The 114,542-nt window shown below is 71.1% G+C and carries 89 protein-coding genes and 16 pseudogenes (2 of these 105 running past the window's edge); 56 read left to right on the forward strand and 49 right to left on the reverse strand.

The window, feature by feature from the left end; all coding sequences use genetic code 11:
* Window positions 1-164 carry the final stretch of a bifunctional 3-(3-hydroxy-phenyl)propionate/3-hydroxycinnamic acid hydroxylase gene (locus ACIQVT_RS01205; protein WP_403745718.1) on the forward strand. 1,444 nt of this gene lie to the left of the window's left edge, so 164 of the gene's 1,608 nt are visible here — the last part of the coding sequence; the start codon falls outside the window, past its left edge; it ends in the stop codon at window positions 162-164.
* A 165-nt stretch (window positions 165-329) separates the two neighbouring features.
* Here the strand turns inward: ACIQVT_RS01205 and ACIQVT_RS01210 are convergent, their stop codons facing one another.
* Both ACIQVT_RS01210 and ACIQVT_RS01215 read right to left on the reverse strand, forming a co-directional pair.
* Window positions 330-1,526 (reverse strand): cytochrome P450, encoded by a 1,197-nt coding sequence (locus ACIQVT_RS01210; protein WP_403745721.1) that lies wholly within the window; start codon window positions 1,524-1,526, stop codon window positions 330-332.
* 288 nt (window positions 1,527-1,814) lie between these two features.
* On the reverse strand, window positions 1,815-2,780 hold the full coding sequence (locus tag ACIQVT_RS01215; RefSeq protein ID WP_403745723.1) for an acetamidase/formamidase family protein: 966 nt from the start codon (window positions 2,778-2,780) through the stop codon (window positions 1,815-1,817).
* 236 nt (window positions 2,781-3,016) lie between these two features.
* Between ACIQVT_RS01215 and ACIQVT_RS01220 the strand changes: the two genes are divergently transcribed.
* Window positions 3,017-3,637: an NADPH-dependent FMN reductase gene (locus ACIQVT_RS01220; protein ID WP_403745724.1), complete on the forward strand. Its 621-nt coding sequence runs from the start codon at window positions 3,017-3,019 to the stop codon at window positions 3,635-3,637.
* Between the two features lie 594 nt (window positions 3,638-4,231).
* Here ACIQVT_RS01220 and ACIQVT_RS01225 read toward each other — a convergent pair.
* Window positions 4,232-20,209 carry a type I polyketide synthase gene (locus ACIQVT_RS01225; protein ID WP_403745726.1) on the reverse strand — a complete coding sequence of 5,326 codons (15,978 nt, stop codon included), beginning with the start codon at window positions 20,207-20,209 and terminating at the stop codon, window positions 4,232-4,234.
* Window positions 20,210-21,024: 815 nt separating this feature from the next.
* Here ACIQVT_RS01225 and ACIQVT_RS01230 point away from each other — a divergent pair.
* Window positions 21,025-22,200, forward strand: a complete 1,176-nt coding sequence (locus ACIQVT_RS01230; RefSeq protein WP_403745728.1) for a hydroxymethylglutaryl-CoA synthase — start codon at window positions 21,025-21,027, stop codon at window positions 22,198-22,200.
* Window positions 22,201-22,441: 241 nt separating this feature from the next.
* On the forward strand, window positions 22,442-22,642 hold the full coding sequence (locus ACIQVT_RS01235) for a hypothetical protein (protein WP_403745730.1): 201 nt from the start codon (window positions 22,442-22,444) through the stop codon (window positions 22,640-22,642).
* Window positions 22,643-22,745: 103 nt separating this feature from the next.
* Here ACIQVT_RS01235 and ACIQVT_RS01240 read toward each other — a convergent pair whose 3' ends face one another.
* Complete coding sequence (locus tag ACIQVT_RS01240; RefSeq protein WP_403745732.1) at window positions 22,746-23,618, reverse strand: ankyrin repeat domain-containing protein; 873 nt, start codon at window positions 23,616-23,618, stop codon at window positions 22,746-22,748.
* 108 nt (window positions 23,619-23,726) lie between these two features.
* Here ACIQVT_RS01240 and ACIQVT_RS01245 point away from each other — a divergent pair, with 108 nt between their 5' ends.
* The 3 genes from ACIQVT_RS01245 to ACIQVT_RS01255 are packed head-to-tail and all read left to right on the forward strand — an operon-like array spanning window position 23,727 to window position 27,687.
* Window positions 23,727-24,443 (forward strand): FadR/GntR family transcriptional regulator, encoded by a 717-nt coding sequence (locus ACIQVT_RS01245; RefSeq protein WP_403745734.1) that lies wholly within the window; start codon window positions 23,727-23,729, stop codon window positions 24,441-24,443.
* A complete protein-coding gene (locus ACIQVT_RS01250; RefSeq protein ID WP_403745735.1) occupies window positions 24,440-25,834 on the forward strand; it encodes a hypothetical protein in 1,395 nt (464 codons plus the stop codon). The genes ACIQVT_RS01245 and ACIQVT_RS01250 overlap by 4 nt, the downstream gene beginning before the upstream one ends.
* The gene (locus ACIQVT_RS01255) at window positions 25,831-27,687 is read left to right on the forward strand and encodes a GMC family oxidoreductase N-terminal domain-containing protein (RefSeq protein ID WP_403745737.1); all 1,857 of its coding nucleotides are present in this window, start codon (window positions 25,831-25,833) and stop codon (window positions 27,685-27,687) included. The genes ACIQVT_RS01250 and ACIQVT_RS01255 overlap by 4 nt, the downstream gene beginning before the upstream one ends.
* A 1,680-nt stretch (window positions 27,688-29,367) precedes the next feature.
* Here the strand turns inward: ACIQVT_RS01255 and ACIQVT_RS01260 are convergent.
* Window positions 29,368-29,625, reverse strand: coding sequence for a hypothetical protein (locus ACIQVT_RS01260; protein WP_403745739.1), 258 nt, complete (start codon window positions 29,623-29,625; stop codon window positions 29,368-29,370).
* Between the two features lie 955 nt (window positions 29,626-30,580).
* On the opposite strand from ACIQVT_RS01260, the gene ACIQVT_RS01265 reads away from it, so the two are divergent.
* From ACIQVT_RS01265 to ACIQVT_RS01275, 3 genes are all read left to right on the forward strand, one after another.
* The gene (locus ACIQVT_RS01265; protein ID WP_403745741.1) at window positions 30,581-30,886 is read left to right on the forward strand and encodes a hypothetical protein; all 306 of its coding nucleotides are present in this window, start codon (window positions 30,581-30,583) and stop codon (window positions 30,884-30,886) included.
* Window positions 30,883-31,536: a hypothetical protein gene (locus ACIQVT_RS01270; RefSeq protein ID WP_403745743.1), complete on the forward strand. Its 654-nt coding sequence runs from the start codon at window positions 30,883-30,885 to the stop codon at window positions 31,534-31,536. The genes ACIQVT_RS01265 and ACIQVT_RS01270 overlap by 4 nt, the downstream gene beginning before the upstream one ends.
* Before the next feature lie 233 nt (window positions 31,537-31,769).
* Window positions 31,770-31,958, forward strand: a complete 189-nt coding sequence (locus ACIQVT_RS01275) for a hypothetical protein (RefSeq protein ID WP_403745745.1) — start codon at window positions 31,770-31,772, stop codon at window positions 31,956-31,958.
* On the opposite strand, the pseudogene ACIQVT_RS01280 reads toward ACIQVT_RS01275, so the two are convergent.
* Window positions 31,898-32,637: pseudogene (locus ACIQVT_RS01280) on the reverse strand (HAD family hydrolase). The gene ACIQVT_RS01275 and the pseudogene ACIQVT_RS01280 overlap by 61 nt on opposite strands.
* A 703-nt stretch (window positions 32,638-33,340) precedes the next feature.
* Entirely contained in the window at window positions 33,341-34,060 is a 720-nt protein-coding gene (locus ACIQVT_RS01285; RefSeq protein ID WP_403745747.1) for a hypothetical protein, read from the reverse strand.
* Between the two features lie 76 nt (window positions 34,061-34,136).
* Here ACIQVT_RS01285 and ACIQVT_RS01290 point away from each other — a divergent pair, with 76 nt between their 5' ends.
* Complete coding sequence (locus ACIQVT_RS01290) at window positions 34,137-34,532, forward strand: hypothetical protein (protein WP_403745749.1); 396 nt, start codon at window positions 34,137-34,139, stop codon at window positions 34,530-34,532.
* A gap of 334 nt (window positions 34,533-34,866) precedes the next feature.
* Here the strand turns inward: ACIQVT_RS01290 and ACIQVT_RS01295 are convergent.
* The 3 genes and pseudogenes from ACIQVT_RS01295 to ACIQVT_RS01305 form a co-directional block, all read right to left on the reverse strand.
* Window positions 34,867-35,646 (reverse strand): annotated as a pseudogene (locus tag ACIQVT_RS01295) (phosphotransferase).
* 55 nt (window positions 35,647-35,701) lie between these two features.
* Window positions 35,702-36,376, reverse strand: coding sequence for a formylglycine-generating enzyme family protein (locus tag ACIQVT_RS01300; RefSeq protein ID WP_403745750.1), 675 nt, complete (start codon window positions 36,374-36,376; stop codon window positions 35,702-35,704).
* Window positions 36,377-36,633: 257 nt separating this feature from the next.
* A complete protein-coding gene (locus ACIQVT_RS01305; RefSeq protein WP_403745751.1) occupies window positions 36,634-38,724 on the reverse strand; it encodes a hypothetical protein in 2,091 nt (696 codons plus the stop codon).
* Between the two features lie 995 nt (window positions 38,725-39,719).
* Here ACIQVT_RS01305 and ACIQVT_RS01310 point away from each other — a divergent pair.
* The 3 genes from ACIQVT_RS01310 to ACIQVT_RS01320 all read left to right on the forward strand — a co-directional run bounded on the left by ACIQVT_RS01310 (window position 39,720) and on the right by ACIQVT_RS01320 (window position 43,216).
* Window positions 39,720-40,559: a YhjD/YihY/BrkB family envelope integrity protein gene (locus ACIQVT_RS01310; protein WP_403745753.1), complete on the forward strand. Its 840-nt coding sequence runs from the start codon at window positions 39,720-39,722 to the stop codon at window positions 40,557-40,559.
* A gap of 295 nt (window positions 40,560-40,854) precedes the next feature.
* The gene (locus ACIQVT_RS01315) at window positions 40,855-42,246 is read left to right on the forward strand and encodes a diacylglycerol/lipid kinase family protein (protein ID WP_403745755.1); all 1,392 of its coding nucleotides are present in this window, start codon (window positions 40,855-40,857) and stop codon (window positions 42,244-42,246) included.
* A gap of 130 nt (window positions 42,247-42,376) precedes the next feature.
* Window positions 42,377-43,216 (forward strand): class II glutamine amidotransferase, encoded by an 840-nt coding sequence (locus tag ACIQVT_RS01320; protein ID WP_403745757.1) that lies wholly within the window; start codon window positions 42,377-42,379, stop codon window positions 43,214-43,216.
* 1,417 nt (window positions 43,217-44,633) lie between these two features.
* Here the strand turns inward: ACIQVT_RS01320 and ACIQVT_RS01325 are convergent.
* The 3 genes and pseudogenes from ACIQVT_RS01325 to ACIQVT_RS01335 form a co-directional block, all read right to left on the reverse strand.
* Entirely contained in the window at window positions 44,634-45,038 is a 405-nt protein-coding gene (locus ACIQVT_RS01325; protein WP_403745759.1) for a hypothetical protein, read from the reverse strand.
* A gap of 6 nt (window positions 45,039-45,044) precedes the next feature.
* Window positions 45,045-45,479 carry a hypothetical protein gene (locus ACIQVT_RS01330; RefSeq protein ID WP_403745761.1) on the reverse strand — a complete coding sequence of 145 codons (435 nt, stop codon included), beginning with the start codon at window positions 45,477-45,479 and terminating at the stop codon, window positions 45,045-45,047.
* Between the two features lie 419 nt (window positions 45,480-45,898).
* Window positions 45,899-46,194: pseudogene (locus tag ACIQVT_RS01335) on the reverse strand (transposase); the annotation flags it as partial.
* Window positions 46,195-46,401: 207 nt separating this feature from the next.
* On the opposite strand from ACIQVT_RS01335, the gene ACIQVT_RS01340 reads away from it, so the two are divergent.
* The 4 genes from ACIQVT_RS01340 to ACIQVT_RS01355 all read left to right on the forward strand — a co-directional run bounded on the left by ACIQVT_RS01340 (window position 46,402) and on the right by ACIQVT_RS01355 (window position 48,200).
* Entirely contained in the window at window positions 46,402-46,746 is a 345-nt protein-coding gene (locus ACIQVT_RS01340; RefSeq protein ID WP_403745763.1) for a helix-turn-helix transcriptional regulator, read from the forward strand.
* Window positions 46,747-46,880: 134 nt separating this feature from the next.
* Window positions 46,881-47,018: an ATP-dependent DNA ligase gene (locus tag ACIQVT_RS01345; protein ID WP_403745765.1), complete on the forward strand. Its 138-nt coding sequence runs from the start codon at window positions 46,881-46,883 to the stop codon at window positions 47,016-47,018.
* A gap of 752 nt (window positions 47,019-47,770) precedes the next feature.
* On the forward strand, window positions 47,771-47,923 hold the full coding sequence (locus tag ACIQVT_RS01350) for a hypothetical protein (RefSeq protein WP_403745767.1): 153 nt from the start codon (window positions 47,771-47,773) through the stop codon (window positions 47,921-47,923).
* A complete protein-coding gene (locus tag ACIQVT_RS01355) occupies window positions 47,886-48,200 on the forward strand; it encodes a hypothetical protein (RefSeq protein ID WP_403745769.1) in 315 nt (104 codons plus the stop codon). Before ACIQVT_RS01350 ends, ACIQVT_RS01355 begins: the two co-directional genes overlap by 38 nt.
* A 306-nt stretch (window positions 48,201-48,506) precedes the next feature.
* Here ACIQVT_RS01355 and ACIQVT_RS01360 read toward each other — a convergent pair whose 3' ends face one another.
* Entirely contained in the window at window positions 48,507-49,556 is a 1,050-nt protein-coding gene (locus tag ACIQVT_RS01360; RefSeq protein WP_403745771.1) for a replication-relaxation family protein, read from the reverse strand.
* Between ACIQVT_RS01360 and ACIQVT_RS01365 the strand changes: the two are divergent.
* Window positions 49,473-49,766: pseudogene (locus tag ACIQVT_RS01365) on the forward strand (transposase); the annotation flags it as partial. The gene ACIQVT_RS01360 and the pseudogene ACIQVT_RS01365 overlap by 84 nt on opposite strands.
* Window positions 49,767-50,301: 535 nt before the next feature.
* Here ACIQVT_RS01365 and ACIQVT_RS01370 read toward each other — a convergent pair.
* Complete coding sequence (locus tag ACIQVT_RS01370) at window positions 50,302-50,910, reverse strand: ABATE domain-containing protein (RefSeq protein WP_403745773.1); 609 nt, start codon at window positions 50,908-50,910, stop codon at window positions 50,302-50,304.
* A gap of 93 nt (window positions 50,911-51,003) precedes the next feature.
* On the opposite strand from ACIQVT_RS01370, the gene ACIQVT_RS01375 reads away from it, so the two are divergent.
* The gene (locus ACIQVT_RS01375) at window positions 51,004-51,795 is read left to right on the forward strand and encodes an MBL fold metallo-hydrolase (RefSeq protein ID WP_403747830.1); all 792 of its coding nucleotides are present in this window, start codon (window positions 51,004-51,006) and stop codon (window positions 51,793-51,795) included.
* 82 nt (window positions 51,796-51,877) lie between these two features.
* On the opposite strand, the gene ACIQVT_RS01380 is transcribed toward ACIQVT_RS01375, so the two are convergent.
* The 4 genes and pseudogenes from ACIQVT_RS01380 to ACIQVT_RS01395 form a co-directional block, all read right to left on the reverse strand.
* Window positions 51,878-52,180, reverse strand: coding sequence for a hypothetical protein (locus ACIQVT_RS01380; protein WP_403745775.1), 303 nt, complete (start codon window positions 52,178-52,180; stop codon window positions 51,878-51,880).
* 111 nt (window positions 52,181-52,291) lie between these two features.
* Window positions 52,292-52,922, reverse strand: a pseudogene (locus ACIQVT_RS01385) (methyltransferase); the annotation flags it as partial.
* A 63-nt stretch (window positions 52,923-52,985) separates the two neighbouring features.
* Window positions 52,986-53,318, reverse strand: coding sequence for a hypothetical protein (locus ACIQVT_RS01390; protein WP_403745777.1), 333 nt, complete (start codon window positions 53,316-53,318; stop codon window positions 52,986-52,988).
* Window positions 53,319-53,822: 504 nt separating this feature from the next.
* Window positions 53,823-54,209, reverse strand: a complete 387-nt coding sequence (locus tag ACIQVT_RS01395) for a winged helix-turn-helix transcriptional regulator (protein WP_403745779.1) — start codon at window positions 54,207-54,209, stop codon at window positions 53,823-53,825.
* 113 nt (window positions 54,210-54,322) lie between these two features.
* Here ACIQVT_RS01395 and ACIQVT_RS01400 point away from each other — a divergent pair, with 113 nt between their 5' ends.
* On the forward strand, window positions 54,323-55,258 hold the full coding sequence (locus ACIQVT_RS01400; protein ID WP_403745781.1) for an NADP-dependent oxidoreductase: 936 nt from the start codon (window positions 54,323-54,325) through the stop codon (window positions 55,256-55,258).
* Window positions 55,259-55,516: 258 nt separating this feature from the next.
* On the opposite strand, the pseudogene ACIQVT_RS01405 reads toward ACIQVT_RS01400, so the two are convergent.
* Window positions 55,517-55,789 (reverse strand): annotated as a pseudogene (locus tag ACIQVT_RS01405) (hypothetical protein); the annotation flags it as partial.
* Between the two features lie 680 nt (window positions 55,790-56,469).
* Here ACIQVT_RS01405 and ACIQVT_RS01410 point away from each other — a divergent pair.
* The 4 genes and pseudogenes from ACIQVT_RS01410 (at window position 56,470) to ACIQVT_RS01425 (ending at window position 60,920) form a co-directional block, all read left to right on the forward strand.
* Window positions 56,470-56,697 (forward strand): hypothetical protein, encoded by a 228-nt coding sequence (locus ACIQVT_RS01410; protein ID WP_403745782.1) that lies wholly within the window; start codon window positions 56,470-56,472, stop codon window positions 56,695-56,697.
* Window positions 56,698-57,405: 708 nt separating this feature from the next.
* Entirely contained in the window at window positions 57,406-58,638 is a 1,233-nt protein-coding gene (locus ACIQVT_RS01415; protein WP_403745784.1) for a serine hydrolase domain-containing protein, read from the forward strand.
* 163 nt (window positions 58,639-58,801) lie between these two features.
* Window positions 58,802-59,506, forward strand: coding sequence for an SMI1/KNR4 family protein (locus ACIQVT_RS01420; protein WP_403745786.1), 705 nt, complete (start codon window positions 58,802-58,804; stop codon window positions 59,504-59,506).
* 159 nt (window positions 59,507-59,665) lie between these two features.
* Window positions 59,666-60,920, forward strand: a pseudogene (locus tag ACIQVT_RS01425) (IS701 family transposase).
* A 39-nt stretch (window positions 60,921-60,959) separates the two neighbouring features.
* Here the strand turns inward: ACIQVT_RS01425 and ACIQVT_RS01430 are convergent.
* Window positions 60,960-61,565, reverse strand: a complete 606-nt coding sequence (locus tag ACIQVT_RS01430; RefSeq protein WP_403745788.1) for a TetR/AcrR family transcriptional regulator — start codon at window positions 61,563-61,565, stop codon at window positions 60,960-60,962.
* A gap of 69 nt (window positions 61,566-61,634) precedes the next feature.
* On the opposite strand from ACIQVT_RS01430, the gene ACIQVT_RS01435 reads away from it, so the two are divergent.
* Entirely contained in the window at window positions 61,635-62,528 is an 894-nt protein-coding gene (locus ACIQVT_RS01435; RefSeq protein WP_403745789.1) for an NADP-dependent oxidoreductase, read from the forward strand.
* A gap of 643 nt (window positions 62,529-63,171) precedes the next feature.
* On the opposite strand, the gene ACIQVT_RS01440 is transcribed toward ACIQVT_RS01435, so the two are convergent.
* Window positions 63,172-63,759, reverse strand: a complete 588-nt coding sequence (locus ACIQVT_RS01440; protein ID WP_403745791.1) for a TetR/AcrR family transcriptional regulator — start codon at window positions 63,757-63,759, stop codon at window positions 63,172-63,174.
* Window positions 63,760-63,854: 95 nt separating this feature from the next.
* On the opposite strand from ACIQVT_RS01440, the gene ACIQVT_RS01445 reads away from it, so the two are divergent.
* Entirely contained in the window at window positions 63,855-64,598 is a 744-nt protein-coding gene (locus ACIQVT_RS01445) for an SDR family oxidoreductase (RefSeq protein ID WP_403745793.1), read from the forward strand.
* 152 nt (window positions 64,599-64,750) lie between these two features.
* On the opposite strand, the gene ACIQVT_RS01450 is transcribed toward ACIQVT_RS01445, so the two are convergent.
* Window positions 64,751-64,903, reverse strand: coding sequence for a hypothetical protein (locus tag ACIQVT_RS01450; RefSeq protein ID WP_403745794.1), 153 nt, complete (start codon window positions 64,901-64,903; stop codon window positions 64,751-64,753).
* Between the two features lie 1,084 nt (window positions 64,904-65,987).
* Here ACIQVT_RS01450 and ACIQVT_RS01455 point away from each other — a divergent pair.
* Genes ACIQVT_RS01455 through ACIQVT_RS01475 form a run of 5 tightly spaced genes read left to right on the forward strand, consistent with a single transcriptional unit; the run spans window position 65,988 to window position 69,990 of the window.
* On the forward strand, window positions 65,988-66,656 hold the full coding sequence (locus tag ACIQVT_RS01455; protein ID WP_403745797.1) for a DedA family protein: 669 nt from the start codon (window positions 65,988-65,990) through the stop codon (window positions 66,654-66,656).
* Window positions 66,653-67,261 carry a phosphatase PAP2 family protein gene (locus ACIQVT_RS01460; protein ID WP_403745798.1) on the forward strand — a complete coding sequence of 203 codons (609 nt, stop codon included), beginning with the start codon at window positions 66,653-66,655 and terminating at the stop codon, window positions 67,259-67,261. The genes ACIQVT_RS01455 and ACIQVT_RS01460 overlap by 4 nt, the downstream gene beginning before the upstream one ends.
* Entirely contained in the window at window positions 67,258-67,989 is a 732-nt protein-coding gene (locus ACIQVT_RS01465) for a phosphatase PAP2 family protein (protein WP_403745799.1), read from the forward strand. The genes ACIQVT_RS01460 and ACIQVT_RS01465 overlap by 4 nt, the downstream gene beginning before the upstream one ends.
* Window positions 67,943-68,608: a response regulator transcription factor gene (locus ACIQVT_RS01470; RefSeq protein ID WP_403745800.1), complete on the forward strand. Its 666-nt coding sequence runs from the start codon at window positions 67,943-67,945 to the stop codon at window positions 68,606-68,608. The genes ACIQVT_RS01465 and ACIQVT_RS01470 overlap by 47 nt, the downstream gene beginning before the upstream one ends.
* Window positions 68,605-69,990 (forward strand): sensor histidine kinase, encoded by a 1,386-nt coding sequence (locus tag ACIQVT_RS01475; protein WP_403745802.1) that lies wholly within the window; start codon window positions 68,605-68,607, stop codon window positions 69,988-69,990. Before ACIQVT_RS01470 ends, ACIQVT_RS01475 begins: the two co-directional genes overlap by 4 nt.
* Here ACIQVT_RS01475 and ACIQVT_RS01480 read toward each other — a convergent pair.
* The 4 genes from ACIQVT_RS01480 to ACIQVT_RS01495 form a co-directional block, all read right to left on the reverse strand.
* Entirely contained in the window at window positions 69,971-70,324 is a 354-nt protein-coding gene (locus ACIQVT_RS01480; RefSeq protein WP_403745805.1) for a hypothetical protein, read from the reverse strand. The genes ACIQVT_RS01475 and ACIQVT_RS01480 overlap by 20 nt on opposite strands.
* A gap of 5 nt (window positions 70,325-70,329) precedes the next feature.
* The gene (locus ACIQVT_RS01485) at window positions 70,330-70,494 is read right to left on the reverse strand and encodes a hypothetical protein (RefSeq protein WP_403745807.1); all 165 of its coding nucleotides are present in this window, start codon (window positions 70,492-70,494) and stop codon (window positions 70,330-70,332) included.
* Between the two features lie 151 nt (window positions 70,495-70,645).
* Window positions 70,646-71,485, reverse strand: coding sequence for a hypothetical protein (locus ACIQVT_RS01490; protein ID WP_403745809.1), 840 nt, complete (start codon window positions 71,483-71,485; stop codon window positions 70,646-70,648).
* A 330-nt stretch (window positions 71,486-71,815) separates the two neighbouring features.
* Window positions 71,816-72,229, reverse strand: coding sequence for an arsenate reductase ArsC (locus ACIQVT_RS01495; RefSeq protein ID WP_403747834.1), 414 nt, complete (start codon window positions 72,227-72,229; stop codon window positions 71,816-71,818).
* A 95-nt stretch (window positions 72,230-72,324) separates the two neighbouring features.
* On the opposite strand from ACIQVT_RS01495, the gene ACIQVT_RS01500 reads away from it, so the two are divergent.
* The 5 genes and pseudogenes from ACIQVT_RS01500 to ACIQVT_RS01520 all read left to right on the forward strand — a co-directional run bounded on the left by ACIQVT_RS01500 (window position 72,325) and on the right by ACIQVT_RS01520 (window position 76,943).
* Window positions 72,325-72,633 carry an ArsR/SmtB family transcription factor gene (locus ACIQVT_RS01500; protein ID WP_403745811.1) on the forward strand — a complete coding sequence of 103 codons (309 nt, stop codon included), beginning with the start codon at window positions 72,325-72,327 and terminating at the stop codon, window positions 72,631-72,633.
* Window positions 72,630-73,742, forward strand: a complete 1,113-nt coding sequence (arsB, locus tag ACIQVT_RS01505; protein WP_403745812.1) for an ACR3 family arsenite efflux transporter — start codon at window positions 72,630-72,632, stop codon at window positions 73,740-73,742. Before ACIQVT_RS01500 ends, arsB begins: the two co-directional genes overlap by 4 nt.
* Window positions 73,739-74,808: pseudogene (locus ACIQVT_RS01510) on the forward strand (ArsO family NAD(P)H-dependent flavin-containing monooxygenase). The gene arsB and the pseudogene ACIQVT_RS01510 overlap by 4 nt, the downstream one beginning before the upstream one ends.
* A 126-nt stretch (window positions 74,809-74,934) precedes the next feature.
* A complete protein-coding gene (locus ACIQVT_RS01515) occupies window positions 74,935-75,612 on the forward strand; it encodes a TSUP family transporter (protein ID WP_403745813.1) in 678 nt (225 codons plus the stop codon).
* Between the two features lie 38 nt (window positions 75,613-75,650).
* On the forward strand, window positions 75,651-76,943 hold the full coding sequence (locus ACIQVT_RS01520) for an IS256 family transposase (protein WP_403745814.1): 1,293 nt from the start codon (window positions 75,651-75,653) through the stop codon (window positions 76,941-76,943).
* A gap of 77 nt (window positions 76,944-77,020) precedes the next feature.
* Here ACIQVT_RS01520 and ACIQVT_RS01525 read toward each other — a convergent pair whose 3' ends face one another.
* Window positions 77,021-77,530: a transglycosylase SLT domain-containing protein gene (locus tag ACIQVT_RS01525; protein WP_403745815.1), complete on the reverse strand. Its 510-nt coding sequence runs from the start codon at window positions 77,528-77,530 to the stop codon at window positions 77,021-77,023.
* Between the two features lie 1,024 nt (window positions 77,531-78,554).
* Here ACIQVT_RS01525 and ACIQVT_RS01530 point away from each other — a divergent pair.
* Both ACIQVT_RS01530 and ACIQVT_RS01535 read left to right on the forward strand, forming a co-directional pair.
* Window positions 78,555-78,770: pseudogene (locus ACIQVT_RS01530) on the forward strand (transposase); the annotation flags it as partial.
* Window positions 78,771-78,927: 157 nt separating this feature from the next.
* On the forward strand, window positions 78,928-79,476 hold the full coding sequence (locus ACIQVT_RS01535; RefSeq protein WP_403745817.1) for an SDR family oxidoreductase: 549 nt from the start codon (window positions 78,928-78,930) through the stop codon (window positions 79,474-79,476).
* 656 nt (window positions 79,477-80,132) lie between these two features.
* Here ACIQVT_RS01535 and ACIQVT_RS01540 read toward each other — a convergent pair.
* From ACIQVT_RS01540 to ACIQVT_RS01550, 3 genes are read right to left on the reverse strand one after another with little or no spacing between them, the layout of a single operon-like run.
* The gene (locus tag ACIQVT_RS01540) at window positions 80,133-82,883 is read right to left on the reverse strand and encodes an alkaline phosphatase family protein (protein WP_403745818.1); all 2,751 of its coding nucleotides are present in this window, start codon (window positions 82,881-82,883) and stop codon (window positions 80,133-80,135) included.
* 55 nt (window positions 82,884-82,938) lie between these two features.
* Window positions 82,939-84,345: an ABC transporter permease gene (locus tag ACIQVT_RS01545; RefSeq protein ID WP_403745819.1), complete on the reverse strand. Its 1,407-nt coding sequence runs from the start codon at window positions 84,343-84,345 to the stop codon at window positions 82,939-82,941.
* Entirely contained in the window at window positions 84,342-85,325 is a 984-nt protein-coding gene (locus tag ACIQVT_RS01550; protein WP_403745821.1) for an ABC transporter ATP-binding protein, read from the reverse strand. The genes ACIQVT_RS01545 and ACIQVT_RS01550 overlap by 4 nt, the downstream gene beginning before the upstream one ends.
* A gap of 127 nt (window positions 85,326-85,452) precedes the next feature.
* Here ACIQVT_RS01550 and ACIQVT_RS01555 point away from each other — a divergent pair.
* Together ACIQVT_RS01555 and ACIQVT_RS01560 are read left to right on the forward strand one after the other, a co-directional pair.
* Window positions 85,453-85,590 (forward strand): annotated as a pseudogene (locus tag ACIQVT_RS01555) (IS481 family transposase); the annotation flags it as partial.
* Between the two features lie 16 nt (window positions 85,591-85,606).
* Window positions 85,607-86,132: pseudogene (locus ACIQVT_RS01560) on the forward strand (hypothetical protein); the annotation flags it as partial.
* Between the two features lie 288 nt (window positions 86,133-86,420).
* Here the strand turns inward: ACIQVT_RS01560 and ACIQVT_RS01565 are convergent.
* On the reverse strand, window positions 86,421-86,591 hold the full coding sequence (locus tag ACIQVT_RS01565) for a hypothetical protein (protein WP_403745823.1): 171 nt from the start codon (window positions 86,589-86,591) through the stop codon (window positions 86,421-86,423).
* A 129-nt stretch (window positions 86,592-86,720) separates the two neighbouring features.
* On the opposite strand from ACIQVT_RS01565, the gene ACIQVT_RS01570 reads away from it, so the two are divergent.
* Window positions 86,721-87,272, forward strand: a complete 552-nt coding sequence (locus tag ACIQVT_RS01570) for a DUF4232 domain-containing protein (protein ID WP_403745824.1) — start codon at window positions 86,721-86,723, stop codon at window positions 87,270-87,272.
* Here the strand turns inward: ACIQVT_RS01570 and ACIQVT_RS01575 are convergent.
* Together ACIQVT_RS01575 and ACIQVT_RS01580 are read right to left on the reverse strand one after the other, a co-directional pair.
* A pseudogene (locus ACIQVT_RS01575) lies at window positions 87,248-87,844 on the reverse strand (zinc-binding dehydrogenase); the annotation flags it as partial. The gene ACIQVT_RS01570 and the pseudogene ACIQVT_RS01575 sit on opposite strands and share 25 nt — an antisense overlap.
* 575 nt (window positions 87,845-88,419) lie before the next feature.
* Window positions 88,420-88,953 (reverse strand): relaxase domain-containing protein, encoded by a 534-nt coding sequence (locus ACIQVT_RS01580; RefSeq protein ID WP_403745825.1) that lies wholly within the window; start codon window positions 88,951-88,953, stop codon window positions 88,420-88,422.
* A gap of 120 nt (window positions 88,954-89,073) precedes the next feature.
* On the opposite strand from ACIQVT_RS01580, the gene ACIQVT_RS01585 reads away from it, so the two are divergent.
* Window positions 89,074-89,448 (forward strand): hypothetical protein, encoded by a 375-nt coding sequence (locus tag ACIQVT_RS01585; protein ID WP_403745827.1) that lies wholly within the window; start codon window positions 89,074-89,076, stop codon window positions 89,446-89,448.
* A gap of 364 nt (window positions 89,449-89,812) precedes the next feature.
* Here ACIQVT_RS01585 and ACIQVT_RS01590 read toward each other — a convergent pair.
* From ACIQVT_RS01590 to ACIQVT_RS01600, 3 genes and pseudogenes are all read right to left on the reverse strand, one after another.
* Window positions 89,813-90,350: pseudogene (locus tag ACIQVT_RS01590) on the reverse strand (IS5 family transposase); the annotation flags it as partial.
* 67 nt (window positions 90,351-90,417) lie between these two features.
* On the reverse strand, window positions 90,418-91,095 hold the full coding sequence (locus ACIQVT_RS01595; protein ID WP_403745828.1) for a TetR/AcrR family transcriptional regulator: 678 nt from the start codon (window positions 91,093-91,095) through the stop codon (window positions 90,418-90,420).
* A 235-nt stretch (window positions 91,096-91,330) separates the two neighbouring features.
* Entirely contained in the window at window positions 91,331-91,666 is a 336-nt protein-coding gene (locus ACIQVT_RS01600) for a hypothetical protein (protein WP_403745829.1), read from the reverse strand.
* A gap of 312 nt (window positions 91,667-91,978) precedes the next feature.
* On the opposite strand from ACIQVT_RS01600, the gene ACIQVT_RS01605 reads away from it, so the two are divergent.
* A complete protein-coding gene (locus ACIQVT_RS01605; RefSeq protein ID WP_403745830.1) occupies window positions 91,979-93,121 on the forward strand; it encodes an FAD-dependent oxidoreductase in 1,143 nt (380 codons plus the stop codon).
* Window positions 93,122-93,350: 229 nt separating this feature from the next.
* Here ACIQVT_RS01605 and ACIQVT_RS01610 read toward each other — a convergent pair whose 3' ends face one another.
* Window positions 93,351-93,530, reverse strand: a complete 180-nt coding sequence (locus ACIQVT_RS01610) for a hypothetical protein (RefSeq protein ID WP_403745831.1) — start codon at window positions 93,528-93,530, stop codon at window positions 93,351-93,353.
* 220 nt (window positions 93,531-93,750) lie between these two features.
* Between ACIQVT_RS01610 and ACIQVT_RS01615 the strand changes: the two genes are divergently transcribed.
* Window positions 93,751-94,631 (forward strand): IS5 family transposase gene (locus tag ACIQVT_RS01615; RefSeq protein ID WP_403745833.1). Its coding sequence is split into 2 segments (ribosomal slippage): window positions 93,751-94,111 and window positions 94,111-94,631, totalling 882 coding nucleotides; the frame shifts between segments, so codons are not numbered across the junction.
* Window positions 94,632-94,716: 85 nt separating this feature from the next.
* Here ACIQVT_RS01615 and ACIQVT_RS01620 read toward each other — a convergent pair.
* Both ACIQVT_RS01620 and ACIQVT_RS01625 read right to left on the reverse strand, forming a co-directional pair.
* Window positions 94,717-95,598, reverse strand: coding sequence for an alpha/beta fold hydrolase (locus ACIQVT_RS01620; RefSeq protein WP_403745835.1), 882 nt, complete (start codon window positions 95,596-95,598; stop codon window positions 94,717-94,719).
* 102 nt (window positions 95,599-95,700) lie between these two features.
* Complete coding sequence (locus ACIQVT_RS01625) at window positions 95,701-96,135, reverse strand: Rrf2 family transcriptional regulator (RefSeq protein WP_310874837.1); 435 nt, start codon at window positions 96,133-96,135, stop codon at window positions 95,701-95,703.
* Between the two features lie 128 nt (window positions 96,136-96,263).
* Here ACIQVT_RS01625 and ACIQVT_RS01630 point away from each other — a divergent pair, with 128 nt between their 5' ends.
* Complete coding sequence (locus ACIQVT_RS01630) at window positions 96,264-97,013, forward strand: SDR family NAD(P)-dependent oxidoreductase (RefSeq protein WP_403745837.1); 750 nt, start codon at window positions 96,264-96,266, stop codon at window positions 97,011-97,013.
* A gap of 499 nt (window positions 97,014-97,512) precedes the next feature.
* Here ACIQVT_RS01630 and ACIQVT_RS01635 read toward each other — a convergent pair whose 3' ends face one another.
* Window positions 97,513-97,734 (reverse strand): winged helix-turn-helix transcriptional regulator, encoded by a 222-nt coding sequence (locus tag ACIQVT_RS01635; protein WP_403745839.1) that lies wholly within the window; start codon window positions 97,732-97,734, stop codon window positions 97,513-97,515.
* On the opposite strand from ACIQVT_RS01635, the gene ACIQVT_RS01640 reads away from it, so the two are divergent.
* From ACIQVT_RS01640 to ACIQVT_RS01655, 4 genes and pseudogenes are all read left to right on the forward strand, one after another.
* Complete coding sequence (locus ACIQVT_RS01640) at window positions 97,715-97,954, forward strand: hypothetical protein (protein ID WP_403745841.1); 240 nt, start codon at window positions 97,715-97,717, stop codon at window positions 97,952-97,954. The genes ACIQVT_RS01635 and ACIQVT_RS01640 overlap by 20 nt on opposite strands.
* Window positions 97,955-98,439: 485 nt before the next feature.
* Window positions 98,440-98,574 (forward strand): annotated as a pseudogene (locus tag ACIQVT_RS01645) (ABC transporter substrate-binding protein); the annotation flags it as partial.
* A 232-nt stretch (window positions 98,575-98,806) separates the two neighbouring features.
* Entirely contained in the window at window positions 98,807-99,394 is a 588-nt protein-coding gene (locus tag ACIQVT_RS01650) for an RNA polymerase sigma factor (RefSeq protein ID WP_403745842.1), read from the forward strand.
* Window positions 99,384-100,157: a hypothetical protein gene (locus ACIQVT_RS01655; protein WP_403745844.1), complete on the forward strand. Its 774-nt coding sequence runs from the start codon at window positions 99,384-99,386 to the stop codon at window positions 100,155-100,157. Before ACIQVT_RS01650 ends, ACIQVT_RS01655 begins: the two co-directional genes overlap by 11 nt.
* Window positions 100,158-100,201: 44 nt before the next feature.
* Here ACIQVT_RS01655 and ACIQVT_RS01660 read toward each other — a convergent pair whose 3' ends face one another.
* From ACIQVT_RS01660 to ACIQVT_RS01675, 4 genes and pseudogenes are all read right to left on the reverse strand, one after another.
* A complete protein-coding gene (locus ACIQVT_RS01660) occupies window positions 100,202-101,209 on the reverse strand; it encodes a serine/threonine-protein kinase (protein ID WP_403745846.1) in 1,008 nt (335 codons plus the stop codon).
* Complete coding sequence (locus tag ACIQVT_RS01665; RefSeq protein ID WP_403745848.1) at window positions 101,206-103,041, reverse strand: ABC transporter ATP-binding protein; 1,836 nt, start codon at window positions 103,039-103,041, stop codon at window positions 101,206-101,208. The genes ACIQVT_RS01660 and ACIQVT_RS01665 overlap by 4 nt, the downstream gene beginning before the upstream one ends.
* 87 nt (window positions 103,042-103,128) lie before the next feature.
* Entirely contained in the window at window positions 103,129-103,305 is a 177-nt protein-coding gene (locus tag ACIQVT_RS01670; RefSeq protein WP_403747960.1) for a hypothetical protein, read from the reverse strand.
* Window positions 103,306-103,414: 109 nt separating this feature from the next.
* Window positions 103,415-103,838 (reverse strand): annotated as a pseudogene (locus tag ACIQVT_RS01675) (FAD:protein FMN transferase); the annotation flags it as partial.
* A gap of 1,198 nt (window positions 103,839-105,036) precedes the next feature.
* Between ACIQVT_RS01675 and ACIQVT_RS01680 the strand changes: the two are divergent.
* Window positions 105,037-106,113 (forward strand): hypothetical protein, encoded by a 1,077-nt coding sequence (locus ACIQVT_RS01680; protein WP_403745850.1) that lies wholly within the window; start codon window positions 105,037-105,039, stop codon window positions 106,111-106,113.
* 1,219 nt (window positions 106,114-107,332) lie between these two features.
* On the opposite strand, the gene ACIQVT_RS01685 is transcribed toward ACIQVT_RS01680, so the two are convergent.
* Both ACIQVT_RS01685 and ACIQVT_RS01690 read right to left on the reverse strand, forming a co-directional pair.
* Complete coding sequence (locus ACIQVT_RS01685; protein WP_403747837.1) at window positions 107,333-107,929, reverse strand: isochorismatase family protein; 597 nt, start codon at window positions 107,927-107,929, stop codon at window positions 107,333-107,335.
* A 168-nt stretch (window positions 107,930-108,097) separates the two neighbouring features.
* Entirely contained in the window at window positions 108,098-108,496 is a 399-nt protein-coding gene (locus ACIQVT_RS01690) for a hypothetical protein (RefSeq protein WP_403745852.1), read from the reverse strand.
* Between the two features lie 814 nt (window positions 108,497-109,310).
* Here ACIQVT_RS01690 and ACIQVT_RS01695 point away from each other — a divergent pair.
* Window positions 109,311-109,517 (forward strand): hypothetical protein, encoded by a 207-nt coding sequence (locus ACIQVT_RS01695; protein WP_403745853.1) that lies wholly within the window; start codon window positions 109,311-109,313, stop codon window positions 109,515-109,517.
* A gap of 200 nt (window positions 109,518-109,717) precedes the next feature.
* Here the strand turns inward: ACIQVT_RS01695 and ACIQVT_RS01700 are convergent, their stop codons facing one another.
* A complete protein-coding gene (locus ACIQVT_RS01700) occupies window positions 109,718-110,857 on the reverse strand; it encodes a methyltransferase domain-containing protein (protein ID WP_403745854.1) in 1,140 nt (379 codons plus the stop codon).
* A gap of 1,043 nt (window positions 110,858-111,900) precedes the next feature.
* On the opposite strand from ACIQVT_RS01700, the gene ACIQVT_RS01705 reads away from it, so the two are divergent.
* Both ACIQVT_RS01705 and ACIQVT_RS01710 read left to right on the forward strand, forming a co-directional pair.
* Window positions 111,901-112,044 carry a hypothetical protein gene (locus tag ACIQVT_RS01705; protein WP_403745856.1) on the forward strand — a complete coding sequence of 48 codons (144 nt, stop codon included), beginning with the start codon at window positions 111,901-111,903 and terminating at the stop codon, window positions 112,042-112,044.
* Window positions 112,045-112,183: 139 nt separating this feature from the next.
* Window positions 112,184-112,520 (forward strand): annotated as a pseudogene (locus ACIQVT_RS01710) (ATP-binding protein); the annotation flags it as partial.
* A gap of 294 nt (window positions 112,521-112,814) precedes the next feature.
* Here ACIQVT_RS01710 and ACIQVT_RS01715 read toward each other — a convergent pair.
* Window positions 112,815-113,285, reverse strand: a complete 471-nt coding sequence (locus tag ACIQVT_RS01715; RefSeq protein ID WP_403747841.1) for a DIP1984 family protein — start codon at window positions 113,283-113,285, stop codon at window positions 112,815-112,817.
* A 486-nt stretch (window positions 113,286-113,771) separates the two neighbouring features.
* Between ACIQVT_RS01715 and ACIQVT_RS01720 the strand changes: the two genes are divergently transcribed.
* Window positions 113,772-114,290 carry a DUF2231 domain-containing protein gene (locus tag ACIQVT_RS01720; RefSeq protein WP_403745857.1) on the forward strand — a complete coding sequence of 173 codons (519 nt, stop codon included), beginning with the start codon at window positions 113,772-113,774 and terminating at the stop codon, window positions 114,288-114,290.
* 228 nt (window positions 114,291-114,518) lie between these two features.
* Window positions 114,519-114,542, forward strand: the 5' portion of a protein-coding gene (locus ACIQVT_RS01725; protein WP_403745858.1) for a hypothetical protein. It continues 375 nt past the right edge of the window; 24 of the gene's 399 nt are visible here — the first part of the coding sequence; its start codon is at window positions 114,519-114,521; its stop codon lies beyond the right edge, outside the window.

The following is a 114,542-nucleotide window of genomic DNA, read 5'->3' on the forward strand; positions in this document are numbered from 1 at the left end:
TCGACGGCGTCTACCACGCCTATCTCGCCCGGCTCGGCGCGTCGAGCGTCCTGGTCCGCCCCGACCACCACGTGTTCGGCACCGCCGAACCGGGCGGTACCGCGCATCTCGTGGACGAGCTGCGCGCTCAGCTCCAGGGCGCACCGCTGGCGGGGGCGCGCTGACCGGGGGGGGCCGTCGCCGGAGGAGGGACAAGGGCTCTCCCCCAGGACCGGGACAGCGCGGTCCGCGACCGGCCGGCCGCACGTACGCGTGCCGCGCGCACACCGAACGCCCGGCTCGGGTCACCGGCCGGGCGTGGTGCGGGCGTCGGACAGGTCGTGCGCCGGCTACCAGCGGACGGGCAGCCGCTGCACGCTCAGCACGGGCGTACGGGCCCGCAGCGGGATGTCCTCCAGCGGCTCGTCCAGCGCCGGCTCCGGCAGTCCCAGGACGAGCGTCTCCAGTGCGGTGCCCACCACGGCACGCCCGAGGCGCTGACCGACGCACGCGTGGGGGCCGTAGCCGAAGGCGATGTGGCCGGCGGCGTCCTCCCGGTCGAGGTCCAGGTGCGCGGGGCAGCCGAAGCGGGCCGGATCACGGTTCGCCGCCGGCAGTGAGACGGTCACCGTGTCGCCCTTGCGGACCAGTTCACCGTGCAGACGCACGTCTTCCAGCGCCGTGCGGAAGATCTGGTACTGGTTCACGGTGGTGTGGCGCAGCAGCTCCTCGACCGCGGACTCGGTGCCCCGGCCCGACGCGGCCGCGGCGCGGAAGGCCACGAGCTGGTCGCCGTGGTGCAGGAGGGCGAGCGCCGCGGCCGCCACGGCTCCCTCACAGGTGGCGAAACCGGCGACGAACACCACCAGCAGCATGTTGGTGATCTCTCGGTCGGAGAGGCCCCCGATCGCCGTCAGCCGTCCCAGAATGTCGTCCCCCGGCGAGACCCGGGCCCGTTCGACCAGGTCACGGGTGAGGAAGAACGCCTTCTTCTCGGCGGCGAACTCGTCCTCCAGCGGCACCTCGTCGTCATTGGCGGTGTCCGCCAGCGCCGCGAGGACGGGGCTGTCCTCGTAGGGGACGCCGACGACCTCGGACAGCACCCGCAGCACCAGCGGCCGGATGTAGGCGGACAGCAGGTCGGCGGGTGAGCCCTGGGTGCGCAGGACGTCCAGTTGCCCGGCCGCGATCTCCTGGACGCGCGGGGTGATTTCGGCCATGCGGCCGGCGCCGAACTCGGCGGTGAGCATGCCGCGGTACCGCGTGTGCTCGGGCGGGTCCATGTGGATGAACATGCCGGGGATGATCGGCATGGAGGGGAACGGCTGCCCCTTCTTCAGCAGGGGGAAGTGCGCCGAGTGGAAGTTGTGGCTGAACGCGGGGCTGCTCAGCACCTCCTTGGCCACCTCCAGCCCGGTGGCCAGCCACCCGACGTGCCCGTCCGGGTAGCGCATGCGGGACAGCGGCGCCGCCGCGGTCAGCACCGCTGGCGGGGCGAAGTGGTCGGTCCGGTCCACGAGTTGTTGATAGGTGATGGGCACTGCCATACGACATCCTCCTCAGGCCGGCGGAACCGGCAGGCTGGAGCGACGTTAGTGATCCCCCGGCGTCCCGCCATCCCTCACCTTGACAGGCAACGCGGGAAGCGCTGTGCCGCCGGGTCCGGTGGCGACCCGTGCCACCGGTTCGTGCGGGGCCGACCACGCCGCCCGAGGCGATGGATGCCACGGTGGCGGACGGGGTGACCGGCAGGGCCCCGGTCGACTCCGGCTGAGCGGTACCCTCCGCGCGGCCGGCTGCCGGTCGGCCGCTCCGCCGGACGGCAGCCCTCGGCCTCAGTGGCCCGGACGCAGCCACCGGTCGACGCGCGCCCGCAGCTCCGCCGGGAAGATGTCCTTCGGCAGCAGGCCGTGCACGCCCTTCGGCGGTCCTTCGAGGCCGACGTGCGGGGCGTCGCGCTGGTCGGCGTACTGGGTGACGCGGAAGCTCGCCGAGATGCTGCACAGCGCATACACCTCGGCCGCGCCGACGCCGGCCGCGACGCTGAACCAGCCGATCATGCCGCGGACGCAGTCGATCAGGGCGTCGTCGAGGTTGTCGGCGAAGCCGAAGCCGATCCAGTGGGTGTCGGTCTCGGCCAGCGGCCGGGTGAGCCCGACGTCCCGGTGCAGGTCGTAGCGCATCCGCAACTCCTCCGCGGTGGACTTGATCGCCGTCTGGTCGACGAGGCCGTCGCCCTGGAGGGCGTGCACGTCGCCCACCCAGATACGGCCGCCCGGCTTGGCCACCGGCAGGAACAGCGACGAGCCCACGGTGAGTTCGCGCAGCGACAGGTTGCCGCCGTAGGCGCCGGCCGGAAGTGCGCCGACCGGGTCATCACCGGCCGGCTCGACCGCGACGATGCCGAGGAACGGTTTCAGGGCGAACGAGATCCCGTGCACGTAGTCGGCGCGGGTCCGGGTCTCGTCGAAGCGGAAGTAGTGCGTGTACGGCTCGTCGAAATCGTGCGGGAGCGCCCCCGCACCGGTCGGGAAGACGTTGCACCCCCAGTCCGCGAGCCGCAGCCGCTCGAGCCGGCATTCGATGACGTCCCCGGGCCGGGAACCGGTCATTTCCACCGGCCCGATCAACTGCAAGGGGCAGCCCGGATACTGCTGACGCAGGCGTGTGCGCTCGGCGAACGACATGCCGAATTTCATCTCGTTCTGCCAATTCGTCCAAGTACTCGGGTACTCGACCTGGTCGCCGGATTCGATCGTGGCGGCGGGCGGCGCCTTCGGGTCAAGAATTCCAGAACGCACCGTTTCGTGTGTGGAATTCACCGTATACGTCGTCATGCCGACTGAAGGTAGGCGGCCGACACCCGCTGCGGCAAGGCCTTGTGGGCCGTGGCGCGGAGAACTACCAACCTGACGGATGGTACCGACGGGGGCACCGGACCGAAGCTGTGAACAGCTCACAGACCGAAAAGGAACCGCGACCGGGCAAGCGGACTGTACAGTGAGCCGATTCCACAAAACCTGAGGGAGCTCGTTCGTTGCGCATTCTCGCCATTTCCGGGTCACTGCGTCAGGACTCGTTCAATACACGCCTCCTGCGCGCACTGCCCCCGCTGGCGCCCGAGGGAATGGAAATCGAGCTCTTCGACGGCCTGGGTGAAGTGCCGCTCTACAACCAGGACCTCGACGTGGAGGAACCCCCGGAGCCGGTACGCCGGCTCCGCACGGCGATCTCCGAGGCGGACGGCCTGGTCATCGCGAGCCCGGAGTACAACGGCTCCATCCCGGGAGTGCTCAAGAACGCCATCGACTGGGCCTCCCGTCCGGTGGCCAGGTCCGCGCTGTTGGCCAAATGCGTCGTCACCATGGTGGCCACGCCCGGCCGCGCCCTCGGCCGTAACGCCCTGAGCGATCTGGGCCGTGTGCTGCACGACTGCCACGCGTTCGTGATCAGCGGCCCGTGGGTGCACGTCAGCGAGGCCCCGGCGAAGATGGAGGACACCGTGGCCGAGGAAGGCGGGAGCACGACCGTCCTCACGGATCCGATGACCCGCCGCCTGGTGGACATCCAACTCACCTCCCTCCAGCAGGCCGTCAAGGACGACGCCGGACGGCACGCGGTCGTGCCGCTGCTGCCGTTCATCCAGCCGCGGAAGTGAGCGGGCCGTACGGCTGACCGGCGTATCCGCCGGGAAGGGGGCTCTCGGTGCGCCGGGGCCCCCTTCGGCGTGTCAGGCCCGGGAGGTCTCGCGCGGCGGCTCCGCGGGCGGCCGGCGCGGCACCCGCTCCGGAACCCGCGCCAGGAGGACCCCGGCGACATCGGCGACGCGCTCCGCCACCTCCGGGCCGCCGAGGACGAGGGCCGGCCCGTGCCTCGCCTTCCTGTGCCGACGCGTCCCCCGGATCCGTCCTCGTGGCCGGTGCCGCACGACACGGCGCCGGACAGCCGGCGGGCGCCCGCGAGGCCCTCAACCCCGGGCTGGTCCACCGCCGGCTTCCGGTCGATCGGGGATGCCGGCAGGCGCACCACCGGTACACCCCGGTGGTGCGCCCTGGCGAGCCCCTTCACGCCCTTGGTGGGGCCCTGCCCTGGGTGATGACAGCGTCGTGCCGGTCGGTTCGTACGCGGTGAACGCCCGGAGGGGCATCGCCACGGTGGCCACGTCCTCGTTCGGCTCCCCGTCCCGGCCGATGAGCACGTCGTACGACCGGGCGCCGAAGCGCACGACAGTTCGCCGGACACCGGCGCCGTCTCAGCCCGAGGTGCCCAGGACCCGATGCACCAGCTTGCTGATGTCCATGGCGTCGATGCTGTCTTCCTCGTCCTCGGCGTCCTCGGCGTCCACGGCCCGCGCTACCCCTCCGGCCTCCTCACCGGCCGCCCCGCCCTCGTCGGCGAGGGCGAGCAGCGTCTCCAGCACCCCGGCCTCCTGGAACCGCCCCAGCGGAACGGTGGCCAGCACCCGCCTCAGGTCCTCGTCCCGGACGCCGAGGTCGTCCCCGGGGTCTCGCAGCAGTTCCGCGCGCAGGTAGCCGACGAGCGCATCGGGGGTCGGATAGTCGAAGACCAGCGTGGACGGCAGTTTGAGCCCGGTCGCGGTGTGCAGGCCGTTGCGGAAGTTGACCGCGGCCAGCGAGTCGAAACCGACCTCCTGGAAGGCCTGGGAGGGGCCGATGGCATCGGCACCGCTGTGCCCGAGGACCGCCGCCGCCTGGCCGCGTACGAGCCGCAGCAGGATGCGGTCCTGTTCGGCCTCGGCGACCGCGCGCAAGGAGTCCACCAGGGAGGCGGTGGTCTCCCCGCCGCCGTCGCCCGCCGCCGCCCGCAGCACGTCCGCCGCTTCCGGCAGATCCGCGAAGAGCGGGCTGGGCCGTACCGAGGTGAACGCCGGGAGGAAGGCGGCCCAGTCCATGTCGGCGACGGTGACGGCCTTCTCGCCCGCCTCCACCGCCTGCGCCAGCGCGGTGACGGCCAGCGCCGGGGCGATCGGCAGGACGCCGCGGCGCCGCAGCTGCGCCAGGGCCGCCTCGTCCATGCCCACCCCGGTCTCGTCCAGCGCACCCCAGGCGATGGAGGTCGCGGCGAGACCCTGTCCCCGGCGCCACTCGACGAGGGCGTCGAGAACGGCGTTGGCCGCGCCGGAGGGACCCTGGCCCCCGCCGCCCCAGACACCGGCGATCGAGGAGAACACCACGAACGCGTCGAGGGGTGTGCCGGCGAACCGCTCGGCCAGCCACAGCGCCGGTTCCACCTTGGTCCCGAAGACCTCCGCGAGGTCGTCCGGGCCGGTGTCGTCGAGGAGAGCGGTCCGGGTGACGTCGGCGGCGTGCACCACAGCGGTGAGCGGCTGCTGCGGTTCGGCCGACAGCAGTTCGGCGAGCCTCTCGGTGTCCCGCTGGGCGCAGCACTCCAGCCGGGTGCCCAGCCTCTCCAGGTCGGCGCGCAGACGGTCCGCGCAGTCCTCGGGGGCGCCGGCGGTCGTGGTGACGACCAGCCGGGCGGCCCCGGCCCGGGCCAGCCACAGCGAGGCGTGCCGGCCGAGCCCTTCGGCGCCGCCGGTGACCAGGACCGTGCCGCGCGGCCGCCAGTCGGTGCCGACGGACCTGGGCACGGGCTTGGGGACGAACCGGCGGACGTAGACGCCGGACCGCCGGATCGCCAGCTGGTCCTCCCCCGAGGCTCCGCCGAGCACGCCCAGCAGGTGCTGCGCCGTCCGCGGCCCCGTGCCGGCCGGCAGGTCGATCAGACCGCCCCACCGGTCGGGGCGTTCCAGCGCGACCACCCGGCCGAGTCCCCACAACGCCGCTTGGGCGGGGGCGTCGAGGGTGTCGCGGATACCGATGTCCACCGCGCCCCGGGTCGCACACCACAGCGGCGCGGTGACGCCCGCGTCGCCGAGGGCCTGGACGAGCGCGAGGGTCGAGGCCGTGAGCGGGGTCGGGTCCTGCGGGCCGGTGCCCGCACGCCGGCCGAGGGCGAGCAGGGACAGCACGCCCGACACCTCGCGCTCGGCGACGACGCCGGTGAGCCGCTCGGCGAGCGCCGACCGGTCCGTCTCCCGGGCCACCAGCACGAGGTGATCGAACCCGGCGCCGGTCAGCGCCGTCAGCAGCTCGTCCGGCCGCGCGTCGTCCGGTACGACGACGAGCCACCGGCCGTCGGGCACGCCCACGGACTGGCGCTCCAGCGGCTTCCAGGTGACGGTGTGGCGCAGCTTCTCCGCGGTCGAACGCTCACGCCTGCCCCTGCGCCAGTCGGCGAGGACGGGCACGAACGCGCCCAGCGCCTCGCGCTGGTCGGTGGTGAGGGCCAGCAGCTCACCGAGCGAGCCGAGGTCCGTGTCCTCGACCGCCGTCCAGAAGTCGCCGTCCTCGGCCCCGGCCGCCTCGGCGTCGCGGCCGGATGCCGTGGTGCCCTCGCCCAGCCAGTAGTGCCGGCGCTCGAAGGCGTAGGTCGGCAGGTCGGGGGCGGAGGTGACTCCGGCGGGCAGGACCGCGGTCCAGTCGACGGCCACACCGCCGGTGAAGAGCTGGGCGGCCGAGGCGAGCAGGCGGTCGAGGCCGCCGTCGTCGCGCCTGAGAGTGCCGGAGACGACCGGACGGGAGGTCGCGGTCGTGCTGTCGTCCGCCAGGTCGGTGATCGGCTGCACCAGCACCGGGTGGGCGCTGACCTCGACGAAGACACCGTGCCGCAGTCGCAGCAGCTCCTCGACCGCCGGCCCGAACCCGACCGGCCGGCGCAGGTTGCGGTACCAGTAGGCGCCGTCCAGGAGCAGGTCGTCGGTGACCCAGCCGCCGGTCACCGTGGAATAGAAGGGAACCCGTGGTACGTGTGCCTCGATGCCCGCGAGTGCCTGCGCCAGCACCTCCTCCAGGGCTTCGACGTGCCGGGTGTGCGAGGCGTAGTCCACCGGCACCCGCCGGACCCGGACGCCCTGTGCGGTCAGCACGTCGAGGGCCTCGCCGAGCGCTTCGGTGTCCCCCGCGATCACCGTCGAGGCGGGTCCGTTCACCGCGGCGACCTCGACGCGGCCGTCCCAGGGCAGAAGTCGGCGGCGCGCCTCGTCCGCGTCCAGGGCCAACGAGGCCATCCCGCCGCGTCCGGCCAGGGTGGTCGCGATGGCCCGGCTGCGGACCGCGACGATCCGGGCGGCGGTCTCCAGCGACAGCGCCCCGGCCACACAGGCCGCGGCGATCTCACCCTGCGAGTGCCCGAGGACGGCGTCGGGCAGCACGCCGGCCGCGGCCCACACCGCCGCCAGGCCGACCATCATCGCGAAGCTCGCCGGCTGGACGACGTCGACGCGCTCCAGTGTCCCGGCGTCGGCGTCACCGCGCAGGACATCGACCAGGGACCAGTCGATCCAGGGGTCGAGGGCGCGGGCGCACTCGGCGATCCGCTGCGCGAACACCGGCGAAGCGTCCAGCAGGGCCCGGCCCATACCGGCCCATTGGGTCCCCTGGCCCGGGAAGATCAGGACGACCTTTCCCGGTGCGGCCGAGGGACTGCCGGTGACCACGTGCGACGCGCTCTCCCGCCGGGCCAGGGCGCCCAGACCGGCCAGGGCCTGCGTGCGCGTGGCGGCGACGACGACGGCCCGCTCGGTCAGCGTCGCCCGCGCGGACACCAGCGTCGAGGCGACCGCGGGGAGCGACGGACCGGCCGGGTCCTCCAGGAACGCGGCCAGTCGGCCGGCCTGCGCGGCCAGCGAGCCGGTCGTCCTGGCCGACAGCACCAGCGGCAGCACGGGGGGCGGGGTGTCCGCGTCGGCCGGGGGCACGGGTGCGGCGGGCCGGGCCTCCTCGGGGACCGGGTCGGCCTCCTCCAGGATCATGTGCGCGTTCGTACCGCTCGCTCCGAAGGCGGAGACCGCGGCGCGGCGCGGCCGGTCGCCGCGCGGCCACTCCTGCGCCTCGGTGAGGAGCCGCACCGCACCGGACGACCAGTCCACCTGCCGGGTGGGCTCTTCGACGTGCAGCGTGGGCGGGAGTACACCGTGGCGCAGGGCCATCACCATCTTGATCACACCGGCGACACCGGCCGCGGCCTGGGTGTGCCCGATGTTCGACTTCAACGAGCCGAGCCAGAGCGGCCGTTCACGCTCCTGCCCGTAGGTCGCCAGCAACGCCTGAGCCTCGATGGGGTCACCCAGAGTGGTGCCCGTCCCGTGCGCCTCCACGGCATCCACCTCGAACGGCCGCAGACCGGCACCGGCCAGCGCCTGCCGGATGACACGCTGCTGCGAAGGGCCGTTCGGCGCCGTCAACCCGTTCGAGGCACCGTCGGAGTTCACCGCGCTGCCCCGGATGACCGCGAGCACCCGGTGACCCTTCTCCCGGGCCGCGGACAGCCGTTCCAGGACCACCACGCCCACCCCCTCGGACCAGCCGGTGCCGTCGGCCGTGGCCGAGAACGCCTTGCACCTGCCGTCCGCGGACAGCCCGCGTTGCCGGGAGAACTCCAGGAAGGCGTCCGGGCTCGCCATCACGGTCGCGCCGCCGGCGAGCGCCAGGGAGCATTCGCCCTGCCGCAGCGCCTGGGCCGCCAGGTGGATCGCCACGAGCGACGAGGAACAGGCGGTGTCGACGGTGACGGCCGGGCCCTCGAAGCCGAACACGTAGGAGACCCGGCCCGAGGCCACGCTGGAGGAGGTCCCGGTCATCACATAGCCCTGGGCTTCCTCGGGCACGCTGTGCAGGCGGGTGACGTAGTCGTGGTGGACGATCCCGGTGAAGACACCGACGTCCCGGCCGCGGGCCGAGAGCGGGTCGATACCCGCGTGTTCCAGCGCCTCCCAGGAGGTCTCCAACAGCAGCCGCTGCTGGGGGTCCATGGCCAGGGCCTCGCGCGGGGAGATCCCGAACAGCCCGGCGTCGAACTGCGCGGCGTCGTGCAGGAATCCGCCCGCGCGCGTGTAGCTCGTCCCGGGGTGGGCCGGGTCCGGGTGGTAGAGCCCTTCGAGATCCCAGTCGCGGTCGATCGGGAACCCGGAGACGGCGTCGCGTCCGTCGGCGACCAGCCGCCACAGCTCCTCGGGGCTGTGCACGTCGCCGGGCAGCCGCGTGCTCATGCCGACGATCGCGATCGGCTCGTTCGCGTACGACGGTACGGCGACGGCGGACGACGTCTGTTCCCCCAGCAGATGTGCGGCGAGCGCCGCCGGGGTCGGATGGTCGAACACCGCGGTCGCGGGGACCGGCACGCCGGTGAGGTCGGCGAGCCGGCGGCTGAGCCGGACTCCGGTGAGGGAGTCGAAGCCGAGGCTCCTGAACGGCTGGTCCTCGTCGAACGCCTCGTCGCCGCGGTACCCGAGGACGACGGCGGTGCTCTCCTGGATCAGCTCCAGGAACATCCGGCGCCGGTCCGCGCCGGAACGGCCGGCGGCGATCACCGCCTCACCGGCGGGCGCGGCTTCCGGGACGGCCCGCACCGCTCCGCTCCCGCCCGGCACGGGCTCGTCGAGCCAGTAGCGCTGGTGCTGGAAGGCGTAGGTGGGCAGCTCGGGGGCGAGTGTGCCGCCGACCGGGCGGCCGAGGACCGCCGGCCAGTCGACGGGTACACCCCGCGTGTGCAGCCCGGCCAGCGCAGTCAGGACGTCCGCCGCCGCGCCGTTCTCGCGCAGCGTCGGGAAGCAGCCCTCGGCCGGTACGTCGGGCGCTTCCATGGCCATGGCTACCAGGGCGCCGCCCGGCCCGACCTCGGCGAAGGTGACCGCACCCTGTGCGCACAGAGCGGTGACGGCCGCACCGAACCGCACCGGGGCCTCGACCTGTTCGACCCAGTGCTCCGGGGTGGCCAGCCGGCCGTCCGTGACGAGGGCACCGGTCACGGTGGACACGACCGGCAGCTCGCCCGGCCGGTACGCCAGCCGCTCCACAACGGCACGGAACTCCTCGCGTACCGGCGCCATCAGCGGCGAGTGGAAGGCGTGACCGACCGGGAGCCGACGGGTCCTGCGCCCGCGTGCGGCCAGTTCGCGGGCGACGGCGAGCACGGCGTCCTCCTCGCCGGACAGCACCAGCGAGCCGGAGCTGTTGACGGCCGCGACGGCCACCGTGCCCGGCGCGTGCGCCAGCAGCGGGGCGATCTCGGCCTCGGTGGCCTGGACCGCGGCCATGGCACCTCCCTCGGGCAGCCCTTGCATGAGCCGACCGCGTGCCGCCACCAGTTCACCGGCCTCGGCCAGGCCGAGCACGCCGCTCACGTGTGCCGCGGTGATCTCTCCGACGGAGTGTCCGGCGACGAGATCGGGGCGCACCCCCCAGGAGGCGAACAGACGGAACAGCGCGGTCTCCAACGCGAACACGCACGCCTGGGTGTAGACGGTCCGGTCGAGCAGTGCGCTCTCGGGGGAGCCGGGCTCGCCGAACGCCACTTCGGCGAGAGGACGCGTGCATGAATCGCCGAGATGGCGTTCCACGGCCGCGCAGGCATCGGCGAACGCCTCGGCGAACACCGGGAACGTCTCCGCCAGGGCCCGGCCCATGCCGGCCCATTGGCTGCCCTGGCCGGTGAAGAGGAAGGCCAGCTTGCCGTCGGCCGGGCTGCCCGTGACGCCGGCGGCCGAGCCGTCGGCCAGGGCGCGCAGGCCGGAGAGGAGCTGGTCCCGGTCGCGGGCCAGCAGCACGGCGCGGCGGTCGAGTTGGGCACGGCCGGTGGCGAGGGCCAGGGCGGCGTCCGTGAGGGACACGTCCGGCCGGCCGGCCAGGAAGTCGGCGAGCCGGGCCGCCTGACCGCGTAGCGCGGCAGGGGTACGGGCCGACACCGGCACGGGCACCGACGCGGGGGCCGGCGCTCCGGGGGCGGACCCGCCGGACGCGCGGACCGGCTCACCGGACTCCGCGGACACGGGGCCCGTACCGGACGCGTCCGGCTCGGGGGCCTGTTCGATGATGACGTGGGCGTTGGTGCCGCCGATACCGAAGGACGACACACCGGCCCGGCGCGGGCGTCCGGTCTCCGGCCAGTCACGGGCCTCCGTCAGGAGCCGGACATCACCGGCCGTCCAGTCGACGTGGGTCGAGGGACGGTCGACGTGCAGCGTGGGCGGGAGTACGCCGTGGCGCAGGGCCATCACCATCTTGATCACACCGGCGACACCGGCCGCGGCCTGGGTGTGCCCGATGTTCGACTTCAACGAGCCGAGCCAGAGCGGCCGTTCACGCTCCTGCCCGTAGGTCGCCAGCAACGCCTGAGCCTCGATGGGGTCACCCAGAGTGGTGCCCGTCCCGTGCGCCTCCACGGCATCCACCTCGAACGGCCGCAGACCGGCACCGGCCAGCGCCTGCCGGATGACACGCTGCTGCGAAGGGCCGTTCGGCGCCGTCAACCCGTTCGAGGCACCGTCGGAGTTCACCGCGCTGCCCCGGATGACCGCGAGCACCGGATGCCCGCGTCGCCGGGCCCGGGAGAGGGGTTCCAGGAGCAGCAGGCCGGCGCCCTCGGACCAGCCGGTGCCGTCGGCGGCGTCGGCGAAGGCCTTGCAGCGCCCGTCGGGTGCGAGGCCGCGCTGCCGGGAGAACTCCACGAAGGTCTCGACGCCGCCCATCACCATCACACCACCGACGAGTGCCATGGAGCACTCGCCGAGCCGCATCGCCTGCGTCGCCAGGTGCAGTGCCACCAGCGAGGAGGAACACGCGGTGTCCACGGTCAGGGCGGGGCCGGAGAGCCCGAGGTGGTAGGCGATCCGGCCGGAGAGGACACCGCCGGAGCTGCCGGTCAGGCGGAACCCCTCGACCTCGGAGGCCCGGTGCAGCCGTACCGACCAGTCGTGGCTGTTCATCCCGGCGAACACCCCGATGTCCTGACCGGCCAGTCCGGTGGGGTCGATGCCGGCCCGCTCCAGCACCTCCCACGCCGTTTCCAGCAGCACCCGCTGCTGCGGGTCCATCGCCAGGGCCTCCTTCGGCGAGATGCCGAAGAAGGCCGCGTCGAACCCGGCGGCGTCGTCGAGGAAGGCGCCGTGGCGGACGTAGGTGGTGCCGGGGTGGTCGGGGTCGGGGTGGAAGAGTCCGTCGGTGTCCCAGCCACGGTCCTCCGGGAAGGCGCCGACCGCGTCGATCCCCTCGGACACCACCCGCCACAGGTCCTCCGGGCTCCGCACCCCGGCCGGGAAGCGGCAGGCCATCGACACGACGGCGATCGGTTCGTCCGCGGGCGGCGCCGCCGGACGCGCCGGGGCCGCGGGACTCGCCGGCTCGCCCGACAGCTCGGCCCGCAGGTGCTCGGCGAGCGCGGCGGGCCTCGGATAGTCGAAGATCATCGCCGGGGACAGGGTCAGGCCGGTCTCCGCGGCCAGGCGGTTGCGCAGTTCCAGCGCGGTCAGCGAGTCGAACCCGGCGTCCTTGAAGGTCCGGTCGGGGCCGACGGCTTCGGGCCCGGCGTGGCCGAGGACCGCCGCGGCGTGCCTGCGTACCGATTCCAGGAGTGCGGCGGTCTGCTCGGCGGGCGGCAGCCCGGTGAGTCGCCCGGCCGTGGTCGGCCGTATGTCCGTGACCGCGGCGCGGGCGGCCGGACGGCGGCGCGGGACCAAGCCGCGCAGCAGGGCGGGTACCGGGACGTCGGCGGCCGCGAGGGCGGCCGGGTCGAACTTCGCCGCGACGGACCGCGGGCCGGCCCGCAGCGCGGCATCGAACTGGGCCATTCCCTCGGCGTCGGAGAGCCCGGCCATGCCGATGGACTCGTTGCGCCGCAGGTCGGCGCGGCCCAGGTGCCGGGTGAGTCCGCTGGACCGGCTCCAGTAGCCCCAGTCGACGGACACCGCGGGCAGCCCGAGGGCGTGCCGCCGCGCGGCCAGCGCGTCCAGCGCGGCGTTGGCGGCGGCGTAGTTGCCCTGCCCCGGGTTGCCGAGCACCCCGGCGGCAGACGAGAAGAGCACGAAGGCGGCAAGGTCCAGTTCCCGCGTCAGTTCGTCGAGATGCAGCGCGGCGTCCAGTTTGGGACGGAACACCGCGTCGAGGCGGCCCGGGGTCAGCGCGGTGAGCACGCCGTCGTCGAGGACGCCGGCGCTGTGCACGACCGCCGTGAGCGGGTGCTCCGGCGGTACCGCGTCGATGAGTGCGGCCAGTTGGGTGCGATCGGCCACGTCGACGGCGGTGATCGTGACGTTCGCGCCGAGCGCGGTCAGTTCGGCCGCCAGTTCGCCGGCGCCCGCCGCCTCGGGACCCCGCCGCCCGGCGAGTACGAGGTGCCGTACGCCGTGCCGGGTGACCAGGTGCCGCGCGGTCAGGGCACCGAGTGTGCCGGTTCCTCCGGTGATCAGCACCGTGCCCGCGGGGTCCAGCGGGCGAGCGGCACCCGCGGGGGCCGGCCTGGCCAGCCGGGGCACCTCCGTGCGGCCGCCCTGGATCCGCAGCCACGGTTCGCCGCCCGTCGCGACGGCGGGCACCTGTGCCCGGCCCACCTCGTCGGCCTCGACCAGCACGATCCGGCCCGGATGTTCCGACTGGGCCGAGCGCACCAGACCGCCGACGGCGGCCGCGCCGAGGTCGGTGCCGCAGGGGATCACGACGGCCAACCGGGCCGTATCGGCGCCCGGAACCGCGACGAACGCCTGGAGAACCGCCAGCGCGGAGGCGACCGCCGCCCGCGGCTCCCCGGAGTCCGCCTCGTACACCAGAAGGTCCGCGCCGGCCGAGGCGGTGAGATCGGCCGCCGTCGCGACGTGCTGGACGTCGACGGCGGCCGGCTCCCCGGAGCTCCATTCCTCCCACTCGACGGCGAAGAGATGGTCCGCCGGTCCGCCGTGGTCCACGGTGACCGGCTCCGCCTCGATGCTGTCGACGGTCATGACCGGCTGCCCGGCCGCGGTGACGAGTTCCAGGCCCGCCACCCGGTGTCCGTCGCCGGCCTGCGCCGTGGCACCCGACCGCACGCGCAGCGCGGACGCGCCGGAGGTCAGCAACCGCACCCCGGTCCACCGCGTGACCCGGGTGTCCTCGGGCAGGGCACTACGGACGGCGGCGTCCAGCAGGACGGGGTGGATGCCGTAGCGGGGGGCATCACCGAGCGCGGATTCGGGCAGCGCGGCCTCGGAGGGAGCGCCGAGACCGGGGAGGTCCGCGGCCTCGGAGGCGGGGGCCAGGACACCGTGTGCGTGCCGTGTCCACGGCCCGTCCGGCGCCGCCGCCTCGGCACGGGAGTGCACCACGACGGGCCTGCGCCCGCCCGGACCTGCCTCGCCGACGACGACTTGGACGACGCGGCCGCCGTGGCTGGGCAGGCTCACGGGACGGTCGACGGTCAGTTGGTCGACGACGGGTGTGCCGGTCTCGTCACCGAGGCGTACGGCCAGTTCCACGAGGGCGGCCTCGGGTACGGCGACCGGGCCCTCGGCCGCGGCCGGCCAGGGGTGCGCCGCGGCCGACCACCGGGCGGTGGCGACCACGCCGCCCGGGTGGGGCATCCGGACCAACGCGCCCAGCAGCGGGTGCCCGGCGTCGCAGAGTCCCAACGACGCCGGGGCGGCCGCGGGCGACGGCCGAAGCCAGTAGTGCCGCCGGTCGAAGGCGTACGTCGGCAACTCCACCCAGTCCGCGCCCGGCGCCGGCAACAGGCCGGTCCAGTCCACCGCCACCCCGCGCACGAACAGCTCCGCCATCGAAGCCGCCAGCCTGGGCGGACCGCCGTCGTCCCGGCGGAGCGACCCGGTGACCACCGCGGGCACGGCGGCCTCGTCCAGGATCTCGGTGATCGCCTGCACCAGCACCGGATGGGCGCTGACCTCCAGGAAGACGTCATGGCCCCGGTCCAGCAACTGACCGATGACCGGCCCGAACCGGACCTGCCGGCGCAGGTTCCGCCACCAGTACTCGCCGTCGAGGACGCCCGCGTCGACGACCGGCTCACCCGTGACGGTCGAGTGGAAGGACACCACCGGAGCCTTGGCGTCGAGCCCGCCCAGGGCCTCCTCCAGCGCGCCGCGGATGTCCTCCACCTGTTCGCTGTGCGAGGCGTAGTCCACCGCGACCCGGCGGACCCGTACCCCCTCCTCGGCCAGCTCCGCCAGTACCTCGTCCAGCGCGTCGGCCGCACCGGACACGACGACGGAGGCGGTACCGTTCACCGCCGCGACCGCCAGCCTGCCGCTCCAGGACCGGATGCGTTCCGCCGCGGCGTCGGCGCCCAGCGCGATCCAGGCCATGCCACCCCGGCCGGACAGCTGTGCGGCGATGGCCTGGCTGCGCAGCGCGACCACCCGCAGCGCGTCCTCCAGCGACAGGGCGCCCGCCACGCAGGCCGCGGCCATCTCGCCCTGCGAGTGGCCGACGACCACGTCCGGGCGCACGCCCACCGACTCCCACACCGCCGCCAGCCCGACCATGACCGCGAAACCGGCGGGCTGCACGACGTCCACCCGCTGTAGCAGTTCCGGATCGGCGTCGCCGCGCAGGACGTCGAGCAGCGACCAGTCGGCCCACTGCGTGAGCAGTCGCGCGCACTCGCCGACCCGCTCGGCGAAGACCGGTGAGTGAGCGAGCAGTTCCCGCCCCATGCCGGCCCACTGGGAGCCCTGGCCGGGAAACACCATGACGACCTGGCGGTGCGCGTCGGGCGCGGCGGTCCCGCGCACCACGGCGGGGCTGGTCTCCCCCGCGGCCAGCGCCGCGAGCGCCGCCAGGGCCTCCGCCCGGCTGCCGGCCAGGACCACGGCCCGCTCCTCCAGGGCGGCCCTGCGGGACACGAGCGCCGAGGCCACGTCCGCCCAGGAGTCGCCGGAGCCCTGGAGGAGGGCCGCCAGCCGCCGGGCCTGGCCGCGCAGCGCGTCCTCGCTGCGGGCGGAGAGCACCAGTGGCGTCACAGCCGGCGCCGTCGGCGTCTCCTCACGGGCTGCCGGGGGCTCCTCACGGGCGGCTGGTGCCTCCTCCAGGATGACGTGGGCGTTGGTGCCGCTGAGCCCGAAGCCGGAGACTCCGGCACGGCGCGGGCGCCCGGTGTCCGGCCAGGGCCGGTTCTCCGTCAGCAGGGACACCGCGCCCGCCGACCAGTCGACCTTCGTCGTCGGCTCGTCGACATGGCGGGTGGCCGGCAGCACCGCGTGCCGCAGCGCCTGCACCATCTTGATCACGCCGGCCACCCCGGCCGCGGCCTGGGTGTGGCCGATGTTCGACTTCAACGACGCGAGCCACAGCGGGCGTTCGGGGTCGCGGCCCTGGCCGTAGGTGGCGAGCAGCGCCCCGGCTTCGATGGGGTCCCCCAGCACCGTTCCCGTCCCATGGCCCTCGACCGCGTCGACGTCGGCCGCGGACAGGCCGGCCGCGGCCAGGGCCCGGTCGATGACCCTCTGCTGGGCGAGGCCGTTCGGCGCGGTCAGGCCGTTGGACGCGCCGTCCTGGTTCACCGCGGAACCGCGCATCACCGCGAGCACGCGGTGTCCGTGGCGCCGAGCGTCGGAGAGGCGTTCCAGCACCAGCACGCCGGCGCCTTCGGCCCATCCGGTGCCGTCCGCGGCCGAGGCGAACGACTTGCAGCGGCCGTCGTTCGCCAGCGCCCGCTGCCGGGAGAACTCCACGAAGGTCCGGGGGGTCGCCATGACCGTGGCGCCGCCGGCCAGTGCCATGGAGCACTCCCCCGAACGCAGGGCCTGGGCCGCCAGGTGGAGGGCGACCAGGGAGGAGGAGCACGCCGTGTCCACCGTGACCGCCGGCCCGGCGAACCCGAACACGTAACTGACGCGCCCGGACGCCACGCTGGCCGCTCGGCCCGCGGTGGCGAACGCCTCGGCCGCCTCGGGTACGGCACCGGAGGCGGCGTACTCCTGCTCCATCACCCCGGAGAAGACGCCCACGTCGGCACCCCTCAGGGTCGACGCGTCGATGCCGGCGTGTTCCAGGGCCTCCCACGACGTCTCCAGCAGCAGCCGCTGCTGGGGATCCATGGCCAGTGCCTCCCGTGGCGAGATCCCGAAGAAGCCGGCGTCGAACTCCCCGGCGTCGGGCAGGAATCCGCCCCGGTCGACGTACGAGGTGCCGAAGCTGCCGGGGTCCGGATCGAACAGGTCCTCGGTGTTCCAGCCGCGGTCGGTCGGAAACGGCGACAGCGCGTCCTGCCCTTCACAGACCAGACGCCACAACTCCTCGGGGCTGTCGACGCCCCCGGGCAGGCGGCAGGCCATGCCGATGATCACCACCGGGTCGTCCGCCGCAGCGGCCGGGACGGCCTCCGTGACCGGCCGGGGGCCACCGAACACCTCGGCGAGCAGGTGCCCGGCCAACGCACGCGGGGTGGGGTGGTCGAAGGTGATGGTGGTGGGCAGCCGCAGTCCGGTGCGCTCGACGAGCCGGTTGCGCAGCTCCACCACGGCGGCGGAGGTGAGCCCGAGGTCCCGGAAGGCGCGATCGGCCGTGGGGGCCCGCGGGGTGGCCCCGGGCAGCACGTTCACGGTCTGCTCCATGACCAGGTCTTCCAACCGGGCGCGCCGGGCCCACTCGTCGAGACGGGTCAGCTCGTCGTGGAGCGTGGCCGTGACGGCGTCGTCGGGACGGCTCCGCGCGGGGTCCTCGGGGAACAACGTCCGCAGCAGTGGCGGAACCGCGGCGCCGGCGGCCGGTCGGCGCACGTGGAGGCAGAGCAGGGACGAACGGTCCCCGGCGAGCAGGATGTCCAGGGCGGACAGACCGCCGCGAACCCTGCGCGGATCGGCGGCCTCGCCCCGCGGCCAGGCGAGGAGGGATCCACCGTGCCGGCGGGCCACCGCTTCGGCAAGGACGGCGGAGACACGCACCTCCGGATCCTCCGTCCCACCGGTACCCTCCGGCACGGTGGTGCCGCCGGGCGCGAGCACCGGCTCGGCCGGGTCGGCGATCACCAGGAACGTCCGCTCGGGGGACTGCCCGGCCGTGGCGGCGGCCAGGAAGGCTGCCGGGGCCAAGTCACCGTCCGCGTGGAGCACAGCGGTCACCGGAGTGGCCACGCCGACGATCGCGGTCCGCAGGGACCGCTCGTCGCCGGACGACCACCGTACGTCCGCCCCGGCGACGTCCAGGTCGAGGGAGCCCTCCTCGCCCACCAGCAGCAGGTGCTGGACCTGATGGACCGAGGCCAGGTGGCGGACGACCGCCGCCCCGCGGACCGTACCGGCGCCGGTCACCACGACGGTGCCCCTCGCGCCGGGCCAGGGCCGCCGCGGTCGGTCGGCCACCGGAACCCGCACCAGCCTCGGCACGTACGCCACACCGGACCGCAGCACCGGCCACGGCTCGTCCGCCCCGAGCGCCGACGCCAGCTCGGCCGGCACGGGCCCGCTGCCGGCGTCCAGATCGGCGAGGATCAGCCGGTCCGGGTACCGCGTCCGCAGGGCGTGCGCGGCAGCGCGGAGTGCGGCCTGGGCCGGGTCCGGCACACCGTCCTCGGGGCGTGCCGGCACGGCGCCGCGTGTGAGGACGAGCAGGCGGCCCCGGCCGTGTTCCGGCCGGGCGAGCCAGTCGGCGAGCTGCCGGGCGCCGGCGCGGGCCGCCGCCGCCGGATCCTGCCCGGTGCCGTCGGCCGGCAGGACCACGGTCACCTCCGCGGTGCCGTCGGCCCCGCCCAGACCGGTGTGGTGGGCGGCGCCGCCGGGCCAGACGGCGGCCAGTGCGGCGGCCCCGGGGCCCACGAACGCCCAGGACGCGGGGCCGGCGCCGGACGCCGGACGGGAAGTCCGCACCCAGTCGACCTGGAACAGGTCCTCGTGGTGACCGCTCGCGGCGTACCGCAGTACGGCGGGCCGCTCGGCGAGCGTACGCCGCGTGATCTTGCCCGAGGCGGTACGCGGGATCGCGGCGACCTCGTAGATCTCCTCGGGCACCTTGAAGGGCGACAGCCGGGCACGGCACAGCTCGACCAGCGCCGGGACGTCCAGCCCGTCGGAAGCCGCGACCACGTAGGCGACCGGTACTTCTCCGAGGGTGTCGTGCGGCCTTCCGGTCACACCGGCGTCGGCCACACCCGGCGCCGCGCGCAGCACCGTCTCGACCTCCTCCGGGTGGAGGTTCTCACCGCCCCTGATCACGAGGTCCGACATGCGGCCGCAGACGGTGAAGTAGCCGTGCTCGTCGCGCCGGGCCAGGTCGCCGGTGCGGTACCAGCCGTCCCTCGTCGCCGCAGCCGTCTCCTCGGGCCGGTCGTGGTAGCCGAGCATGACGTTCGGGCCGCTGACCCAGACCTCGCCCTCGCACCCGGTGGGGACGTCCGCGCCGGTGTCGGGGTCGACGAGGCGGACCTCGACTCCGGGCACCGGCAGCCCGCAGGAGCCGTCGACCCGCCTGCCGTCGGGCGGGTTCATGGTGATCGCCCCGCACGTCTCCGTACTGCCGTAGGCGTCCACCAGGGGTGTGCCGAAGCTCTCGTGGAACGCGCGGCACAGCTCGGAGTCGGCGACCGCGCCGCCGACCAGGCCGATCCGCAGGTCGGGCAGCGAGAAGGGTTGCCGGCGGATCGTCTCGACCAGGTAGTGGTAGGTGGTGGGGACACCGGCCAGGAATGTCGACCGGTGGGCGCGCAGTGCGGCCAGGACGTCCTCCGCGGACGCGCCGTCCATCAGGTGGGCGCTCGCCCCGACCGCGGTCACCGACAGCACGCACGCGATGTGGGAGAGGCTGTGGAACAACGGCAGCGGCCACAGCACCCGGTCCTCCGGCGAGAGTCCCGGTATCGGGACGTACGAGGAGGCGACGGACCAGAGACAGTTGCGCTGGGTGGACAGCACCCCCTTCGGCTTTCCGGTCGTTCCCGACGTGTAGAATATCCACGCCGGGTCGTCCAGGCCGAGATCGTCCGGCGCGGGGGTGGTGGGCTCGGTGGCCGCCAGCTCGTCGAACGAACGGGTGCCCGCCGGCGCCTGGCTCGCGCCCGTCACCAGCACCGAGGCGCCGGACGCCGACCGTGACAGCCGCAGGAACTCAGGCGCGTGCCCGGCGTCGGTGACGATCACGGCGGCGCCGCTGTCGGCCAGCAGCCAGTCCAGCTCGGCTGCCGTGGACGCCGGGTTGAGCGGAACGCCCACACCGCCCGCGCGGACGACGGCGAGGTAACTCTCGACCATGGCGACGCAGTTGCGCAGGCAGATCGCCACCCGATCGCCGCGCCGCACGCCGAGTCCGGTCAGGTGCCCGGCCAGCCGACGCGTCCGCGCCTCCAACTGATCGTAGGTGACCGCCCGCCGGCTGTCGGAGAAGGCGACCTTGCCGGCGAAGCGGGCCGCGTTCCTCCTGAGGATGTCGGGCAGGACTTCGATCAGGTCAGCACGCACGTGTCGCACGTCCTTTCACGGGGCGGCTCGTCCTCGGCGACGCTGCGGTGCCGTCGGCCTTCACGAGTTGTCGTCGCGCACGAAGAAGGAGCGCGGGCGCGGCCCTTCGGCTCGGTCTGACTGGAGGCTAGGACCGCCCCCGTTCCCGAACATCCCTCAGCCTGATAGGAGATCGCCGGGCCCGAACCACCCGCTACCAGGGCGAGGGATGCGCGCCGATCCGGCCGTCCCTACAGTGAGCCGCGCCGACCGACCCAAGGAGGGGCATGTCCTCGCGTGAATCTCCCCTCGCCCCTTCGTGGACACGGCGGTACGCGGCCGCTCCGCAGGCGCCGGCCCGGCCGGTGCGCCTGCCGCACCCGGGCGGCTCGGCGGCCTTCTCCAGCGGCCCGGCCCGGCGGCCGGCACCGGGCACCGGCGTCCCCCCGGTGCGGTACCCCCAACCCCCGGGGCGCCGGGCAGAACCGAGGCCCTGACCGGACGCGAGCCGGTGCCTCGTCCCGCGATCACGTGCCACCGCCGATCGGACCGCGGTCGGTCCGTCGGACTCGGGATCGTCCAGGTCGGCGTCCCGTCCAGCCAGGGCGTCGGGCACGTGGGCCTGCCGCCGTCCTCCCGGCCGACACCACCACCCCCGACCGTGCGGCACCGCTGCCCGGACCGGTCCTGCGGCGGCCCTCCTCACGACGGCGCCTTCGACACCAGGCCGCCGCCCGGCAGGGCCGGTGACACGGAGTCACCGCGCCGTCAGCCGTACGCGGCCCACTTCGACCAGGAAACACGACACCAAGACAGTGAAGGTCGGTGCACACAGCATGCCCAGCGATCGCGCCACAGGAATTCACGATCTGTCACTCGCGACAACCGAGTTCGTTCTGCCGCACGCGGCACTCGCCGGTCACAACGGCACCGAGATCGGCAAATACCATGTAGGCATAGGCCAGCGGTCGATGAGCGTACCCGCCGCCGACGAGGACATCGTGACCATGGGGGCGGCCGCCGCCGCGCCGATCATCGCGCGGCACGGCACCGACCGGATCCGGACGGTCGTGTTCGCGACGGAGTCGTCGATCGACCAGGCCAAGTCGGCCGGCGTGTACGTCCATTCGCTGCTCGGATTGCCGTCGGCCACCAGGGTCGTCGAGCTGAAGCAGGCCTGTTACGGGGGCACGGCGGCCCTGCAGTTCGCCATCGGCCTCGTGCTGCGCGACCCCCGGCAGCAGGTCCTCGTGATCGCGAGCGACATCTCCAAGTACGACCTGGACAGCCCGGGTGAGTCGACCCAGGGCGCGGCGGCGGTGGCCATGCTGGTCGCCGCCGATCCCGCGCTGGTCCGCGTCGAGGAACCATCGGGCCTGTTCACCGCCGACGTCATGGACTTCTGGCGGCCGAACTACCGTGACGCCGCGCTGGTGGACGGGGAGGAGTCCATCACCGCCTATCTTCAGGCGGTGGAGAACACCTGGACGGACTACGCGAAGCAGGGCGGCCGTCCGCTCGACGAGTTCGCCGCGTTCTGCTATCACCAGCCGTTCACGAAGATGGCCTACAAGGCGCACCGCCATCTGCTGAACACCTGCGGGCAGGACACCGACGGGGCTCGGATCCAGCAAGCCGTCGGGCACACCACGGCGTACAACAAGGTCATCGGCAACAGCTATACGGCGTCGGCGTACCTCGGCCTCGCCGCGCTGCTCGACCAGGCGGACGACATGACCGACCGGCCCATCGGCTTCCTCAGCTACGGCTCCGGCAGCGTCGCCGAGTTCTTCGCCGGGACCGCCGTCCCCGGCTACCGGGAGCACCTGCGGACGGCGGCGCATCACGAGGCGATCGACCGGCGCGGGACACTCGACTACGCCACCTACCGTGAGCTGCACGAGGCGTCCTTCCCGACCGACGGCGGCCACCATCCGACGCCGCCGCAGACCACCGGGCCCTTCCGGCTGGCAGCGCTCCGCAGCCACAAGCGCATCTACGAGAGGCGCTGACGTTGCGCCCGCCCCTCACGTAGTGCGCGTCCGGGACGGCGGCGTCCGGTGCCCTGGAGCCGGTGCCGCTGCTTGGCCGGCTCTTCGGCTCGGGGCCGATTCCGGACCGCCCACCGTCCCCTGGCGGCTCATGACACACTTTTGCGTCCTGACAGTCAGTGCGGGTGTGGCGCGCGGCACATAGCTGATCTTCGCCGACCACCTCGGCCGCTTCCACCCGCGCCAGTACGGCTCCCCGCCGATGGCGGGCCGGCTGCACGGACATCTCCTCGTCCACGAACCGCCGCAGCGGACGATCGACGAGCTGTTCGAACTCGCCGCCGAGAACGGTGACATGATGGAATCGCGCCGCCCGGCCGACCGCCGTCCGCGAAATCCTCAGCCGTACCCGCGGCGGCACGTTCTCCCGCCAGGCCACGGCGTCCGCTACTGGTTCGAGTAGGCCCGTCCCCGACGGCGGCCGCCCTCGTCCCTTCAGCTCACCTCACCAGTGCCGACCGCGCACTGCGCCGTTCCATCCCTTGGGTTTCCAGCACCGTCAGGGGCTATGCGCACAGCGGTGCCTCAGACCGGCAACCGAGGAAGGTGAGCGACATGGCCGCCGACGGGAGGGCCAGGGGCCAAGGCCGAACAGGCAGTGGGCAAGGCCGCTCAGGCAGCCGCAGCGGGAACAGGTCCGGTGTGGGACCGGCCAGGCTCAGCCGCCCGGGTGACCCGCTGGCCAGCACCGGCCGCCACGGGTCGGCTCCCGCGGCGACGAGGACGCGTGCGATCTGAGGCCGGTGCCCGACCACCGCCTCCCACAGTGCGGTCGTACCGTCCTGAAGGGCGTCGACGTCGGCGACACGCCCGGCCAGCTCCGCGACGACCTCGGGCGAGCCGAACGCCACGGCCCGGTGCAGGGGCCGTTCCCCGCACGGCAGCGCCTCCGGATCGGCGCCTGGTCGAGCCGCCGCCGGATGTCCCGGTGGTCCCGCCAACCCTCCCAGTCGAGGCCGCCCTCCCAGCCGGCCCCTGGTCCCGTCCCCATGTCGCCTCCCGCGCCCCGCCCGACGGCACCGTGCCGCACACCGACCACCCTCGCAGACGGGTCCGACAACGCCACCGCCGTCACGGCGTCGCGGCGGGCCATGGACGCCGGCGCCACCGATCTGCCGTGGGTCGCGCCCTCGCGGATTGGCCCGAGACCGAGCAAGACCACACACACGGCCCCGTGAGCGGGCCGGGCAGCTGGGCGCGGCGCTGGCCCAAGGGGCGGCGCGGCCGGGGCCCGCCGAGGTGCAACAGGCACGAGCGGCAGGGCGATCGGCGCGAGGCTCACCGGCACCGGCCTCCGGGTCCCGGCCGGCACGGCCGGGCTTCGGCCCAAGTGGTATGCGCAGCCGCACCCTTGTCACGGGAACTCGGCAAGAAACCATTGATTCCGGTCAACGGCATGTTCGGATGTGCGGCACATCCATTGACTCCCTATACGGTCACTGGTTCAGTGGCTGAGCCACTGAACCACTGTGTCATTGGAGGCCCGGGTGGAAGCCCTGCCACGCGAGACGATCGTCGACGTACTGGAGCAGAGGCTGCGCGAGGACATCCTCGCCGGCCGTCACCCGGCCGGCAGCTACCTGCCCCCCGAACGCGAGCTCGCCGACGGGTTCGGGGTCACCCGCACCACGCTCAAGCACGCGTTCGGCCGGCTGGCACAGTCCGGTCTGCTGGAGACGCGCCATGGAGTGGGCACGCGGGTACGGGACTTCCTGCGTCTGGGCGGGGCCGACCTCCTGCCGATGCTCGTGCGGCACAGCCCCGACTGGATCGGTGAGATCTTCGAGGTCCGCCGCAGCATCGGCGCGCTCATCGCGGAACGGGCCGCGGCCCGCGCCACGGCGGCCGATGTCACCGAACTGCGCCGGCTGCTGGCCGCCGTCGGGGAAGCCGACGGTGGCGATCCGGCACAGTTGGCGGACGCCGAGGTGCACCGTGCCCTGGCCCGCGCCACCGGTAACCGCGTGTACGTACTGCTGACCAACACCCTGTTCAACGCGTACCTGCCGGTCCGCGCCGCGCTGGTCGGCCCCTTCGCGGACGCGCGGACCGCTCACGACCGGCTGGCACCGGTCGTCGAGGCGGTCGCGGCCGGCGACCCGGAGGCCGCACGCACCGCCGCGGGCCACTACCTGTCGACGACGGAGCGCCTCATGCTCGAAGGACTCGCCCGCTCCGTAGGACGCCGGGGGGACGCCCGGTGACCGCGCGCGGCACGCTGTTCCGGGAGACGATGCTGGGCCGCGTCCGCCTGGCCGACGACGACGCCGATCGTCCGGTACGGCTGGATCTGCTGGCCCGCGCCGACAGCGTGATGCTGCCGCACCGGACCACAACGGCGCGGCTGACGGGACGGATCCGGATAGCGGGGCGGGCCGACGACGCCGCGCCCGAGGGCGAGTTGGAGATCTCGCCGCTGGTACGCCGCAGGATTCGTTACCGGCTCCGCTTCGTCCTGGAGGGCCGGCGGCTGCTGCTCGACGGCTGGAAGTCGGTGTCGTTCACGCGCCCGCTGTCCTCGATGACCGTACTGCCGTACACCCTGTACGAGGACGGTCGGCGCGTCGGTGAGGGCACCCTGCGCTTCCCTCTCGCCACCGGCCTGCTGCCCTTCCTCTCCGGTTTACGCTTCCCCCGGGCGGCCGGGCCCGGCGCCGACCGGTACCCGGCGCCGCGCTGGGACGGCACGCCGGGACGGACCGAGGTCTGGTACACCACCCTGACCGATCCGGTCACCGGCAGCGGTGTCTGGCTGCACCACGAGCTCGTCGCCCCGCTCGACGGCACCCCCGCCTACGCCCACGGCTGGGTCGCCGTGTTCCCCCCGGACGGCCCGGCCGAGCACGCCCGGTTCGGCCCCACCCCCTGGCCCGGCGGGGCGCCCGGCTTCACCGCCGGGGACGTGCGGGTCGCACCCGGCCGTCTCACCGGCTCGGCCGGTCCGTTCGGCTGGACGCTCACCGAACAACCGCAGGGCCCGCCGCTGCACACCTTCCCGCGCTGGTCCTGGCGGCACCCCTGGCTGCCCGCCTCGCACCTGCTGCCCGCCACCCGCGCCCGCTACAGCGGAACCGTCCGGCACGGCACGGGCGAGCTGCGGCTCACGGACGCGCCCGGCGCGAGCGCCCGCCTCTACGGCCACGGCAACGCCCGCCGCTGGGCCTGGCTCCACGCCGACCTGGGCGGCGGTGACGTCCTGGAGATCGTCACCGCCGTGTCGACGCGACGCGGCCTGGACCGGCTGCCGCCGCTGGTGTTCCTGCGCCTGTACCGCGACGGCCGCACCTGGCCCCGGAGGGCGGAGCGGACCGCTGTGGGCTGGGCGGGCGTCGGCCGGTTCCGCGCGGACATCGGCCTGCCGCGGTGGCGGGTCGAAGGGCGTGCGGGCCTGCGCCGCATCCACGTGACGGTCACCCAGCCACTCGACGGCACACTCGCCCTCGACTACACCGATCCGGACGGCTCCGCCGCCGTGTGCCGCAACAGCGAGCGGGCGGACGCGGAGGTGTGCCTGGAGCGGTGGTGGGGCCGCTGGCGGCCGGAGGCGGCATGGCGGCTGTCGGGCACGGCGCACGCGGAGGTGGGCGAGCGATGAGCGGTTCCGCCGATGCCCTGACGGGCCTTGTGGCCGCGGTCCTCGCCGACGACGGGACGGCCGGGTGGACTAGGGCCGTGCCACGGCGGGTCGCGGCCCTGCTCGACGCCATGCCGGCTCCGGCACGCACCGCCGTGCGCGGCGCGGCCACGGTGATCGACGCCTACGCCGTCGCCCGTACCGGCAAGCGGCTGTCCGCTCTCGGCCCGGTGGACCGGGAACAGGTGATGGCGTCGCTCGCCGCGCGCCGGGCCCTGCTGCCACTCCTGGACGCGGTGAAGGTCCCGCTGCTGCTGGCCGCCGGCACCGAACGGATGCTGCACCACGGTCCCGCGCCAACGGTGTCCGCCGCCGCGGACCCGCCGCTCGACTGCACGCCCTCCACCGGCTGGCCCACGCGGTCCACGGCCGACGCGGTCGTGATCGGATCGGGTGCCGGCGGCGCGATGGCCGCCCGTACCCTCGCCGCCGCCGGTATGCGCGTCGTCGTCCTGGAAGAGGGCGAGCACCACACCACCGCGTCGTTCGGGCGCCGACCCCCGCTCGACCGCTTCCTCGATCTGTACCGGGACGGCGGCGCGACGATCGCCGTGGGAAGTCCGCCGCTGGTGCTGCCGGTGGGCCGCGCGGTCGGCGGCACCACCGTCGTCAACTCCGGCACCTGCTACCGCACACCGGACCATGTGGTCGCGCGCTGGCTCGGCCACCACGGGTTCGCCGCGGCGGAGGGCTTCGGTACCCGTCTCGACGAGGTCGAACGCGTTCTGCGGGTGGCACCGCAGCCACTGGACGTCCTCGGCGAGAACGGGCTGATCGCGCTGGCCGGGGCGAGAGAACTCGGCTGGGCCGCCGCGCCCCTGCGGCGCAACGCCCCGGGTTGCCGTGGCTCCTGCCAGTGTGTCGTCGGCTGTCCCACCGGCGCCAAGCAGAGCGTCCAGCTGTCGGTGCTGCCCGGGGCCTGCGCGTCCGGCGCCCGGATCGTGACCGGGGCGCGGGTACGGCGCATCCTCACCGACCGCGACGGGCCGGCCGGCCCACGGGCCGCCGGGGTGCTGGCCTGCCGCCCGGACGGCAGCGAGCTGGAGATCCTCGGCCCGCTCGTCGTGGTCGCCGCCGGGGCTCTGCACACACCACCGCTGCTGCGCCGCTCCGGCCTGGGCGGGCACCCGCGGCTCGGCCGCAACCTCAGCGTGCACCCCGCCGTCAGCGTCGCGGGCCGCTTCCGGCACCCGGTCACGGGCCGTCAGGGCGTCCTGCAGAGCGTCGGGGTGGAGCGGCTGCGCGCCGACGGCATCCTGATCGAGGCCACCGCGGCACCGCCGGGCATGACCTCGTTCGTGCTGCCGGGTGTCGGCCGCGCGCTGCGCCGCGAACTCGAACAGGCGGACCGGCTGGCGACCCTCGGCGCGATGATCGCCGACCGCCCCTCGGGCCGCGTCCTCGGCCGCGGCCGTCCCCTGCTCCGCTACGACCTCGCGGCGCGCGACGCGGCCCGGCTGCTCCGGGCCGAGCGGGCCATGGGGCGTCTGCTGTTCGCGGCCGGCGCCGAGGAGGTGCTGACGGGTGTTCCCCGGGCGCCCCGCGCCCGGACCCCGGAGCAGCTGGAGGCAGTGCTCGACACGGTGAGCGCGCGCGATCTGCACGTGTCCGCGTTCCATCCCACGGGCACGGTCGCGGCGGGCGCGGACCCGCAGCGGTCGCCGGCCGACCCGGAGGGACGGCTGCGGGGCGTCGAAGGCGTGCTGATCGCCGACGGTTCGGTGCTGCCGAGCTGTCCGGAGGTGAACCCGCAGCTGAGCATCATGGCCGCGGCATCGGCCGTCGCCCGGCGTTGGGTGGCGCGGGCCCGGTGAGACGGTCCCGGGCACGGGCCCGGCGAGACACCGAGTGGGCACGATGGGGCAAACGACGGTCGCTTCGGTCGTTCCCTGGCCCCTTCACGGTCCCGCCTTGCGCTGCGGCTCCGTACTTCCCGACGCGGCTGCGCATCGGCGGCACGGCGAGACGATGTGCCACGACTGAAGGCATCGTGCGCCCTGAGCGCTGCACACACCAAAAGGTTCGGAAGTAGACGGACGCTGTGGGAGCAGGGGCGTTACGGACCGTGCCGCCGGCCGGGGAGCTGAGCGCGTCACTGATCAGCCGGGTCGCGGACCGCTACGGTCTGCCGGCCGCCGGTGTGCTGCGGCTGTGGACCTGCCGCAACTCCCCCGCCCGCATGGACGGCGGCGGTGTGCGGGCCGATGCGGAGATCGTGCCCAACGAAGCCGGGCGGGCCGTGCTCGCCGAGTTGTGCGGGGTCGCGCCGGCGGTGCTGGCACGTGCTCTGCCCGCGTTCACCGTGGACGATCCCAAGACAGCAGCGGCCGGGAGGCCGGCCTGGCGCAGGCGCGGTGGCGTGCGGCGGGCTCGGCGGCGGCAGGGGCGGCGTTCGCCTGCCGGCTGTGCACCGCGCGGCGTACCGGGCAGGCGGTGCGGGCGGTGCGGTATCCGCCGCACTGGCGGCGGGCGTGTGCCCGGCACGGACGCTGGCTGCTGGCTGCTGGCTGCTGGCTGCTGGCTGCTGGCTGCTGGCTGCTGGCTGCTGGCTGCTGGAGGCGGACGCCGACCAACCACTGGAGCACCTCGACCTGCGCGGGATGCCCGAGGTGGCGGCGGCGCAGCGGCGGTGGACCGGTGTGGCGCGGCGTGCGGCGCGGGTCGGGGCAGGCCGGGGCGGGACCCGGTCAGGTGTGCGCCTTGGCGCACGCGGTTGTGGCCCGCTGGTGGGAGGAAGCCCTGCGCTGGGAGCAGGAGGAGATCTGGCCGCAGCGCCTGCACCAGGCGGCGGGCGGCGGGCGGCGGGCGGCGGGCGGCAACGCGGCGGCCGGCAACGCGGGACCGCGACTTGGGTGGTGGCGGATCGTGGGCCGGGACCCGGTCGTCTTCCCGGAGGTGGTGGCCGTGGCCGACGCGCTGCGGGACCCGGCCATGACTGAGCTGGTATGGAGGGACAGCGGGGCCGGGCGGCCGCAGAGGCTGCCCGCCGACGGGGCATTTGGCCGCCGGCTGGGCGAGCGGGTGGGACGCACCTGGCTGGGGCCGCTGGCGGCGGTGGACCACGGCGGGCCGTTGATCGTCTGGATGGGCGCGGCCGTCCGCCGACTGCGCGGCGCAGACGGGCCCCCCGGGTGGATCCGTGGCGGCTGTTGCAAGAACAGCGGCTCTCCACCATGGCCGGGCAGTTGCGGGTGCCGGCGGCAGAGCAGCAGTCGGGCGTCTCGGGAACCCACGCCATTTGGTTGTCGACGGTGGCGGTGATCGTGGCGGTGGCATTCACCGCCGCTCACGACCGCGACAGCCGCCACCCCGGAACCACCGAAGCCCGACATCGACCTCTACATCCACAACGCGGGCGAATCCGCGATGCTGAGTTCCCGGGTTCCACCGCGATCGGCGCTCCCTGCGTCTGAGCGCCAGCCGCCGAGCCCCCAGTTCACCACTGGGGGCTCGGCGGAGTTCCTCACACGCGGGGAGGACGGCAGGTGGTGGTGCTACTCACCCGGTCGGCACGGTCGGCAGACCCCGGGCGGGTCCTCGTAGACTCCGCACCCGCTTTCGTCCTCGATCACCACTCGGATGTTGTCGAAGATGAACCGTGCTTGCTTCGGACGGTACTTGCCCTTCTCTCCGCGCACATGGTTCATGGTGATCTCGTGGATGCGCCGGAGCTTTGCATCGACCTCCCGCGTCAATGCGCGCACATCTTCGAGTTCCTTGTCGTCGAGCTGAACTGAATTCCCGGCGGCCATCCCCGAGTCCTCTCTCCGAAGAGATCGATTGCGTTGTCGGTGGCACGGGGTACCACCCGTTGGCGACTGACTCCAGGCTCATGCGGCTGGTCACTGAGGTCCAGCTCAGCTGGTCCGAACGGGGTGAACTCCGCGGTGGCCCTTGGGCGCCTGCTCCCCCGGCGCTCCCCGCGTCCCGCTGCCTGCCCTGTGGGACCCGGCGGAGCATCACCCGCCCCCGTGGAGCTGAGGGTCGGGGAGGCTGTCAGCGGCGCGCTGGTGGCCTCTCCTCGCGCAACCACCACCCGTGGCCGGGATCCGGGTGAACGACCATGAGACCTGGCCCGCATGCGCTTCTGCCGCTCCTCTGGGGGCCGGCTGCCCCCCGGATGCCTCGCCCCGGCGTCTGTACTGCGATGACGCCTGCCGCGCTCAGGCCTACCGGGACCGGGAGACCGCCGGGCGCATTCCGGGGCTCGGGCTGACGCCGGGTGAGGCCGAGTGGAACGGCTGTCGGCATGGTGCGGCTGCCGACCTGCCCGGTCTGCGGGCAGATCACCTTCGCGGGCGGCGGCCGTCGCCAGGGCGCGGTGTACTGCTCAGGGCGATGCAGATCCAGGGCCTGGCGGCGCCGCGCAGCACACCGCGCGCGGCGGGAACCGTGACGTACAGCCGTCACATTTTCGGGCTCTACCGGCCGGTATGACGCCTCCACGTCACGCTCACACGACCACCAGCGGGACCCCCTGTGGTCTCGGGGGGCACCGAGGGGCGTGCTGTAGCCCGCAGCGCGGCGCACAGGGCGTCTCCTGCGGCGGGCTACGCCGGCCGCGGAATCCCCTTTGGGGGGGTTCTCTGTTGGCCGGTACCCCATGCCACCCGCTCCGGCGGACTGAGGGGTGCCGGCCTCTTACCGTGTGCGAGCCCGGCCGGTCGTTTCTCGGCGCGCCACACCCAGTGGCCTAAAATCGAACTTGTGGCTGATTCAAGTGGTAACCGCCTTGCCCAACTCCGGTTCCTGGAGCGCATCCAGGACCACGACCTCGCGCGGCACCCGCCGATGGACCGTGGACGAGGACGGTGCCAGGGCGAGCAGCGTCGGCTCCCGATGCCGGACCGGCTCGCGCAGTACGGCCTGAGCGGACGGACCCGCGGCGTCACCCGCGACCGCACCCTGGGCATCCACACCGACGTCGCCGTCGCCTGGCAACGTCTCTCCGCGGGCGACTGGACCGCCTACGCCAACGAAGTCAGCCGCCGCACCGCAACGGAGAAGTCATGAAGTTGCCCGTCGTCATACACCGGGCCCGCCTGGGAGTCGATGAGTTCAGAGTCATCCGACCTGCCAAGCCGTTGACCCGTGCCGTGCTCATCGACCACGATCGGCACCTGGACGCCTACCTGGACCAGGACGCTGCCCGAAGCGTCGCCGGGCTGTGGATGCTCGCAGCACGCTCGCCGCGCTCGCTGATTCACCTGCCCATGCGAGCCAACCACCCGCCGGCCCGGGAGGTGCCGGACGACATCGGCTTCCGGCTTGACCTCGTGCTCCTGCACCATTCGCTACAGTTCGCGCCCTCGAACTGGAAGCAGGTGCGAGGCCGTCTCGGTCCCGGCCGTCTTCAGACCGTGAGTTTGCCCGAGGCAGAACATGACGATGTCGCAGTGGCCGACTACGCGGCGCGTCACTACCGCGAGAACCGCGACCTGTTTCACCAGCACCTTCATGCCGAGACGCTGTTCATGACAGGCAGCCCAAAGGTCTTCCGAGAGACCGCGCGGCACTTCCTCGATGTCGCCCGCAAGGGACCGGGCTACACCCCGGTCCACCCCAGCTACCCGCATTTCTGCACCGAGCTGCACTCGAACGACGGCATCCTCGGCGACGCCCGCGAGATCCACGTCGAGTACTGCGGCCAGTGGCACTCATGAACTCCAGTCACAGAGAACGGCCCGGTGGCGCGATCAGTGAGGCAAGCATTCGGACAGTTCCAATACCCGACGTCACCATTAGGAGGCCAAGGACCGCACGCGGGCATCGGCGCACACCGGAGTCGGTCAACACCCGGTGACGCCGCTCCGGGAAAAGATCTCCAGTCCCTTCCGACCCGCCTTCGCACCGTGCCCATGTCGCGGGGTCTCCCGCCCCGTCGTACACAGGAAGCATGAGCGACGAGAACGAGCAGACACACCGACCCGGCGAGGTGGTGCCGGTGTCCGGGATCTACGAGTGCGACTTCGGTCAGCGCCACGCGTACAGCACCGACGTCACGGGCCACCGGTTCCCGCCCCTTCAGGACGGCTGCGCCGGCAGCGGCTGGAAGCTGAAGACAGCTGCGCACCCCGGCGCCTGACGGGCTGACGCGACGGCCAGGTCCCTTCTGGGGTCACTCGGCTCGCGACCGGTGGTTCGGGCGCAAGGCATGCATGGTGACGTGGGGAGCTGCCGGAGCCGATGCTGAGCACTGCGGTACCCGGGCCCCAGCTTCGGGCGGGCTGGGCGGGCTGGGCGGCGGAGCCGAAGTGGGACGGGTACCGCGCCCTGGTCTGCATGGTCGCCGACGTAAAGCATCTCGTCGAGCTCGGCGGGGACGACCTCCGCGACGCGGTGGAAGAACGCGCGGTCCGGCTTCGAGGCGCCCCAGTCGTCACTGATGCCGATCAAGTCGACGTCCGAAGTGAACAACTCCGGGAGAATCCTGCCCGTTCTCACCGTCTGATTGCCGGCGATGCCCAGCCACAGAGTGTCCGCGCGAAGCACCCCCAGCGCGTCGCGGACATCCGGGTACAGGTCGGCCTCGCCGAACTGCTCCGGCTTACGCGCCGCCGCCCGCTTCTGTCGCTCGGCGTACAGATCGAATGCGGGCCGGAACTCCTGGAAGGTCTCGCGGTAGTCGCGGCCCTGGGCGATGACGGCGCAGAAATCGCCGCGAAGGTATGACGCGGCACCTGGAGTCAGTCGGCCCAGGTGCCCTACTCGGTCGTCTCGTCTACAAGGCACTCGCCTACATCGAAGATCACAGCGCGAATCACGCGGGCACAGTATCGACCGTGCTTCCCCGGGACGCCTTCCCCACCTTTCAGTGGGAGCACCTACTTCGGCCGCGTGTCCCCCGGATGTCCGTCCTCCGGTTGACGCGGGGATGTGCCAACCGGGACGCTCCCCGCGCCACAGGTCCTGCTGTCCTCCCCGACGCTGCCTGCCTGTCGGCAACTCACGGCGGCGTCCACGTGCGCCAGCCGGCGGTCGACGCCGAACAACGGCCGGCGCACGCCTCACTGCGGCACACCGGTGAACGCTGGGCCAAACCAGCCTGTCCGGAAGCAGCGTCTGCCAGAGCCGCTCTCCGATCCGCGCGGAAGCGGGCCGCCGACGGGGCCCGGGAGAAGGGCTTCACCGCTCCGCTCTCCCAGGCCGACACCGTCGGCGACCTTGACCGGGTCGTCCCGGTCTCACCGTCGTCCGCGCCCACCAGCACGCCGCCGGGGCCCGTCAAAAGGTGGCTCGGCCGGCGAGCCGGGCCACCATGCAGAGCCCGGTCCGTGGCGGTCGCCGAGTGGCACGGTCGGGCGGCTGGAACATCAGTGGCCCGCGGAAAGTACGCCATAGATGCACGCGATACTGAACTCGTGGAATGGTGGGGCATGACGGGTGCCCTGCGTAAGGGGTGTGACCGAAACTCTCGGTACCCACAGGGTTTCCCCACGTACCCTCCGTCGGCGCCGGCTGCCACGGTTACTGCGCGGCGAGCTCCTTGAGGTCGACGGTGTTGCCAGCGGGCGGCTGCTCGGGCTTGACGGGCTTGTTGTAGTCGCTGAACGTCGTGGACTCGGGCTGGGAGCCGCCGGTCGTGGTCGCCTTGAGGATGTAGGGCTTGCCCTCGGAGGCGACGTACAGCGTCCACGTCTTGCCGTCCGACTTCTTGGTCAGCTTCACCGCAGGGGTACCGTCCACCGACGTGCTGCCCTTGTTGGACATGCCCTTGCGCTCGGACTTGTCCTCGTCCAGCGCGGCCAGCAGACCCTGCTTGTCGCACAGGCCGCTCAACTGCTCGTCCCCGGCAGGCACCTTCACCCACTTGCCGACGATCTTCGACACGATCTTGTCCGCGCCGGCCTGTTGCTTCAGGCTCGTCCGCCAGTACTTCTCGTCGCCCTTGAGATACAGCGTCGCGCCCGTGTGCCGCACCTGCGCGGTGGCACCCTGCTGTTCCAGCGTGCCCTCGCAGTTCTTGTCACGGTCGACCGCGACATCGACCGCCAACAAGCCACCGCCTTCCTGCCGTACACGGCCCTTGACGTGCATGGAGTCGGCCTGTCGGGTCGCCTTCACGGCCTGGTCGGCCACCTCGTCGGCAGACTTTCCCGCGAATGCCTCGTCGTCGTCGCTCCCGCCGCACGCCGCCAGGCTCAACGCGCACACGCCCGTCGCCGCCACCGCCGCAAGCCGTCCCATTGCTCGCATCACACACTCACTCCCCCGAGAGCTGCGTCCGCGCCCTCAGCCAGCGCCCGACCCTCATGATCACGGCGTGAAACTCCCGCTTTCCCCACCGGTCACCCACAACACGCGGTACACCCCATTCCGGATATGCCGCACCTACACATCCAGCCAGCTCACACCTAGCCGGACATCTCCGGCCGAACGGCGTGCCGAACGAGCCCCGGGTCGCGGCCGGGCCAGACGACGACGGCGATCAGCCCCCTGCTCACAAGACCAGCTACGTTTCATCCGGATCGAGGCGTTCGACACCGACGCCGCGGTCACCGCCACCGAACTGCTCCGGTTCGGGCACTCCTGGGCCGCCGTCCACGCCATCCACGCCGCCCGCCCCTCCCCCGCCCACCCCGGCGGCCGGTACCTGCTCACCCTGACACCGAAGGCACAGGCGGGCACCGGTGTCCAAGCCGTCCACCCCGACCAGTAGCCGCCCGCCGCCCGGCCGCAGACCTACACGATCGCCGCGTCGGCCCGGGTCTGGCCGGCCGCGCCCCGGCAGCCGGCTGCCGCGAAGGACCGGTGCCCGCGGCCATCGGCGCTGGCGAGAAGGCCACCCAGGCCCTGCTGGACGACCGCACGCGGATTCTGGCCGGCCCGCCTCGGACGCTGCCCTCGATCGGCTGGTAGGGAGCGGCGCCCGGCGGAGCGGCGTCGGCCCCCGGCACCGGACTGCTCGCGCAGTATGGCCTGAGCCGGCACACCGTGGAGCTGGTCCACGTCGGCGATGCTTTTGTGAATCTGCCCTCGAACGTCCAGGCCGGTCAGTTCAGCAGGGCAGCTGTGAACGTCTGACGGTGGTCCACCAGCCAGGTCTGCATGCGGTCCCAGCGTCCCCATCCACGCTCGGCCAGCGCCTGGAGATGGAAGGGGTCTCCGTCGGCCACGCGGCGGGTGACGAAGGCCCGGCACACCTCCGCGGCCTGCTCGATGACGGCGGGCAACTCGGCACGGTTTCCCGCCGAGAGGCCGTAGCTGTCGGCAAGAATCCGCAGCCGTGCGGCCGCATCCAGCCCATTGGGACAGAGAGCGGCCGCGGACTCGGGATCAAGCATGGGCACCCGGTAGCGGGCGGTCATGGCGATGTCCCAGAGGGCGCGGCCCGGGGCCACCAAGTCGAAATCGATCAGGGCCGCGGCACGACCGTCGCGGAAGACGACGTTCTCCGGGGACACATCGTTGTGGCACAACATCGTTCACCCCTCCGGGTCGGCGAGTTCCGGGGCCACTCGGCACGGGTGTCGACCGCGACGGCCGCACTGGTCTCATGCAGACGCCGCAGCAGGCTCCCCACCGATGTGAGGGCAGAACTCGTCATCGCCCAGTCCGGGAACGGCGGCAGAGCCACGTCGCCAGGGATGAAAGTCAGCTGCTCACGGCCATCTGCGGTCAGACCGACAGGGGCCGGCGCCGCGTCGAAGCCACTGCTCCTTCAACGCAAGAGATAGGCATGCAGGGCGCGCGTGCTCCACCAACTCCCCCCGGCGCAGGACTGCCCCCGCGTTCACCATCCCGCCGACCAGCGCCTCGCCCTCAGCCGTCATGACGATCACGCTATCGCCAGATCGCCCCCACGGGCCGGGCTGCACACGACGTGGCTCAACGCACGACAGAACGCGCGACGCGGATTCCCACGTCGTCGACCTGGAAAGTCGGATGGCTGCGGCGCCGCGCGGAGGCCCGGCAACTCCAGTGTTCATCGAACCAGCCACCGCCACGGAGTACCCGGTAGGCGCCATAGACCTCGGCGTCGTAGACGTCCCAGCACCAGTCCCAGACGTTGCCGAGCATGTCGTAAAGACCCCACGAGTTGGGGAGTTTGCCGCCCACCTCGTGGATGCGCTCGTGCGAGTTACCGCGGTACCAGCCGATCTCGTCGAGATCCCCGTAGCGCGGCCCGGTCGTCCCGGCACGGCAGGCGTGCTCCCACTCGGCTTCGGTCGGCAGCCGATACCCGTCGGCGGACGCGTCCCACTCGATGTCTTCGGCGTCGGCACGGAAGTGGTACGCGGGCGTGAGGCCGGCGCACTGGGACAGGCCGTTGCAGAACCGCACCGCGTCCCACCAGGAGACGCACTCGACGGGCAACTGGTCCCCAGGGGTGGTACTCGGCCGCTGGCCTGTGATCTGTGCGAACAACGCCTGGGTGACCGGGGATGCCGCGAGCTGGTAGGGCGCAAGGTCGACCGGCCAACTGCGCTGCGTCCGCCGGTCCGACAGCGTCACCTGCCCCGGCGGGATGGCGATCATCTCGTTCCCCGTCATGACTTCCATGATCAGGAGATCCTGACGAGAGCTGTCAGTGCGAGACGACAGAGCCACCAACGGTTGCCCTCGGCTGACACGAATCGGTAAGTCGTCATCCTTCACTGACACAGACAGTCATCGATCATCCTTCAGTGGCAACCGGTCAACGTTCACTGGCACGGGTCAACCGTAGTCGGGCCCGGACCGGTGTCACGCGGACGGCGTCCCGCCCGGGCGGGACGGGCGGGCACGTACCGAGCGCCCGGGACTGACGCCACCGGACGTCAGGGGAGCGCGAGCACCGCGGCGATGGCGGAGCGGAGATTCTGGTCGTCGAGGACGGCGCGGTAGTCCCGGTGGTTGGAAAGCCGCAGATCGCGAGCCCCGACGAGGCACAGTGCCCGCCGTGCGGCCGTCGTGACCGTGCCGATGCGCAGGAACCCGCGGAGTGCCTCGGCCAGGTCGCCGTAGCGGTCGTCGTCCCCGGTGAAGCGCGCGACGATCTGCTCCAACACCGCTAAGGTGCTATCCGCATCGCCGGTGATCGCCCACAGAGCGACCGCCGCCGTCGCCCTCCCGTACTCGGCGTTCTCCATGACCTCACGCACCCGTGCGGCGTGCGCCGCGGCGGCGGGGCCGAAGTCGGACAGGAGGAGGACCGGTCCGTACGGCGACGCCTGCTCGTCGTGCATCGCCTCGCCCAGGAGCCGCAGGGCAGTGCCGTCGTCACCCCCCGCGATGCGCCAAGCTGCCCACGCAATCCTGCGGTGGTTGTCCGGGTTGTCGAGGACGACCGCGTCGCGCACGGCGGACGCCGTCGAGACGGCACCCGGCCCCATCGCCAGCAGCACGTCGACCACGTGCAACGAGTACCGCGCGTCCTTCAGCAGCGGCAGAACGACCGGGAGCACGGGCAGCGCGTCCGGCCCCCACTCCTCGGCGACGTGCAGCAAGGTGCCCATGATCTCGCCGTGATCGCCGTGCCGTTCGTGGTCCTGCCGCACCTCCTCCACCAGCGCGGGCAGCAGGACGTCCGCGTGCTCGCGCAACGGCGCGAGGACTTCGTGCATCTCCGGCCGGCGCGGATCGCCCGCGACCCAGCTGCGCCCGAAGTGCTCCCGGTGGGGCGCCCAGAGCGATTCGACGAGGCCGGGGAGGCCGCGGGGGTCGCCCAGCCGGACCAGGGCCCAGCGTGCGAAGTCACCGACAGTCCCCTCGATCCAGGAGATCTCGTCGGTCCCCGGATCATCGAGCAGTGCCGCCAGGCGGTCGGCGTACGGGCCGGACTCAGGGGCGAGCATGGCGAGGAGGTGCGCGGCCTTGAGCCGCACGCAGTCGTCGGCGCAGTCCAGCAGCCGTACGGCGAGAGGCAGCACCGTCGGTGCCGCGGAACGCCGCAGCACCAGGTGTTGCCACGCCTCGTCCAGGACGACCCGGCGCAGCCCGTCGTCCGCGGTGCGTTCCGCCGCATCAGCCAGCCGGGTCACCAACGACAGGGCGTCCGACGGGACGTGGTCGAGGAGACCGGACACCCATGCGGCGACGTCGTCACGGGTGGAAGGGGTTTCGACGTCCGGCACCCACCAGACCCGCTCGAACCGGGGCCGTACGGCCGGATCGGCGAGGATGTCCACCAGCAGGTCAGCATGCCGGAGGGGGGCATCGCGATCGAGGGACGCCCGGGCGATCACGGCCGCCACCTTCATCACCGGCTCGTCGTCGCGCAGCACCCGGCTCAGCACCGCCTCCACCGCGCCGGCGAACCGGTGCCGGCCGCCGGGAGACCCGGTCTCCGGCACGCCGGCGGTCGTCGCGGCGCGGGTGCCCAACGCGAGCAGGAGAGGCAGGCGTACGGCAGGATCCGTCTCGGCGTACCACCGGTCCAGCAGCGCGTCGTCCTCCGCGAGGAGGAGGGCGGCCCGCCGGACGCTCGGCGCGGGGTCCGCGAGGAGCATCGAGATCTTGTCGCCCTGACGCCGCCACTCCTCCCGCCACGCTCCGTGCGCGCCGTGTGCGCCGGCCTCACTCGCCGCCCCGTTCAGGGCGCCGAGCAGTTCGACGAGAGTGACTCGTGCGCCGTTGGCGGGGTCGCAGGCGAGCGCCGTGAGGAACGGCAGGGCCGCGGCCGCGGCCGGCGGCAGCCCGCCTCCCGGAGCGAACAGGCAGGAGTACAGCGGGTGGCAGTCCTCCTCCGTCGCCGCTGGACCTCGCCTCACCAGGCGGCGCAGCGCCCGCGGGACCTCCTTGACCGGATGATGCTCCGGCACACCCGTCCGGAACCGGCTCCAGTCCACCGCGTCCACCGCCTCGACCGAAGTCCCCGCCACCGCCACCCCGTCAGTCCGCCGTTCGTCGACCGACTGACATCCTGCCATCGACCCGACGGGATGATCACCTCGAAATCTGCCTGGTGAAAAGCAGCGCCTGCGGCCAGGCCACGTTCATGCGCCCCGTCACGGCGACGACTACGACGACACCTCACCGGCCGCCGAGGTACAGCAGGCCGCGCACGAAGACCGGGAGAGGTCCCTCAGCCGCCACCCGCTCACCTACGTCCAGGACTCCTGGGCCGTCCACGCCACCCTGGAGCTGGAGGCACCCGGCATCGAGCACCGCACCGAGCAGCACCAGGACGGCGGGACACAATGAGGATGGCCCACCCCGACGGCTCCTGGGCCCGCGCCAACACCAACAAGTCCCGTGACCTGCCGCGACCGTCCACCAAGGTGGTCCCCGCCGCCTGTGGGGCCTACTGACCGACATCCTCGACCGCCTCATCACCGGCGGAGAGCTGCCGGTGACCAGGGCCCACGTCACCATCACACCCGACGGACAGACCGCCCTCTCCCGCGGCCGGTGGTCAACCACCTTGTAGACCTTCGGCGCCGCGGTGACCACCGGCCGGACCACGTTCGCCTCCCGCAGCGACATCCACCACGGCTTGATCCGGCGGACGCTGCGGAACGGCTCGGGTCCCCGAAAGTCCCGCTGAACCGGTCACGGACCCGGGGCACGGGTAAGCCAGGCTGGGCCCGGCCGAGTCGTCAGTGCCGGGCGCGATGCCTCCGGCATGACGATCACCATGCGCAACTGCGGACCGACCTGGACCGATACCGACGGCGTGGCACGCGCTTCGCCTGTCGCCTACGACAAGCCGAGCGGGGAGAGACAGAAACAGACCCTCCAGGACGCGGGGTGCACGAATGTGGAGCTGCTGGAGGTCAAGCCGGGAACACTGCTGGATCCACCACTGCGGAGGTGGCTGCCTGTCGCTATCGTCGGTGGCCGTGTCACGCGAAGGTGTGGTCCAGAGGCCGAGGCCCCTCAGGTCCGCGCGACACCGCCCGCCCAGCGCTGTTGACTGCCTCGTATGGGCAAGTGCAGGCCATCACCCGGTGAAGACCGCGGCAAGACCACCTTCCGGGCTGGGCCGGACAAGAAATGGCAGGTGGTGGGCAGGCGCCTTGCGACAAGTGCGGCGGGACGCTTGTGGGATCGTCTCAGCGCGGCGGACTTCTTCGGCCACTCGTTCCAGTTGGCGTCACTTGCCTTCCTCTGTTTCTTCCCGTTCCTGATCCTCGTCACCACTGCGGTCGGCCAGGATGCGGCAAAGGTCATGGCCGGATGGCTCGGACTGAACCAGCAGGCGGCCCAGGCCCTGGCTGCCCTGTTCAGACCCAATCCCAGTTCGGGCACCCTCACCCTGGTGAGCGCACTGTTGCTGATCGCGGGGGCGGTCGCCGTAGCCGGCACCCTTCAGAGCTGGTACCAGTTGCTGTTCGAGGTTCCTCCACAGTGGTGGCGGGACTTCGCGGCTCAGCTCGTATGGCTGACGGTTCTGGTCGCGTACAGCGCGGCCCAGGCCGGGATCGGCGCAGCACTGGCAACACTTCCCCTGAGGGGCCTGTCCGGTTTTGCCGTGGCACTGCTCTTCTGGTGGGGGACCATGCGTCTGCTGCTTACCGGAGCGGTCACCTGGCGCTTCCTCCTGCCTGCGGCCTTGGCCACGAGCGTCGCATGGACAGGGCTCGGGCTGTTCTCCTCCCGCTTCTTCTCGGCGACGATCGTGGCCAACAGTCAGAAGTACGGTCCTGTGGGCGTCGTCATGGTCATCATGTCCTGGCTGGTGGCGGTAGGGGTGGTCATCCACCTCGGTGCCGTTGTGGGCCACGAGTACGTCAAGCGCCGTGCCGCTCGCTCACCGTGCTGACGCCGCGCTCGGGAGCCACTTCAGGAGATCTCTGGTCGGTGGAGATCACCATCTCCATGCGGAGCGGTCTCGGGCGGGCCCGGGAGTCGTGGCTCCCGTGAGGCATGCCGTGTGCCGTTCCGGATCTATGACGATCTCCGAAGTGAGGGCGTAGCGATAGATGCGTCTTCGATTGACTCTTCACCCCCGGTGGGTGAGGGAATCCGCACCGCGCTGCGGCAGGCTTGGACCAAAGCCCCGGAAGGACACGCTCTCGCCCCGCACGGCGCGCGAGAGGCGATGGGAAGGGCATCGCATGAATGGACGCAGTTCCAAAGCCAGGAGGCCAGCGGCCGAGGCCGGAGGAACCAGCGGTCAGGGCCGCCCCGGATGGGCGCGTCTGGCGCTGCTCGCCCTGGTCGTGAGCGTGCTGGTGCCTGTGCTGACCGCCGGTCTGCGCGGCCTGCTGTGGATGGTGGCCGGCATCGCCGGACTGGCCCTCGCCGCCGTCGGGGTGTGGTGGACCTTGGCCCACACCGGCATGGTGCGGACGGCCGGAGTGGCACTGTGCGTGAGCGCGCCACTGGTCGTGATGGGGGTGTACGCCGCGACCGGCATGCTGGGGCCGGTCCTGCTGTCCCTCGCCCTGTGGGTACTGGCCATGGCGGCAGCCCGGGTGGCGGTGGTGTCCCGGCACACCGCGGGCGACCGCGGGTCCACCGAGGTGCCTCACCACGCGTGGATCCTCATGAATCCACGCTCCGGCGGTGGCAAGGTCGAGCGTTTCCAGCTGGAGGAGAAGGCGCGGACGGCAGGCGCCCGTGTCGTCCTGCTCGGCGCCGAAAGGCAGGACGTTGCCGAGTTGGCCCGACAGGCCGTGGCAGAGGGAGCCGACCTGCTGGGCGTAGCGGGCGGCGACGGCACCCAGGCCCTGGTGGCGGAGGTGGCGGCCCAGCACGATCTGCCCTTCATGGTGATCCCCGCCGGCACCCGCAACCACTTCGCCTTCGACCTCGGTCTCGACCGCGACGATCCGGCGACAGCCCTGGACGCCCTTGCCGACGGCGTCGAACTCCGTATCGACCTCGGGTTCGCAGCCGACCGGGTGTTCGTCAACAACGCCTCCTTCGGAACGTACGCGGCCGTCGTGGCTGATCCCGCCTATCGCAGCCGGAAGGTGCACACGAGCCTGCAGATGCTTCCCGGGCTCCTCACCGGTCCTGACGCGCCCAGGCTGCGGATGCGGGCCGGTGACACACACGCCGACGGGTTGCAGGCACTACTCGTCAGCAACAACCCCTACCTGCGCGCCGTCGAATCGGCCCATCCGGGGCGCAGGGAACGGCTCGACTCCGGGCTGCTCGGCTTGCTGTGCGTACGGGTCGACAACACAGCGCAGGCGGCAGGGATGGTACGCGGCGCCCGTTCCGCCGGCCTGCTGAGACTCACAGCGAAGGAGGCAGTCGTCGAAGCGGACACAGACACCGTCCCAGCCGGCATCGACGGAGAACATGTGCTGCTGCCCGCTCCCGTGGTGTGCCGTATCGCGCCAGGGGCGCTGCGGGTCCGCGTGCCGCGCGACCGCCCGGGGACACCGCTGGTGGGAGCAACGGCCGACTGGCCACGCGTCACACGGCTCGCGCTCGGCCGACTGGCCCCGAGAAGGGGCCGCGCCCCGGAGACCGCCCGATCCGAAGACACCGGGTGAGGGCGGTATCGCAGGTGCGGCGCACGCTTTCGTGCACCGACCACCTGGGACGCTCCACCCAACAAACCATCTGCCACCCGGGACAGCACCATGGCCGGTGCAGACCGCAAGACCAGGAAGGCGGAAGCCGATGTGCCGGTGGCTTGCCTACTCCGGAACGCCCATCCTGCTCGACACCATCCTCTACCGACCCGCACACTCGCTGATCGACCAGAGCCTGCACGCCCGACTGGGCGTCGAGACGACCAATGGCGACGGGTTCGGCGTCGGCTGGTACACACCCGATCCGACCCCAGACACCCCCGCGATCGTCCGGGACACCGGACCGGCTTGGAGCAACCGCAACCTACGGGAGATCGCCGATCACGTCCGCTCCCCGCTGTTCTTCGCACACATCCGGGCCTCCACCGGCACCGCGGTGCAGCAGACCAACTGTCACCCCTTCCGCCACGGTCGCTGGATGTGGATGCACAACGGTGCGATCACCGATTTCAACCGCATGCGGCGGGACCTGGCACTGGCCGTTGACCCGGCACTCTTCCCCCACGTCGAGGGATCGACGGACTCCGAGATGATGTTCTACCTGGCGCTCACCTACGGATTGGAACAGGACCCGCCGGGTGCCGTGGAGCGGATGACGGGCCTGGTGGAACGGACCGGTCACCGGCACGATGTGGAGTTTCCGCTCCAGATGACCGTCGCCGTGACCGACGGCCAACGACTGTGGGCCTTCCGCTACTCCAGTCAGGGAGCCTCACGCTCGCTCTACTACAGCACGCGGGTGGAGACACTACGAGCACTCCATCCGGACGCGGCTTTCCTACGGGACATATCCGACGAGACACGCCTCGTCGTGTCAGAGCCCCTGGGCGATCTTCCCGGTGCCTGGAACGAAGTCCCCGAAAGCAGCTACGGCATTGTGCAGCAGGGGGCGGACGAACTGCTCCCCTTCGCCCCGCAAGCCGTATAGAAGCCCACGGCCCTACTGGATCGGGGAAACAACGTGGTCACCCCACCGGTCGCCGTGGTCGAAACGGATCCCCGCCCCGGCGACGCGGCCGGTGCGTTCACCCACAGCGACCGGGCCAAGCGGTTGCTGGGTTGGGAGCCCCGGCACAGCATCGCGGACGGCATCCGCGGTTCATTGCGATGGGCCGAGATCCGTGACGAACGACTCAGCGACGGGGACGGAGGGTGAGAACGGGCCCCCGGGCCCGCCTCATGCCTGAGGCGCGCTCGGGACCGGCTCGCGCACTCCGGGACGCGAAGTACGCAGCAACGCTCTCCGGCCGGTGGACTCCACCAGTGGACCCACTCGTGCGATTCGGTGTACCTGAGGTCCGCAGGAATCATGGCAGGTCTCCTCAGGTCACCACGTCCACGATGTCCGCGACCCGCTGCCCCGTGGCGACCGTGACGGCCGCTGTCCGCGCCACTCTCGTCACGGCCGTGCCGGCCCCCCCGCGGCAGTCGCACCGCGCAGGCCGCGGGCCTGCAACACGTACGGGGCGTGCCGCAGCACCAGCGTCAGTGGCCCCCACCAGAAGCGTTCGGCCAGAAGCCGGGCCGTGGCGGGGACGCCAGGTGAAACGGTGATCGCGGAGAACGCGCCCAGGGGTAGCCGGCGTGGTCGAGACGGTCGTTCTTCACCCGGCGTCGCGTAGGGCTGGAATTCTTGCCGGACGCCCGAACAATAGGCGAAGCGCCGGCGTTTACCTTCAGGACGCAGGCGTCCGCGAACCATTGCCGGTCCTGGCCGATCTCGGCAGGCACCCGGGCGCCGAGCTGGACGCCTGCCGAGATCGGGGAAGCTGAGGATGATCTCAGCGTCAGGGTGCCGAGGGAAAGCCTCCTCGACCGCCTCAAGGAGGTCATCGGCGGCGGTGCAGGCGACCTCCAGCTGAATCAGGAGTGCGAGCATTGCTTGCCGAGTGCGTCCTCGACCAGCTGCGGCTGACGGGCCCACTCACCCGGCAGGTCTCGCGGAGCCGCTCACTCGCCTGCGCTGCCCCGCTGCCGACCGGACCGCTTCAGGGCGGCCTGCCAGCTGCATGCGGGGAAGTCGAGCGGCCTCGGCTGATGTCGGGGCCGCCTCCAGGAGTTCGTGGTTGGGCCGTGGACGAGGGGTCGCGTGGTCGGTGCGCAGTGGCTCTCGGTGCGTCGCCGTCAACGCGGGCAGTCCAGACACCTCGTCCCGACCCATCCCGCCAACCCTGGACTGTCCAGAAAGCACTTGCGCCAAATAGCGCCGGGAGCAGTTCAAGACGCGCCCCGGTCGGCGAGCCAGAACATCATGTTGAGGGACGGTCCCTGCGACGGGCTGACCTCCATGCGCTCCCTCGCCGCCGATGGCCAGTGCAGGCCCTGGCCTTCGTCATCACGCCCGGTCAAGCCGACGAGGCATCCGCGTTCCCGGAGGGCAGGCGGTCGGCCATGCGACCACCGCCGGGGGGTTTGGTCTGCCACCATTCCATGAGCTGAATGTAGAGCGCGTTGGCAGCGGCTCGGACTTCTTCCCATGCGGGATGGTCCCGGAAGAGCTCGCGATAGTCCGAGCCACGGCATTCCAGGCGAACACGCCAGTGTTCTCCCCGTGGGCCCCAGTCCCCGGAGCCCGGGACGTAGTGGCGTTCGTGCAGTTCGACGGTGAGTACGTGCCACGCTTTGACGGGAGTCATCTCCAGGGAGACGACTTCCACGACGTCATGGGCGCCATGGCCTGTAACACCGAAGTCGTGGACGCCCATGAGGAAGGGCACGAGGAGATCACGGACGCGTGCGGCTGGGTCCATCGGTGGTCAGCACTTCTTCCCGGCGGTGATGCCGATCTTGTCGGGGTTGATGTAGGCGGTGACGATGCCCTGGGGGTTGATGTGCGGCTTGCCGCCCTTGGCACCTGGGTTCGCGACGACCTTGAAGCGGCTCTTTGGGGGGCACTGCTTGACCATGTCATCGAAGATGCGGCGGCCGGGCTGGTTGACGGTTATCGTGCCGTTCGCGATCGTGTTCGCGATCTTCCGGTCGAAGGCGGCCGACCAGCGGCCCTTCTTCGTCAGGTGCCGGTAGCCCCAGGTGGAGGTGCCGCAGCGCAGTACCCAGGGAACCTTCGGACCAACCTTGGGGCCACGGTAGTAGGTACGGACCACCTTGGACTGGGCGGCGTGTGCGCAGGGGTCCTTCTTCGCCTGGGCCACGGCGCTGGAGGATGCGGTGTGGCCGCTGCTGTGGGCCATGGAGGGGGATGCGGCGCCGGTGAGGCCTACGGTGGCGAGGACTGTTACGGCAAGTGTGCGTCGCGCAGTGAGCATGTTCCCTTTCCCGGACTCAAGATTCCCGCCCGCGCCGAGTATGCGGGGGCGGGGTTCTTGAGACTAGGAGCGATCGTCGTGGGAGACTATCGTCCTTTTGTGCATCGCCCGGTTGGGCAAGGGCTGTGGGCCGCGTGCACGCCGCGGGGCGGGCACGACCAGGGGTCTGGTCAAGAGGACGTGGATGTGACGGGGGGCGAGCGCAACGGCCGTCCGATGTGCGGCCGATCCCGGGGGCGAGGGTCTCGGTCCCACTCCTACCGTAAGCGGTGCGTTTGCCGCAGGGCATGCCGCTGGCCTGTGTGAGGGGTCCGAGCGTGCTTGGTGCCTGCGCCTTTGGCGCTGGGGCTGAAGTGGCGGCCTCGGCGGGGGTCGTGTCTCGTTTGGTGACCCTCCACCACGGGGCTCCAGTGCTTCGCTGTCACGGGTGTTGCCGGCCGAGACGCCGACGAGGAGGGGAGTCCGTTCGCGTCCGACAGGACGTGCATCTTGGAAACCGGTCTGCCCCGGTCCACGGGGCTCGGACCTGTGTGTTGGCCTCCTTTCTGGCGCGGACGTGGGCGGCGTCCAGGACGACGCGGGTGTCGTCGATGAGATCGGCGTCGTCGAGCCGGTGCAGCACGGCTTCATGCATGCGCCCAGGGTTCGGTTGCTCACAGCGCTTCCCTGTGATCGTGAAGAAGCCTAGGAACCCCCCACCTTGGGGCAACACCTGTTCGAACAAGACAAGTTGACACACCATTAAAGACGTGAGCGGTCGCTTAGAGGCGGGTAGGTTGGAGTTCGGCCGCAGATGCAACCAGGCCACGGGGGTCTGCTGGAAACGCTGCGACCAGGAAGGGCCGACATGGCCATACGGTCCAACGCGGGAGACACGGCCTGCCCCTACCGACGCACCGGGCACAGCCCCGAACCCGGCGTATGGCGGCTGGACGGACTGACCGACAGAGAAAGGGAGGTTCTCCTGCTGCTGGGAACGGGACAGGGCAACCGTGAGCTGGCAAGGGAACTAGGGATCGCAGAACACACAGTGAAAGCGCACATCGCGAAGGTCGTGGCAAAGCTGGGAATGAAGACGCGGGCGCAGGCCACGATCTTCTCAGCTCTGGCCCACGTAGCACTGTGCACCGACCCGATGTGCTCGCGGCGCCTCGGCCAGGTACCGGGTCAGGGAGCGCCGTCTGTCGCGTGAGACGGTGAAAGGCCACCTCTCGTGAACCGGCGCCCCGGCGGCAACGCCGCTTCGGGTCCGGTGCCACGGTGATCGCACCACCGGCCCCGAACCGGCGTTGCCGCCCCGCTCAACTCTGTCGACACACCGCGAAGATGGACGTCGTCCTGGAGGTCGCCGTCGACGTCGCCCGCGACGCCTCGGGGCGGTGGCGGCACCCCGCCCGGCCACACCGCATTTGCACGGACATCGACGTGGCGCAGGTGCCACCGTTCGGCGCAGACGGAAGCTAGGTGCGCTAGAGGCCTCCCCGGCCGGGAAGCCGGCGCAAGCAGTCATGCCGGTCGGCAGTGGGGTGGCCGGCCCACCCCCGCGGAAGCATTGTTGCGGCGTTACCCAGGTGCCGGGGACGAACCCGGAGGGCAAGTGACGGCCACACCCACGTGCTGGTCACAGCAGCGAAAGGCCACGCCCGCGGGACCGCGGGGAGCACTGAAAGCCGGGCAGCGGAGACCGCGGCGGCGGTGTTCCCGAGGGGAACGACGACGACTCGGGACGGCCCTCAACCTGGTCATGCAGAACCAGTCCTTGGGAGGTGAGCTCCCAGTCCACGAGCTGCTTGCACACGTCGTCAAGAACCGTGTGTGTCGCCACTGTGGTCACTCCCGCGACAGCCGCCCTCCGGCCGCAGCCATCACCACAGCGCTCAGCGCTGTTCATCAGCGCGCGAAAAGCATGTAGAGGATGGCGGTTGCTATCGCGCTGATGAGCAGGGAGCCCAGACAGCCGAGTCGGCTACTGAAGAAGAACATGGTGGCCGTCTACCCCGAACACCCGCAGGGTTGCACTGCGGACCGACGGTCCAGACCAGGGTTCCGAAGAGCGGCTCGGCGGCCTGAAGGGGCCGAGCCGGCATGGGGGTGCTGCGGGTGCGCGCGCGCTCGTCACAGCAGCGAGAAGAGCTACCAGAGTCGACCGACCAGGTCACGGTGCCGATCTCCCGTGGATCTGCCGCTCGCCGTCCGTCGGCCGGAGAGCGATGTGGGTGGCGATCGGAGTCCGTGGCGTTTTCTACGGCCACTGCGCCGACCATCGCGAGCCTGCCGAGGCAGTCTGCCGGGCCTGCCTGCTGGTCGGTCCGATGAGCCGGGACGAGCTGCGTGAGGCCATCACCGGGTCGGCCGCCTCCGCCGGCTGAAGGTGGACGTGGGCTCACCGGCAGGATCATCGAGGAGGTCGTCGACCAGCCCGGTGCGCTGCCCATGATTTCCCACGCCCTGCTGGAGACCCGGCACCGTCGCCGCGGTCGACTGCTGACCCTGGCGGCGTACGAGGAGAGCAGTGGGGTACGGGGCATGATCGCCACCACCGCCGAACAGGTGTACACCAGGCTGTCCGCGGAGCACCGCCGTGCCGCCCGGCGCATCCTGCTGCGGCTGATCGCTCCCGGTACGACCACCCCAGCGAAACCGTGAACGGGGCAGACGCGGCCGGCACCCGTCGTCCGGCGTCCCGCCCCGTGGTGCAGTGACTTCGGGACCGGTCCCGCTGTGCGGGCGGCTGCCGACCGCACAGCAGACTCGTGCCGTCAGGTCCGCCGGCGGAAACCAGCCGCGACTTCGGTCCGGCTCGGGGTCGTCCCCCGGCTCCGACGGTGCTGCGGCCGGGAGACGGGCGGCTTCGGCGGCGGCTTCCCCGCGGGTGACATCGTCGGCGTGGCAGGTGCCGCACACGGCCACATCCCCAGCGTTCCAGGCCGTCCGGTGCGCGGTGGTCTCCTCTCAGCGCTGATCGGTGAACCTCTGTCCGCACCGCTTGCACACAGGGCGCTCCGTCTCCCGCTGTGCGGCACGACGCCGCTCCTCTTCCCTGTCGGCGCGGGCCTCCTGGTCGCAGAAGAGGACGTCGCCGTCATGGTTGTCGAGCGCGGCCGTCAGCGTCTGCTCGTCCGTCCGTCCCAGCCGCCGCCACGACGCCGCGTCCGCGCCGTGCTCTTGGCGTCGTTCTAGGGTGGTGACCACGACGGGCACCGCCTGGCCGTAATCCCGGGCCGTGATCCCCGGTGGCAGGTATCGAACCGGCGCGGCACCCAGTAGCGGCGGCCGGCCTCCTCCAGCACGGCGGCGTGTTGGCGACCTTCGCCTGGGTGGTGGCCGCGAACACGAACGCGAGTGGCACCAGGCCCTCCCGGCCGGTCGGCGGGTAGACCTGGCGCCACAGCCGCTTCCCGTGGCGACGTTCCCGATCGCGTCCGGCCGGGAGCGGACCAGGTCCACGGTGTGCTTGTCCGCGTCCCGTGGCAACAATCGGCCCCACTCCCGGTACCGGCGCAGCTTGGCGACCAGGTCGTGGGCGTCCTCGGTGCGGCGGTCGATCTCCAGCAACAGCACCGGCACCCCGGCCGCCGGTGCCCGCACCACCGCGTCCGCCCGCTGCACGAAGCCGCTGCCGAGCCGGTGCCCGACCTCCGTCTGAAATCCGAGCCGGTGCGTGATCCCGGCGCGGTGCAGTGCGGCGGCCGTCGAGGTGACCGCCGCGGCGTGGTCGTCGTAGCTGGGGCCGAGCAGTTCCCCGGAGTCCGGGTCGTACTCCTGCTTGCGCAGCACCGAGACCCGTATGCCCTTCGGCTCCAGCAGCTGCTTCGCCTCGCCGTGGCCGCGCTTGGTGAGCACCCACACCTGCCGCTGGTCCTCCTGCACCGACTCGGTCCTCACCAGGTGGTGGGCCTCCAGATCCAGGAGGGTGTCTTCCCCACCGCCGCCCACCTCGCCTCCTACGCCGGCCTGGCGCCGACGACGAAGTCGTCGAGGACCTCGATCCATGGCGAACATGCGCCCAGAGGCGGCAACCGGCAGCTCAAGCGGGCGATGTTCCTGTCCGCGTTCGCTGCCCTGCACGATCCCACCTCCCGCACCTACTACGACCGCTGCCGGGCCCGAGGGAAGACCCACACCCAGGCACTTCTCCGCCTGGCCCGCCAGCGGATCAACGTGCTGTTCGCGATGCTCCGCGACGGCACCTTCTACGAACCCAGAAACCCCACGCCTCGCTTGACGAAAGACATAGAGGCACCCCCCGTCCGCCGGGTGCCTGCGGGAACGCCCAGATCTTGGCGACGGGGCGCGGAGGGGGTGATGGAGGGATCCGCAGAGGGGGCCTCGCCAGTCCGGGCGCGGGGCTGCTCGGGGCCGCCGGCGGTACTCGCCACGGAGTGCTCCTGCATGTGGGGCGAGCCCATCCCGCCATTCACCTCGTGCAGGCGCGGAGGTCGGCCTCCGTGTGACGCCGACCTTGGAAAACCTCTCCGTCGTGACCGCATCGTGACCAACCGAGCGTGACGGCTGCTGATAGCTGGCGGACGACCGGAGGAATCCCGCAGGTGACGAGTGTGTGGTCGAACGTAGTTGGCAAGTTCGGTCGACGATAGTCGGCGAGACCATCACCGTTCCCGTCACTGAGGGTCAGAGGCCAGCTGACAGGCGAGTGCCCGGCTGTCGGTTGGCCAGGGAAGCAGCCTGCTGAAGGTGCTTCGCGGTGGCCACCGGGCGGCCGCAGGAGGGCCCTGGGGGTGGTGCGTCAGTCCGAGGCGCCGCTGCGCCGGGCGTAGGCGCGGGCGGCGCGGGCACGGTCGCCGCAGCGTGTGGAGCACCAGTGGCGTCGGCCGTGGGTGCGCAGGAGGAACCGGTCGCAGGGCGCTGATCCGCAGGCGGCGAGGATGTCGGCGTCGGGACCGGTGAGCAGGTCGGCGGCGTCGGCGGCGAGGGTCGCCAGTGCGTGGTTGACGGCCTGGTCGGTGGGGTGTGCCCGGATACGGCGCAGCCCCCGGGCTCCGTCCCAGGCGAGGAGGGGGGCGGTAGGCACGGCCGTGAGGGTCTCGTTCACCGCGCGCAGGGATTCCTCGGGCGGGGTGGTGGTGGCTACGCGGGCGGCGAACAGAGCGCGGATGTGGGCGCGCAGCGTGCGCATCCGCTGTGCGCACACCTCGTACAGCTGCACGTCCGGGGTGGTCAGGTCGTGGGCGACGAGCCAGCGCATGGCGGATTCCGGGGCTGCGAGCAGGTCGTAGCTCTGGCCGGCGGGCAGGGTGGCGGCGGTGTCGGCGAAGTCCAGGGAGCGATACCGATCGGCACCCGGTGCCGGGGGCAGAGCGGTCGGCGCCACGTCGGTGGCCGGGGTGTCGTCCATGCCTCTCATGGTAGCGCTTGCGTTTTTCCGTGATGCCTGCCTAGCCTGGCATCACGTTAACCGCAGGTTTTTTTCATGAGAAACGGAGACGTGATGTCCCAACTCGACGCCAACCAGTTCCCGGTCCGCACGTTCGGTGGGCCGACCGCCCTGTTCGAGTACGGCGGCCTGCGCTTCCTGACCGACCCGACCTTCGACGGCCCCGGCGACTATGCCTCGCCCGGTGGCCCGACCCTGACCAAGACCGCCCCCTCCACCACCACACCCGCCGACCTCGGCCCCATCGACGTGGTCCTGCTCTCCCACGACGAGCACGCCGACAACCTCGACACCTCCGGTCGCGCCCTGCTCACCGACGTCCCCCTCACCCTCACCACACCTGACGGCGGCAAGCGCCTCGGGGCGAAGGCCAGCGGCCTGGCCGACTGGGAGGCGGTCGAGCTGGAGCGCCCGGGCGGCGGCACCATCACTGTGACCGGAGTCCCTGCCATCCACGGTCCCGGCGCCCGTGAGGAGGTCGAGCCCTTCACCGGCCAGGTCGTCGGCTTCGTCCTGACCGGCGACGGCCTGCCGACGGTCTACGTCAGCGGCGACAACGCCTCGCTCGACGCCGTCAGGAAGATCGCCGAGCGCTTCGCCCCTATCGACACCGCCCTCCTGTTCGCCGGCGCCCCCCGCTTCCCCATGGTCTTCGATGGCAACCTGATCGTCCTGGACAGTGCGCAGGCGGCCATGGCCACCCGGATTCTTGACGCCCGCCGCGTCGTCCCGGTCCACCACGACAGTTGGGCCCACTTCACCGAAGGCCGCGACGAGCTGGAGGCGGCCTTCGCCGCCGCGGGCCTGACCGACCGCCTGGACCAGGACTGGGCGCAGTACGCCTGAGCCCCGACCGTCACTCAGGAACTTCACCTCAGATCGCTCCCAGTCATGGGCTGAGACACCTCACGTTGCTATGCCGGCAAGTTCAGCGGACGAGACCTCCGTTCACGGCTCGGTTGTAGAGGCGCTGGTGCCACTCGTTGGAGTCCGGCCCGGGGTCGGTGGTCAGCACGGGGGTCGGCCCCGTCTCGATGAGGTGGAGGAGCGTCCAGGCGACGCCGTAGCAGTCGTCCGGGCCGAAGCAGGCGACGAGCGCACAGGCTTCCTCTCCTGTGACCGGTTTCGGAATCGCTTCGATCTGCCCCGCACGCCTCTCGATCTCTTCTTCGCTCGCGTCCCAGTCGGGGAGCGGGCCGTCGGCGACGAATGTCTGCACTTCGGGTCTCATGCGCGAATGATCGGCCGTTTTCGCCATCATGAGCAAGGCGTCTTAGCTGGTCAGGCTGGCGCCGCCTCGACGAGCGACGGCGCAGGGAACGCTGAGTCTTCGTCGAAGAGCTCACGCTTCTGGAGGCAGTGGTACTGACCTGAGGGACGCGGCCGGCTCCCTGCCGCGCGCAGGACCTCGCGCCTCGAGCAGTTGCTGACGTGTCCGGAGGCCGAGGTGCTCTGCCAGGTCGGACAGGATGAGCCAGCCCTCACCACCTGGCCGCAGGTGGGCGGACAGTCCGGTGAGGAAGCCGTGGAGCATGGTGCTGTCCGGGTCGTAGACGCCTTGCTCGATGGGACTGGTCGAACGGGCGGGGAGCCAGGGTGGGTTACACACGATGAGGTCGGCGCGGCCTTCGGGGAACAGGCCGGGACCCGACACCTCAGATACGGTCGGTCAGCGCGAGCCGGTGGGCGTTCTCCCCTGGCGCAGGCCAGGGCGCGTGGGCTGATGTCGGTGGCCACAACGCGGTTGATTCCGCGCCGGGCCAGGACCGCAGCGAGGACACAGGTTCCCGTGCCGAGATCGAACGCCGTGCTGGTGTCGGACTATGCAGGGCCGTCGGTGGCAGCGGCGTATGGGCGACCAGGTCGACGTACTCGCCTCTGACAGGTGCGAACACCCCATAGTAGGGGTGGATGCGGGTACCGAGCGCCGGCACGTCCACCCCTTTCAGACGCCACTGGTGAGCACCGATCACTCAGGCAGGCACCGAGTACGTGCGCTTCCGCCTCCGGGCTCTCGGTGGCCGGTTCCTGCACGGTCACCGGGCCGCCTCCGTCCCCGCGCTCACGCCCGGATGCGTGCAGGGCACCATCGGGCCGTCGTCGTAGAGGACCCAACCCTCCGCGTCGCAGGCGGGGCAGGCGGCCACCGGCGCCAGGCGCGCCGCGCCGTCGACGGCGGCCGGGGCCGTACGCGGCTTCACCGTGGCGTAGCGGCGCAAGTCCTCCACCCATCCCGGCGGGCACTTCGTCCAGGACGTGGCCCCGCCGGTGTCCTTCAGGATGTCGGCCTCCAGCAGCCTGCGGTGGGCGTCGTCCATCTCGGCCAGTGCCGGCCAGCCCTGCGCCCGCATCGCCCGCATCGCCCGCATCGCCCGCCTCGCCCGCCTCGCCCGCATCAGCTTCGGCGCGCACCGCCTGGCCGTGGCCGCTCCCGCCTGCCAATGCCGCATCCGCTGGAGGAACTCGCTGGCGCCGCGCAGCTCTTCCGCAGAGAACTCCGGAGCCCGCTCCCCCGACTGCTGCTCCCTTTATGGCGGCAGTGACCGCGCGGGACCGGTGAGGGGGCTGGGGCCGGAGGAATCCTCCTCTCCGGGGGTGTCGGGGGTGAGAGGCGGATCACGGGTTTTCCGCATTCCGGCTCTGCCCAGGCGGAACGCGGGCTTCCCACGATACGGGGTCCTGGGAATCGCGGGTTTCCCGCACTTCGGCTCTGAGGTCAGGCTGCGTGAATCCTTCACACAACTCGTGCCAGAACCCGAGATCGACAGCGGTTGTTCAGCCGCGCGGGAGGCACCGAGTTCGGACCGAGGTTCATGTCCACGAGAACGGACAGCACCCGCTCGGCCTGGTAAGGCCTTCGAAGCGGAGAGGTGTCAGTCGGCGGCGTCGCCGTCATAGCGTTCGCGGGCGGCCAGAACCTCGTCCATGTTCTCTTCCGCCCAGCTCTTGATCGCCTGCATGACAGGGATCAAGCCCTCCCCCAATGGCGTCAGGGCGTAGTCCACGCGAACAGGCACCGAGAGTGTGACAGTGCGTTCGACGAGACCGTCACGTTCGAGGTTCCGGAGCGTCTGCGTCAGCATCTTCTGGCTGATGCTCGCGAGCCGTCGGGAGAGATCACTGTAGCGCTGCGGACCTGCGGAGAGCGCATTGACAATCAGGCTGACCCATTTGTTGCTGATTCGGTCCAGCAACTGCCGTGCGGGGCACTCGGCCAGGTACGCGTCGTAAGCGGCACGGGTGTCGGGCTGCGTCGCCATGGCTCTCCTTCAGGTGTGGTGCGCACTTTGAAGTGCCTGCTTCCCAGCGGAGAGTAGCTCTCCTTAGGGTCGTGATGCACACAGTCCCTGTGGATCACCGTGAGGAGTAGGCGATGCGTGCCGTTGTGGTGAGGTCTTTCGGCGGGCCGGACGTTCTGGAGATCAGCGAGGTGCCGGTGCCCGCGACCGGTCCGGGACAAGTACGGATCCGGGTCGACGCCGCTTCCGTCAATCCCGTCGATGCAGCGACGCGTTCCGGTGCGCTGACCTCGGCGGGGCTGATGGCGGCGCGCGAAGTCGTCGGCATCGGATGGGATGTCGCCGGACACGTCGACGAGGTGGGAAAAGGTGTCACGACGTTCACTCCTGGTGACAGGGTGATCGGCCTACGGGACCGACTCGATGTCTCGCTGGGCACGTACGCGGAGTTCGTCGTACTCGACGCTGAAGCGGTCGCGCCCGCCCCCGTGGGTATCTCCGCCGCCGAGGCGGCCACGCTGCCCCTGAACGGGTTGACCGCCCTCCAGGCGCTGGACCTGCTGGCCCTGGAACCGGGCGCTACGTTGCTGGTCACCGGTGCGGCAGGCGCGGTAGGCGGCTTCGCGGTGGAATTGGCCACGCTGCGTGGGCTGCGGGTGGTGGCCGCTGCCGGTGCCCAGGATGAAGGATTCGTCCGGGCAGCGGGCGCGCGGTGGTTCGTCCCCCGCTCCGCCGACCTCGCCGAAGCCGTCCGTGACCTCGTCCCCGGAGGCGTCGACGGGGCTCTCGACGCCGCTGTGCTCGGCGTCCGGGCACTTGGCGCCGTACGCAACCGGGGAGCCTTCGTCTCGGTCGTCGCCGGCGCGGCTCCATTGCCGCTGCGCGGCATCACCGTCTCCGAGCAGTGGGTCGCCGCGGACGGCTCCGCCCTCAGGTGGCTGTCCTCGCTGGCCGAACGCGGCCAGGTGTCCCTCCGCGTCGCCAATACGTTGCCGCTGCACCACGCCGTCCAGGCACACGAGGCGCTCGCCAAGGGCGGCCTGCGGGGCAGATTGGTCCTCACTCCGTGACATCGCCAACCGCCTCCAGACGCTTCCGGTGGAGCGGCCGGCAACGGTGTCAGCCGAGCCGCGAGCCATGCCCGGCGCTGTCGAATTCATGAGCATCCAAATCGCTCGCCGGTGGCCAGGTGCTGCCCGAATAGCCGTCGAAGTGCTGTTCGTACTCGCGTACAGAGCCAACCGCTCCTTGCCGTCGACGTCCTTCACCTTCCGCCGGCGCAACCGCATGTACTTGTCGATCTTCCCGGCGAGTACCTGCGCGGACTCATAACAGTTGTCGATCTCCGCGAACAGCAACGGCACGCCATCCTCCCGCGCGGTGACGACGATGTCCGCCTGGGCGCCTCCCTTGCCGGGGTTGGACCAGGTGCCCGTCGCGGGCAGCGCCACCTCGGTCGCGTAGGAGGCGATGGTGTCCAACCCGTCCGGTGCATCGACCGCGGCCTGAGCGGCGGCGAGGACATCGGCCGGCTCGCCTGCGAGCTGAGCCAGGCCCGGCTTCGGGCACAGCAGAGCGAGCGCGGCGTCGTTGACCACCATCGGATGGGAGGCGCCCGTGCGGCCCGCGCCGCGAGCCGGGTGCGTCGCCTTCTGCGCGCCTTTGAACCACTTACGCCGGTGATCTGTCTGCGGAATCGCCGCCGAAGCCCTCGGCGGCCACCCCGCCCACGGTCTCGAAGTCGAACTCACCGACCTCCCCGACCTCGAATTCGAGCTGTAACCGGACCGGGACGACGACGCACCGGGCGGCGAACTGCGCTGGCGTCGAAGGCGCAGACGTCACGACGCTGCCGAGCGGCGGCGGCCAGGCCGGCGGGACAGCCCGGCCGGGCATACGGGACGGTGGGACGGTGGGCCGGGCCGGGGACCGCCGCTCGGCCTGCCCCATACCGCCACCGTCGTGCCGCTCGCCGAGCACGACATCGCGGCCACGTACAGCGTTGATGAAAGGCGGGCGTGACCGCCCTCGGCGACGCGCATGATCCGGGCACCGTCATGTGGGCAGAAGGATGGATGGACAGCCCAGGCCGACGCCCTGGGCGACCAACCATGACGGACGGATTGAGGAGGACGACAGCGGCTGAAACCCTCACCGCAGGAGAAGCCGCATGTGCGGAACGCCGTGCGACGCAAGCACCGCACGGCGCTGATCTGGACACTGACATACCGCCGGGGCGCGCCGCCCGCGTCCGGCCTCGAGCGCAGACAGGAGACCGCCCATGACCGCCATACCCCAGAACCGCGACTGGACCCGTATGAAGCGCGCCGACTTCGACGACTGCGCCCCGCTCGACCTGGTCGACGCAGCCGTGTGCCGGCCGATACCTGCGGTGCCCGACGAATGCGGGACACAAGCGCTGTTCGGAAGCGACCCGCAGCCCGCGCGCACCCGCCGCACTCGCACGCCGGCCCCGGCGCCCACCGAGGACACCGACACGCTGTTCTGAGACAGTCTCGAATGCAGACATCCCATTCGCGGTGTCCAAGCCCACATCCCACGCGGGGGCGTGCGGCGGACGGGTGGCAGGCGCACCCGAAGCAGCGACCCGACTGAGCGGCGAGCCCGGCACACGGCGAGGTCCTGGCGGCCTTCGAAGGCTCTGTCGCTGTTGCCCTGCGGGATCTGGGCCAGGGCGGACGCCCGCCTGGCGCAGGGGCAGGGGCAGGGGCAGGGGCAGGGGCAGGGGCAGGGGCAGGGGCAGGGGCAGTTGGATGGTCGCGATCTGGGCTTGGCGCAGCAGGGCGAGGGTCTGCTCGCGACGACCCCGGTAGGGATCTTGATCCCGGGAGCAGTCGACGGCAACCGCACCCCTTCGACCAGCTCGTGGACTGGGACCCGGAGCGGTAGGACGCGACGGCACGCCGCGTCCTGCGCTCCACCCGCTGAGCGGCGCTTTACGCCACGTCGGACTTCGACCGGTACCGGTCGAAGTCGCAGCCCCTGCCGCGGTACCGGCGCCCGGGCTTGGAGGCTGGGGCGTTGCCAAGCCAGGGGCTGACCCGCAGTCACCTGTGAGGGTGCGGTCCGGGTTCGCTCAGGGGCGTTCCCTGATGAGCCGGGCTGTCGGCTTGGATGAGACTCGTGGCTGGGCCGTTCGACCGCCGGTCCCACCGCCACAGCTTTGGAGAGCCTCACTGTGAACTGCGTTGCTGTTATGACCCGTTGGACCACCATGGCCGTGTCCGGCGCCGTGCTGGTCGCCCTGGCCGCAGGTATGGCCCCTCCCGCCTCCGCCGCCACCCCGGCTCCGGCGCTCACCGCCACGACCGGTGCGCCGCTGCCCGGGCTCGACCCGGCCAAGCTCCAGGCAGCCATCGGGGGCCTGCCGAACGCGGACGTCACCGGCGCGCTGCTGCGGATCACCGGTCGCGCGGGTCACTGGTCGGGCACCTCCGGCGTGGGCGACCTGGAGACCGGTCAGGGCGTCCCATCCGACGCGCACATCCGGATCGGCAGCATTTCGAAGGTGTTCACCGCCACCATCGTCCTCCAGCTCGCCGCCGAGCACCGGATCGACCTGGACGAGCCGGTCCAGCAGTACCTGCCGGGGGTCCTGCCCGCCGGCCTCCCGTCGGTCACGGTCGGCCAGTTGCTCAACCACACCAGCGGCCTGCCGCGCGGCGCCGCCAGCGCGGACTTCGGCGACGGCAGCCCTGAATGGTTCGCCGCCCACCGCCTCAAGAGCTTCACCCCGCAGCAGGTGACCGACCTGATGTCCGGCCAGCCGATGCAGTTCGCGCCGGGAACGGCCCAGCAGTACAACGGGATGAACTACTACGTCGCCGGCCTCCTGGTCGAGAAGATCACAGGGAACACCTTCGCCCACGAGGTGCGGTCCCGGATCACCCGGCCCCTCGGACTGCACGACACCCGCGTCCCCGACGCCGACGACCCGCGCCTGCCCGGCCCGCACTCCCACGGCTACCTGACGGTCACGTCCTCGGACGGCACCACGCACCCGGTGGACGTCACAGAACAGAGCCCCTGGCCCTGGGCCGAGGGCGGCATGATCTCCACCCCCGCCGACCTCGACCGTTTCATGACCGCTCTCTTCCACGGCCGTTTGCTGCCGCCGGCCCAGCAGGCCGAGCTCTTCACCGTCCCCGACGTCCCCAGCTTCCACAGCAGCCAGTGCCGCACCGAGGCCGACGCCGGCCGCGCCTGTATGACCATGGGCATCATGAGGGTGAAGGCCTCCAACGGCGTCGTGGTCTGGGGCAAGACGGGCTCTCGCCCCGGCTACACCAGTGGTGTGTTCGCCACCCGTGACCTCTCCCGCAAGGTCGTCTACTCCGTCAACCCGACCAACCTCAACGGCACCGAGATGCGCTACATCCAGCAGATTGCCGCCGCCTCCTTCGGCACCTTGGTCCCGGCCACAAACTGATCCCACCCATCCAGCCGACAGACAACCCCGGGGCCGTCGGCCCCGGGAACTCCCCTAGTACTCCAGCCGTAGATCGTGATCTTCGTCACCGGGCTGTTGCGGTGGCCGCCAGCGCCTGGGCCAGGCCGACGCGACTGTCGGTCGACCGGCTATCTTGCCGGTCATGCAGGCAGTGAACTGGGATGAGGTGCGGGATCGGACCGTCGCTCTCTACGCGCGGCAGAGCTCGTGTCTCGGCACACAGGAGCTCCCGGAAGTCCTGAGCGAGACACAGGTGCGCCAGGCTGAGGAACAGTTCGGCGTGGAGTTCCCCGAGGACTACCGCCAGTACCTGCTGCATGTCAGCGCGGGCGGCCGGGTGCGGAAGCTGCAGTTCAACGGGTCGCGCTGGGATTGGGAAGACGCTCAGTACGGGGACCACGAGAAGCTGCATGTCCCCTTTCCCGACCATGACACCGCGCTGGCGGCAAGCGAGGACGCGTGGGACCACCAGCCGAAGCGGGAGGACTACCTGTCCGATGCGGCCTACCAAGTTGATCACAACGCCTGGCAGGAGGCCGCATATGCGCTCGAAGCCGCTCGGGTCACCGGGGCCGTCTTTCTCCACGACGATGGCTGCGGCTTCTACACACTTCTCGTGGTCAGCGGGCCCATGCGAGGGACCATGTGGTTCGACGGGCGCGCAACGTGCGATCGCCTGAACCCGCTGCTCACCGATGACCGCCGAGCCGCGACATTCGCGGAGTGGTACCTCGACTGGCTCGCCCACGAGGAGTCGCTGACGACGTCCGATCAGCGCCGTGCCGCGCGCCAGAGCTGGGACGCAGGCGTAGGCACGCCCATCTGGTACCGCTGGTTCGACTCGTAGATCCAAGACCCATAGTGGTCTCGCGATCTCGCTGGTGGAGGCCGCGCGAGCATGGGTGCGGCCACCACTGATCATCAGTGTGTGAAGACTAACGATCTTGCGGTGGCCGCGGGGGACAGCGTAGTACCGGCCCGATGGCAGACGGTGTTCGAGGACCTGATGGCGCGGATTGCGGGACGATTCAGCCGGGTCGAACCCGGCGTCGGGCAAAGCAGTTGCTGCTCGGACTGATGGCGGACCTGCCCCGGAAGAACTGCTGGACCATCGCCGAGCACGCCGGGGACACCACCCCGGACGGCCTGCAGCATCTGCTCGGCCGGGCCAAATGGGACGCCGACCTCGTTCGCGACGACCTGCGCGCGTTCGTACTGGAGCACCTGGCCGACGACCAGGCCGTGCTGGTGGTCGACGAGACCGGCGACCTGAAGAAGGGCAACCGCACCGTCGGAGCCCAGCGCCAATACACCGGCACCGCCGGGCGGATCGAGAACGCGCAGGTCGCCGTCTACCTGACCTACACCTCCAAGCACGGACATGCTGCTGTCGACCGCGCGCTCTACCTGCCCAAGTCCTGGACGAGCGACCCGGAACGCTGCCGGCAGGCCGCCGTCCCTGAGGAGTTGCTCTTCGCGACGAAGCCGCAGCTCGCCCAGTTGATCGAGCGCGCCCTGGACGCGGGAGTTCCAGCCGCGTGGGCGGCCGGCGACGAGGTCTATGGCGACAACCCGAAACTCCGTGCCGCCCTGGAGAAGCGCCAGCTCGGCTACGTGCTGGCGGTCTCCAGCACGCACCGCGTCCCCACTCCGGCAGGCCCTCAGCGCGCCGACCACCTAACCAAGAAGATCCCCAAGCGGGCCTGGCAGAAGCTGTCCGCCGGACGCGGTGCAAAGGGCCACCGTTGGTACGACTGGGCGCAGGTCGCCCTCACCGCTCCCGGCCTGGCAAGCCAGCAATACCTGCTGATCCGCCGCAACCGGCGTACGGGTGAACTCGCCTACTACCGCTGCTATTCGCCCCGCCCGGTGCCGCTGTCCACGCTGGTCGAGGTCGCGGGAAGCCGTTGGACGGTGGAGGAGACTTTCCAGAGCTCGAAGACCCTGGCCGGGCTGGACGAGCACCAGGTCCGCCGCTGGGATTCCTGGCATCGCTGGGTGACCCTTGCCCTGCTCGCACACGCCTTCCTTGCCGTTACTGTCGCCCTCGAACGCCGCGACCAACCCCGAGTGACGACGGCACAAGCCCTGACGGGCTGATCCCGCTCACCCGCAACGAGATTCAGCGCCTGTTCACCGCTCAGCTTGCTCGACCAGTCCAAGACCCAGTCCAGCGATGGCGCTGGTCCACTTGGCGACGACGCCACCAAGCCCGAGCCCGTCGCAGCCACTACCGACGCCAAGCCGAACTTCAGCCATGAAGATCACGATCTACGGCTGGAGTACTAGGCAACGTCCGACTACGGTGCGGCCGTGCCGGTGGGGTTTGCGGAGGGGTGGGTGACCTCCCAGGCTGCTTCGATCATCCGGAAGATCTCGTCCACCGCGGCCTTCGGATCGGCCGCCTCACGGGCCAGCGAATGGGCGTCGATCACGAACCTCGCGATCGCCCGGCAGGCCGTCGTGGTCCGTGACAGGTCGGGGTGGGCGGCGATGGCCGTTGCCAGCGACTCCGCGTGGCGCGATTTCATCGACTCCTCGTACTTCCGCAGAGCGGGTGATGCGTCGATCATGCGCCAGATCGGGGCGGCGTTGCCCGCCGTGCAGTGGCGCACCAGGGCCTGGATCTCGCGGCGCAGCGCGGGGATGAGCGGCTCGTGGGGTGCCCGGTCGGTGACCGCCCGGGCGAGGCGCTGCTGGAAGTCGTCGTCCTGCTCGAATACCAGGGCCTCTTTCGAGGCGAAGTGAGAGAAGAGCGTGGTGACGGCCACATCGGCCTCTGCGGCCACGTCACGAATGCCTACGGCGTCGTACCCCCGTTCCAGGAAGAGCTGAAGGGCGACGTCAGCGATCTTCTGGCGGGTCACGGCCTTCTTGCGCTCACGGCGTCCGGTCGGCACGGTCATACGCTCACACTATCAGGTGCAAATCAATAACGAGTACAAAAGCCTATCCGTTAGTGTTATGGTCGTCGCATGAAGAAAGTGAGCTTCGCCGAGTTCGGCGGTCCGGACGTCCTGCAACTCATAGATGCCGAGGAGCCCCACGCAGGCTCCGGCCAGATACGCATCGCCGTGCGGGCGGCGGGCGTGAACCCCGTCGACTGGAGGATCCGTGAGGGTCAGGTCCTGGGGGCCCATCCGATCGAGTTGCCCTCCGGAGTGGGGCTGGACGCCTCCGGGGTGGTTGACGAAGTCGGTGATGGCGTCGACGGGGTCAAGGTCGGCGACCGGGTGTTCGGCGAAGGTTCGAGCACATATGCCGAGTTCGCCGTGTTGTCGGCCTGGGCCCGTATGCCCGAGGCGCTGACGTTCGAAGAGGCAGCCGGGTATCCCTCCGTGGTGGAGACCGCGCTGCGCGTCATCCGCGAGGTCGGTGTGCAATCCGGGCAGACGCTCCTGGTCAGCGGTGCGTCCGGAGGAGTCGGTTCGGCGGTGCTACAGATCGCCCGTGACCGCGGCATCAGGGTGATCGGCACGGCTGGGGCCGCGAACCAGGACTACCTGCGGAGCTTGGGTGCCCTCGCCACGACCTACGGCGAGGGCTGGGTCGGGCGGGTGCGGGAGCTCGGCCATGTCGACGCGGCTCTCGACCTGGCCGGCTCGGGCGTGCTCCGCGAACTCGTCGACCTCACCGGGGATGCGCACAAGGTGATCTCCATCGCCGATCTCGGCGCGCCGGAGCTCGGCGTCCCATTCTCCGGCGTGGCCGGGAGCATGCCGGCAGCGCTCACCGAGGCCGTCGGCCTCATCTCGCAGGGAAAGCTCCACATCCCGGTCGAGAAGTCGTACACGCTCGCCCAGGCCGCGGCGGCGCACACCGACAGCCACGCCGGTCACACACGGGGGCGCCGAGTTCTGGTGGTCTGAAGCCGGCCAAGCGTTGCCCTCACGCGGAAAGTGAGGGGAACGCCAGCCAAGATCTCGCTACTTCCACGGATGAGCCGACGCACGATGGGTGTCACCACTGGTATCCACCGAACTGCGGCTCCAGCCAGGCGAAGCACAGTGGATGTCACCGATACGGCACGCTATCTGCCCCCAGCAGCTCGCGAAGCAGAGCCGATGTCACTATCTCTGCGCAGCCGCAGCCGCAACCGCAGCCGCCTGAGCCGCGCCCCCACGCCTTACCCGCACATGGGACAGCGTCCATGGGGCCGAAGGCAGCAGCATCAAATCCCGTACGCGGGGTCCCGATCGTGCTGTTCCCGGTGGCGGTCGTGAACGGCGTGCATACCCGGCTCGTTGACCTCCCCGCTGCACACACCGTCCACGAGACCGTCCCGTACGCGTTCGCCGCAGCTGTCAACGGGTTCCTCAGTTCGCTGTGAACCTAACCGGATGAGGCCCTCAGCCGGTAAGTCACCGCAACGGCCCACGCAACCTGAGCCAGAACCCGAGTTCGGGCAGCACTTGTCGATCACTGAGCAGGGAAATGTCGATGAGAACTGACACCGCTCGGTGGCGGAGTCGACGTCTCTCCTCTGTTGTTCGGTGACGCTGTGATTGCTCTTCAGGATGTCTTCGGGGTTTGCTGCCCTCGCCGGTCCGCGTCCGGTCGGCGAAGGCCCTCGAGGATGACGTTCATCAGAGGTCGTGCTGTTGGTTCCCATTCATCTCGGTCCAGTCGGCCGAGGTAGGCGATGAGCAGGAGGACCCCGCGGGCGTCCACGTCCGCGCGGATGGAACCTGCCGCTTTCCCGGCGTCCAGCAGGTGGGTGAGAGCGCCTTCGATGGGGTTCTGGCTGTGGGCGACAAGGTCTTGCCACGCTGCCGGCTCGATCACTGCCAGGACGCCGTATTTGGTCTCGGCGTAGTCGATCACTCGGTCGAGCCAGTGACGCAAGGCTTCCACGGGCTCGTGTTCCGCCAGCAGAGCGGAGGCGGCGGCCACGAGTTCATCGACGTCACGCCGGTAGACCTCGGCGAAGAGCGCTTCGCGGTTGGGGAAGTTCCGGTACAGCGTTCCCTGTCCTACACCGGCGCGCTTGGCGATCTCGTTGAGGTGGACGTGGTGGGACTCGGCGAGGGCTGCGCGAGCAGCCTCAACGATGCGGGTCCGGTTCTGCACCGCATCCGGACGGCGTGCCGGCGCATTCATGAGCCTCTCCTGATCTTCCGGCTCCGACAAGTGGACACGTGTCCGGTAGGCTGGCCCGGCCAGCGGACACGTGTCCACTTTACTTGGAGGCAGTAATGCTTTCCCTGCACGGCAAGATCATCGCTGTCACCGGAGCGAGTGGCGGTATCGGCGAAGCCACGGCCCGGCTACTCGCCCGGCGCGGCGCCACGGTCGTCCTCGCGGCGCGCCGCAGCGAGCGCATCGACGCCATAGCGCAGGAGGTCCGGGAGCAGGGCGGCCGTGCGGCCACGTGCGTCGTCGACGTCACCAAGGCCGAGGACCTGCGGCGCCTGGTCGCCACCACCGTCGATCGGTACGGCCGTATCGACGTACTGGTGAACAACGCCGGCATCGCGCCGATCAGCCCGCTGGCCGACCTCGACACCGAGAGTTGGTCGGCCATGATCGATGTCAACCTTCGCGGCATGCTCAACGGCGTCGCCGCCGCGCTGCCGGCCTTCCGCGAGCAAGGCTCGGGCCACCTGGTGAGCATCGTCTCCGTGGCCGGCCTTTCCGGCGTTTCCCCCTCGATGGCCGTCTACGCCGCGACCAAGAACGCGGTGCGCACCGTCCACGAGGGACTGCGAAGGGAGTCCACCGACGGGGTGGTGCGCACGACAGCCATCTCGCCGGGATACATCCGCACCGATCTCGCCGACTCCATGGCAGACCCGAACATCCGTGAGCAGACGCGCAAGAACATGGACGCGGTGGGCATCCCTCCGGCGGCGGTCGCCCGCGCGGTGGCCTTCGCCGTCGAACAGCCCAGCGACGTCGAGATCGGCGAGATCAACGTTCGCCCGACCGTCCAGGCGTGACAGTTGCCGTCACCGGTCGCATGAGACGACCACCGGCCGCTTGCACAACGCCACCGCATGGCCGGGCGTCCCGACGAGCAGAACACAACACCGCACCTGGCTCCCGGCCTCGGCGGGAGCGACGCCTCCCAGTGAAGTGAGTCCCAGTACGGTCAGCCCGCCTTCCCGTCCTGGGCAGCTGACTGGGCTTGGGTCATGGCGAGGCGGTACGAGTCGATGCCTGTCTCGATCACGTCGCCGCCGAAGGAGGCGGGCCGACCGGTCTCGAACGGATCGTCCGGCAGCGGCTGCGACAGCCGTTCCACGGCGAAGACTCACCGATCGCCCCGGGCCGCGACCGGATGCGGCGATGGTCGTCCTCGGCGCCCCACCTCTCGACCTTCGCGTCGAGTTGGGCGAGGGAGGCGACTTCCGCGACCGGAACCAGGTGGTTCCGCCTGAACCAGCCGATCCGGCCTTCCACACGGAACGCGGTCCACCGCTCGTTCTTCATTCGAAGAAGGCTTCCTGACCGCAGGAGGCGAAGATGCGGTGCACCGCCTTGCCGGAGTCCGACAGGCGTATCGCGAACAGGAACCTCCTCGACCTGCTCACCGGCCAGACGGATCGTCACGCCCCCCTAAGTCGAACTCGGCTTACGGCCCCCGGCGTGTGGGTCTGCGGAATGAACGTGTCGAGTGGACCGTGTCCCGCCTCGATTCGTATCTGCGGGTGGCGAGTCTGCATGCAGGTGTGAGCCCGCGTTCGGCGTTTGGCCATCCATGTCGCGGTGCCGGCCCGCAGTCCTGACGTCGTGCGGGTGCCGGAGTCGCTGCCGCTGTCGTAGGCCGGCCTGACCCGCCACCAGTTGCTGTGGGCCTTGTCGGCGTACACGGTGCCCCCGCGGTGGAGCAGGCCGAGGACCGTCCCGGAACCCGGCCCCGTGTGGAGTCGGACACCGTCAGCGGTCACCTGGTGGCTGCGCAGGCTGGGCCGCGGCCCGGCGGCAGGGGAGGCAGAGGCGTGCGGCAGGCAGGCGGTGCTGGCGAGGCGGCTGTCGGCGCGCAGGAGGATGAGTCGTCGCATCATGCCGGGGCCATCCCTCATCCGGGTGGCCGCCGTTACGGCTGCCACGGCGCGCAGCGGTTCGGGGCGTTACAGGCCGGCCCGGACGCCGCCCACGGCAGGCGCAGCGGGATAACCAGCATGGGGGAGGGGGTCTGTGTTGTGCCGCCGCTCACAGTGCGGCCATCACGGCGGCTCCAGCTCGCCCGCCGGCCGGCGATTGTCCTTCTCGACGCTCATGGGACGGTCCTCACCCCGCTATCGTCTACGCTACCGTATACGGTCTACATGACTGTAGACGATAGGGCCGTGTCACCCGGCGGCCCGTAGGAAAGGACTCATGCAATGACCACACCCGGGGTCCTGTCGTCGCAGCTAGCGGTGAATCCTCTCGACGCCCAGTCGCTGTTGGCGGCCTTCGGTGTGCTGGGCGTCGCCGTCGTGATGTTCGCCGAGACGGGCCTACTGATCGGTTTCTTCCTGCCGGGAGACTCCCTACTGTTCACCGCGGGCCTGCTGTGCACGGGCACGGGGCAGCACGGGGTGCGTCTGTCGGTGGGGCCGCTGCTGGCCGCCGCGGCCATCGGCGCACTGGCCGGAGCCCAGTGCGGCTATCTCATCGGGCGCCGCGCGGGCGGTGCCCTGCTGGCCCGCAGCCGCTCGGCGCGCCTGCGCGAGGGGACGGAGCGGGCTGAGGAACTGCTCACACGCTACGGGCATGCGAAGGCGATCGTGCTGGCCAGATTCGTGCCGGTGGTGCGGACCGTACTCAACCCGCTCGCGGGTGCGCTGGGCGTGCCGGTCCGGGTGTTCACCGTGTGGCAGGTGGCCGGTGGGCTGGTGTGGAGCTTGGGCCTGACCCTGGCGGGATACGCGCTGGGCGCCTCCATTCCCGACGTGGACCGCTATCTGCTGCCGCTGGTCGCACTGATCGTGGCGGTGTCACTGATCCCGCTCGCCCTCGAGTTGTACCGCGGCCGGCGGCGCGCCAAGGCCAAGGAGGCTCGCGGATGAACCTCGCGTTCGGCGGGGCGTCGATCGACGGCTCCGCCTACCGGGACGTGGTGGACCTCGCGCGGCACTCCCCGGGCTGGTTGGACTCCACCATCAGGGTGTGGTCGACGTTCGGTCTGGCGGTGTTCGCCCTGCTCATGCTGGCCGGCTGGTGGCGGGCGCGGCAGGTGGGAGCCGGACGCGCCTTGACGGCGCTGGCCGTGCCGGTGGTCGTGGTCCTGGCGTACGGCGTCAACGACGCCCTGAAAGCCGTGGTCCACGAGGACCGGCCCTGCCGGACACTTCAGGTGCGCACCCTGGAGGCGTGCCCGGCGCACGGGGACTGGTCCTTCCCCAGCAACCACGCGGCCATCGCCGCCGCGGCCGCCGTGGCGCTGCTGTTCGTCTCGCGGCGGCTGGGCCGGATCGCCTGCCTGGCCGCGGTCACGATGGCGGCCTCCCGGGTCTGGGTCGGCGTGCACTATCCCCACGACGTGGTGGCCGGAGTGGTGGTGGGCGCGCTTGTCGCGCTCGGGTCGATGTCGCTGTTGTACGCCCGGTCCGCGATTTTGGCCCGGCGGCTGACCGCAGCCGCTCCCCTACGTGCGCTGCTGTCGGCCTCATGAACCGAAGGGACGTCGCCGAGGTGGCGGGCAGCGTCGGCCTCGGCGCGTGGGCGGCCTTCACCGTGCTGGCGCTGGTCGTCACCGGCCGGGCCGGCGCACCGCTGTGGCTGGACGACACATTCCTCATACGGTCAGTCGGCCACCGCCCGGAGGAGGCCTTGGCCCTGGCGCGGGGAGTGACCGCCACCGGCACCGGCACCGTCCCGTACCTTCTCGCGGCGCTGGCCGGAGCGGTCGCGGGTCGCACGCAACGGACCCGGTTGCTCGCCTCCGCCCTCGGCCTCGCCTGTCTCGCCGTGGGTCAGCTCCTGCGCTATGGCGTGATGGAGTCGATCCAGCGGCCGCGTCCGCCGCGGAGCCACTGGACGACACACGCGAGCGGCTGGGCGTTCCCCTCCGGCCACACCACCACGGCCGCCCTGTCCGTCGGGCTGCTGATCGTCGCGCTCACCCTGCGCGCCCCCCGAGGGGGAACGGCTCTGCGGATCGCGGTGTGCGGCTGGGGCCTACTGGTCGGGCTCACCCGGGTCTATCTGGGAGTGCACTGGTTCACGGACGTCATCGGCGGCTGGCTGTTCGCCGCCGGCTGGCTGGGGATGTGCCTGTGTGCGGCCGCCCACTGGCTGCCTGCTTCCCTGCTCACCGACATGATCACCTCGACTTCGATACCGACGGAGGACCATGCGACAGAGGATCCTGGTCGTCGAGGACGATCACGCTCTGCGTGACCTGCTGCGCCGCGGCCTGTACGAGGAGGACTTCGACCCGGTTCCGGCCGCCGACGGCGCCACCGCCCTGCGCCTCGCCACGGACGACGTCGCGGCGGCCGTACTGGACGTCGGTCTGCCCGACGCCGACGGGCGGGACGTGTGCCAGGCGATGCGCGCCAACGGCTTCCTCGCTCCCGTGATCTTCCTGACCGCACGGCACCGGCTCACCGACCGACTGTCGGGTTTCTCCGCCGGGGGCGACGACTACCTTCTCAAGCCCTTCGCCCTCGCCGAACTCGCCGCCAGGCTGAGAGCCGTCCTCAGACGGACAGCCGCCACCTCGACGGCGGTCTCGGCCGGTGATCTGGTCCTGGACGCGGTGGACCACAGCGTGACCGTGCACGGCGCCCGCGTCACCCTGTCGCCCACAGAGTTCCGGCTGCTGGCCACGCTCCTCGCCGCTGACGGGATCCTCGTGCGCCGCCGTGACCTGGTGCGGGCCGGCTGGCCGGAAGGTGCGCACGTCAGCGACAACACCCTGGACCAGTACCTGAGCCGGCTGCGTCGCAAACTGCGGGAAGCGGGCAGCGGATTGACGATCGGTACGGCGCGCGGCATCGGACACCGCCTGTCATGAACCGTGCCTGGCGTGTCCTGCGGCGCCTCACCCCGCGCACTCTGCGTGGCCGCCTCTCCCTGGTGGCGCTGACCACCGCGGCCCTGCTCATGACGATCCTGACCATTGTGTTCAACGCCGTGACGGACCGGCACCTGGAGCACCAGGCGGACGACGAACTGCGCAACCGGGCGGCAGCGGTGGCCACGACCGTCGACACCACCGGATCCCATGTGCGCGTCCTGGAAACCGTCAACGACCGCCTCCTGGACGCCAACGTGTGGATCTACGCCGGAACGCGTCGGCTGGAGAGGCCGCCGGCCGCCACGGCCGGCGGGCCTCCGGCCCGAGCCGCCGACCGGCTGGCCGCCCAGCTGAAGGACGCCTGCGCGATTGTCCGGGCACACGGTGATCGACCCGTCCGGCTGTGCGCCCAGCGCGTCCCCGGCCGCCGCGCCACCGCCACCGTCGTCACTGCCCTGGATCTGACTCCGTACCGCAGTTCGGCCGACACCCTGCTGGTGGGATCACTCGTCCTGGACGCCGTGATGCTCGGCTGCACCTACGTGCTGACCCGCCTGGCCGTCGGCCGGGCACTGCGCCCGGTGCGGAGGATGACCGACCAGGCCACGCAGTGGAGTGCCGTGGGCTCGGACGAGCGCTTCGGCACGGAGGACCACCCGGCCGAACTCGCCCGCCTCGGTGCCTCCCTGGACGCACTTCTGGACCGCATACGCACCGTTCTGCGCCACGAGCAGCAGCTGACGGGAGAGCTGTCCCACGAACTGCGTACGCCGCTCACCCGGATCGTCATGGAACTCGACTGGTGGCGGGCCCACCCCCGCACGGACGCCGAGACCCTCACCACCCGAGAGACGATCGCCGAGGCCGCCGAGTCCATGCGCACCATCTGCGACACGCTGCTGAACGACGCCCGCGAGAACGCGCTGAACCCGGCAGCAGTCCCCGGAACAACCGACGTCCTGCCGGTACTGGGCCGCCTGCTCCAGCGCCTCGACATCCCTGACCAGGTGAAGACCGCGGTGGAGGCGCAAGCACCGGTGCTGGAGGCGGGTGTCGCCCCCGCTCTCCTCGAACGCCTCCTCCACCCCCTGCTCACCAACGCCGCCCGCTACGCCCACTCCCGCGTGACCGTCTTCGCGCGGCGTGTCCCGGGCGCCGTGCGGATCGATGTCGTCGACGACGGCCCCGGTGTGCCGGAGACGTTCGCGGACGAGCTGTTCCAGCCCGGCCGGCGCGCCGACCCCAGCGACGGGCACCACGGCGCGGGCCTGGGACTGCCGCTCGCGCGCCGTCTGGCCCGCGCCGTCGGCGGTGAGGTCTCGTACGACCCCCTGCACACGCCGGGGGCCAGCTTCACGGTCACCCTGCCCGCTGGATGACCGGGTTCTGTCCCTCCGTCCGGCGTTCCCCCATGTGGGCGTAGACCATCAGCCCGAACAGGACGGCGAGGAGGACGGCGGACGAGCCGGCGGTACCCAGATCCAGGCCGCCCTTGGCGACGGGCTTGGTGAGGAAGTCACCCGCGGTGGCGCCCAGCGGCCGGGTCAGGACGAAGGCGATCCAGAACAGCAGCACGTTCGGCACCACGGGCACCTTCATGAGCACCACCAGCACGGCCAGCACTCCGGTCACGAGGAGCGCGCCGCCCAGGTAGCCGAGGCCGGAGCTGTCGGAAAGGAAGTCACCCATCGAGGTGCCGAGGGTGTTCGACACGAGGATCACCGCTCCCTGCGGATAGCCGAGGCCCACGCCCTGCGGACCCCAGCCCAGTTTGGTCGCACCCAGAATGCCGACGTGACCTCGGGCAGCTTCTTCATCACCGACTCGGTCGCGGTCGACGTGGCCGCCACGTCGAGGTCGGTGACGCCCTCTGGATTCTCCATCCGATGCCTTCTGCCCGGTCGAACGACAGGGCACCCGCCCCGCGTGACGGGTCGAGCGCCCTGTTGGAAGTGCCGGCCGCCGACGCGACCGTGAGCTCCGACCGTGGCACAGGATGCCTGGAGGCATCCTGAACACCCGCCGTGTGCCAGATCAGGCCGCGCCTCGAGCAGCAGACTCAGGGTCGGCGACATCCTTGCGGGTCACACCCAGATAGACGACCAGGCTGAGGATGACGGCCAGGAACAGCGCGCTGGTGATCACGGTGCCCAGACCCAGTCCACCGTCACCGGTGGGCTGGGAGAGGTAGTCGCCTATGGAGGCGCCGAGGGGCCGGGTGAGGATGTAGGCGATCCAGAAGCTCCACACCGCGTCCAGGCCCAGCGCGAAGTGTGCGACGGCCACCGCAGCGATGGCCGCGGCGAACAGGACGGTGGACAGCCAGTACCCGAGATCCATGCGCTCGGAGAGCAGGTCGCCGGCCGCGGTGCCAAGGGCGAAGGTGAACAGCACCGCGAGCCAGTAGAAGGACTCTCGGCTGGTGGTGTCGATGCTGTGGATGGACAGTGTCCGCTCACGCCGGTACCAGACCATGAACACGATCGCGAGGAGGATGGCGAACACCGTCGTGCTCGTCTCCAGCGGCACGCCCATGTTGTCGGTGAGGTTGTCACTGATCAGGGTGCCGACGACGCTGATCAGAGCCACGGCGAGCCAGTACACGCCGGCCCGGTACGCCTTGGTACGGAACTGCACCACCAACACCACGGCCAGCAGCGCGCTCATCAGCACCGACACACCGGTCAGACCCAGGCCGGCCTTCTCGTTCAGCAGATCGGCCGCGGTCTCCCCGACCGTCGTACACAGCACCTTGACGATCCAGAAGTAGAGGGTGACCTCGGGCACCTTGTTCCAGCGGACCCGGTGTCGCGCCGGAACAGCGGGGCCACCTGCCTCGGGGACGGCGGATGTCTCGGACGTTTCGTATGTCATGGCTCACGAGAGTGACACCGGAAACCTGAACACGTCCTGAGTGCTCGCGCGGCACCGGGGCACCACACCTCTCGCACCAGCAGCATGGGCGCCGCGACGAGCTGCGCACTTCGCCCCATACGGGCGCCCTGTTCCCGTCCTGCCCCGTGACGGAAGGAGGCCGCTCTACTCACCGGTGTCGCGTTCCTGCTCCGCTGATCCCCGACACCGACGGCGGCAGCGGCCTGGTGACAGCGATGATCCTGATCACGGCGGTGCCCGTCGCCGCCGGAGCCACCGTGTGGACCGGCAAGGCGCCGGAGCCGATGATGACGACGTCGTGGACCTCGCTCACGCCGTCTTGTCCGGGGCGATCTCGGCGATCAGGCCCTCCACCAGAGTTTTGATCTCGTCGCGGATCGGACGCACGGCCTCGACGCCCTGGCCGGCCGGGTCCTCGAGCTTCCAGTCCAGGTAGCGCTTGCCGGGGAAGACGGGGCAGGTGTCGCCGCAGCCCATGGTGATGCAGACGTCGGACTCACGGACCGCGTCGATGGTGAGGATCTTCGGTGTCTCGGCGGAGATGTCGATGCCGACCTCGGCCATGGCCTGGACGGCGGCCGGGTTGACCTGGTCGCCGGGGTCGGAACCGGCGGAGCGGACCTCGACGCGGTCTCCGGCCAGGTGGGTCAGCCACGCGGCGGCCATCTGGGAGCGGCCGGCGTTGTGGACGCAGACGAACAGGACGGACGGCTTGTCGGCCATGGTGATCGTTCTCTTTCGTCGCATGGCGGAACCCGGCCGCCAATGACTTCAGCCCCCGCTGGTATCAGCGGACAATGATGTGACAGTATCAGTGCATGCTGACTTCAGTCGATCCTGATGTGATCCGGGCGCTGGGCGATCCGCTCCGCCTCCAGATCGTGACCCTGCTGGCGCGCGAGACGCTCTGCACGACCCACCTGGTCGAGGAGACCGGAGCCAAGCAGACCAACCTGTCCAACCACATGAAGGTGCTGCGCGAGGCCGGGATCGTGGAGACCGAGCCGTGCGGCCGCTTCACCTACTACAAGCTCAGGCCCGAGATCCTGGCCGGGCTGTCCGAGCAGTTCGCCGAACTCGCCGCCTCCGCCCGCACCGCCGCCGAGAACAAGAGGGCCTGCCCGTGACCTCCGCAGAGCCCACGACCGCTCCCGCGCAAGGTGCGGCCGGGGACGACTCGATCGTCAAGAAGCTCTCCACCCTCGACCGCTACCTGGCGGTGTGGATCCTGCTCGCCATGGCCGTCGGTCTGGGCCTGGGCCGGGTCATCCCGGGGATGAACGGCGCGCTCGCGAAGATCGAGATCGGCGGGATCTCCCTGCCGATCGCGCTCGGCCTGCTGGTCATGATGTACCCGGTCCTGGCCAAGGTCCGCTACGACCGGCTCGACCGCGTCACCGGCGACAGGAAGCTGATGGTCTCCTCGCTGGTCATCAACTGGATCGTCGGCCCCGCGGTGATGTTCGCCCTCGCCTGGATCCTCCTGCCGGACCTGCCCGAGTACCGCACCGGCCTGATCATCGTGGGACTTGCCCGGTGCATCGCCATGGTCATCATCTGGAACGACCTCGCCTGCGGCGACCGCGAGGCCGCGGCCGTCCTTGTCGCGTTGAACTCGGTGTTCCAGGTCCTCGCGTTCGGCCTGCTGGGCTGGTGCTACCTCGACCTGCTGCCCCGCTGGATGAACCTCGGCGACGGCCAGGGCCTGGACGTCTCCGTCCGGCACATCGCCCTGAACGTCATCTTCTTCCTCGGCATCCCGCTGCTGGCCGGCTTCCTCACCCGCCGCGTCGGCGAGCGGACGCTGGGCCGCGCCGACTACGAGCAGAAGTTCCTGCCGAAGATCGGGCCCTGGGCGCTGTACGGGCTGTTGTTCACGATCGTCATCCTCTTCGCCCTCCAGGGGAAGACGATCACCTCGCAGCCGCTGGACGTGGTGCGGATCGCGCTGCCGCTGCTGGTCTACTTCGCGATCATGTTCTTCGGCACCTTCCTCCTCGGCAAGGGGCTCGGCCTGGCCTACGACCGCACCGCCACGCTGGCGTTCACCGCGGCGGGCAACAACTTCGAGCTGGCCATCGCGGTCGCCGTCGCCACCTTCGGTGTCACCTCCGGCCAGGCCTTGTCCGGCGTCGTCGGGCCGCTCATCGAAGTCCCGGTGCTGATCGGCCTGGTCCACGTCGCGCTCGCCTGGCGCCGGAAGTTCGCCGCCGACGCGGTGACGACGGTCCCGTGACGCAGCGCGCGGATGTGGTGGTGGTCGGCGGCGGCCAGGCCGGGCTCGCCGCCGGCTACCACCTGCGCCGACGCGGCCTCGACCACGTCATCCTGGACGCCGGTCCGGCGCCGGGCGGGTCCTGGCAGCACATGTGGGACTCGCTGCACCTGTTCTCCCCGGCGGAGCACTCCTCCCTGCCAGGCCGGCTCATGCCCGCCCAGGCGGGTCGGACCTACCCGGATGCCGGGCACGTGGTCGCGTACCTCACGGACCACGAGAAGCGCTACGGCCTGTCCGTCCAGCACGGCACCCGTGTGGAGGCCGTACGCCGCGACGGCGAGAGGCTCCTGGTCGAGGCCGACGCCGGGCCCTGGCGGGCCCGCGCGGTCATCAGTGCCACCGGCAACACCTGGTCGCGGCCCTTCCTCCCCGCCGTCCCAGGTCGCGGCGTCTTCACCGGCCGGCAGCTGCACACGGTGAACTACCGCTGTCCGACCGACTTCACCGGCCAGCGCGTGATCGTGGTCGGCGGCGGGAACTCCGGCGCGCAGATCGCCGCCGACCTCGCCCTGGACGGCAACGTGACGGTGAGGTGGGTGACCCAGCGTCCGCCGCGGTTCCTCCCCGACGACATCGACGGACGCGCCCTGTTCGACGTCACCACCGACCGCCGCCGCGCCCTCGACGCCGGCCGCGACGACACCGGCGGAGTGGCCTCGCTCGACGACATCGTCGCCGTGCCGCCCGTCCGTGCCGCCCGCGACGCCGGGCTCCTGACCGCGAGGCACTGTTCTCCCAGCTCATCACCGACGGCGTCCGCTGGGCCGACGGCAGCCACGAAGCCGCGGATGCGGTCATCTGGTGCACCGGCTTCCGCCCCGCCCTGTCCCACCTGGCCCCGCTCCAGCTCCGCAGCACGCGCGGGCACATCGCGACCCAGGGCACCCGGGCCGTCGGCGAACCGCGGCTGCACCTGCTCGGCTACGGCGACCGGACCGGCCCGGCGTCCGCGACGCTGATCGGGGTAGGGCGTCCCGCGCGGGACGCCGCCCGGGAGATCGCGACGCTGTGCGCGCACAACTGACAGGCCAGCCCCGCGTGTTCGGTGGCTTCCCCCAGTGTCGCAGCGCGGCGTGATCGTTGCAGACTGCCCTCCATCACCTCACCCCTGGCCGCCGATCCTCCCCGCCTCGTGAGCCGGGTGTCCTCCGTGCCCGTCGTGTTCGGCGCGGGCGCGGGCATCGGCATTCTCGGCGGGATGATCGGCCTGGGCGGTGCGGAGTTCCGGCTCCCCATGCTGATCAGCCTCTTCGGGTTCGCGGCGCTGTCCGCCATCATCCTGGACAAAGCCATGAGCCTGGTCATGGTCGTCACCGCGCTGCCCGCCCGGCTGGCCGCGGTGTCCGCGTCCCAACTGGCCGGTCACTGGCCCGTCGCGGTCAACCTGCCGGCCGGGGGCGTGCTGGGCGCCTGGGCCGGGGCGAGCTGGGCGGTACGGATGTGCAGCTCCACCCTGTACAAGGTGCTGGCAGCACTGATGGTGCTCATGGCCGCCGCGCTGCTCATCACCCACCTCGCACCCGTCGGGACGCTCGCGCTGCCGCTGTGGGCGCAGGTGCCCGGCGGAGTCGTGGCCGGCTTCGGCATCGGCGTGGTCGCCGCGATCATGGGCGTGGCCGGCGGCGAACTGCTCATCCCCACGATCGTGCTGCTCCTCGGCCTGGACATCAAAACCGCGGGCAGCCTGTCCCTGCTGGTGTCGCTGCCGACCATGCTGGTCGCCTTCCCGTTACAGCCGCGACGGCAGCTTCGCGGTCCTCGGCGCCAACCTTCGCTTCACCGCTGTGATGGCCGCCGGCTCGATCGCCGACGCGCTGCGGGACTGTAAATCGTTCGGTGTAACTCCCGATCATGGAGGATGCATCGATGACCAGTGAGTACGTGGCCGAGCAGGACGCTGTCGAGTCGGCAGCGGCTGCGTCGGCGAAGGCCGTGGACGACCAGCTGATCGACGAGCTGGTAAGCCGGGCCCAGGCCGAGGGTCTGCAGCTGACCGGCGAGGGCGGGCTGTTGCAGCAGCTGACCAAGCGGCTGCTGGAGTCCGCCCTGGAGGGCGAGATCACCGACCACCTCGGCTATGACAAGCACGATCCGGCGGGCAGGAACGGCAGTAACTCGCGCAACGGCACACGCTCCAAGACCGTGCTGACCGACGTGGGGCCGGTGGAGATCGTCGTGCCCCGCGACCGGGACGGCTCCGTCGAGCCGAAGATCGTCGGGAAGCGGCAGAAGCGCCTGACCGGGGTCGACGAGATGGTGATCTCGCTGGCTGCGAAGGGCCTGACCACTGGCGAGGTGCAGGCCCACCTGGCCGAGGTCTACGGCGCCGAGGTCTCCCGCCAGACCATCTCCACCATCACCGACAAGGTGCTCGAGGGCATGGCCGAGTGGCAGAGCAGGCCCCTCGACACCGTCTATCCGGTCGTCTTCATCGACGCCATCAACGTGAAGATCCGCGACGGCGCGGTCGCCAACCGGCCGATCTATGTGGCCCTGGCCGTCACCACCGAGGGCCGGCGGGAGATCCTGGGCCTGTGGGCCGGCGACGGCGGCGAGGGCGCCAAGCACTGGCTGCACATCCTCACCGAGATCAAGAACCGCGGCGTGGGCGACGTGCTGATGCTGGTCTGTGATGGGCTCAAGGGCCTGCCCGAGGCGGTGGAGACCGTCTGGCCGCGGACCATCGTGCAGACCTGCGTGGTGCATCTGCTGCGGAACTCCTTCCGCTATGCCGCCCGCCAGGACTGGGACAAGATCGCCCGCCTCCTCAAGCCCCTCTACACCGCGCCGACCGAGGAGGCCGCTCTGGAGCGGTTCGCCGAGTTCGTCGACGCCTGGGGCCGGAAGTATCCAGCGATCGTGAAGCTGTGGGAGAACGCCTGGGAGGAGTTCACCCCGTTCCTGCGGTTCGACACCGAGATCCGCCGCATTGTCTGCACCACCAACGCGATCGAGTCGGTGAACGCCCGCATCCGCCGGGCGGCCAAGGCCCGTGGACACTTCCCCAACGAGCAGTCCGCCCTGAAGTGCGTCTACATGGCGATCATGTCCCTCGACCCCACGGGCAAGGGACAGGCCCGCTGGACCATGCGGTGGAAGACCGCACTGAACGCCTTCGACATCACCTTCGACGGCCGACTGTCAGCAGCCCGCCAGTAGCCCCAACTACCCCAGTTACACCACTCGTTTGACAGACCCGGAAAGTCGATCCGGACGGGTGACGAACGCCGGGTGGCTCAGTACGCGGAGTTGACGTTGTCGATGGAGCCGTAGCGATGGGCGGCGTAGTTGGCGGCGGCGGTGATGTTGGCGACCGGGTCGGTGGAGCTGTTGGCGGTGCCGGCGACGTGGAATGCCTTGAATGTGGGGTCGATGACCTGGAGCAGGCCCCTGGAGGGGGTGCCGTTCTTGGCGTTGACGTCGTAGTTGTTCTGGGCGTTGGGGTTGCCGCTGGACTCGCGCATGATGTTGCGGTGCAGGCCCTCGTAGGTGCCCGGGATGCCCTTGGCCTTCATAATGGTCAGGGACTGATTGATCCAGCCGTCGAGGTTGCTCGCGCCACCCTTGGCGCCGGCGGGGTCGGCGGCCTTGGAGGCGATGGCGGGGGCGGCCTTCGGGGCCTCGGCGGCGTGGGCGGTGGCCGGCGTGAGCGTCAGGGCCGCGGCCGCGGCGCCGGTGGTGAGCAGGCCGGTGACGGCCAGGTTGCGCAGACGGGCGAGGCGGGGCGCAGCGGTGATCGCGGTCATGGGGGTCTCCTACGGGACGTCTTTGAGGCGCCGGCCGGATCATCCGGTCGCGGCCTGTCGGGCGTCGGGGCGGGGCCCCGCACAGCGCGGCGAAACAAGGACGGCCCCGGCGATCCCGCCCGGTCCGACCCGCTGCTTGCGGCGACAAGAGACATGGTTAGCGACCGCGAGAATGGGAGGCAAGAGTGTGACCTACTACCCATAGACGTAGAAGCTGCCTAATTCGGTCATTCCGTGGCTTTCCTGGGCGCCGGACCGCTGTACAGCTCTACGATCCCGCTTAGGACGTGACCTGCCTCTCGTGGGTGGCGTCACGCGGAGAGCCGGAAAACCAGGCCTGTGGGGCGACCCCGCCCCACCCGTAAGAAGGCAGAGTGCAGCTCCGAAATGCGTACACCTGATCGGCCGACCCCCTCCAGCGTGACCGCGAGATCCTGATGCAGGCTCGGCGGGCCCGCCGGTAGGGGCCCGCGGCCTCCTCGTGCCGCTCCCAGTACCGCGCCCGCCGCGAGGGCGACGGCGTGTGGCGCATCTCTGCCAGAACCTCCGTCCTCCCCGGCACCGCCCTGCACCTCGACCCGGCGGAGCTGGCCGCCCACCGGCCCTCCTACCGCCACCTGCCCTGGTTTCTCAACCGCCGGGGCTACCCCCTGACCGGCGACGACCTGGGCGACGACCGGCCCGACCGCAGTCGCCGAGCAGTACCGCGACCAGTTCGCCTGGCTGCACCACCCCACCGACCCGGCCGCCTGAGCCGGACGCCCCGCTATCTTTTTCGCGGTCCTGCAAGAGGGCCGCTGGCCTCCGGGCCCGGCATGACTGTTGCCCCCTGCCGAGGAGATGACCTGGGGGGTGGTGTCACCGGGTCCGAGGGGTGCCGTCACAGACGCAGATCAGAGGTCTGACCACCGCCCGGCCGGGCGCAATGCCCGGCCGCCTGCGGGCGGCAGGTCTGCATAGCGTGGCTGCGCGAGAACGGCTCCCGACCCTGGGGCCGGCACGCGTCGGCACATGTGGGGGCACGGTGATCAGCATCGACCAGGTGGGCGTCTTCCTTGGCCTGGATGTCGGCAAGGCAGCGCATCACGGCCACGGTCTGCCCCCGGCCGGCAAGACGGTCCTCGACAAGCCGCTGTCCAACAGCGAACCGAAGCTGCGGGCGGTCTTCGACAAGCTCCGGAACAAGTTCGGCACGGTTCTGGTGGTCGTGGACCAGCCCGCCTCCATTGGCGCCCTACCGAGGAGGGCATCGACACCCTCGCGCAGATCTGCGCCGCCGAACCGCTGGACGTGCTCGTCAACAACGCCGGCGTCTCCCACTACATGCCGCTGGCCGACCTGCCCGCCGGCAAGGCCCGCGAACCGGTCAATGTCAGGTACTCGCCCCCACCCAGCTCATGCGCGCCGCCATCGGACCCCTGCAGCAGCGCGGGAGCGGCACCAACCTCAACGTCGCCGGCATGATCACCTTCTCCGGGCCCGCCGACAAGAGCGTCATGCCCCGCCGGGCCGTCTACGCCGGAACCCTGGCCTACCTGGTCGCCATGACCCAGACCCTGGCCGCCGAAGTCGAGGACTCCGCAGTCACCGTCGCGGCGGTCTGTCCCGGCGCGGTGGCCACCGAGTTCCACTCCGCCCAGGGCATGGACCTCAGCGCCGTCCCCCGCATTAGCGCGGAGGACCTCGTCACCGACGCCCTGCGCGGCCTGGAACTCGGCGAGACCGTCATCGCCCCCAGCGCCGAGGACGACCGGCTCTTGCACGACGTCTTCACCGCCCACCTCACCGCGTTCGGCGGCCAGTCCCCCGCCCTCACCACCCGCTACACCAAGGAGCCGACCCGTCCGACCGGGCCCGCTCCAGCACGGCGCCGCATCTCAACGGGGGGCGGCGGCGAGTCTCGTTCAGCTGGGGCGGGAACCGTCGGCCGGGGCGACGATCTGTAGCGGACGGGTGCTGACGTGGGTGCCCCAGATGTTCGCCCGCTACGCCGACGGACGTCACAGCGCTGCGCACCGTCAACGCCTCACACCTGCTGCGGTCACGGCCGCCCCGGGTCGACGAGGGGCAGAGCGTCGACGTCCAGGTCGTCGCGGACGCGGACGAGAAGCGGACACCGTGCCACGGGTGACCGGCTCCCGCCGGGGCCAGCAGGGCTGCCACCTCCCAGCGCGCCGCCACCGGCACTGGCGCAGTGCGGGCCACCAGGCGGAGACGGCTCACCATTTCGTAGCGGCCCACCAGCACGGCGCTCGGGTGGGAGTGGGGCACGGCGCGACGGCGGGCCCTCGGCTGATCGCCGGATCCGTCGAAGCCGGCCCCCACCTCGCCGGCCGGCGTGTCCATCAGCGTGACATCGCCAGGCCGGTCACAGATTGCGGGCGACCGGCGAGGTGCCGGCCGCCTGGCCCGACCGGCGGACCCCGGATTCGATGTGAGCGGTCCCCCTGGCGATGATCCCTCACAGGACGAGGACGGGTTCTGATCGCAGCGAGCGTGGGTTCCCGCTGCTCCCCGAGTGGCGCAGACGGACGGGACCGGTACGGGGAGGACCCTTGGCAGGCGCTCGGCCCGGCAGAGGTCCTCACGGGTTCGGCGGGTGTCAGCCGTCCGACTCCGGCGACGGGATGTAGGCGCCGGGTACGTCGTTCGGGGCGTGGATCTTCTTCTCGCCGGGGTACGGGCGCGTCCAGTTGTGGGTCTGGTACCAGGTGAGGTGGTTCATCTGGGCCGGGTTGGCGTAGTCGGGGATGGCGTGGGGGCCGGTCAGGTGCTGCTTGGACTTCCAGGCGTCCCATGCGGCGGCGAGGGACTTCTTGTCCGCCGGTACCTTCGCCGACGGTACGGCCGCCGCCCTGGGGTCCTGTGCGGCGGGGGTGTCCACGCCGCAGGACGGCGGGGTCTTCAGGCCGTCGGTCAGTGAGGTGCGGTTGGGCAGGGCGGTGAACGGGGTGTAGTCGGGGTGCCGGGTGAACGCGCCCCGCATGGGGGTGGCCGCGCTGTCCTTCTGGTTCATCGGGTGGATCCCGAGGATCTGCTCGATGGTGCGGATCATCGTGATCTGCGAGTAGTAACGGCTGTCGACGGTGGTGTGCCGGGCCCAGGGGCTGATGATCTGGACCGGGGCGCGGTGGCCGTCGACGTGGTCGAGGCCGGCCTGGGAGTCGTCCTCGACGACGAAGATCGCCGAGTCCTTCCAGTACTTGCTGTGGGAGATCTTGTCGATGATCTTGCCGGTGGCGAGGTCGTTGTCGGCGACCTGGGCGGCCGGGCTCGCCGGGCCGCCGGTGTGGTCGCTGGAGAGCCAGAACATGTTCAGGTCCGCCGGGCCGTTCTTCTCGAAGTCCTGCTTCCAGATCTGGTACCGGTACAGGTCCGGGACGCTGGTGTCGAACTTCGGGAAACCGGGCACCGACACGCTGTTGAGCGACGGGATCGGCGAGGAGGAGTTCAGGGGGTAGGCGGTGGCCTGGCCGGTCGCGTCCATGTTCTTGGCGTCGCAGTACAGGTTCTGCCAGCTGGCGCCGGACGGCTTGGTCAGGAACTGCTGGAACTCGCCGAAGTCCCGCACGCTCTTGCCGGCCGCCTGCGCGCCCGTCCACAGGAAGCCGGTCTTCTGGTGGCCGAGGGCGTCGTCCTCGGTGTCGTAGCTGCGCTTGTACTCGCCGGCCGAGGACTCGGTGTACTCGGGGTTGTCGGCTTGCATGAGCCAGTTGTGGCCCTCGGCGGAGTTGGTGCCGATGTCGTAGGTGTTGTCGTACAGCCCGAACTGCTCGGCCAAGGCGTGCTGGTTGGGCGTCACGTTCTCGCCGAACTGCGTCAGCGACGGGTCGCCGTTGCCCTGGGGGATGTCACCGAAGACCTGGTCGTAGGTGCGGTTCTCCTTGACGATCAGGAAGACGTGCTTGATCGTCGACGGGCCGCCGATCCGTGCCGGGACCGGCTGCGGCTCCACGTGGCCGTGGCCCTTGGCCAGCCCGACGGAGCCGGGGCTCCAGCCGTTCTGCTGGAAGACCTTGGCGGTCTGGGAGCGGATGACACGGTCACCGGGCAGGGTGAACTGCGTCAGGCTGGAGGTCGTGTCGTGGGTGCCGCGGCCGGCGCTGTCGGGGCGGCGGGCGTCGATGCCGCGGGTGTGGGAGACGACGACCTTCGTGCCCACGGTGGTGATTTCGGCGGGGAAGTAGTCCGTCGGGAGGAGGCCGATGTAGCTGACCGGCTCCTGCGGGGAGGTGTACCGGTAGACGGCGACGGCGTTGGCGCGGCCGAGCGTCACCAGCAGGTGGCCGTCATCGGTGAGGGTCACGGCGTCGGGCTCGTAGCCGACCGAGGCCTCCGGCCACGGCTGGGTGGAGATGGTCTGTACGACCTTGTCCTCGGCGGTGTCGATGACCGACACGTTGTTGTCGGCGGTGTTGGTGACGAACACCGCGCCGTGCTGGGCGTACACGGCGGTCGGGTGCAGGCCGACGTCGATGGTGCCGACGGCGGCGGAGGGGTCGGTCAGGTCGATGACGCTGACCGTGCCGGTGGTGGTGGCGCCGGTCCTCGGGTCGGCGGGGACCTGGGTGCCGTAGGAGTTGAGCGTGGAGTCACCGGCCTTCGCGGGCCGTCCGCCCTCGTCGCTGACGTAGAGCTTGTCGCCGGAGCGGGCCATGCCGCGCGGGGCGTTGCCCACCGCCCAGCTCTGCTTGACGGCCCCGGTCGCCGCGTCGATCGCCACCACCCGGTTCTGGCCGTTGACCGCGGCGTACACCGTGGAGCCGTCGGCGGAGAACACCGCCGCGGCGACCAAGGCCTGCTTGCCGCCGTCGGCCGGGATTCTGACGGTCACCGGGTCGGCGAGGGTGCCGTCCGCGTTCACGGTGAACCTGGTGTATCCGTCGGCCTGGCCCAGCCACAACTGCCTGCCGTCGGGTGAGTACGTCGGGCCTTCCTGGCCGACGGAGCCGCTGCTGATGCGCAGGTCGTCGGCGGCGTTCGCGCCGACACGCTGCTTGATCCGCCCGGTGGTGAGGTCCACGACGACCAGCGCGGCGTCGCCGTCGGTGAGCGCGGCGGCGAGGTGGCTGCCGTCCGGGCTGACCGTCGACGACATGATCTTGCCGTCGTCGATGACGAGGCGGTCGCCGTACGGGGCGATGTACTGGTCGGCGGAGACGGCCTGGCCCCTGTCGGTGATCTGGCCGACTTGATCGGTGCCGAACTGGCGGGTCTCGGCGACGGCGGTGCCGGTGGCCAGGGCGGCCGTGGTGATGCAGGCCGTGACGAGAGTGGCCCGCCGGCTGACGCGTCTGCCCAGCAGGTCGTAGTACTTCTTCTCGGCCTGCTGACGGCGGCGTGCTATCTGCATGACGTCATTCCTTCGCGGATTCGGAGAGTTCGGGGGGTGGCCGGAGAGGAAGAGTTCAGGGGGCCGGGGAATCCGAGGAGGTGGAGAGCAGGTCGACGTTGCCGTCGAACTGCCACAGCGGGTTCGGCGCGTCTCCGGTCGAAGTCCGCACCAGGAAGTAGCCGTTCACTTCCTTCGGCCCGTCGCCGTCGGCGACGAACCGCCCGTCCGCCGCGATGTCGAGCTGGTAGACGGCCGACCCGGTGGCCGCGACGCCCGGCAGATGCCAGGAGATGACGCACCGCCAGTCGTTGCCCGGGCCCCGCGCGCCGTCCTGGACACCGGCCTTGGTGCACGCCGCCACGGTCCTCAACCCCGCCTCGGTGACAGCGGGCCGGTTGAGCTGGTCGGTCTGCATGCGGTACAGGTGCGCGAACTCGGTGGCGAGCGAGTGCTGCACCTTGGCCCGCTCGATCCCGGAGCCGGTGGCCGTGGTCGTCGCCGCCACGACCGCGACGGTCGCGCCGAGCAGACCCACGAGCGGCAGGGCGGCCGTGGTGACCGCGCGGCGGGCCGAACCGTCGTCGGTGGGATTGGTGAAGTCGCGCCGCAGGAAGAGGACGTAGGCCAGCGCCGTCGCCGCCACGGCCCACAGAAGACCGACGCCGATGCCGATGAGGAGCGGGCTGAGTTGCGCCGGGTTGGTGAACAGGCCGTTCCAGGTGAGGAAGGCGTCGCCGGGCAGGGCGAGGCGTACGGCGACGGGCAGCGGCAGCATCTGGGCGAACTGCATCGCCGGCGCGACGATCGCGGGCAGCAGCAGACCCATGGGGGAGCGCCCGAGTGCGACCGACCCGAGGAGCCCGATTCCGGCGAGGGCCAGGGTCGGGGCGAGTACACAGGCCCAGGCGAGCAGGACCGTGCCCGCGGCGTCCCCCGGCGCGAGCAGATGGCCGTCGAGGCCGACCAATGGCTGGTCGCCGACGGCCGCCAGCCCGCCCACCGTGCTGGAGACGGCCGGCCCGGCCACGAGCAGCAGGACGACGGTGAGGCCGGCCAGTGCCTTCGCCGCGAAGATCCGCCGGGGCGAGCGGACGGCGACGAGAAGGTGGCGCCAGGTGCCGAGCCGGTCCTCGGCGGCGAACACATCGCCGGCGACGACGGAGCTGATCAGCGGAAGCGCCCAGGTGCCGGAGAAACCGAGCGTGACCAGCGGCCCGGCCCATCCGGTGGCGTGCATCCAGCGGCCGAAGAGGGTGTCCGTGGGCAGCGTGCTCTGCGCGCTCACCCCGGCCACGAAGAACGCCGGCGCGATCCAGCACGCCAGGAGCACGACGCGGATCCGCCACTGGGAGAGGAGCTTGACGACCTCGAAGCGGTAGCTCCGGGCGACTGTGACGCGGCCTGACGCTGTGGTGTGCGCCCACGCAGAGGACACGGCGGTCGGGGTGGAGCTCGCGGTGGGGGGCGTAGTGGCGGTCATCGACCGTTCTCCTGCCGCTGGGCGTCCGTCGGCTGCTCTTGGACCTCGCTCTTTCCCTGCTCGGTCAGGGCCAAGAACGCCGCCTCCAACGGGGAGACACACGGAGCGAGTTCGCGCAGCGCGACACCCTCGTGGACGAGCCGCGCCACCAGGTCGTCGAGGGCGGGTACCAACGCGCGCACCACCAGCGCTTCCCCGCCCCGGCCTGCCGTGGTGTCGTCGGACAGGCGGACTCCAGGCGCGTCGGCGGCCAGCCGGCGTGCGCGCTCCGGGTCGGACGTCGTCAGCCGGTAGTCGAGTTCACGGTTCTCGGCGGCCAGCTCGCCCAGCGGCCCGGAGAAGACGATCCGCCCGGTCGCGAGGATCGTGACCTCGGAACACAGGACCTCCAGGTCGTCCATGCGGTGGCTGGAGAGCACGACGCTCGTACCCTCCCGCGCGAGCCGGGTGAGAACACCGTGGACGTGCTTCTTCCCGGCCGGGTCCAGGCCGTTGGAGGGCTCGTCCAGGACGAGAAGCCGCGGCTCGGTGAGCAAAGCCGCGGCGAGGCCGAGCCGTTGGCGCATGCCCAGGGAGAAGCCGCGGGTGCGGTCGTCGGCGACGTCTGTGAGCCCCACCTGTTCGAGTGCGTCGTCGATCCCGGCCGACCGCCTGCCGTCGCCCCGCAGAGCGGCGAGCGCGGCGAGGTTCTGCCGGGCGGTGAGCGAGGGGTACAGCCCCGGCCCGTCCACGAACCCGGCGACGCCGTCGGGCGCTTCGAACGCCCGGCCCGTGGGCGTGCCGAGGACCTCCAGACGCCCGCTATCGGCCACGGCCAGGCCGAGAAGGAGGCCGAGCAACGTCGTCTTTCCGGCGCCGTTCGGACCGACCAGGCCGTGTATCTGTCCTTGCGCCACATCCAGGTCGACGCCGTCGAGCGCGACGACATCGCCGTAGCACTTGGTGATGCCGCGAGCCCGGATGGCGAGCTGTGAGTCCATGAGCCCCTTCTTTCGGGAAGCCTCATGGACCCTAGGAAGCGCACACGACACTGACAGGGAGTACCGGTTGAACGCTCAGGGAACGGCACACCAAACGGGAGTCAATGGGCGCCCGCCGAGCCGGTGGTCGTCCAGACCGCGCACCACACCCCACCGGACCCCGCTCACGGTCGAGGCCCACGTCTGCCGTCTGCGCACCGACCGCCAGCTCGGCCCGGCCCGCATCGGACCGGTCGTGGGCCTGCCCGCTTCGACCGTGCACCGCTCCCCGTCGACGACAGAGCCTGGAGCAGGGCTACGGTGACGGACCCGATCTGCGGACCTACCTCGCGCGGATCCTCAGCGCCCGCCGCAGCGTCCACGTGGACACTGTTCTCATGGCCGTGGAGGACGAGAGCCTGACCGAACCTCCGGCCGACATGCCGGCTGTCCTCTTTGCCCGTGGTCTGCGGATGCCGAGCTCCGACGAGTGGGAACACGCCTGTGGCGCCGGGCCGGGCACCCTGTTCCGTGGGGCGACGACTGTTCCCTCGACCGCACCCCCTACGGGGACGACACCGGCCCGCACAACGAGCTGAACGCCTTCGGCCTGCACATCGCCTACGACACCTACCGTACCGAGCTGACCAGTGATGTCACCGCGGTCCACGGCGGCGACGGGGGCGAGTCAGTCTGCGGCGGCTACGGCCAGCTGCTGGCCTGGCTCCCCCTGGCGACCGCCAACCGCAACCCCGCGACGGCCTGTACGGACCGGACGGAGAGGACAGTTACGAAGACTTCTCCACGCGACCGGTGCTCCCGCTCTGAGGCGACCGCGTGCGGACGGCCCGGTCGACGACCGCGTCGCGGCTGGTGGGGCGGGCTGGCGGCTGGAGGCCGAAGCGGAAGCCGGCAAGCGGGAAGCTGCCGCGGAGCGCCGCCGCCAAGAGGCCGGGCAGCGCCGTCAAGCCGCCGAGCGCCGGGCGCTGGAGCAGCAGGCGGAGTCACTGCCGGACCCGCGGCACCACCCTGTCCGCCGGGCCTGGCTTGCCGAAACGTTCGGCTTCTGGCACCGAGGCACGGAGGAGGCCTTTTCGGTCGGGTCAAGGAACTGCATCACCCGGTGAGGCCGAGGCGCTGCACCGACGCCAGCGGCAGCCGACCCGAGAGGCGCTGACCGGCCGGCGGATGGGCGTCGACCAGGATCACGGCACCGACGGCCCGGTAGCCGTAGCGGGTGAGCAGCGGGGTCAGGTGTGCCAGCGGCTCGGGCAGAGGCGGTGCCATGCCCCCACCGTGCGCGGCTAAAAGGGTTGCCCGCGCACCGAACCTCCGCCGGGCATCGAGCGTCTCCAGATGCGTGGGTGCGCACTGACCTCGCACACCGAGTCGTATTCGAGGGGAACCGAACACAGTATGAAGACCAGAACGACCACCGTTGCCCTTGCGGCGATCGTCGCCGCCGGCACCGCCGGCACCGCCGTCGCGGCCGTCCCGGCCTCGGCCGCCACGGCCAAGGCCGCGCCGACACGTTGCCACACCGCCGACCTGAAGGCCGGTTTCGCCACCGGGGACGACGCGAAGCCGGAGATGGGGCGGACCGGGAAGCAGACGCAGGCGTTCATCTGGTTCACCAACAAGAGCAACCGCACCTGCACCCTGTCCGGCTTCGCCGGTGTCGACATGGTCGGCGCCCAGAGGACCGACGGCACCTGGTCCCTGGCGCACTCCTCCAAGAAGCCTACGAAGATCACCCTGGGGCGGGGGGACACGGCGGACTTCAGCATCAACCTGCTCCCCGTTGCCAGGTCCACGCCGCAGAAGGAGAAGTTCGTTCCCGCGAAGTTCCTGGTCACCCCGCCGAACGAGACGAAGCACTTCACCCTGAAGTGGCCGTTCGGCGGCCAGATCCTGAAGCAGGACGGCGCCACCCACCCGGGCACCTACCTCAACCCGGTCGGACAGTAGGCCCCCACGTCCGCGCGGTCGGAGCCCCAGGCGGGCTTGACCGCGCGGCGCTCGTCCATCGTCCGGTAGCCCTCGGCGACCTGGTCCAAGGGCAGAGTGAGGTCGAAGACGCGGAACGGCTGGATCCGGCCGGACGTGACGTGGTCGATCAGGTCGGGGAGGAAGCGGCGGACGGGCGCCGGGCCCGCCGGGCAGGCCGACCTGGAAGAAGAACAGCTCCTGCCCGTCGACGGCCACCTCGTACGGGACGCCGACGTTGCCGCAGGGGCGGGACGAGTGCGGGGCCTGCCGCGTGGACTCGGCAGTGGCGACCCGCTGCAAGGCCGAGTCCGCGTCGAGGCCGCCGGTCAGCTCCTTGATCCGGGCGACGCTCCCCTCGCCGCGGTCGCCGACGATGTCGGTCGCGCCGAACTCGGCCGCCGGTTCCTGCCGGGACTCGCACCGACTCATGGCGATGATCCGGTCGGCGCCCCTTCCTTCGCGGCGATGACGCCGCACAGACCGACCGCCCCGTAACCGACCACGACGGCGGTGCAGCCGACTTTCACCTCGGCGGCGAGGGCCGCGTACCAGCGAGGCGTGGCCGGGCAGGGCGTCGTCCTGCCCGGCGGGCGGGGTGCGGGCGGCCCGGCGGGCGGGGTGCGGGCGGCCCGGCGGGCGGGGTGCGGGCGGCCCGGTTCGCGTTCAGTACAGCGAGGCCGGCGACCCGAGCCCGCTCGTAGCGGCTGGACTCCCGCGGCCTGCCGTCGGTGCCGGCGATCCACCAGGGTTCGGGCTCGGCGAAGTCGGCGGCGGTGTGGAAGATCTGGTCGGCGGCGGGACTGCGGAGCAGTGGACTGGCGGGAGCGGTCGGTCAGGGCGCGGTCTGCGATGTAGTCGTCCAGGCCGCGCGTGCACTTCTGGCCGCGCAGGGTCTCCAGCAGGTGCCAGCAAGCTTCGGGCAGGACATGGCGGCGGGCGAACTTGCCGCGCACGGCGGAGACGACCGCAGCGACGTCGACAGGGGCGAGTACGGGCGTCGACGTGCGGATCCACCCGGGCCCGGAACGCCGCACCCGCCGCCGGACAGGCAGCGGTGAAGGAGCCTCGGCCACCTGCTTGCCGAACTTCAGCAGCACGGACGCCCGCCACCAAGCGAGCAGCAGCTTCAACGGGCGTTCCATCTTCTTCTCGGGGCGGTGTCCTGCGCCGTCCACCACCCGAGGCCATGGCGGGCGCGCTCGCCGGGCAGCCGCCCGTGCTCCTGCGCGAACTTGTCGGTAAGGCCCGCCAGGACGTCCTCGAACCGCTGGCGGCGGGTGGAGAACCAGTCGATGAGCTCGAAGTCGACACCGGCTATCCCCATCGCCGGGCGCAGGCCCGGCGTCACCTCGCGAGGCACCGTCGCCAGCCCCGGTTCCTCACACACCTCGGTCGTCATCGCGCGGGTACAGAGCGTCCCGGTGGCCACCACATGCTGGTAGAGGCGGACCGTGTCCAGAGCACCCCACACCGGCTCACCGTCGTCGCTCCTGCGCTGGACGCGGTTGAGGATCAGGCAGTGCTCGTGCAGGAGCGGTAAGCCGTCCCGGTTGTCGAAGTGCCGGAACGTCCATGGTGTGTTCCCCGGTGGTTGACTGCGTGCACCTCGTGACGGCGGGCACGGTGAGGATGGGACTCGGCGGCGTGTGACCCGCAGCACTCCACTGCTGCATTGGCACCACGCCCGTCACCGGGACGTGGGACCGGCCCCCCGCCCGCCAGGACGGCCGCCGCAGAGCGTGTGAGGCTCACGTCAGGCCCCACCCGCCAGGAGGACTCCTTGACGAACCGCACCGCATACCGCCTGCTCGGCGCTGCCGCGGCGCTGGCCACAGGCGCCACGGCCCTGCTCGGCACCGGCGCCGGCACCGCCGCCGCCTCCCCGCGAGCCCACTGCGACCGCGCCGAGCGCCCGATATGGAGCGAGGGCCCCAGCCGCAACGTCACCGCCCGCGCCTGCGACGTCCCGGACCAGAAGCACCGCTGGTACGTCGTCGACGTCGACACCCTGGTCCAGCCCCGCCACAGGAACAACTACCTGGAGGAGTCCCTGGCCGGCACCAGCACCCTCCACGACAAGACCATGAGATGCCTCGGCTACACCAGGGACGGCCACGTGGTGGACTGGTTCGGCTGCGTACCGGACCTGTCCTGACCCCGGCCCCGGCCGCCGCGCGCAGGCGCTGCGTGACGGGGGCGGCCCGGAGTCTGGTGCACGCCTTGTAGCCATGCCGGTGCTCAGTGAATCGGTTGGGGAAGAGGGTGTAGTTGGCGGTCCTCATCTGGTGATACTCGCTTCTCGATGTCGGGAAGACGGGACTTCGCGACCGCGGTGCTACGAAGCGCGCCGCGATGGCCGCGGCTCTCGGCTACCACGCCGCCGAGCCCGGCCGGGCGCCTCGTCTGCCCTGGAGCGATTACCTGCCTACGCGCCCGAGCTCAACTCGGTGGAACTGCCGTGGTCGTCGCTCAAGAAACGCGAACTCCCAAACCCCGCCGGCGACCACCTCGCCGATGTCGCCGACGCCACGACGGGGGACGCGTAGGCGGGCCATGACGTCGGTGAAGGCGGGGACATCATCGGCCTGGCCTGCGGTGAGAACGAACGCGAGGGGCCGACAGCGGGCATCGGCGGCGAGGTGGACCTTGTGGTCAGTCCACCGCGGGAGCGGCCAATGGCGTGGTGGTCCGGTTCGTCGGCCGAGGCCCCCTTTTGCGGGCCCCGGCCGCGTGCTGGTGAGCCCGAACGATCGTGGAGTCGACCGAGACGGCCCAGTTGAGGTCCTCGTCCGCATCGGTCTGGGCCACCAGCGCGGTGAACACCCGCTCCCAAGTCCCATCGACGGCCCACATCCGCAGCCGGTTGTGGACACCCCGCCAGTTGCCGTACTTCTCCGGCAGGTGCACCTACTGCGTGCCGGTCTGGTACTTGTGGGCGATTGCGTCGATCACCTCACGATGGTCTCGCCAGCGGCCACCCCGCCTGGGTGTCCGGTCCGGGAGCAACGGCTCGATCCGCGCCCACTGCGCATCAGTCAAACGGCACAACCAGACCAACGACCAACCGATACGGAATCGGCGATCGTGGCGACAATTGAAACTCCCCGCAAACGCAAGGTGGGTGCTACTGGACGCGGGGATCGGTGGCGAGGATGCCGTTGAGGAGGGTGTCGATGCTCCAGCGGCGGCGCTCGGCGGGGGCGCCGGAGATGAGATTGCCGGCCTGGGCGCGTACGTGAGGCAGCGTGTCGGGGGACGCGGTGACCAGTGCCTGGCGTAGCTGGATCCAGTCCCGCTCGGCGTTGGAGTCCTCGCGCTGGGCGGAGTGTTCGGCGGCGGAAGCGGTGGAACGCTGGAGCAGGAGGTCGACGCCCCAGGCTGCCTGGCGGTCGGGGACGCCGCCCTCGGCGAGCAGGGCGAGCAGTGACTCCAGCAGGGCGAGGTAGTTCTCGCCCGCGGCCCGCGCGGTCAAGGCCGACTGGGCGAGTGCCGGGTGGGCGAACAGGACCTCCTCGTAGCTGGCGAGCACGGCAATGAGGCGCTCACGCCAGTCGGCGCCGGGGTCGGTGGTCAGGTCGACGCGGCCCAGCAGGCGGTCGAGGATCGCGGCGTGCAGTTCGGCGGTGTTGGTGACGTACACGTACAGGGAGGCCGGGCCGGTGTCGAGGGCCTGGGCGAGGCGGCGCATGGTGACGCGCTGGAGCCCTTCCTGCTCCATGAGCCGGAAGGCGGCGTCGATGATGCCCTGACGGGTCAGGGCAGGCTTTGCGGGCCGCTCGCGGCGGCTTTGCGGAGTCGGCATGTCAGGAATTCTAGCTGGAACGCGTTCGAGCCGAACACGTTCGCCTGCGCAGGTTCCTGTCTCCCGCGGGGTCAGGTTTCGGCTCTCGGGCGGATGCGATGCCGCACGGGACGACGTCGAGGCCCCAGGTGATGCGAGCGAGCCCGGCGCGGGGAGAACAGTTCCGTTCGCTGGGCTGCGACGTGGGGGAAGCGGTCGGCGGCGGTCTGCTCGTAGACGTCCTGGGCGTGGCCGATCAAGTGTCGGTCCGCGCGATCGCGCCGTAGCCGTAGGGCAGGACGCCTGCCGCCGGCCGCGCCAGGCCCGCGTGGCGCGGGAGGACGTTCAGGTAGGACGAGCAGACCGCTTCCGGTCGCTCGCGCGGGTGGTCGGCGAGGTGGGCGCGCGGGTCCACGGAGGTGAGCACCCGGTACGGGAGGATGGCGTGCAGTTCGTGGACGGTACGCACGTAGGGACACAGGGAGGCGGCCCCGGTCTGCGCTTCGCGGGCCAAGCCGCGCGGGGTGACGGCCTCCACGTCTTCGTGTTCGAGCAGGTTGGTCGCGGCGGTGGTGAACGCCTTCGGACTCATTGGCTCCCTTGCCGCCCGTGACCGCGTCCGCCGTTGCGTCACTCTCACTCGTCGCCACCTCTCACGCCACGTCCGCTGAGGGGCACGCCGGCGCACCTCGACACGGACACCATTCGCGCTGCATGCGGCAGTCGACCCGCACGGACACCATGGCCGACGCGAGTAAACGATCTACGAGCGGTCGCGAACTTGTTCGTTACGAACATGTTCGCTACGGTGAGGCGGCAGCCGGCGCATTCGCCTCCCAGGTCGCGAGCGCGCACGGTCCTCGCTCCTGCCCACAGGAGATCCCCACTTCCTTCGGAGCCCTCCATGAGCACCAGCCACATCCCCATCGCGATCATCGGCGGGGGTCTCGGCGGCCTGACGGCCGCCCGGGTCCTGCACGCCAACGGCATCGAGTCGGCGATCTTCGAACTGGAGGCGTCGGCGTCGGCCCGCACCCAGGGCGGAATGCTCGACATCCACGCCGAGAACGGACAGAAGGCGCTGCACGCCGCCGGCCTCCACGACGACTTCCTCAAGATCGTCCATGAGGGCGGTGAGGCGATGCGCCTGCTGGGCCCCGACGGCACCGTGTACGTGTCCTCGCAGGACGACGGCTCTGGCGACCGGCCCGAGGTGGATCGCGGGGACCTGCGCGCCCTACTGCTGAACTCCCTGCCCGATGGCACGGTCCACTGGGGCCGCAAGGTCACCGGCGCCCGGCCACTGGGCGACGGCCGGCACGAGGTGACCTTCACCGACGGCACGGCCATCACGACCGGCCTCCTGGTCGGCGCCGACGGCGCCTGGTCGCGCGTGCGGCCGCTGCTGTCGAACGCGAAGCCCCGCTACACCGGCGTCTCGTTCGTCGAAACGGACCTGCTCGACGCCGACACCCGCCACCCGCGCAGCACCGCGGTCGTCGGCGGCGGCTTCTTGATCTGCCTCGGGGACGAGCGCGGCTTCCTCGCGCACCGGGAGACCGACGGCAGCCTGCACGTATACACCGCGCTGAAGACCGACGAGGGCTGGCTCGACACCATCGACTTCACCGACCTCGCCGCCGCCAAGGCCGCGGTCCTGGCCCACTTCGAGGGCTGGGACGAAAGCCTGCGCGGCTTGGTGGCCGACGCGGAGACGATCACTCCGCGGCGCATCCACGCCCTGCCCGTCGGGCACCGCTGGGACCGCGTTCCGGGAGTCACGCTCCTGGGTGACGCCGCCCACCTGATGTCGCCGTTCGCGGGCGAGGGAGCCAATCAAGCCATGCTCGACGGCGCCGAACTCGCCTTGGCCCTCGCCGCCCACCCCGGCGACACCGAGGCCGCGCTCGTCGCCTACGAGACGGCACTCTTCCCGCGCAGCGAGGAAACCGCCGCCGACTCCGCCGCCAGTTCGGAGACGATGTTCGGTCCGCGCGGCCTGGAGCAGATGGTCGAGTTCTTCACGACCGGCCCCGCGGGCCGGTGACCGGCCCTGACAACCGCTTCACCAGACGTCCATGAGGACGAGCCGGGGGATCACGCCCGCCCGACCGGAGGAAATCGGTGACCGTGCTTCGTCAGCGCACCGTCCGGATACGGCCCGGCCCGGGCCCCGACGCCCATGGGGGCGAGGAGGGCAGCCCCGTCCTCGCCCCGCATGGTGGACCCGGTTCCGCCGGCATCGCAGTCCCGGCCGACCACCTGGCCTCACGCCATCACGTGGTGGTGCCCACCCACCCGGGCTGTTCGCTCATCCGCTCAAGGACCCGCTCTGCGACGGCGAGCTCGTCCCGCTCGGCCCGCGCCTCCGCCAGCTGCTTGGCCGGCTGTTCTTCGAGTTCGTCCAGCTCCGCGCGCCGCGCGGTGATCCGTTCCAGCAGCTCGGGATTCAGCATGCACTGGATCCTAGAAGGCCACCTGGTCACGGTGAGTGCGAACCGACAAGCTGGTCCTGGAGCGAGAGATGGCGCAACCGTCATTGGCGTGACTGGTTGCCAGGCTATTCACTGGCTTGGGCATCGATGGGGATCTCGGTGATGTCAAGGCGTAGCGGGGAGGCTAGGGCCTGTCCAACGGATCATGTGACCTTCGCGGGCCTGGCTCGTTGGCCTGTCCGTGAGGCGGGGAGATCTGTCGAACGAGGAATGGGCCCGGCTGAAGCCGCATCTACCGAAGTCCGCTAAGCGGGGCGGTCGTTGGGTGAGCCATCGGAGGGTCATCAACGGGATCTTGTACCGGAATCGCACGGGGGTGCCCTGGCCGGATCTGCCTGCGCGTTTCGGCAAGTGGAAGACCGTGTATGAGAGACACAGACGCTGGTCGGCGGACGGCACGTGGGACAGGCTCTTCGCCGCTGTCCTGGCTGACGCCGACGCGGAGGGCCGTATCGACTGGTCGATGGTGAGCGTGGACTCCACCTCCTGCCGGGCTCACCAGCACGCTGCCGGCGCCCGCAAGCGACGCCCGCGGGTGCCGGGAAAAGATCAACGCCCCGGCAGCACCGCTCCGACGAGGGGCTCGGACGCTCTCGGGGCGGCCTCACCTGCAAGATCCACCTCGTTGGGGAAGGCGGACGCCGCCCGCTGGCCCTGCTGATCACGCCAGGCCAGTGGGACGACGCCCCACAGTTCATCCCCATCATGGAACGTGTCCCAGTCGCCCGTCCCGGCGGCGGACGTCCGCGCACCCGACCGGACCGTCTCGGCGGTGACAAGGCGTACTCCTCGCGCCGCAATCGCCGATACCTGCGACGACGCCAGATCAAGCACACGATCCCCGAACCGAAGAACCAGCGGGCCAACCGCCAGAGCCGCGGCAGCAGGGGCGGCCGGCCTGCGGGCTTCGACAAAACGATCTGCAAAAGGAGGAACGAAGTCGAGAGAACGATCAATGCGCTCAAGACCTGCAGGGCCGTGGCCACGAGGTACGACAAGCGTGCCTACATCTTCCACGGCAACATCATCATCGCCTCGATTCGACTCTGGCTGCGCCCATGATCTGGGACAGACCTGGCGTACTCGAGGCCGGCACCAGTACCGGAGCAGCCGCATCTCCCCTCAATGCTGCTCTGGCCATGCTTGCTCAATCGGTATGGGTCACCACGGCATCGATGAGCTCGGGCCAGAGTTCACGCGGGCGATCGTGGCCCATGTCGGGGACCAGCAGGAGTTCGGCGCCGGGAACCAGCTCCGCGGTGCGTTTCCCGCCGCTGGGGTCGATCAGCGTGTCGTCCAGGCCGTGGATCACCAGCGTCGGCACCCGCAGCTCACGCAGTGCATCCGCACGTGAACCGCTGAGGATCATCGCGCCGAGCTGCCGCCCGATCCCCTCGGGGTAGTAGGCGCGGTCGTAGCTCGCGGCGGCCAGCTCACGCAGCACCGAGGCGTCGCCGTATCGCTTGGAGGCCCACACCAGTTCCCGCTCCGCCGCCGCAACGTATCCCTCGCGGTCCGCGGGCTTGGGACTGAACAGCACCGCCTGGGCCTCCGGGCTGGACTGGCCGTATTCGCTCTCGCCGGTCGAGGACATCATCGACGTCAAGGTCAGCACCCGCTCCGGGCAGGAGAGGGCCATCACCTGGGCGATCATCCCTCCCATCGAGGCACCGACCACGTGGGCGCGTTCGATACCGAGCGCGGTGAGCAGGCCGAGGCCGTCACCCGCCATGTCGAGAAGCCGATAGGGAACCATGGCGAGGGCGGCGGGAATGTCTCCCGAGCTGACGGCGGCGATGAACTTGCCCATGTCCACAGGATGATCGTCGAACTTGGCGGACAGCCCGCAGTCCCGGTTGTCGTACCGGATCACGTAACGGCCGCGGTCTGCCAGTGCTCGGCAAAAGTCCTCGTGCCAGGCGAGCATCTGCGCGCCGAAACCCATCACCAGCAGGACTGGCGGGTCTCCAGGGTCGCCGAAACTCTCGTACGCGATAGACACCTCAGGGGACACGTCAACGATCGGCATGCACGGAGACTGTCATAGTCATCCACGGAGCGCACCCAGAATATCGTCCGGTGACCTGCACATACTTTCCTGGCTTCTGCCCATGATCCGTCGGACAGGCCCTTAGCGAGGTGCCGCGAGTACGTCCCGGAGTACGTTCTCGAGCGTGACGCGGGCCAGCTCGTGTCTCAGGGTCTCCTCGATGCCCTCGTAGATGCTCTGCATCGCCGGCTGGATGCCGTAACCCACCACGCACCCCTGGTCCGGGGTGGTGCGGTGCATCGCGAACAGCGGGCCGGGTTCCACTGCCTCGTACACGTCGAGCAGGGTCATCGACTCCAGCTCGCGCGCCAGCGACCAGCCCGCGCCCACGCCCCGCCGGGACTCCACGAGCCCGGCCCTGCGCAGCTCGCCGAGCAGCCGCCTGATCACCACGGGGTTGGTGTTCGCGCTGGTCGCGATCTGCTCGGAGGTGGCGACCTCATGGCCCTGGCGCTGATAGAGACCGATCCAGGCCAGCGCGTGGGCGGCAATGGTCAACCTGCTGTTGGCGCTCACGAAGCCCTCCTATCGGCCGCAACGCTTTATGTTACGACAACGCAGTCGTAACAGCGAAAGTTGCAACAGTCTGTCGTAACAATTAGTGTTGCGACTGCCAGGAACGGTCAATCAACGAGGTGAGAAGTATGAGCAAGCCACTCATAGGCAAGGTCGCCTTGGTCACCGGGGGGTCGCGTGGGCTGGGAGCCGCGACCGTACGGCTGCTGGCCGAGCAGGGCGCCGACGTCGCCTTCACCTACGTCAGCTCCGAGAAGCAGGCGCAGGCCGTCGTCGACGAGGTGCACGGCAAGGGAGCCAAGGCCGTCGCCTTCCAGTCCGACCAGGCAGACACGAGCCGGGCGCCGGCGCTGATCGACGACGTGGTCGCGCACTTCGGCGGCCTGGACATCCTGGTCAACAACGCGGCGATCTCCGTGGCTGGCACGGTGGACGACCCGGACGCCGACACCGCCGCACTGGACCGGATGCACGCCACCAACTACCTCGGCGTGATCGCCGTCATCCGGGCCGCCTCCCGAGTGCTGCGCGAGGGCGGCCGCATCATCACGGTGAGTTCCGGACTGGGCTCACGGGTCGGCGCCCCCGGCCTTGCCGACTACGCGGCGACCAAGTCCGGGATCGAGAGGTACACCATGGGCGTCGCGCGCGACCTCGGGCCCCGGAACATCACGGCAAACGTCGTGGAGGCCGGACTGATGGAGGGGGGCATGCAACCGCCGGACCACGAGACCCTCAATGCCCTGGTCAGCTCGCTGTCCCTGCAACGCATGGGGCACCCCGACGAAATCGCCGCGGCGATCGCCTTCATGGCGAGCCCCGCCGCGTCGTACGTCACGGGCGCGGTGCTGGACGCCCACGGCGGCTACAACGCCTGAACCCGAACCCCTGCCGCGCCCCCCGAAGGACATCGCGCCTTCGGGGCGCGCACGGCCGACGTCCCGCGACAAGGCGTACGACTCGAAGGCTGTGCGCGTGGGTTGCGACGCCGCTGCATCCCGGCGCTGATCTCCCGCATGGGCTCCCCGAACATCAAGGGCAGGAGAGCGACTCTCCGGGACTACCCGCCGGAAGGGTCAATTCGTTGATGTGACGGCATTCGCGCACAAGGGGCCGCGGTCGGCCCGCAGACCGGGACGAAACCGGCCACTTCGCGGCGAGGTGGAGCGCGGTCCGGTAGGCGAGGGCGCGGGTGTCGGACGCTGACTGCGCACGGAGAGGTCCCGCACGAGCCACAGACCGGGCGTCGCGGTGTGGGAGAGGACGCGGGGTGCGTGGTTCGCGGCCAGCGGTGTACGTGCGCGGGTGTCGGAGAGGCGGCGGGCCGCCCGAGGCCCGCCCGTCCCCTCGCAAGCGGCGCCGGCTGCGTGCGCGCCGTCAGCGGAGGTCGGCGGGCCGGCCGTGCTCGCGGTTGTACGCCTCGCGGGAGTCGACGATGGCCTCGCGGTGGCGTTCGGCCCATTGGGTGAGGGCCGTGAGCCAGCCGTGAAGCTCGACGGCCATGTCGGTCGCCCGGTACTCGACCTTTGCCGGTACGGCCGCGTACACGGTGCGCGCGATCAGTCCGTCGCGTCCGAGGTTGCGCAGCGGCGCCTCCATCGGCACCGCCGTCCTCGCCACGGTCGCCGCCTCCGGGACGGCCTCGCCGCTGCGGGAGCACAAGAACCGGGGCGACGCGCTGACCGGTGGTTTCCGCCTCGCCTACGCCCTCAGTGCCACGTTCGTCCCGGTGTCGCTCCTGGTCGCCCTGCGCACCTCGCGCTCCGACGCCCCGGCGGTGGAGCGGGCGCCTTCGGACGCCACGGCGACGGCCGGCTGATCCGGCCCCTTCGCGAGTGGTCCGGCCGGCCGGCCGGACCACTCCCCTGTTTTACAGGCAGGGCCCTTCCAGGGGGACGAGCAGGGGGGCTGCGAGCGGCAGGGCCCTTCAAGCTCTGAAGCGTCGCCCACGGTCGACGAGCCTGACGTCCGTGCACGGCCCGGGGGCGCCGGCCGGCGGCCGTGTCGCCGGCACAACCCATGCCGAGCAGGCGTACCTTCCTCCGCGGTCGTCCCCCGACAGCCAGCGCCGTCGCACTTCTCGCCCCCGCCGCTCTCCCGGCGTGTTCCTCCGGCTCCACTCCGCCGTCGGCGAAGAAGGACAGCGGCGTCCTGCGCTAAGGCGCCGCCGTCGAGCCGGACAACTGGGACTCGCACGCGGCCTCCACCTCGATCACCGGACGGCTCCTGAGACCGGTTCTGGAGTCCCTGATCGCCATCGACGAGGACGGCACGGTGCGGCCCTGCCTCGCCGACTCCTGGAAGGTGTCGTCCGACGGACTGACGTACACCTTCTCGCTGCCCTCCGGCGTCACCTTCAGCGACGGCACCCCCTTCGACGCTGAGGCGGTGAAGGCCGACTTCGACCACATCGTCGCACCGAAGACGGTTTCCAAGCGGGCGGCGGGGCACGACACCCTGAGCAGCTTCGCGGGTGGCGACACCCTGGTGCTGATCAGCCGGAACCCGGACGGCGGGCAGGCACTGGCGGACCATCTGCTACGGCTGGCGCGTGAACGGGCACTGACGCGCGTGCGTGCGTGCGGGCCCGGAGCATACGGCGGACAATGGGAATGTGATCTTCCGCCGCCGGCGAGCAATCCCCGGGCGGCGGCCGGCCGTATACAGAGATGTGTCGGGTTTCCGGTTCCCCGTGGGCCGTCTCCCGGACGAGGCTCTGTTGTCCGGGCTGGCCACCGGCGACCCGGAACTCGCCGTCGCCTTCGTACGGAGGTTCCAGCACAGGGTATTCGGCGTCGCCATGACGGTCATCGGCGACCAGCAGATCGCCGAGGACATCGCACAGCAGACGTTCGAACGCGCATGGCGTCACGCGCAGGTCTACGACTCGCGCCGCGGCTCGGTCACGACCTGGCTGACGACCATCGCGCACAACCTCGCCATCGACGCCGTCCGCGCGCGGCGGACGGAGCCGGTGGCACCCGAAGATCTCGACGCGTTGGTCGGCGCCGTCACCGAGACCCCCGAGCGGTGGGCGCTGGCCGATGAGGCCTCGTCCCAGCTGCGGGCCGCCGTGGCACGGCTGCCCCGGGGGCAGGCCCGTGCCCTGGTGATGGCGGGGATCTACGGAATGACTGCCCAGCAGATCGCCGACCTGGAGCAGATCCCGCTGGGCACCGCCAAGACACGGATCCGGGCGGCGATGGCAAAGCTGCGGACCACACTCGGGTCTCCGAACCGAGGCGACCATGTCCAGTGACGCGAACTGCGAGAAGCTGCGGGAACACGGCGCAGAGCTGGCCTTGGGCGTGCTCTCCGGCCGCGAGCGGGCCGAGGCGTTCGCCCACCTGGACCGCTGCGCGGACTGCCGGGAGTACGTCGAGCACCTGACATTGGTCGGCGACGGGCTGATCGGGCTGCTGCCGGACCGCGAGCCGCCCCCAGGCTTCGAGACCCGGGTGGGGCGCGCGCTGGCCCGGGACGCCGCGGCACAGGAGCCGCGCCCGCCTGCGCGCGCGTCCGGCTACCTGCCCACCGGCCGACGCGGTCGCGGCCGCCGGGTCCGGCTGCGGCTCGCGTCGGCCGGGGCCGCCGCGGCGGTCGCCTGCGGGCTCGCCGGCTGGGGGATCAGCAGCGCCGTGCAGGAGGTCACCGCATCGCCCCCCGCCGCCTCCGTGAGCGAGCCGATGCTGGTCGGAGACCTGACCTCGGCCGCGGACGGCGGGCAGCCCGTCGGTGAGGTGTACGCCCGTCCCGGTACCTCCGGCTGGCTCTTCGTGTCCGTCGATCTCGACGGCCGGGGCACCCGGTACAGCGGCAGGGTCGTCTGTCTCCTGGAGCACGCGGACGGCACGACCGTCCGGGTCGGTGCCTTCGCCGTGCGGGACGGTCGCGGCGACTGGGGTGCGTCGGCCGCCGTCGATACCGCGGCGGTCTCCGGTGCCCGCCTGACCTCCTCCGACGGCACCGTCATCGCCACGTCCCGGCTGGAGGTCGGCCACGTCGAGACGCCGGTGGACTGAGGCCCGACGCCGTCCGCCACGGCATCAGCACGTCTCAGCACGTCTCAGCGGGGTGGAGCGGGCAGTGCCGACCGCAGAGCGGCGGCCAGATCGTCGACGGCGGGTCGGGACGAGGGATCGGCCCGCAAGCAGGCGTCGACGGCGTCGGCCACAGCGGACGGCAGGCGCCGCCGGGAGCCGATCGGCGGGGCGCTCCGGTTCAGCTGCGGGTACCACCCGCCGGTGCTGCCGGTGCCCTCGCCGGCCCCGTCACACCGCTCACACCCCTCACGCCGCTCGTGCCCGGTACTCGGCCCGTCGCCGTTCTCGCCGTTCTCGCCGTTCGCGCCGTTCGCGCCGTTCTCGCCGTTCGCGCCGTTCGCGGCCCTCGCGGCCCTCGCGGCCCTCGCGTGGTCGTCGTCGCGGGGGAATGGCACGTCACCGCACGCCACCTCGAACAAGGTGACGCCGATGCCCCACACGTCGGCCGCGGCCGTCAGAGGCCCTCCCCGGGCCTGCTCCGGAGCGAGGTAGCCCCGCGTGCCCACCCCGGCGGGCGCGGGGCCGGGGGGCCGCGCGACACTCAGGTCCAGCACCTTCGCGTGACCGCAGTCCACCACCACATTGGACGGCTTGACGTCCAGGTGCAGCAGGCCCCGGCCGTGCAGGTAGTGGATCGCGGAGCACAGCTGGACCCCGAGCAGCGCCACGTCGGCGGCGCCCGGCCGGCGCCGCAACCGGTGCACGAGGTGGGAGAGGGTCTCACCGGTCAGCGTCTCCAGCACGACGAGCGGTTCGGGCGACTCGAAGGTCTCGTAGGCCCGGGTCAGATGCGGATGGGTGAACTCCCGCAACCACCCGCCCTCCCGCAGCAGGCGCTCGCGCAGCCGCTTCTCGTCCCGGCGGTCGGGCCGCACGGTCTTGATCACGCACCGGCAGGCCCGTTCCACGCTCCAGGCGTCGTAGACGTCCAGCCAGCCCGTGCGCGTCAGATGCGCCAGCACCTCGTAGCCCGGAGCCGGCTCCGCGCCCGGTGCGAGGGCGGCGGGCGGCCGCGGGGTACAGGCCCTCACGACGGCACCGGCCGCATGGCCGCGGACCCGCTTGCGGCGTTCAGCCGGTGGAGCCGGGCGTACGCCCCGCCCCGCCGCAGCAGATCCTCGTGGGTGCCGTACTCGACGACCCGGCCGCGGTCGAGCACCGCGATGTGCGTGGCGTCGCGGACGGTCAGCAGGTTGTGGGAGATCACGATGGTCGTCCGCCCGGCCATGAGCCGCCGCAGCGGGTCCATGATCCGCCGCCCCGACCGGACGTCCAGCCCGCTGGTCGGTTCGTCCAGGAGGAGCACCGGCGCGTCCCTGATCATCGCGCGGGCGATCGCCAGGCGTTGGCACTGTCCGCCGGAGAGCGTCCGGCCCCGCTGGCCGACCATCGTGTCGTAGCCCTGGGGCAGATGTTCGATGAAGTCGTGCGCGTCCGCCGCGCGCGCCGCCGCGACGATCTGCGCCTGCGTCGCCTCCGGCCGGCCGTAGGCGATGTTGTCCCGTACCGTGCCTTGGAAGACGAGCGTCTCCTGGAGGACCACCGCGACGTTCTCCCGCACGTCGGACAGACGCAGGTCGCGCAGGTCGGTCCCGTCGAGGCGAACCGCTCCCAGGTCGGGGTCGTAGAAGCGCAACTGGAGCTTGGCCACCGTCGACTTGCCCGCCCCGCTCGCCCCGACCAGCGCCAGCGTCTGTCCGGCCGCGACCTGCAAGGACACGTCGGACAGGGCCCAGGACGAGGTACCGGGATAGCGGAAGCCGACGCCGTCGAACTCCACATCTCCCCGCGCGCGACCGATCGGCCGGGCGCCCGCGGCCTGCACGACCTGCGGCCGCTCATCCAGCAGTTCGATGATCCGTTCGGCGGAGGCGGAAGCGGCGTAGAAGGTGGTGCCGAGGCGCGACAGGTTGCGGACCGGGCTGTAGAGCTTGCCGATCAGCGCGAGGAAGACCAGCAACCCGCCCAGTGTGAGCTGCCCCTGGGCGAGCTTCCAGGTGCCCAGGCCCATGACCGCCAGGCCGCCCGACACCTCGATCATCTCCACGACGGGTCGGTAGACGGCGTGGATCCGCGCCGAGGCCATCACCGCGTGGAACCGGCCGAGGTTCTCCGCACCGAACCGGCGCTGCTCCCATTCCTGCCGGTTGTACGCCTGCACCAGGGCCACATTGCCCAGCGTCTCCTCGGCGATCGCGCTGATCGAACCGCTGCGTCGCCTGCGTTCTCGGGACGCCTTCTTGATCAGCCGGGAGAAGTGCCGGGCCGCACCCCAGAACATCGGCACGATGGCGAGGGCCAGGAGGGTCAGGTCCCACTGTAGGTAGAACAGCAGGCCGAGGAAGACGCCCAGCTGGATCACGTAGTAGAGGGCGTCCGCCACGCCCGAGAGCAGGAACGTCTCGACCGAGTCGACGTCACCGGTCACCCGGGAGAGCACGTCCCCCAGCCGCCGGCGTTCGAAGAAGCCGAGCGACAGCCCCTGGACGTGTCCGAAGACGGCGGAGCGGAGGGTGAGCAGGAAGCGTTCGCTGACCCAGGCGGACGTCACGTCGTCGGCGAAGCCGAGAACGCCGGAGCCGACGACGAGGCCCAGGTAGGTCGGAGCGAGCCACAGCAGTGGCCCGAGGTCACGGGGGACGAGCACGTCGTCCACCACGATCTTGAAAAGCCATATCTCCCCGGCGTCGATGGCGGGGCCGATCAGGCTGAAGAGGACCACGGGAACGAACCAGCGGCGGCCCCCGCGGGTGTACGGCCAGAACCGCCGGAACACCTCGCGCGGCGCCACCGGCGGCGGGGCCGCGACCACGGCGTCCGACGCCTCACCCACCGTCAGCAGACGCCGAAGGCCGTACGCCATGGCATGTGTTCCTCATGGATCGACATGGATCGACGGCCGAGCGGGCCGGGTTGTTGGTTCTCCGGTCCGCTCAGCCTTCGTGTGGGGTCAGTACCGGTTGTTGTCGTTGTGGTCACCGTGACCATGACGGCCGCCGTGGTCGCCGTGGCCCTCACGGTCACCGTGTCCGTGACGCCCGCCGTTGCCGCTGCGGTCGTCGTTCTCGGACGTGTCGTTCCCGTGGTTGCGGTGCCTGGCGGGCATGAGATGGCTGAAGATTGCCATGGCGTTCCTCCTGAAACTTGCAGCACTTGGGATACGTCCCGGAACAGGAGTTAGATGGCTTTTCGGGAAGAAAGTGAAAAAATATATGAATCCGGGGCTGTCGTCTCAGCCCGAGCCGCGCCGAGCCGCCCCGCCGACCCCCGCCGCAGCGCACCTCGTCACCCGCCGGGAACAGCAGCGCCTCCACGCCGGAAAGTGACTCCAGCCACGCCGGGCAGTGACTTCAGACCACGTCGGCCGGGCCCGCGATCCCGTCGCGAACGCCGCGGTCGTCCAGCAGTCCACCCAGGTCAACCGGGGACCCAGGTCAGCCGGGGGCCCGCCACCGTCACCGGGACCAAGTGCCTCGGCCACCTCCCAAGCACACCGGTCCGCGGTCAGCTCGCCGCGGGCCTACCGCGACATCCCTGTCCTCGCGGTAGGTGCTGAACAGCGCGTCGGCCCGGTGCAGGTCCGCGATCGCCTCCCCGCAGGACCTGGCGTACCGCACCGGCGGCCCCGGTGCGGATGTCGAAGAAGAGGACGGTCCCCATGACCTCCTCGGTGTGCCGCAGCGCGGCGGGAGCCTCAGCCGACTCGGCCACCGCGTCAGCGACCGGCCTGGTCCAGCGCCGACCGCAGCGGCTGCCGGTAGCCGGTGCTGGTACAGCTGACCCGGAGACGGAGACGGTGCCCACGGTTCTGGCCGCCAATGGCCGCGGAACCGTGCCGTCAAAAGAACCCCGGCCGCACGACGATGATCGGGCGATGACCGACCGCCGCCCGCTGGGCACCGGCCACGACCGCGCCGACGCAGCCCGCACGCAAGACACCGATCCGGTGTCGGCACCACACGCCCAACTCGCCGCCGAGCGCCGGCCCGCCGTCCCGGCCGCCGAGCCGAAACCGCGTCCGGCCCCGAGCGCCGCGCGCTCGGGGCCGGCCCCGTCGCGCCGGGCAGCGACCACGGCTGTGACGGGCCCGGCGACAGCGGGCGGTGACAGCCGCCCGCCGGGCGACCCGCAGGGGAACCGCCCCGAGGAGCCGTCAACGGCACCTCGCGCCGCCAGGCCGAGCGGCTCCAGGACGAGCAACACCGACCTCCGCCACCGGACCGGCTCGCACAGCACGGCCTGAGCCGGCGCACCGTGGACCTGGTCCACCTCGGTCATTGCCGTACAAGTCGCGGCCGGCAATCTACTCGGACGGGTGCGCCCGTGGCAGCAGGCCGGTGACTGGTCGGCCGATCGGGTTCGCTCCACCGCGGCGTGAGTCAGGGACGGCACCGGGCGGCAGGCCGACGCTTCTCTACCCTCCCTGTGCCACGCTACTCCGCAGCCGGTGCCGGGCATCATCACCACAGCCAAGCGGCGGAGTGCCGCACCCGGCACAGGGCGCGAGCGTCGCGGCGCCCGAGCGCGACGGCCATCTTCTTCGTGCCGGATGGGCAACCGTTCGCGATCGGCAGGAGTCTGCCTAGCGAGCGGGGTCTGTCTCCTCGGGAACACCGTCCGTTCACTCGTGCCCCCAGCAAAGGATCCCGCCGTGCCGACACCCTCACCAGCCCGTCGCACCTTCCGGTCCTCTGTCGCCGCCCTCGGCGCAGCAGGCCTCATCGCACTGGCCACCGCACCTGCGGCCTACGCCGACGAGAACACCCCCGACCTGGTCGTCGGGGGCGTCGGGCCCGTCAGCGGGCTGAGACCGGGAGACGGCTTCGACATTCCGGCCACTGTGGCGAACAGGGGCACGGTGACAGCGGAGAGAGTGTGGATCGCCTACTCCGTCAGCCGAGGACTCGACTTCGCCCAGGTGCCCTCCAACTGCCAGGTGCAGCACGTGCGGCCCTACGATGAGATGCCCGAGCGGTGGACCGCGGTGTGCGCGTTCGACCAGGCGGTGAAAGCCGGCGCCGTCTACACGACCGACAGGCCCCTGCGCGTCACGGCTCTGGACCGCGCGCTCAACGACGAACTGCGCCTGCGTGTCGAGAGTACTGATCCGGGAGCTGATGACAACGGCAGTGACCCGGTGGCGGGGACCGCACCGCCCGTGCAGCTCGTTGAGGCGCAAGCCGGGGGCGTGGGGTCGGCGCGCGTCGTCGACGTGCCCGTCACCACCGTGAACACGGCCGACTACCAGGTCACGGGTGCCGCACTCCGAGGGAGCGTCGGAGACACGGTCACGATGAAGGTGAAGTTCACCAACGCCGGCCCCGCCTGGGTGTGGCCCAGGGAAGGGGACAAGGCCGTCCACGTGGTGATCACTCCTCCCACCGGAACGTCGGTCGTCAAGCGCGGCACCTTCTGCGGGGCCGAGAACGGAGCGTACGTCTGCGGCATGCGGTCGCTCTACGAAGGCAGCGGGGAGACCTACACCTTCGACTTGCGCATCGACAGACGGGTGGTCGGCGCCAAGGGGTCCATAGCCCTGTCCACCGAAGCCCGGAGGTTCGATCCCGACAAGGCCAACGACCACGCGGACATCACCCTGGACGTCGCGGGCGGTGGCTCCTCCGGCTCGTCAGGCGGCTCGGACGCGTCAGGAGGATCCGACGGATCAGTGGGCGGCTCGACCAGCGGCACGGACGGCTCGTCAGGCGGCTCGAACGGCTCGACGGGCACCTCGAACGGCTCGACGGGCACCTCGACCAACGGCTCGGACGGCGGATCGTCCTCCACGGTCACCGGCGGGACGACGAGCGGTGGCAACCTCGCGGAGACCGGCTCCTCGACGCTGCCGGCCGCCGGCGTAGCTGCCGGGGCGGTAGCGATGGGAGCCGGCGTGCTCCTCGTCCAGCGCCGTCGCCGCGCCCAGCGACCCGACTGACCCTTTTACCGATCTTGCGTGGGCACCTGGCCCGGTCGCCGCAGCACGTGGAAGCTGAGGACGCTCAGGGTTCGGCCGCTGGACAGGCGCCGACCGGCACCGAGATGGGAACGAGCTTGCGACCGGGACTGGCCGGGGCCGGCCCCGAGGCCGGCCCCGGCAGGGGGAGCATGGTCACGGGGCGCCGGCCTCCTTGTCGGGCACCGGCGCCACACGGTGCCCAAAGGCGGGCCTGGTGCGCGAAGGGGACCCGCGCAGAACCTGGAGCCACGGCGGCTCGGGCTTGATCCACCACGTCGCCGTACACCGGCGACGGCAACGTGCTGCAAGCGCCACGCACCGGCCGCGACGTGGGATTCGCCTCCCTGACCTCCGCCATGCCGGAAGGCGATTACTACGGTGCCACCCGCCCTTGATGTTGTCGAAGGCGGGGCTGGCGATCACACCGATCCCACCGGCCGAGGCAGGAGCGGCGGTAGCGATACCGGCACCCACGGCGACGCCGACAAGTCCTGCGATGGTGGCGGTGTTCCTGTGCATTCTCAGGACCGGGTAGCGATCAGCGCGCCACCAGGTCGCGCAGCCGAGATGACCGGCCGGCCCACGGTGCAACTGCCACGCCGCGCTCGGTGCAGCGTGCCGGAGCAACAGTGACGGTCACGTCCGGGCAGCCGTTGAGCACGTCCGTGAGCGCCGCCTGTTCGACACGAAGGTCGAACTTCGGTACCCGCTCCGGCGGGCCGACGGATGTCGGCCGCTTTCGTGTGCGGGCCCGGTCGGTCGCTCCGGTCGCTCATCGGCGTGCCGGAATGACTCCCGTCGCTGGCAGTGGCGCGCCGATGTCTGTACGGGGGTGCCGGCAGACGCGGTCGCCCTCCGCCCCCCGGATCGACCGGGTGCGCGCGCCACTGAGGTGACCCGGTCCCGACACAGGACCCCTGCCGCCCCAGAGATGCCCCGCTACCGACGCATCGGTGAGCGGGGCCCTCCCCGTCCACACCCGACACCGGGCGTTGCGTGGCGAGGCGGCCGGACACTCGTAGCAGCAGGCGGCGGCGAGGCCGAAAGGGGCAGGCAGTTGCAGGGACCCGGCTCCCAGCGGGGCCGGCGGTAGCCGAACGGCGAGGAGACGGCCTGCTCGATGACCGACGGGCACCCTCAGCGTTCGCCAGGCTCCCGTCCGGCCTGTGTGCACAGGCCGGACGGCAGTTCTGCACTCCTACGCTCCGGCAACCACCGGGGCGCCCGACATGTCCACTCCAGCCTGCCGGAGTTTTTCGCACGCCTGCTCGATGGTGCTGCGGCTGACACCGGCGGTCAGGTTCAGCAGCACCTGGGTGGCGAAGCCGGCCGTGACCGCGTCCAGGGCAGTGGCCTTCACGCAGTGATCGGTGGCGATGCCGACCACGTCCACCGCGGTGACACCGTGCTCCCGCAGCCACGCTGCCATCCCTCGCCCGTCCTCGTCGGCGCCCTCGAGGCCGCTGTAGGCGGCTTCGTAGGCGCCCTTGTAGAAAACGGCGTCGACCGCTCCCGCTTCCACTGCGGGAGTGAAGTTCGGGTGGAAGCCGGATCCGGGCGTACCGGCCACGCAGTGCACCGGCCAGGAGGTCCTGAAATCCGGGGTGTCGGAGAAGTGGTCTCCCGGGTCGATGTGATGGTCCCGCGTCGCCACCACATGCGCGTACCCGACCTCGGCCGCCTGCGAGACCAGGCCGCACACGCGTGTGGCGATCTCGGCTCCGCCGTCCACGGCGACACTGCCGCCCTCACAGAAATCGTTCTGCACGTCCACCACGATCAGCGCACGCTTCATGCCGCTGCCCTCCATTCTTCGTTCTCGATGCACGATCTTTCCGCTCACCCATGCATGAGCGCTTCCCTCAGCAGTCCCTTCCTCTCGCGGCCTGCGGGGTGCCGGGGTGGATCAGCGCCACGGCGATCACCTCGGGCCCATGGTCGCCGCCGGGCCGGTGCGGGCGGCCTACAGGCCGCCATTCAGGTAGCTGAAGCTGGTGATGCGGCCGACGACGGTGTGCGGGGCATCCGGCGTCGTCAGCTCGACGGGGGTTTCGAGCCGGTAACGGTCGCCCCTGGGCCGGGACTGGGTGATGTCGCCGATCATGACCATCGGTTTGTGGGTGGTCAGGGTGACCGATTCACCCTGCTCCCGCTCGAAGCTCGAAGGTGGCACTGAATGAGAGGACGTCACGCTGCTCGTACCTGGGAGGAATTCCTGGACGAAGCACAGAGTGCTGACGGCATCCACGTCGACGTCGTTCTGCTCCAGGACGACGCTCCCACTGTCCGATTCGGCGGTCGTCTTGAAGCCGACGATGCGGAACCTCACGCTGTCGATCGGGTTGTCGGGGTTGACGTCCACACGCTGCTCGATCCCGCCCCGGAAGTCGAGGGCCAGGTCTGGCCCTGGAACTCGATCTTGGCGTCCTGGGCAACCAGGGAACAGGGGATCTCCGCGCCGATGGGGGCAGTCCAGGTCCGGGCATATGCAGCTCCTTGATCGTCGTTGCCCCCCACGATCGCCCACCCCGCCCCGAGAAACCGGCAGGCACCCGCACCACCACCCGATCAGGTGCCACCCGCACACCGCCCCCGCCACGCCCGCTCGACGGGCGTGCCACAGCCCCGGCGGCGGCCAGCCTGCCGCCGCCGGTGCCCCGAACCAGTCTGTGACCGGAGCACTGGGTGCAGCCCGCCAACCCCTCAGCAGGCCTGAGTTGACGACGGCTCGAAAGACCGTGACGTCAATCCCGTTGCCACGCTTCCCGAAGGGCTCCCACGTGCGCAGTGCTGGAGGGTCCGCGGTAGAGCAGCTCGCCGTCCGCGCTGGAATTTGCCGCGGCGGACCAGTTACCGGACGTCGTCGAGGCCGAGTTACTGCGCGGTCTCGTGGGCAGTGAGGTGGCCGGGCATCAGGTTGCGCGGCCCTATACCGCCAGTATCTCCCTTTTGCAACTGGAGCGCGGCCAGTTGCAGGGTCCATACGGGCGATTAGGGTGGAAAGTAACTGAAAGTGACCTGCGTATCGAAGGGTGCAAGACATGCGTGCCAGCCACTGCAAACGATCTGCCGCCCTGGGGACGACCCTCATCGCTGCCACCATTGCGTTCGGGCCTGTTGGCCTCCCGCAGGCTTCGGCAGCAACGCCGAGCGGAGAGCACATCAGTGCAACCACCATGGTCCAGCGCGACAACCCCTACAGGAACGGTTACCGGGCCGGGTACCGCGCCGGATATGCCGATGCCAGAGACGACTGCCGGAAGAGCGGCGGCAACAACCTGACGAATAACAACAACAACAATAACAACGCCTACGCGAGCGGCTACTCCGCCGGTTACGACTCCGGGTTCTCGAGCGCCGAGGACCGGTACTGCGGTGATTGAGTAAGCGAGTCTCCGGGGTGCGGTGTAAAAGACGGTTCCGGGGGGCTCCACGAGTCGCCGATCTGCGGATCGAGGAACGCCGGGGCCTCGAACGGCGCGGCGCGTACGGGTCCCCCTTAGGCGTCCTACCAGCGCCGGCGTCCGGACGGCACCGTTCTCACCGACCTGAGGAGCTGAATTCCGCAGGCGAGAGGTGTGCTTCAGGTGACCGGCCAGCGCGGCCCGCTTCGGGGATCGTTGATCCACATGTACTGGGTGGTGCCGCTGTCCGTGACGGTCATCCCGTAGTCGTACAGGTCAGGTGCACCTTGCTCCAGCCACGTGTTCCACGCTGCCTCCAACTCGTCGGCCAGTCTGCGGGGGCCACCCTGGAAGGCGATCGTCCGGTCGCTGGCGGCGACCGAGAGCACGGCCCAGGACTGGCGGGCGTCGTGGACCCAGGCGTTGAGCCCGTCAGCGTCCTCGGCGAGGGCGATCCTGAGATCGGGCAGAGCGACGCGCAGCGCGAACCGCAGGTGCACGTCGTCCCGGAGCGGGGCGAGGTCGCGGACGAAAGGCTGCTCCCCGTCCGGCTCGCTACCGGCGCGTACCTGGGCGAAATCGGGTTCGGCATGCAGGGTACGGCGGTCGGGCATGAACTGTGCCAGTCCTTGTACCCATCCGGTGGCGCAGCGGCCGTCGTCGGCGACGGTCAGCGCCACGTGTCCCAGGCGACCCCACGGGGTGACGATGCGTCCGCCCGGCTTGGTCTGCTCGACCCAGGCCCACGGAACCCGCTCGACGGCGTAGGTGGCGATGACCCGGTCGTAGGGGGCCTTGGGCGCCCAACCCTGGTTTCCGTCACCCACCTGCACGTCCACCATGACGCCCGCTGCGGCCAGTGCCCGGCGCGCTGTCCCGGCGAGGTCGGGGTCCGCCTCCAAACTCACGGTAAGCCCCGGGCCGGTTCGCCGGTCCAACAGGGCGGCGTTCCAGCCGTTGCCGGTTCCGAGTTCCAGCACTCGGTGGCCGGGTTCGAGCAGGAGTGAGTCCAGCATGTCGACCACCACGGCCTGGCAGGACAGGCTCGATGTCGGCAGTCCGTCGGTGACCTGGGTGACGGTCGCCGCGTCCGGCCCGGCATACACCTCATCCGCCCAGCCGGCCGGATCGTGCCCGTGGTCGACCGGAACGTAGGCGTGCCCGTCCCACCGCCAGACGCGTCGCGGGGCGAACCGGTGCCGGGGCAGGGCGTCGACGGCGTCGCGGATCCACGCGGAACGTTCAGGCCAGTCGCCCCGCTGGTCCATGGCAGCGGCCAGGGACCGCTGCGGCCCGTCCAGATCGGATACGGTCGTCACCACCGCTGCCTACTTCTTGTGCTTGCCGTCACTGGGCGGAGGCGGGGGAACCTGTCCGTCGCTGTTGCCGGGCGGCGGGTTACCGGTACTCGGGTCCGCCGGCGGCTTGTCGTGCTTGCCCATCGTTTCGCTCCTCCACTGGCGGAAAGGGAACGGAGGCGCCATGGTCCCGCCCACTGTGGGGGTTGCCGGCCGGAATGCCGGAAATCGCCTACGGAACGGCCGAGAGCAGCCGCCTGTGCGGCTAGGACTACCGGGGTGCGCGAGGGACCGGGCCAGCGGTGAAGGCGTCTGGCGCGCGGCGAGGGCGGTCGCGGCGAGGTAGAACGCACCGAGCCCGGTCGACCAGACGACGGCGAGGGCTTGGGGGACGTTCGGCGATACAAGCAGCCGGGTGGGCCTCCCCCGAGGCACTCCAGCACGCGGCACGTCCGCCGTTCATCACCCCGATGTCGCCCTGGAGGAACCGGAGCTGACCGCCGCGGTCAGCCCCCTCCCGGCTGGCGGGCGGCCCGACGCACGCGCATCAACTACGCCACACGCGTGCGGCTGTCACGGCCGGACGTGCGCGGAAGCCTGAACGGATGCACGGCCGTCGGTCATCAGGCTGCGCCTCGTGCGACAAGTTCGTCGCTGACCCGAACATTCGGCTCCGATTCCCCCGTAACCCCTGTGCAGCTGAAGAGCGGTCCCGTCGACGAGACGCATCACTCCAGACCCGCACCTGCCCCGCCCGCCAAGCTGGACACGCGGAAGAGGCAGCACCGACGACCACCCACCGAACCACCGAAGAAACGCACGCACCGATCGTGGCTGCGCTGAACTTGCCACCCCGGACCAGGGCCGCAACCCCACAGGGCTCCGCGCTCCCTGCCCTACCCGCGCAGAGCGGCCCCATCAGGCCCCCGAATATCTGCCCTGTCCAGCCCGTACATCCCTCGCCCGGACGCGCAGCCATATCCGCGGGCCAAGGCCGATCGCACCGCCTCACTGGAGAACTGCGCGCCTTCACCGCGCGCACGCGGGCCGTCGTCCGGAAGCCGATGAGGCTGTTCGGCGAGGAGTACGTCAAGGGCTGCGCGAACAGGACCGGGGGCCTCACGGCACTGGGCCTTCGCATGACGGTCCTCACCCATCTGCTGGGCCTGCTTCCGGCCTACACCCTGCGCCACGTGCTCGGCATGTGACTGCCGTGGAGCCCGACTCCCCCGGCGAGCGGGATTGGTTGCGGCAGCCTGGTTGTCATCACCGAGGCATCTGGGTTGCCCCACGTGGCTTCGATAGACCTGGGTCGCCTGTGGTCCGTACGGTCTAGCCTCGGATCCCATGATCGTATGGCTGAACGGCACCCCACGGCGCAGGCGAGACGACGACCAGTGCGCTCGTGCAGCAGCTGATCCCGGACCCACGGGTATGCGACGCCGAGAAGGTCGGCGAGACACTCATGGACATCACACCGGGGCTGCCCGCGACGGACAACTTCCAGAACTGGCCGCCGTGGCGGCCGCTCGTAGTCGAGACCGCTCGACGCGTCCTCGACTACACCGGCGGCACCTTGGTGGTGCCCATGGCCGTCCTGGTCGAGCAGTACTGGCGTGGGATCAGCTCGGGTCTTGCCCAGCAAGCGATTCCGGTCCGGCACTTCGTCCTCCACGCCGACAGGTGAGAGGAGCGCCGCCGAAATCGCCACCAGCATCCGCCGGAGAGTGCCCTTCTTCGTGGTGCCGCGATGTGGAAAGCCCCGAACCCGCCCTCGCGGCCTCGGATCTGCACGTGGTGATGTGCTGTGCGATGTGCACCTTTACCTGTACGCGGTGCTGAGCTGCACTGTTGATGGGGAATTGAACCCCCGCGTTGCTCTTCACGCGCCAGGAGTGGGCTGGAAACCGCCAACCCTCGGTGTGTGCACGCCTCCGAAGCTGCTACCTGCTCCACATCGTCCCGCCGGCTGGACTGCTCAGTCCAGCAAATCGACTTCCCAGTTCGTACGCTGGATCCGCACATCGACGTCGCGGATCTCCCGGGCGAGGGCATCCGCCTGACCACGCAGTTCCGCGACCGGAAGCGCGGAAAGCATCATCAGTTCGGACCGAAGCTGCCGGCCGTATCCCCGTTCACCCTGGCCCGCCGCCGCGTCCGCCGCTGCGGTGACCACGGAATGACGCAACCGCAGGACGTCCCGGCGTGCGAGGGCGTCGGTGAGGGTGCCGTCCGGACCCATCTCCACGGTGGCGTTGGTCCGATTGATCCGTCGGATCAACGTTTCCAGAGAGTCCAGCACCTCACCGACCTCGACCAACAGCTGAGCTGCATCCTCGGCGGGTGTCTCCCCCTCCTGGTACCGCGCACTGCTGACGACGCGCGCCCGCAGCTGTTCCACACGCCGCGTCGCCTCCGCACGTTCCGCCAGTGCCTCAGCAAGCTTCACTGTCGCCACCTTCCCCTCCATGAGCTCGCACGAGTATACGAATGGGAACCAGCTCGTACGCACTCGGTTTTTGCTCCGCCGGAGCCCTGACCAGCCATGGGAGCGAGAGCGGGCAGCCGTGGCCGACGGGAGTCGCACCGCGATCAGCCAACTCGCCGTACCGGCCCCCCTCGCCGTACCGGCCGCGAAGAGCCGGGGGGCAGGTTCTCCGCGGCGTGCGGGGTGGTGCGCTCCCCCATGCCGTCGAGCAGCGGTGCGGGCGCCCGGCCGGCGAACATCGGGTGGAAGCGGTACATGGCCTCGGCGTGCAGGCTCGCGCGCCGCCCTGGCGGGCTTGGCCATAGTCCGCACGCGGACACGTCGACGACCCCGACCCGGCGGGCCGCGCACGTGGGCGGATCGCTCAGAGAAAGCTGAGAGCATCCTGTGCCAGCCTGGCGCGTCTGATCGTCACACCATGCTACCCACCCCGCTAGAGGACCCCCGATGAACCTGATCAACGGCCTGCCCACGCACATATTGCTCGTGCACTTCGTCGTCGTGCTGGTGCCCCTGACCGCGCTGGCGCTCGTGGTCTGCGCGATCCGGCCGGGCGTGGCACGACGCATGGGCGTGGTGCTGCCGCTGCTCGCCCTGGTCACGCTCGTGAGCGTTCCGCTCACCACACATGCCGGGGAGTGGCTGGAGGAACACGTCGACAGCGACGCCCTGGTGCGCCGGCACGCCGAACTCGGTGACGGCCTGCTTCCGTGGGCCGGAGGCCTGTTCGTGTTGGCGGTCTTCGTCTGGTGGGCGGCCCGACGCACCGCGCCGTCCGGGTCCGGCGCCTCACCCGACACGGGCATGTCCGCCGTGCCGGTGCGGATCACGGCCGTGGTGCTGTCGCTCGCCCTGGCCGGAGGAGCCGTCGTGGACGTCTACCGCATCGGGGACTCGGGGGCGAAGGCCGCATGGCACGACGGCTTCTCACACTCGGCGACCGGCGGCCACGGCGACGACGACTGAACTGCGCCTGCCCGTCCCGGCGTTCGGCACGAAGGGACGACTGGCGGGCTCTGATCGTCATCGGGCCGGACTCCGGCATGCTGCCGGAACCGTCCCGACCTCCGGGCCGAACGGTGCGCGCATCCCGCTGGGCCGCCGTCGGCGGGACAAGGGGCACCCCTGGCCCGTCCGGGCGTGGCGGCCGGGTCCCGACGGGCCGCCAGTGGGGCCGGTCGGCCGCTGTGGAACGTGGACCCGCTGAGTCACCGTCGT

The organism is Streptomyces sp. NPDC100445, assembly GCF_044759735.1.
In the GTDB taxonomy this organism is placed as follows: Bacteria; Actinomycetota; Actinomycetes; order Streptomycetales; family Streptomycetaceae; genus Streptomyces.

Bases quoted from the DNA above. Each gene is read 5' to 3' on its own strand.
- ACIQVT_RS01210 (WP_403745721.1), bottom strand. From the start codon at position 1,526: ATGGCAGTGCCCATCACCTATCAACAACTCGTGGACCGGACCGACCAC.
- ACIQVT_RS01230 (WP_403745728.1), top strand. From the start codon at position 21,025: ATGCCCAGCGATCGCGCCACAGGAATTCACGATCTGTCACTCGCGACA.
- ACIQVT_RS01235 (WP_403745730.1), top strand. From the start codon at position 22,442: ATGGCGGGCCGGCTGCACGGACATCTCCTCGTCCACGAACCGCCGCAG.
- ACIQVT_RS01240 (WP_403745732.1), bottom strand. From the start codon at position 23,618: ATGGTTTCTTGCCGAGTTCCCGTGACAAGGGTGCGGCTGCGCATACCA.
- ACIQVT_RS01255 (WP_403745737.1), top strand. From the start codon at position 25,831: ATGAGCGGTTCCGCCGATGCCCTGACGGGCCTTGTGGCCGCGGTCCTC.
- ACIQVT_RS01260 (WP_403745739.1), bottom strand. From the start codon at position 29,625: ATGGCCGCCGGGAATTCAGTTCAGCTCGACGACAAGGAACTCGAAGAT.
- ACIQVT_RS01270 (WP_403745743.1), top strand. From the start codon at position 30,883: ATGAAGTTGCCCGTCGTCATACACCGGGCCCGCCTGGGAGTCGATGAG.
- ACIQVT_RS01275 (WP_403745745.1), top strand. From the start codon at position 31,770: ATGAGCGACGAGAACGAGCAGACACACCGACCCGGCGAGGTGGTGCCG.
- ACIQVT_RS01285 (WP_403745747.1), bottom strand. From the start codon at position 34,060: ATGGGACGGCTTGCGGCGGTGGCGGCGACGGGCGTGTGCGCGTTGAGC.
- ACIQVT_RS01300 (WP_403745750.1), bottom strand. From the start codon at position 36,376: ATGGAAGTCATGACGGGGAACGAGATGATCGCCATCCCGCCGGGGCAG.
- ACIQVT_RS01305 (WP_403745751.1), bottom strand. From the start codon at position 38,724: ATGGCAGGATGTCAGTCGGTCGACGAACGGCGGACTGACGGGGTGGCG.
- ACIQVT_RS01310 (WP_403745753.1), top strand. From the start codon at position 39,720: ATGGGCAAGTGCAGGCCATCACCCGGTGAAGACCGCGGCAAGACCACC.
- ACIQVT_RS01315 (WP_403745755.1), top strand. From the start codon at position 40,855: ATGAATGGACGCAGTTCCAAAGCCAGGAGGCCAGCGGCCGAGGCCGGA.
- ACIQVT_RS01320 (WP_403745757.1), top strand. From the start codon at position 42,377: ATGTGCCGGTGGCTTGCCTACTCCGGAACGCCCATCCTGCTCGACACC.
- ACIQVT_RS01325 (WP_403745759.1), bottom strand. From the start codon at position 45,038: ATGGACCCAGCCGCACGCGTCCGTGATCTCCTCGTGCCCTTCCTCATG.
- ACIQVT_RS01330 (WP_403745761.1), bottom strand. From the start codon at position 45,479: ATGGCCCACAGCAGCGGCCACACCGCATCCTCCAGCGCCGTGGCCCAG.
- ACIQVT_RS01340 (WP_403745763.1), top strand. From the start codon at position 46,402: ATGGCCATACGGTCCAACGCGGGAGACACGGCCTGCCCCTACCGACGC.
- ACIQVT_RS01345 (WP_403745765.1), top strand. From the start codon at position 46,881: ATGGACGTCGTCCTGGAGGTCGCCGTCGACGTCGCCCGCGACGCCTCG.
- ACIQVT_RS01360 (WP_403745771.1), bottom strand. From the start codon at position 49,556: ATGTTCGCCATGGATCGAGGTCCTCGACGACTTCGTCGTCGGCGCCAG.
- ACIQVT_RS01370 (WP_403745773.1), bottom strand. From the start codon at position 50,910: ATGGACGACACCCCGGCCACCGACGTGGCGCCGACCGCTCTGCCCCCG.
- ACIQVT_RS01375 (WP_403747830.1), top strand. From the start codon at position 51,004: ATGTCCCAACTCGACGCCAACCAGTTCCCGGTCCGCACGTTCGGTGGG.
- ACIQVT_RS01380 (WP_403745775.1), bottom strand. From the start codon at position 52,180: ATGAGACCCGAAGTGCAGACATTCGTCGCCGACGGCCCGCTCCCCGAC.
- ACIQVT_RS01390 (WP_403745777.1), bottom strand. From the start codon at position 53,318: ATGCGGGCGATGCGGGCGATGCGGGCGCAGGGCTGGCCGGCACTGGCC.
- ACIQVT_RS01395 (WP_403745779.1), bottom strand. From the start codon at position 54,209: ATGGCGACGCAGCCCGACACCCGTGCCGCTTACGACGCGTACCTGGCC.
- ACIQVT_RS01400 (WP_403745781.1), top strand. From the start codon at position 54,323: ATGCGTGCCGTTGTGGTGAGGTCTTTCGGCGGGCCGGACGTTCTGGAG.
- ACIQVT_RS01410 (WP_403745782.1), top strand. From the start codon at position 56,470: ATGACCGCCATACCCCAGAACCGCGACTGGACCCGTATGAAGCGCGCC.
- ACIQVT_RS01415 (WP_403745784.1), top strand. From the start codon at position 57,406: ATGACCCGTTGGACCACCATGGCCGTGTCCGGCGCCGTGCTGGTCGCC.
- ACIQVT_RS01420 (WP_403745786.1), top strand. From the start codon at position 58,802: ATGCAGGCAGTGAACTGGGATGAGGTGCGGGATCGGACCGTCGCTCTC.
- ACIQVT_RS01430 (WP_403745788.1), bottom strand. From the start codon at position 61,565: ATGACCGTGCCGACCGGACGCCGTGAGCGCAAGAAGGCCGTGACCCGC.
- ACIQVT_RS01435 (WP_403745789.1), top strand. From the start codon at position 61,635: ATGAAGAAAGTGAGCTTCGCCGAGTTCGGCGGTCCGGACGTCCTGCAA.
- ACIQVT_RS01440 (WP_403745791.1), bottom strand. From the start codon at position 63,759: ATGAATGCGCCGGCACGCCGTCCGGATGCGGTGCAGAACCGGACCCGC.
- ACIQVT_RS01445 (WP_403745793.1), top strand. From the start codon at position 63,855: ATGCTTTCCCTGCACGGCAAGATCATCGCTGTCACCGGAGCGAGTGGC.
- ACIQVT_RS01455 (WP_403745797.1), top strand. From the start codon at position 65,988: ATGACCACACCCGGGGTCCTGTCGTCGCAGCTAGCGGTGAATCCTCTC.
- ACIQVT_RS01460 (WP_403745798.1), top strand. From the start codon at position 66,653: ATGAACCTCGCGTTCGGCGGGGCGTCGATCGACGGCTCCGCCTACCGG.
- ACIQVT_RS01465 (WP_403745799.1), top strand. From the start codon at position 67,258: ATGAACCGAAGGGACGTCGCCGAGGTGGCGGGCAGCGTCGGCCTCGGC.
- ACIQVT_RS01470 (WP_403745800.1), top strand. From the start codon at position 67,943: ATGCGACAGAGGATCCTGGTCGTCGAGGACGATCACGCTCTGCGTGAC.
- ACIQVT_RS01475 (WP_403745802.1), top strand. From the start codon at position 68,605: ATGAACCGTGCCTGGCGTGTCCTGCGGCGCCTCACCCCGCGCACTCTG.
- ACIQVT_RS01485 (WP_403745807.1), bottom strand. From the start codon at position 70,494: ATGGAGAATCCAGAGGGCGTCACCGACCTCGACGTGGCGGCCACGTCG.
- ACIQVT_RS01490 (WP_403745809.1), bottom strand. From the start codon at position 71,485: ATGACATACGAAACGTCCGAGACATCCGCCGTCCCCGAGGCAGGTGGC.
- ACIQVT_RS01495 (WP_403747834.1), bottom strand. From the start codon at position 72,229: ATGGCCGACAAGCCGTCCGTCCTGTTCGTCTGCGTCCACAACGCCGGC.
- ACIQVT_RS01500 (WP_403745811.1), top strand. From the start codon at position 72,325: ATGCTGACTTCAGTCGATCCTGATGTGATCCGGGCGCTGGGCGATCCG.
- ACIQVT_RS01520 (WP_403745814.1), top strand. From the start codon at position 75,651: ATGACCAGTGAGTACGTGGCCGAGCAGGACGCTGTCGAGTCGGCAGCG.
- ACIQVT_RS01525 (WP_403745815.1), bottom strand. From the start codon at position 77,530: ATGACCGCGATCACCGCTGCGCCCCGCCTCGCCCGTCTGCGCAACCTG.
- ACIQVT_RS01535 (WP_403745817.1), top strand. From the start codon at position 78,928: ATGCGCGCCGCCATCGGACCCCTGCAGCAGCGCGGGAGCGGCACCAAC.
- ACIQVT_RS01540 (WP_403745818.1), bottom strand. From the start codon at position 82,883: ATGCAGATAGCACGCCGCCGTCAGCAGGCCGAGAAGAAGTACTACGAC.
- ACIQVT_RS01545 (WP_403745819.1), bottom strand. From the start codon at position 84,345: ATGACCGCCACTACGCCCCCCACCGCGAGCTCCACCCCGACCGCCGTG.
- ACIQVT_RS01550 (WP_403745821.1), bottom strand. From the start codon at position 85,325: ATGGACTCACAGCTCGCCATCCGGGCTCGCGGCATCACCAAGTGCTAC.
- ACIQVT_RS01565 (WP_403745823.1), bottom strand. From the start codon at position 86,591: ATGGCACCGCCTCTGCCCGAGCCGCTGGCACACCTGACCCCGCTGCTC.
- ACIQVT_RS01570 (WP_403745824.1), top strand. From the start codon at position 86,721: ATGAAGACCAGAACGACCACCGTTGCCCTTGCGGCGATCGTCGCCGCC.
- ACIQVT_RS01595 (WP_403745828.1), bottom strand. From the start codon at position 91,095: ATGCCGACTCCGCAAAGCCGCCGCGAGCGGCCCGCAAAGCCTGCCCTG.
- ACIQVT_RS01600 (WP_403745829.1), bottom strand. From the start codon at position 91,666: ATGAGTCCGAAGGCGTTCACCACCGCCGCGACCAACCTGCTCGAACAC.
- ACIQVT_RS01605 (WP_403745830.1), top strand. From the start codon at position 91,979: ATGAGCACCAGCCACATCCCCATCGCGATCATCGGCGGGGGTCTCGGC.
- ACIQVT_RS01610 (WP_403745831.1), bottom strand. From the start codon at position 93,530: ATGCTGAATCCCGAGCTGCTGGAACGGATCACCGCGCGGCGCGCGGAG.
- ACIQVT_RS01620 (WP_403745835.1), bottom strand. From the start codon at position 95,598: ATGCCGATCGTTGACGTGTCCCCTGAGGTGTCTATCGCGTACGAGAGT.
- ACIQVT_RS01630 (WP_403745837.1), top strand. From the start codon at position 96,264: ATGAGCAAGCCACTCATAGGCAAGGTCGCCTTGGTCACCGGGGGGTCG.
- ACIQVT_RS01635 (WP_403745839.1), bottom strand. From the start codon at position 97,734: ATGGAGGCGCCGCTGCGCAACCTCGGACGCGACGGACTGATCGCGCGC.
- ACIQVT_RS01655 (WP_403745844.1), top strand. From the start codon at position 99,384: ATGTCCAGTGACGCGAACTGCGAGAAGCTGCGGGAACACGGCGCAGAG.
- ACIQVT_RS01665 (WP_403745848.1), bottom strand. From the start codon at position 103,041: ATGGCGTACGGCCTTCGGCGTCTGCTGACGGTGGGTGAGGCGTCGGAC.
- ACIQVT_RS01670 (WP_403747960.1), bottom strand. From the start codon at position 103,305: ATGGCAATCTTCAGCCATCTCATGCCCGCCAGGCACCGCAACCACGGG.
- ACIQVT_RS01685 (WP_403747837.1), bottom strand. From the start codon at position 107,929: ATGAAGCGTGCGCTGATCGTGGTGGACGTGCAGAACGATTTCTGTGAG.
- ACIQVT_RS01695 (WP_403745853.1), top strand. From the start codon at position 109,311: ATGGTCCAGCGCGACAACCCCTACAGGAACGGTTACCGGGCCGGGTAC.
- ACIQVT_RS01705 (WP_403745856.1), top strand. From the start codon at position 111,901: ATGAGGCTGTTCGGCGAGGAGTACGTCAAGGGCTGCGCGAACAGGACC.
- ACIQVT_RS01720 (WP_403745857.1), top strand. From the start codon at position 113,772: ATGAACCTGATCAACGGCCTGCCCACGCACATATTGCTCGTGCACTTC.